The sequence below is a fragment of the Chryseobacterium sp. c4a genome, from assembly GCF_009900745.1.
In the GTDB taxonomy this organism is placed as follows: Bacteria; Bacteroidota; Bacteroidia; order Flavobacteriales; family Weeksellaceae; genus Chryseobacterium.
Genome location: NZ_WXVU01000007.1, coordinates 57,672 through 173,014, shown reverse-complemented (window position 1 = coordinate 173,014; position 115,343 = coordinate 57,672). Strand labels below are relative to the sequence as shown.

Genomic DNA, 115,343 nt, shown 5'->3' with positions numbered 1-115,343 from the left:
TGATAAAAGTGATTCATCCAGTTCTATTTTTTCATTTTCAATGATAATTTTTTGAAAGTCTTTCAGTTCTAAAAAGTTATTTATTTTCATCAATTAAAAGTAATAGTTGATAATTTTGTAAAATATTAATTATTTGTCACTAATTTTGCGGCAAAGATAAAAGTTATTATTAAAATAAAAAATCAAAGATGAGCAAAGAATTTGTTGACGTTCTTGTAATCGGAGCTGGGCCTTCCGGATGCGTATCTTCTTCATACTTAAAGAAGAATAACGTCAACGTAAAAGTTGTTGAGAAGACAAAATTCCCAAGATTGGTAGTCGGCGAAAGCTTAATACCAAGAGTAATGGATCACTTTGATGAAGCCGGACTTTTTCCTGCATTGGATAAAATGGGCTTTGAGAAAAAATTGGGAGCTCGTTTTCTTCGTGGTGAAGAGGTTTGTATCTTTGATTTTAGCAATAAATTTGGAGAAGGCTGGGATTGGACTTGGCAGGTTCCAAGAGCAGACTTTGACAATACACTTGCTCAGGAAGTCATTAATAAAGGAATAGATCTTGAGTTTGAAACAGAAGTTATTGATATCAAATTTGAGGGAACAGATTCCATTACGACAGTAAGAACCAAAGATGGGGAAACGAAGGAAATCCATGCAAAGTTCGTTATTGATTCTAGTGGCTATGGAAGAGTTTTACCTCGCTTACTTGATCTTGAAAAACCTTCTAAACTCTCGCCTCACTCTGCGATTTTCTCTCATGTAAAAGACACCAATCGAGAAGAAGGCGTAGAAGGAACTTTGATTTCTTTTGATATTATTGAAACTGAGGTTTGGCTTTGGGTAATTCCTTTCTCCAATGGAAACACAAGTTTAGGAATTGTAGGGCCTACCGAATATATTGAAAAACTATCTGAAAATGGAGATGCTGCTGAAGCTTTAAGAAAAGCAATTTCCCTTTCAGATTATTATATGAAACGTTTCGGGGATGTAGATTTCCTTTTTGAACCAAGGCACCTGAAAGACTATTCATGTTCTGTAAAGAAGTTATTTGGTGACGGATTTGCCTTAACCGGAAATGCTTCTGAATTCCTTGACCCTGTATTTTCTTCAGGAATGGCCTTTGCTACAGAATCCGGAATGCTTGCTGCTAAATTAGCATTAAGACAAATGAATGGCGAAAAAATCGACTGGCAAACAGAATACTCAGATTATATCCTATATGGTGTAGATGTGTTTACTACTTATGTAAAGGAGTGGTACACCGGAAATCTTCAGGAGCTATTCTTCCATCAACCGGAAAACCCGGATGTAAAGAAAAAAATATGTGCTGTATTGGCCGGATATGTATGGAACAAAGACAATCCTTTTGTGAAAAAACACGATACGGTAATTAAGAATCTTGCCAACCTCATCAAACTGGAAAAACAACAACAATCATAAAAACAAAAAGACTGCACATTGCAGTCTTTTTTTATATCATTCATTCTCAAATGATCTGGATTATCTTAAATCGATAAATGTGATTGGTTTTCTGCTGTTTGGATTAAAAACAGTTTTAGATAGAATATCAAAATCAATGATTTCAATTTTCGGACTTACCCTCAACTTTGCACGGAAATGATCCCTTACTTCGTTCACAAAATTTTCATTTTCCTGCTCGGTACTCAGCTTGATAATAATTTCGTCTAAACCGATTTCATTGGCCTGAATAACGATCTGGTAACACAGGATATTATTAAAGTCATTCAAAATATCATTCATCGCAGGCGGATACAGCGTTGTTCCCTTATATTTGATCATCTGTTGTTTTCTTCCGATCACAGGGCCTAGCCTCATTGTATTTCTTCCACATTGACATGGCTCGTAATGTGCTTTTACTATATCTCCGGTTTTAAACCTCAGCAAAGGAATGGCTTCTACTCCCAAAGTCGTAATGGTAAGTTCACCACTTTCACCCTCTTTTACGATATTCCCGTCATCATCAAGAATTTCTGTAATAATCAGTTCAGGATGATGATGCCCTCCTACCTGAAACTCACACTCTGTAAAAGCGGTACTCATTTCTGTAGAAGCATACGTAGAAAAAAGTTTTATATCCCATTTTTCTTTGATCTTCTGGGAAAGAATATTGTCTGTAAAGTCCTGATTTTTGATACTTTCGCCAATACATACTGCTCCATACACACTTGAATTTTTATAATCCAAACCTCGTTTTTCAGCATAATCAATCATTTTCAGTAAAAATGAAGGAACAGTAATTAAGTATTTAGGTTTATATCGGAAAATAGAATCCCATTGCAATTCAGGGATTCCCGGCCCCATTCTTACAACACTGGCTCCCATTTTTCTTAATCCTAAAAAATAAGCAAGTCCGGCCATAAAACGTTTATCAATCGTAGTAATCATCTGTACTACATCTCCTTTTTGGATTCCTGCACAGGCAAAGGATATCGCTTCATTATAGGCTAATCTTTCAAGATCATTATCAGACAATCCAAAGGTTACCGGATCTCCTAACGTTCCGGAAGTCGTGCTGTAATCTACAATCTTATCCGGTGAAATACAGAAAAAATCATGATTGTACTGCTGCAGATCATTCTTTGTTGTTGTAGGAATTTTCTGCAAATCTTCCAATGTTCGGATTTCTTCTACCTTAATATTTTTCTCCTTAAACAGTCTTTGATAGAAAGGTGAATTTCCTTCAAGATAAGCTAGAAGCTGCTGAAGTTTTTCTTCCTGAAAAGCCTTTATTTCCTGACCAGTTGATTTTTCGATGAACGGATGAAATTCCAATGATTATAATTTTTAAAGAACAAATTTATTTAAAATTAAAGGATTATACGCCAATAATTATTTATCTCTGAAATGTAAAGGTTTGGGTATTGGCATTTCCTGCACTGTTAATGGTTGTCACTTTTAAAGTATGTGATCCTGAACCTCTCGGGCACTTTTCATCAAAAGTATAGATAAAATCATCTTTCACACGAGCAAATCGTAACCATTTCCCATCCAGTTCTGCCCGGAATGAAGTAATATCACCAATTCTTGTACTGCCTTTTAAACGTAAAGTACTTCCTGTTATTACAGCTCCATCCTTCCAGCCGGAAGAAACTGATGGTACACTATTGTCAACAATAAGTTCTGCAGTTCCTAATCTATTGAACTGTGCTTCTGCCTGATCGCCATTCCATTTTGCTTTTACAGCATCTTTATCACTTCCATAATCGAATAAAACCACTGCTTTATCCTTTTCTTCTTTGGAAAGTTTTCGATTTGGTTTTATTTTCAAAGTATAATAATCATGAACCGGAATGTAAGGATTCTGTAGAACAATTGTATTGGAAACGGCATTTCCATCCCCGCTATTTTTTTCATACATATTAAAATTCACAGCATCATACATCGCATTTTTACTAAAACTGATTTCTGCATTATCGGTCGTAATTACTTTTCCCTGATTAGGCAAAACAGTTTTCGCAGAAGGAGAAACTCCATTATCTGTTTTAGCAAGCTGCACTTTTGTAGTTAACCGGCTGGTATTTCCTTTTACATCTTTTAGAATAATTTCAATAGTGTGGATTCCCTCATCCTGAAGATTGATCACTCCGGAAAGATTGGACGTGCCATAATTAGCCAATTTCATTCCCGGCAACGTAGACAGGTGTTGAATCCCCGCTTTATCCCTGATGAATTTGGTATAATCTATACAACCGTTCAGATAACGGGTATCATCATAACTCACTTTGTCAATACTAAAACCATAGATCAATTTTCCATCCATCAATAATTCTGCTTTGTAAACCCCAAGATTAAATCCTTGATTCGCTTTATCTACTGCTTTAATCCCAAAGCTTATCATCGGAGAATTAACCCTGACAACATCTGTGGTATAAGCATTTCCTATTTTCTTAACAGTAATTCCATTCGCTCCAGGTTCATACGTACTGAATCTGCGGTCATACCAATACAATCCACTGATGATTGGAGCTACAGAATCCGGAATATTAAATCCAAACAACAGAGGATTAAGACATTCTTCGGTTTTGGTATCTCTTATTTCAAAATGCAAATGAGGCCCTGCTGAACCTCCTGTATTTCCACTCAGCGCAATAAGCTGGCCTTTTGTAACCGGAAACTGTCCTGGTTGGAAAGCGATATCCTGTTCCCATTTTTCATCTTTGTACTGCTTTTCTTTTACATATTCATCCAGCTTATCAAAATATTTATTCAAATGGGCATATACTGTTGTAAAACCGTTCGGATGAGTAATATATATTGCATTTCCGAAGCCATAACGTTCCACTTTTATTCTGCTTACATAGCCATCTGCAGCAGCCAATACAGATAAATTTTCCTGGCTGTTCGTCCTCAGATCCAATCCCATGTGAAAATGATTCGTTCTTACCGCCCCGAAATTAGCAGCCAGCTGCATGGGGATATTCAGTGGGTTACGGAAATAATTTTGAGGATAATTATTTTGGGCTTGCGTAATAATGGTCGCGATTAAACAGACAGCCATCATCAGTTGAGAGAAGATTTTCATACAGCATTTGGGTTTAGTTCTACTTAAATATAAGAGATTTCAAGCAATGATCGTGCTATTTTGCTCTTACAGATTTTATTTTCACCCATAGATAGTATAGATTTTCACAGCTTATCTTTTTAGTTCTTTTCCATTTATCAAGCTATCATTTATTTATTACACGCCAAGTTTTGTCGCTTCCCACAATGATATTTGCATCATAGATCAAAGGGAAAATCAAGATAAAACCCTTTCCTCTGCCAAGCAAGAACCAAAACATAAAAGTAGTATTAATGAAAAAAATTAAAAATGAATTTTAAAGACCCTTTAAAGAAAATGGCCGACTTTGATGCCATAAGTCGGGAAATATGGGCAGATATGAAAGGGGAAAAAATAGCCACTAACTCCATAGAACCTTTTTTCACCAACCTTTGGGTAGATGAGGGAAAACTTTTCAGATTACTTGTTTCTTCCACAGATTTCAACACTTATCTTTTCGATGCCAGGAAAAACTTTATCAACTATTCGCAAGAAGTAGAAAAAGTAAATCTGAAAGAAATACCTCCTGCAAGAATCGACAATGTAAGAGTGAAGACTAAAATGATTGAGAAATTGGTCATCCAGGAGCCTAAAATAGATCCAAAACAGTTTGAAAACTCTTTTTTAGAACGTATTGATAAAAAGGTATGGGTCAATGTAAGCCCAGGTTATATTGATCCTAAAAGCTACACCCATCACACAGAAATAGGAATCAGGGAAAGAAACATTAGCTGTACCATCAATATTCCTTATCGCGACTATAATAGAGATGCCACTCAAACCGATGTAAATGAAGTAGAGGCTACCATAAACTACTTATCTAAATCACCTGATGCTATACAAATCAGGCTCAGTGATGTTGAAGATTACATGGATGCCATCACCTATCTTTTTCCATATCATAGAGAGGTTGCACAGGTAGCTCTCATCTCACGTTTTGAAGAAGCAGGAAAAGGACTTACCTCCATTGATGATTTGATGTTTTTCTATAATCAGCTCCCCAATTTTGCGTTAACGGGTGTAGATTATAAAGGAAAAGCAAAGAAACTTTCGGATGAGATGTTATGGGATCATTTTTTACAGTTTCTAAATTTTGATTCCCAGTTGCTTCGTGATGTAGATTCAATTGGTAAAGCTGCAGCTTTGGCAGTGGAACCTTTCAGGGATAAAAGCCGATATGCCATTCGTATTCTTACAGCAATTTCCGGAGAGTTTGTTTATAAAAAGATAAAAAAGGATCCCAAGCTCATTCTTCACATTTATCATTCTTTAGATGGTGAAAGTGTTTATATGGGAAAAGGTATTATATCAGATACCAATCAGGTTGCCCATGGACAAATGTTTGAAAACAAAGAACTCTTTGTCATTTACGTAACGGCATTCATGCAAGCACAACATGCAATGGATGACGCTCATCAGCCCCAGCAACAGGGTTCTCTTTTCGCATTGGGAATAAGCAGAGATTCTGAAACCATAGAAAGGCATTGCGAACTTACAGGATATTTTATGGAAGGAGATCGGGACAACACTGTCACGCTGATCAACAATGTAAAAGTCTGGAATCTAAAAACAAAGAAGATTGAAGCCGAAAATGAAATTGAAAATGGAGAATTCAGACCACTGGATATGCTCCATCTCAAAGTCTATGAAAGGGCAAAAATCCCTTCCGGTAAAATTCAAACCATTGAAACAGACACTGAAGTTCCCGCATTATTCCTTTATCACATTGCCCAAAAGAAGGCTGTTGAAGATGCATTAAGATGCCTTCGAGTGGTTGCAGATCTCATCGTTATATCTGCCAGTCTTGCGACTATAGAATCGGGAGTATCCGGATTACCTTTATATGCCGCCTATGCAGATATTGGGTTGGCTCTTTCAGATTTTTACATCGAAACCCAATTGAGAGATGAGCTTAAAATGACCACCCAGGGAAGGAAACTTTTAGAATTATGGGATGACATTTATATGGTTCAGGGTACAGCAAGTGCCATGGTAAGCATGCTTCCAAAAGCACAAAAAGCATTAGATGCGACCGTAGAAATACTATACCATTCCCGATTTCCATCTCAACAGAGAAGTTTAGAGAAATTAATTGAAAATACATTATATTCGTTTCCTTTAAGGAATTATTCCAAAAATGGATTAAAAGTTCTTTCGAAAGACGGCATTAAAAACATTACGGAGCACTCTTCAGATTTTGAGAAGCTGAAAGTAATTTTTGTTGAAAATGCTGCAAAAAAGATAGGTGTACTACATAAAGGTAAATTACTTTTCCAGGGAAGTTCTCCTGCAAGGACAAATATCTTTTTAGATTATATCTACAGAAAAGCAGGAGGAAATGTAGCTAAGCTTGAAGAAGAATTTAGCAGGCTTGCCGGGATGGCGGAAAATATAATCGTTAGCCGAGATCTTCCTACTGTAGAAAAGTTTGAGGCAGGATTAAAAGTACTTGAAACATTATATGAAGAAGCTAAAATTACTGGTGAAAACGCGATAGACTTTATTGATGAAGCAAGAATTTATTTCAATCATAAAGTTATTGTCAATGCGGAGGGTAAAAAAGAAATTGTACAAATTGCCCGCAATAATTGTGTAGAAGTAGTTAAAGTAATAGAAGAATTTTTTAGAACTGGTAAAATAAATAATGCTGCTTTTTCTAAAGCACAAGATTATTTTGTATTAGAAGCTCTATATGGAGATAGTTTTAGAACCTATGAACTCAAAACATTAAGAACTCAAGATGAAATTATGGCTATTGGAGATAGAGGAATATTATTATGCGAAAGACCTGGAGATTTGGATTCACATGTATTAAATATTCTAAAAGTAGAAAAAGATAGAATAAAATATATTGAGGGACAAGTCATGTCAAATGCAATGAATTTAACACAAGAGTTTAAATCATTTAAATATTTAAAAACTAATTAATATACATTATGTTATCAAATATAGAAATAACCAATGCAGCAAAAGACTATGTAAAAAAACTAAGTCATAGTTGGGAGGTAGATCTTACAATTGCAGAACAACACTCAATTCAAAAAGAGTATGGTATAATATTCTATTTTAATTCAAAAAGATTTGTAAAAGATAAAATTGAAGGCGCAAAACTAATAGGATGCTCCCCATTCTTAGTAGAAAGTAAAACAGGCAAAATAGTAGTTTTTGGAACAAATAGATCTATTGACTATTATATCCAAGAATACGAAGCAGGCAGATGGCCAGATATTCAAAGCCTTAGCGATTTAGAATAATTCACAGCCACCTCCGGGTGGCTTCTTTTTTCCATAAATTCACATTAAAACCATGAATTAAATCTACTCTTCCACCCTTCTTTATTCACTTTTCATCCCACTTTTTATTTATATTTCTGAGATTGAAGTTTTTAATAGAAATTACCTACAGAAAACATATCTTATAAACCGACAAAATTCACTAAATTTGCAGACTTAATTAATCAACGAATTGAGATATTTACAATGAGCCAATTTAAAGAATACAAAAACCTCAACCTTATTGACGTAGCAGAGAATGTAGCGGAGTTTTGGAAACAAAATAAAACTTTCAATAAGAGTGTTGAGATTCGTCAGGGAAATCCTGAGTTTGTTTTTTATGAAGGTCCGCCTTCAGCAAATGGTATGCCTGGAATTCACCACGTAATGGCAAGAGCATTGAAGGATATTTTCTGCCGTTACCAGACTCAAAATGGGAAACAGGTTTTCCGTAAAGCTGGCTGGGATACGCATGGTCTTCCTGTGGAACTGGGTGTAGAAAAAGAATTAGGAATTACAAAAGAAGATATTGGCAAAAAAATCTCTATTGAGGATTATAATAAAGCTTGTCGTGAAGCTGTAATGCGTTATACCGATGTATGGAATAATCTTACGGAGAAAATCGGATATTGGGTAGACCTTGATGATCCGTACATTACGTACAAGTCGAAATATATGGAAACTGTTTGGTGGCTGTTGAAACAATTATACGACAAAAGCTTGTTGTATAAAGGATATACGATTCAGCCTTACTCTCCAAAAGCAGGAACAGGACTTTCTTCTCACGAATTGAACCAGCCTGGAACGTATCGTGATGTTTCAGATACTACGGTTGTAGCTCAGTTTAAAGTAAAGAAAGATTCATCTGCTTTGTTCAACGATGTTGATGGAGATGTACATATCCTTGCATGGACGACAACTCCTTGGACGTTGCCATCCAACACTGCATTAACAGTTGGTAGAGATATTGAATATGTTGTTGTTAAAACATTCAATCAATATACATTTGAGCCGGTAACCGTTGTATTATCCAGCGTTCTTTTACCTAAAGTATTCGGTAAGAAATATACTGAAGGTACAGACGAAGATTTTGCTAACTATACTCCGGAAACAAAAGTAATTCCTTTCAGAATTTTAAAAGAGTTCACAGGAGAAAAACTTGTTGATACAAGATATGAGCAATTAGTTCCTTGGTTTACGCCAAATGATAATCCTGAAAATGCTTTCAGAGTGATCTTAGGTGATTTCGTAACCACTGAGGACGGTACGGGTATCGTACACACTGCGCCTACCTTTGGTGCTGATGATGCGAGAGTTGCTAAAATGGCTCAGCCTGAGATCCCGCCAATGTTGGTAAAGGATGAGAACGACAATCTTGTTCCTTTGGTAGATTTACAAGGTAAATTTATCCAGGGAGAGAATGTTCCTGAAGTATTCTCAGGAAAATACATCAAGAACGAATATTACGATGAAGGAACTGCGCCTGAAAAATCTTGGGATGTAGAGCTTGCGATCTTATTGAAAACAGAGAACAAAGCCTTCAAAGTAGAGAAATATGTTCACTCCTATCCACACTGTTGGAGAACTGATAAACCGGTATTATACTATCCGTTGGATTCATGGTTTGTGAAGATGACTGCTGTAAAAGACAGATTGGTTAATCTAAACAAAGAAATCAACTGGAAACCTAAAGCTACCGGAGAAGGACGTTTTGCCAACTGGTTGGAAAATGTAAACGACTGGAACTTATCGCGTTCAAGATACTGGGGTATCCCGTTGCCAATCTGGAGAGCAGATGACCTGAAAGAAGAAAAGATCATCGGTTCTGTAGAAGAGCTTTACAACGAGATTGAGAAATCAATTGCTGCAGGATTTATGGCGGAAAATCCATTCAAAGGTTTTGAGGTAGGCAATATGTCTGAATCAAACTATGAACTGGTTGATCTCCACAAAAATGTAGTGGATAAAGTGGTATTGGTTTCTGATTCCGGAAGAGCAATGAAACGTGAAAGCGACTTGATCGACGTTTGGTTCGATTCAGGTTCTATGCCTTATGCACAGTTGCACTATCCTTTCGAGAATAAAGAAATGATTGACAACAACAAGGCATTCCCTGCTGACTTCATCGCAGAAGGTGTTGACCAGACTCGTGGATGGTTCTATACGCTTCACGCGATCGGAACTGCTGTTTTTGACTCTGTTGCTTATAAAAATGTAATGAGTAACGGTCTTGTTTTGGATAAAAACGGACAAAAAATGTCAAAACGTTTAGGAAATGCAGTAGATCCGTTTGAAACACTTGCTGTATACGGGCCGGATGCGACACGTTGGTACATGATCTCCAATGCAAACCCTTGGGAAAACCTGAAGTTTGATATTGAAGGAATCGACGAAGTAAGAAGAAAGTTCTTCGGAACCCTTTACAATACTTATTCATTCTTTGCATTATATGCGAATGTTGACGGATTCAACTATTCAGAAAAAGAAGTGGAAAACCGTCCTGAAATCGACAGATGGATCCTTTCTGAACTGAACTTACTGATCAAAGAAGTAAAAGCATTCTACGAAGATTACGAACCAACAAGAGTAGCGAGAGCGATCAGCACATTTGTGAATGATAACTTGAGTAACTGGTACGTAAGATTATGCAGAAGACGTTTCTGGAAAGGAGATTATTCTGATGATAAGATCTCTGCTTACCAGACTTTATATACTTGTCTTGAAGTTGTTGCTAAATTGTCGGCTCCTATTGCTCCGTTCTTCATGGATCAGTTATATCAGGATCTGAACAAAGTAACAGGAAAAGAAGCTGCAGAATCTATTCACTTGACAGACTTCCCGGTTGCTGATGAAAGTTTAATCGATCAGGATCTGGTTGAGAAAACACACTTAGCTCAGAACATTACGAGTATGGTGTTCTCACTAAGAAAGAAAGAGAATGTAAAAGTTCGTCAGCCTTTACAAAAAGTATTGGTTCCTGTATTGGATTCTAAAACAGAAGAGCAGATTCTTGCTGTTGCAGATCTGATCAAGCAGGAGGTAAACGTAAAAGAATTACAGTTAATCAATGCTGAAGAAGCATCACACTTAATTGTAAAACAGATAAAACCAAACTTCAAAGCTCTGGGGCCTAAATTAGGAAAAGACATGAAGGTGGTTGGTGCTGAGATTGCTAATCTTACCACAGAACAGATTGCCGCTCTTGAAAAAGCAGGAAAACTGGAGGTTCAGGGCTATGAGATCACACTTGACGACGTGGAAATCTCTACAAAAGACATCCCTGGATGGACAGTAACTTCCGATGGTAAAACTACTGTGGCATTAGATTTGACGTTAACCGATGAGTTAAAATCTGAAGGGATCGCAAGGGAATTCATCAACAGAATTCAGAACCTTAGAAAAGAGAAAGATTTCGATCTTACCGACAGAATTAATATCTCCATTGAAGAAAACTCACCATTCATTGAAGATATTAAGAAAAATGAGGAATATATTTCATCAGAGGTCTTGTCAAATAAAATAGAAATTGTATCTTCACTTTCAAATTTTAACGAAATCGAAATAGATGAGGTTAATTTTAAGATAAATATCGAAAAAAATTAACATGTAGTTATTGTATTTCAAATTCCATTTCATAATTTTATTAAAAAAGAGAAAGAATATGTCAGACGAAAGAGTTAGATACAGCGATGCTGATTTACAGGAATTTAGAGCGATCATAAAAGAAAAAATAGAAAAGGCAGAGAAAGATCTTCAGCTTATCAGAGAAAGTTTCATCAATGACCAGAATAACGGGACTGATGATACTTCACCTACCTTCAAAGCATTTGAGGAAGGTGCAGAAACTTTGAGCAAAGAGCAGAACTCTATTCTTGCAGGAAGACAGGAAAAATTCGTTCGTGATCTAAAAAATGCTTTAATCAGAATCGAAAACAAGACTTACGGTGTTTGTAGAGTAACAGGGAAACTTATTCCTAAGGAAAGACTTTTAGCCGTTCCTCATGCTACCCTAAGCATCGAAGCCAAAAACATGCAAAAATAGCCGTAAGGTTTGTAAAATAATATTGGGTTTATATGGTATCTACGGATACTTTATAAACCTAATTTTTAATGTATACCCATGAGCGAAGTATTAGTTTTGGTAATTATTGTGGCTGCAGTACTGGTATTTTTCAACAGAGAATGGATCAGAAACAGATTCTTTCCTGCAAAACATACCAATTACACCATCGATGACCAATTTAATTCTGATAAACGTGATCGGGAGAAAGAAATAGACAGACTGTTGAGTAAAATGGGCAAAAACGGAATCAATGACCTTTCCGCAAAAGACCGGAAAAGACTTGATGAGTTGTCTAAAATGTAACATTTAAATACTAAGAAATGGAATCAATCATAGTACATCCTAAAAATTCTATGGAACTAAGCGCATTAAAAAGCGTTTTGAAAGAAATGAACATTAAATTTGAGAAAGCTCATGTGAAAAGTTCATATAACGGACAAAAAGTGGTTAAGAAAGCAAGTGATAACAAAAATGTAAGACCTGCCTCAAAACCTTCAAAACCTAAAGGAGAGTAATGAAAAAGATCTTAGCTATCACCTTTTTGGTATTATTGATAGACCAGGCTTCAAAAATTTATATTAAAACCCATTTTGAGCTGAATGAAAGCGTTCCTGTTATAGAAGGTTTTTTTAATAAAACTTTTGTTGAAAACCCAGGAATGGCTTACGGATTTCATTTTGGAGGAATCATTGGAAAGTACTTCCTTGTGATCCTAAGAATTTTCCTGATTGGAGGAATGGTTTATATGTTTAAAAAATGGATCAAAGAAGGAGCCTCCAACTATCTTTTAATTCCAATGGCAATTATCTTTGCAGGAGCTATCGGAAACCTTATTGACGGAATGTTCTACGGGATGATCTTCGACAGCGGAACGGTTTATGATGCCAGCACAGACCGATGGATCGGCTATGGCGGTGTTTCTAAGTTTGTTCCTTTTGGACATGGATATTCTACTTTTATGAAAGGATGCGTTGTAGATATGCTTCACTTCCCGGTAGTAGATTGGTATGTTCCGGACAGTTGGCCTATTATTGGCGGAAAACATATTGAATTCTTTAAATATATTTTCAACGTCGCCGATTCAGCCATTACTGTAGGAGCTGCTTTCTTATTAATCTTCAGAAAAAAAGCATTCCCGAACGGACTTGAATTCTAACAGATGTATTTCGAATGAGAAAAACAATCAAAAATATTTTTAAATTTTTCCTGCTTCTTTTAGTCGCAGGAATTATTTTTATAGCCTGGGCAAATTACAGCATTAAAAAGGAAAGTGCAGCTGATCTATCTTACAATATCGCTGATGTACCAGCAGCAAAAACCGCATTACTATTGGGAACAGGAAAAACCCTAAATAATGGAATGCCCAATGCTTATTTCTATAACAGGATTAAGGCTGCTACCGATCTGTACAAAAGTGGAAAAGTTCAATACATTATCGTAAGTGGTGATAACAGCAGCAAAGATTATAATGAACCGGAAGATATGCAGTTTGCGCTGGTTCAACAAGGCATTCCACAGGATAAAATCATTCTGGATCACGCAGGATTCCGTACCTTAGATTCTGTAGTAAGAGCTAAGGATATTTTCGGGCAAACCAAACTGACCATCATTTCTCAGAAATTCCACAACGAAAGGGCGGTCTTCCTTGCCCAGAAAAACGGAATACAGGCTTTTGGGTACAATGCAGAAGATGTGAATAAATATGCAGGTTTAAAGACTAATTTGAGAGAGTATCTGGCAAAGGCTAAAGTATATTGGGATCTTATCCTTGGTGTACAACCAAAATTTGGAGGAGAAAAGATTTTAATTCCTTAGTATTAAAAACAAATACCATCATAAAAAATGAGTGTCTTCACGTATCATTTAGTAAAAACAGATTACCTTTCTGCACTCAGAATTCTTTTTTCTTCACCGAAGTCAAGAAATATCCCAGGGCTCATTCACGCAGAAATTATGACGGTGATGACTTTAGGCTCTCCTATTTTTTCACCCTCTCGAATGTTGCTAAGACAAATTGCTGTATTTGCACAATGGGAAGATGAAAATGATATCGAAAACTTTTTAGCTAAAAACAGTTTAGGAAAAATTTTATCTGAAGGTTGGCACACAAGATTAACTTTTATGAGAAAATGGGGGAAATTCAACAAGTTTGAAATTCCTGATGAAACCACAGAATTTGAAAATCCGGATTCACCAGTGGTTGCAGTAACCATTGCCAGAATGAAATTTTTGCAAATCCCCAGATTTATTCATTGGGGAAGACCTGTTGAAAAATTGGTTCGGGATCATCCGGCAACCCCTTTGTCTTTAGCCTCCATCAAATTTCCTAATACCGTTTCCACTTTTTCAATTTGGAAAAATCAAAAAGAAATGACGGATATGGTTCATGGACACAGCAAAGTTCCAAAACCAGAAAGGCACACCAACGCCATGAAAGAAAGAGATCGAAAAGATTTTCATTTCGAATTTACCACTTTACGCTTTAAACCTATTTCAGAATTTGGGGAATGGAATGGGCAACGCAACATTATTCCAAATCTCAAAAACAACTAAAATGAGATTTGCTCCAATACAGAACTTCCAGGATTGGCTTACTCAACAATGGGTAATTCTGCGCGGAAGAAAAATTAAGCCTGAAGATTCTCTTTGGTTGATGGGGCCTTTTGGGAATTTGAATGCAATGAGTGAGGATTTTATTCATCAATTTGCAGAAAAAGAAAATCTAATTGTAGAAAAAGGCTCAAAAGTAAAAGGAATTATTCCTTCAATGCTAAAGCTTAACTTATCTGAAACTGAGTTCTCAAATTTATCCAAAAATGTGATTGACTTCTATGAAAACACCTCCAATCATAACTTAAATTTTTCTGTAAAATGGAATCCCTATTTCAAATTTTTTGGAATTTTAATTAAAAAATTATTCAGTAATAGAATTAACCAACTGAATATTCCTACAAAAGAAATTGACGGTTCAGAATCCCTAAAAAGCGAAATCATTAACCTTACCGATCCCAAGACCAATGAAATAAAATACACATTTTGGTTTCGTTCTATTGAATCTACTGGGCAAGTTATCTATTCCGGAGTGTATGGCATCAGCAATTTACCGTCAGGAAAAACTTGCGTAAAGGCCGTATTTCCTTTACCTAATGGGAATGCAACCGTGTTGATGAATCCTAGTGTCGGAAAAAATGGAGAACTGATTTTAAATTCTTCAGGAAAAAAATTTGGAGATGCTGGTTTTTATTTTTTACTTAAAGATTCTAAAGGTGAATATTGGTCACAATTTATACGTTCTTTCCGTGATTGTCTCATTATTGGTTCCGAAAATGATATAATATTGGCAGAACAAACTTTAACACTGTGGCATTTCAAGGTTCTTACTTTTATCTATAAAATTGAATTAAAGAAATAGGTTTATTGATGCAAAATTCTTCATTAAAGAAAAGAGTAGGAATCGGATACGATAACGCAATTAGAAAGTAATTTTGCGTAAATTTGCAATTCATTAATTTTTAAATATAAATTTTAAACAAATGTCAAGAATTCTTACCGGCATTCAAGCCACCGGAACACCCCATCTTGGAAATTTATTAGGGGCTATTATTCCTGCTATCGAACTTTCAAAGCAGGAAGGAAATGAATCATTTTTATTTATTGCGAATCTTCATACGCTTACCCAGATTAAAGATGCGCAGACTTTAAGACAGAATACCTACGAGATTGCTGCGGCTTGGCTTGCTTGTGGATTAGATACCGAAAAAACATTTTTCTACAGACAAAGTGATATCGCTGAAACCTGTGAACTATCTTGGCATTTATCATGTTTTTTCCCTTATCAAAGATTAACATTAGCGCATTCATTTAAGGATAAAGCTGACAGACTTCAGGACGTAAATGCGGGTCTGTTTACTTACCCTATTTTGATGGCTGCTGATATTCTATTATATGATGCAGAGATTGTTCCTGTTGGGAAAGATCAGCTTCAGCATTTGGAAATTGCAAGAGACGTAGCTTCAAGGTTTAATAACCAGATGGGTGAAGTTTTTGTACTGCCACAATCTGAACTTCAGGAAGACACTAAATATGTTCCGGGAACAGATGGCCAGAAAATGTCTAAATCCAGAGGAAACATCATCAACATCTTCTTACCTGAGAAGGAATTAAAGAAGCAAGTAATGAGTATTGAATCTGACTCTAAGTCTTTAGAAGAGCCTAAAGACCCGGAAACTGATAAGACATTCCAGATTTATGAATTGATTGCAACTCCTGAGCAGACTGAGGAATTAAGAGCTAAATATCTGGCAGGTAACTTCGGATACGGACATGCTAAAAAAGAGCTTTTAGATCTTATCTTAGTTCGTTTTGAGAAAGAAAGAGAAGTGTTCACTTATTATATGAACAATCTTGATGAGCTGGAAGCTAAACTTCAGGAGGGTGCTGCAAAAACGAGACCTGTTGCTCTGGAAACGCTTAAAAGAGTAAGAACAAGCTTAGGATATTAATCCCAAGTTTTAAACATACGAAAGCCCTTCAATTGAAGGGCTTTTTATTTGATTTACTTTTTATTTTTCATAAGAATAAAGTAATGCATATTATCTTCAAACTCATAAGAGATTTCCCAGCCTGGATATTGTTTGATGATTGTTTTAATAATTGATAATCCTAAACCTGTAGAGGTGCGATCTGAGCTCTGTTTATAAAAACGGTTAAAAATCCTGGATTTATCCAATGGAATCTGCGCTCCACTATTCTGAAAGACAATCCTGTTGCTTTCAATAAAAATATTTAGAGTTCCTTCTTCATTGTTGTATTTAACAGCGTTTTTAAGAAGATTAGACAAAAGAATATCTGCAAGATCTTCATTAAATTCCGCTTTAAATATTCCTTTCTCAATAACATTCACTTCTACATTTTTAAAGGCAATAAAGTCTTCATAGTTCTGCACAAGATTATTAATCATTGCATTAAAGTCAACTTCTGACAATGCATTAAACTGGCTGTTTTCAATCTTGGAAAGCATGAGGAGAGATTTATTCAAGCCTACCATTCTTCTCAGATCATTTTTTACTTCCGTGAGAAAAGTAAGATTTTTTTTATCCAGATCTTCATTCTGAATAAGTAGGTCTATTTTATTGATAACAATCGCAAGCGGCGTTTGAAGTTCATGAGACGCATTTTCAATAAACTGTTTCTGCTGATAAAAAACAAGCTCATTACGGTCGATCATTTCATTGATTTCCACATTCAGTTCCGCAAATTCTTTGATGGAATAGTTTTGATCTTCTTGAGAAAAAGGAATTCCAAACTGGTATTTCTTCAGTTTATCAAGAATCTGATAGAATGGCCGCATTGCTTTGTTCAACAGATATCCGTTAACTGCAACAATACTTATCACCAAAAGGATATAAAGAACAATTAAAGCTGTTGTAAGGTCATAAATCAACTCATCCTCTTCTACTGTTGAAGTTCTGATGACAAGCCGCTGATGATTTTTATACTGATCGATAAAATCCGCTTCCAATACACGATAAGGCTGATCCTTATCATCATACTCCATATAATACATCTTATTATAGAGCCTGCTTTTGTTTTGATATTCTCCTGCTGTAATGGGCGTGATCTTAAATTCATTAAATCCAAAATCATTATTTTTCAACAGCTGCGGATTAAGATAGACGGCTTTGATAATTTGTATTTTCCTATCCTTCAATCCATCATCTACATTATCGTGTACTTCGTCCAGGATATAGGCATAAAATAATCCTGCCCAAACTGCTATAATCAGCAGCAGGATCATGATAAGGTATTTTATCGTATAATATTTTAATGAAACCTTCATCAGACAAATTTATATCCTATTCCGTATACAGCCTGAAAATCGGCTTCCGCGCTAAGTATTTTCAGTTTTTTACGAAGATTTTTAATTTGTGAATAAATAAAATCAAGACTGTCTGCCTGATCGATATAATCTCCCCAGATGGCTTCTGCAAGAGTGGTTTTCTGCAAGGTTTTTTCCGGATGAATGACAAAGTAATACAAAAGATCATACTCTTTGCGGTTAAGCACCAGTTCTTCGCTTCCTACCTTAACATTTCGGTTTTCCGGATCAATACTAATGTTTTTATACCTGATGATATTCTCACCATCCTGATTTTTTCTTCTTATCACAGATCTTATTCTCGCCATCAGTTCTGCAAGGTGAAATGGCTTCGCCAAATAATCATCAGCTCCTATTTCAAGCCCTGTCACCTTATCATCCACTGAATCTTTAGCAGAAAGGATGATTACAGGATCTTTTTTATGCATTTTCTTGATTTCCCTCAACAGATCTATACCATTGCCGTCCGGCAGCATAATATCCAACAGAATACAATCATATTCATAGGAAATAATTTTTTCCAGCCCAGTACTGTAATTATGAGCATATTCTACAATGAAATGTTCTGCTTCCAGAGACTTCTGTACAGTATCCCTTAGGTCCGGTTCATCTTCTACTATTAAAATCTTCATAGGGTGTTCTGTTTGGATATCATATCAAATATATAAAATTACAGAAGAAAATAAGGAAACTAAGGCTTCATCAATACCCAAATAGGGTTAAAATAAGGACTATTTGATAGATGAAACAAAGTATATCAATAATGTATACATATCCTTTGCCCCCATCTCTCCAACTTTCTTTCATGAGTCATTAATTCGTTTTTATGTAACGTCCGTCTGCATCAAAGATCAGGCATAAACCATTCATCAGGTTAATTTTATAAGCATTATATTTTTTCTCAATAGAATCAATCACACCGCATGGATGGTGCTTGGTTATAAAAGACACAATACTCTTTCTAATCTTAGCAGAAGATGCTTTTTTTCCATTACTGTTTATTAAGCTCCAGTTTACCATAATCATAAAATTTTATTATTAATCTTTAGTGAAATTAGTCATCAATTTTTTTAAAATTTCCGTTCCGGTCGAACTCCAGTTCCAGTCCGTTAGAAAGTTCTGCTTTATAAGACCATCTTTTCTTTTCAATCTTAACGATATACGTATTCGGAAAGTTTCTGCTGCTGTAATTTTTAATTGGGGCAGGAATAAAACCATAAGGAATCTTCTGATGCTTACCATCTACTTCTTTCCAGTTTCCATTGCTATCAAATTCAGCTTTCATCCCATTATTCAAGTATACTTTATATTCATCAACGCCATAAATTTCTCTGTCTTCAATAGCAGATGATACAGGTATTCCTTTAAAGTGCCCGGCTAAAAAGGTTTTAGCAGTTTTAGGTAAATGATTGGGATTAATCGCCCTATCTTGGGCTGAGGTTAAGCTTCCTATCAATAAGAACATTAAAATAAATACTTGTGTGATTTTCTTTACATTTTTCATAACATTAAATTTTTCTGTCATTATTATGAAGCAAAGTTGAGAATCAATTTGGGAAAGAATTAGGAAAAACTGAAATGGGAAAATTAAAAAGGAAATAATTCATATAAAATAAAAACCATTAAGATAAACTTAATGGTTCTCATATCAGACTAGATAGTCTCCAATTTTATAAGTATTCTTTGATCTGTTGAAGATGGGTAATAGCATTTAATCCGGTTTCTTTTTTATCTTCTTTATATACATCAAAGAAGATAGCTTTCATTCCGAAATCTCTTCCTCCCAAAGCATCAGCAATCCAGTCATCACCAATCATAATGCTTTCTTCTTTTTTAGCTTCAGAAAGCCCTAGAGAATATTCAAAAATTTTAGGATTTGGTTTTCTTACACCTACTGCATCCGCACTGGTAATGGTTTCAAAATAGTGTGCAATGCCGGATAGGGTACATTTTCTCTCTGTTACTTCCTGAAAGCCATTAGAAATAATATGAAGTTTATAATTCTTCGACTTCAGATACTGAAGGACATCTTCTGCCCCTTCCACCAATTCGTTATGACTTACAATATTATCCAAAAAGTTTTCTTCAAAATAATTAGCAAGTTCCTTATCATCCACTCCGAAATGTAGGAAGGAATCATAAAAACGGTGTTCTCTCAAATACTCTTTGCCTATAATCCCATCTCTTATTTTTTCCCATAATTCTTCGTTGATATCATGGTAAACAGCATGAAAAGCTTCAAAGTCGATATTGTACTTAGAAGCAATCTCCTGTTTTACGAAAAGATCTTTGATGGTGAGGTAGGCATTTCTGCGATGATCCCAGAGCGTATTGTCCAGGTCAAAAAAAACATGCTGCATTTTCATACAGCACAAAGTTAATCATTTTAATTTTTTGTAATAGGATAATTCTTGCTCTTGCTTTTCACAATTTCAAGGCTTTTAGAAAAATTGAGCAGAAAATCGATGGTTTCTTTTTTAGGTTTCAAAGTTTTCACTTTTAAGGAGTCATTTTTTTTCATAAGCGAAGTATGTTTTCCTTAAAAACGTGAAATTTTACAAAATATTATCTATCTGGTTAATATTATGTTATTTTCATCCATGATTTTTCTCAGGTTTATCAGTGCGTATCTTACTCTTCCCAATGTGGTATTGATACTCATATCCGTATGATCGGCAATTTCTTTAAAGCTTAGCCCATCAAAGAATCTTAATTTAATGACTTCCTGCTGATTTAGAGGAAGAAATTGCAACATTCTCAGCAAATCTTCCTGAATCTGATTGGTTACCATCTGATCTTCAATATTTTCAGAAGGTTCACGAATCAGATCAAAAATAGAATATTCATCAGTTTCAAAAGTAGTTTCTGAAACTTTAATATTCTTAGCTTTTGCTCTGAAATGATCAATAATAAGATTATGGGAAATCCTTTTGGCCCAAAGGATAAATTTACCCTCTTCGTTGTAACGTCCTTCTTTTAGCATTACAATAATTTTCATGAATGTATCCTGAAAAATATCATTGGCTAAATCTTCATCATTAATTTTGTAAAAAATGAATGTAAAAAGTTCTCTCTGATGGCGATGGATAAGGGTTGATAAAGCGCCCTCGTCACCTTTCTGGTAAAGCGAAATTAGTAAACTATCCGATTTTGATTTCATAACTCTTCTCAATATAATATTTGCAGCCCAGCTATCACCCAGATAAATTATCTGGCTCGTGCTGTATATACAAAACAGTTCTTCAGAGTAGAGTCTCTTCGATAGGTGGTACAATTATATTATGGCGTAAATATAATAATTTTTTAATAACTGTTAAGCAATTATTAAATTTTCGTCATAAAAATTTAAAAAAAATCACTTAAACATATCATGAATGAATACAGTAGGGATATTTAATGTAAAATTAATATTTAACCCTTTCATTTCTTTCCCGTTTAATCTGGTATCTCCGATAGGGAAAGCATAGCCTCCGGTAAGATCAAGCATCCCAAATAAAGTAACACCTATTTTCGGAGCAATATATTTATTGGTTCCTTCCGCTCCCATTAAAAAGTAATACGAGTGGTAGAAATCTACATTCTTTTGAAAATTAAGTAAAACATCCGCTTGAAGCTTCGGCATAATAGCAAATTTCGAATCTGCTACTCCCATTAAGGCAGAACCACCCAATCTGTAAATTACATCATCATTTTTAAGAAAAAGCAGCTTCCCACCCACTTCTCCAAAACTTTGATTCTGATAGGTATACCCTACGCTAATCATTTTATGCATCGTATATTGAGCTTTCACTAATGTACTCAGCAAAAACAGGGATAAAATGGCAACTGCAGTTCGAAAATTCATCATCTTTCAATTTATTAAGGTGTAAAATTAAAAAAAACTGCCTTACCGGAAGGTAAAGCAGTTCATAATATTTCAGTTTAGAGAAAAAATTAAATTCCGAAAGCGGCTTTAATTTCGTCTACTTTATCTAGTTTTTCCCAAGTAAAGAACTCAAGACCTTCTAACGTAAGCTCATTCTTATGACCTTTGTTAAAAGTTTTATCAGCTACATAGTGCTCTTTCCCCATGTGTCCGTAAGAAGCTGTTTCCTGATAGATAGGATTTCTTAATTTTAAATTCTGTTCAATAGCATAAGGTCTTAAATCAAAGATTTGAGAAACTTTTTTAGCGATATCACCGTCGTGAAGGTCAACTTTTGCAGTTCCATAAGTATTGATGTATAAACCACAAGGCTCAGCTACTCCGATTGCATAAGAAACCTGTACTAAAACTTCGTCAGCAACACCTGCTGCTACAAGGTTTTTAGCAATGTGTCTTGTTGCATACGCTGCACTTCTGTCTACTTTAGACGGATCTTTTCCAGAGAAAGCACCACCACCGTGAGCTCCTTTACCTCCGTAAGTATCAACGATAATTTTTCTCCCTGTAAGACCTGTATCTCCGTGAGGGCCACCAATTACAAATTTACCTGTAGGGTTGATATGATATTTGATCTGATCGTTGAATAAAGCTTTGATCTCCTCAGTCTGTTGAGCAACTACTCTAGGAACAAGAATATTCTTGATATCTTCACGGATCTTGTTCAACATTTCTTCTTCTGTTCCGAAGTCATCATGCTGAGTAGATACTACGATAGAATCAATTCTGATTGGTTTATGATCGTCAGAATACTCAATGGTTACCTGGCTTTTTGCATCAGGACGTAAGTAAGCAATCTCTTTATTTTCTCTTCTGATCGCAGAAAGTTCTTTAAGAATTGTGTGTGCTAGATCTAAAGCAAGAGGCATATAATTAGCCGTCTCGTTGGTAGCATATCCGAACATCATTCCCTGGTCACCAGCTCCCTGAGCATTTGCCTTAGCTTCAAATGACTCATCATTTACCGCTCTGTCAACACCCTGGTTGATATCTGGAGACTGTTCATGGATAGCAGAAATTACTCCACAAGAATCTCCATTGAACATGTATTCACCTTTTGTATACCCAATTCCGTTGATTACTTCTCTGGCAATCGTCTGAACATCAAGATAAGCATCAGATTTCACTTCTCCTGCCAATACTACCTGTCCGGTAGTTACAAGAGTTTCACATGCTACTTTTGAACTTTTATCGTATGCTAAGAAATGATCGATTAATGCATCGGAGATTTGGTCGGCAATTTTATCCGGATGTCCTTCTGAAACTGATTCAGATGTAAATAAATAAGACATATTATTCTTTGTTTTTTAGATTAAAAAATAGTTATGACGAAAAATAAGAATAACAATTGCCCAGAAAAAAGAATACTGTTTTAGCATTTTTTTATAGAGGTTGCAATCAGGTCAAATTTTTCCTCGTTAATAAACGTCAGCAAATTTAAGCACTATTTTCTTAATACTCAAAAATTTTGTTTACTAATTATAATTTTCTTTAAATTAATGATTTATATCATTGTAAAGCCTCTTAATTACTGAGGCTTTATGCTTACAAATTCTTTTGGACTTTCGTGGTAATTCAATTTAAGCTCTAAAGAATTTTTGATAGAATGTGACAATTCATCAATAATCTTTTGTTTAAAGGTCGGCTTATAATAAATAATACTGATCTCTCTGTATGGGAAAGGCTTCTTGAATCTGAAAACATTCTGTTTCTGTTCTTCAGAAAGCTGGCTTAATGCCAATTCCGGAAGAATGCTGATTCCTCCCACTTTGTCTACCATGTGTACCAAAGTCTGGATATTGGAAGCTAAGAAATCTAGATTTTTAGGTTTCAAAGTATTCTCTTTCAGATGACAGATATTTTCGAACTGATTTCTAAGGCAGTTTCCTTCTTCAAGTAACCATACCTTTTCTACATTCAGTTCTTCAGGGATAATATAAGAGTTCTTTTTGTTGGCTTCAGTATTGGAACTGTAGATCATCAACTCTTCATTGAATAGGAAATCCTGATAAAACTCATCAGCAGTATCATAAGGCGTAGAAATAATTCCCGCATCCAATTCTCCGGCTTTCAAAGCTTTAATAATATTATCCGTAGTCATTTCTTTTACATTCATCTGAATCTTCGGATTCGCTTCAAGGAATTTGAAGATTTCTGTAGGCAAAATAAATGAAGAAACAGTTGGAATAATTCCCAGATTAATGGTTCCTCCCAAAATGTTATTCAACAGGTTGGCTTTGTTTTTCAGCTCATTGACAGATTCTATAATCACCTTTGCCTGATCGATGATCTGAAGTCCTACATCTGTAGTACGGATCGGGTGAGTCGTTCTATCGAAAACCTTTACATCCAATTCGTCCTCAAACTTCTGTATCATTGCACTTAACGTAGGTTGGGTAATGAAGCATGCCTGAGCCGCTTTACCAAAATGTTTATACTTATCAACAGCGATAAGGTATTCGAGTTGCTGAATGTTCATTTGATTAATATTATCTATTACAAAGATATAACGTTTTTGTTATTAGCAATTAAAAATTCAAGTAAATTTGATAATTAGTACCTTTACACTTCGATTTAGAAAAACACGAAAACAATTATTCAAATCATCAATATATGGATTCTAAAAAATTAACGTTAAGCAACGGCGCACCTTATTTTGAGCATCAGGATTCCCAGACGGTAGGACCAAGAGGCCCGGTATTGCTGCAAGACTTTGTCCTTCAGGAAAACCTTGCGCACTTCGTTAGGGAAAGGATTCCTGAAAGAATTGTACACGCCAAAGGAAGCGGAGCATACGGAACCTTTACCGTAACGCATGATATCAGCCAATATACCAAGGCTAAATTATTTTCCAAAGTAGGAAACTCCTGCAGAATGTTTGCCCGTTTTTCAACAGTAGGCGGCGAAAAAGGAAGTGCAGATACAGCAAGAGATCCCAGAGGATTCGCTCTTAAATTTTATACTGAAGATGGAAACTGGGATCTGGTAGGAAATAATACTCCGGTATTCTTTATTAAAGATGCAAAAAAATTCCCGGATTTTATTCATACTCAAAAAAGGCTTCCAAGAACCAATTTGAAAAGCGCAACCATGATGTGGGACTTCTGGAGCTTAAATCCCGAATCACTTCATCAGGTTCTTATATTAATGTCAGATAGGGGAACTCCTTATGGTTACAGACATATGCACGGCTTCGGATCTCATACCTTCTCTATGATCAATGATAAAAATGAAAGAGTATGGGTGAAGTTTCACTTCAAAACAAAACAAGGAGTAAAAAATTTCACCGATGAAGAAGCAGTAAAAATGGCAGGACAAAACCCTGACTTTGCACAGGAAGATCTTTGTAATGCTATTGAAAATGGAGAATTCCCGAAATGGACAATGTATATCCAGGTGATGACAGAAGAACAGGCCAAAGATTTCAGATGGAATCCTTTTGATGTTACTAAAGTATGGTTCCATGATGATTTCCCTTTGATTGAAGTAGGAGAAATGGAACTCAACGAAGTTCCTGTCAACTATTTTGCTCACGTAGAACAATCTACCTTCTCACCAAGCAGCCTGATAAACGGAATCAGCTTCTCCCCAGACAAAATGCTTCAGGGAAGATTATTCTCTTATCCAGATGCTCACAGATACAGAGTGGGTGTAAATGCTCATCAGTTGGAAGTAAACAGATGCCCTTTTGCCGTTAATAATTATCAGAGAGATGGATATATGGCAGATTCCAGCCAGTATCAGGATAAGCCCAACTATCATCCAAACAGCTTTGATGATATCAAACCAGACTCGTCTTACAAAAACTTTGAGTATGAATTAGATAGCGCTCATGTTGCTAACTATAACAGAAATGATAATGACAGTGATCATTATACTCAGCCAGGACTTTTGTATTCAAAAGCAATGAATTCCGATGACAGAAACAATTTGATCCAAAATATTGTAGGAAGCATGCAGGGAATTACAGGCCCGAAAAGAGAGGAAATTATCAACAGACAATTATGTCACTTTTTCCGCGCCAACATTGAGCTTGGCATGAAAGTAGCTTCACAACTAAACATCAATATTGATGCAAATATGATGAATCACTCCAAATAATCATATTGAACAATAAATTAAAAAAAAGGAAAAAAAAATAATATTTTTTCCTTTTTTTTGTAAAAAATTCATAATTTGCGAAGGATGATATTTTAAAGTGGAAAAATGAGTTACGAAAATATATTATTAAAAAAGGAAGATAAATTATCTATCATTACCATAAACAGACCTGAAAGTTTAAATGCATTAAATGCAAAAACAATTCAGGAAATAAGTTCTGCATTGGATGAGCTTAATTCAGACACTTCCTGCAGGGTAATTATCCTTACAGGCAGCGGAGAAAAATCCTTTGTAGCCGGAGCTGATATTAAGGAATTCAGCGAGTTCGGACAGGAAAAAGCTGAAGAACTTGCAAGAAACGGACAAAATACATTGTTCAACAAAATTGAAAATCTATCTAAGCCTGTTATTGCTGCCGTAAACGGTTTTGCATTAGGAGGAGGTTTAGAGCTTGCTATGGCATGCCACATCAGATACGCATCGGAAAACGCCAGACTAGGGCTTCCTGAGGTAACACTGGGATTAATTCCAGGATACGGAGGAACTCAAAGGCTTCCCAAGCTTGTCGGAAAAGGTATTGCCAACGAAATGATCTTCTCTGCCAAAATGATCCCTGCTCAAAAAGCAAAAGAGATCGGATTGGTAAATGAAGTATACCCTATTGAAGAATTATTAACCAAAACGAAAGAATTAGCGACCACTATTGCCTATAATTCACCAATGGCAATATCTAAGGCGATTAATGCCGTCAATTTATCGGACACGGATAAAGGTTTCGAAACTGAGATCAAGTATTTCGGAGAGCTTTTTGAAATGGCTGATAAGAAAGAAGGAGTAACTGCTTTTCTTGAAAAAAGAAAGCCGAACTTCTAATCTTTCAAAAGATTTTAATCCAAATTATTTCGAAAAAACTAATGCTGCGGTATGAATAAGTTTGACAAAGCTTATCTAAAAATGGCTCAGGAATGGGCAAAGCTCTCCTACTGTAAGAGAAAACAGGTAGGGGCTCTTATCGTAAAAGATAGGATGATTATTTCAGATGGTTACAACGGAACTCCTATGGGATTCGAAAACTGCTGTGAAGATGGAGAGGGAAAAACGCACTGGTACGTATTACATGCAGAAGCCAACGCTATTTTGAAGTTGGCGGCATCTACACAATCTGCAAAAGGAGCAACGTTATATTTAACATTGTCGCCTTGCAAGGAATGTAGTAAGCTAATCCTGCAAGCAGGTATTACAAGACTGGTGTATATTAATGAGTATTCGGATGACGATGGAATATCGTTTTTGAGAGGCCATAACATTGAAATAGAACAAATATCGGACTGTGAACTAAAAAAATAAGCACAAATGACTTGGGATGAAAAGATCAAAGATTTTGAAATATTTCTTCGTTTCGAAAGAAATTTTTCAGACAATACGCTCGACGCCTATGTTCGGGACATTAAGAAACTAAAAGATTACGCAGAAGAAGATCTGGCAAACGTCGGCCCAGATTCTATCGGCTACGAAAACCTGCAGGAATACATTTTCAATCTTTCTAAACAGAAATTCAGTGAGAGATCACAGGCAAGATGGATATCATCCATTAAAGCCTTCTTCAAATTTCTATTGGAAGATGAATATCGTGAAGACAACCCTGCAGCACTACTTGAAGGCCCAAAACTGGGACTATACCTGCCGGATACTTTAAGTCTGCCGGATATTAATAGAATAATTGCAGCCATTGAGGTCAATACAGATCTTGGAAAAAGAAATCAATGTATCATTGAGGTACTGTACGGTTGTGGACTTCGTGTCTCTGAACTGATTGATTTGAAAATTTCCAATATCAACTTCAAAGAGCAATACATTAAGGTACATGGAAAGGGAAATAAAACCCGTTTCGTACCTTTAGCTGATTACACAGCTGAATTACTGGAAAGCTATATCAAGGAAGTACGTTCCAAAGGAAAAATCAATAAGAAATATGAAGATACACTGTTTTTAAACAGCCGTGGAACATCCATGTCAAGAGTTATCGTATTTCTTATTATTAAAGAACTTACTGATAAAGCAGGAGTTAACAAAAAGATTTCTCCTCACACATTCAGACACTCTTTTGCTACCCATTTATTACAGAATGGAGCAGATCTTCGTTATATTCAGGAAATGCTGGGACACTCCAGCATTACTACCACTGAGATTTACACCCATCTGAAGACAGAAGAGTTGAGGGATGTTATTTTAAGTTATCACCCGAGAAATGTTAATATTACTCAGTGAAACTAAGGTCTTATTGACCTTTGAAAAATAATTATAGAAGAATGAAAGTATTGAAATATTGCCCAAGCTGTGGCAAAGAGACTTTACATTGGGATGGTGAAAAGAAATGGAGCTGCCCCGAATGTGGTTTTACCCTGTACAACAATGTAGCTGGCGCTGTAGCGGTAGTCATCAGATGCGGTGACGAAATTTATCTTACCCGAAGAAACAGGGATCCTAAAAAAGGAAAACTGGATTTGGCAGGAGGTTTTGTAGACCCTAAAGAAAGTGCAGAAGAAACCTGTAAAAGAGAACTTTTTGAAGAACTTCAGCTTGATATTGATATTTCTAAACTGAAATACCTTACCAGCCTTCCTAACATCTATCAGTATAAAGAAATTGATTACAATACAATTGATCTTTTTTATGAGTATAATGTTTCAGAGAAGTTTGAGGTAAATCTTGAGCTTTCAGAGATCTCAGAAGCGGTATGGATTCCTTTACGGGAACTTGACCTTAATGAGATTGCTTTTGATTCTCAGAAGAGATTTTTTGAGGGTTATCTGAAGAAATAATTTTTGTAATATATACTCTCGCAGATTTTACAGAAGCGGCAGATTATTGGAATTAATCCAACTGCTAAACCTGTAAAATCTGCGGGAGTTTTTTTATGATTAAAAACAATTTTCCCACGAATTTCACAGTTGTTTTTATAACATTCTGTAATGACTTGTAAAATCTGTGGGAATTATATCTTGAATCAGTACGTTTTCGATTTCAGCATTTCATCAAAATACTGAATAAGCAAAGTTCTTTCTGCTTCTGACAGATTGGCTTCCTTATGGTAAACAATATAGCCTGGTAACGGCATTGTCTTATGTTTAAGAGCTTCCATAGATCTATCGAGCATATTCTCTTTTAATTCTTTATTATACGTTCCCCAAATAGAAAAATTAAGGTGCTGTCGTCCGTCATTTACGTGGCTTTTTACAGACCATGAAATCGGCGCTATATAAGCATACTTAGGATATACTGTTTCATTGGAATGACAGTCGTAACAAGCATTTTTAAGAAGTGTACTTACTTTTTCCGGAGCCTGCTTCATCTGAACAAAATTCACCTTGGAATCAACGGGTTTGTTTACCGTATCAATTGGAAAAAACTGAATAAGAGCAAAAGCTACCAGAGTCCAAAAGATTACTTTCTTTGCTGTCTTCATATATTTATTTTACCGGAGTTAAAACTGCATTACCGGATTTCACTTCTTTCTTGGTATTTTCTATCACAGTTTTTCCTTTTTCTTCAGGAGCAGGAGGAGGAACCGGTACTGTAGGAGCCAATGTTCCCTTAGGATTATCAAGTGTTCTGGTATCTTTCAGATCCCATTCTTCTCTTGTTTCCCACAATGCTCTTACCAATGCTTTTTTATAGAAAACATAAGCATCTTCTGCAAAGGTCTCAGTAGCGAAATCAGCCTCATCCCAGTATTTATCATTATTGTTATCTACTAAGATTCTGACGACATATTCTGCGGGTTTTAGAATATCAAATTTCACTTTATCACCCTTTGTATACTTTTGATATACTACTTTATCAGAAGAATCCAACAACTGAATCCAGTAATTAGAAGAAGGAGCATTGGAAAGGGTGAACTCCAGGCTTCCATACTGCTCTACTTTATCAACAGTAAAGTCAAATCGCTTGGATTGAGTATTTTTTGCATAGAAAGAAGAAATTGTTTCTTTAGGAATGGTAAGTTGGTACTCTTTTCCATTAACAAAATCTGATTGCACCTGTATCTGATAAGGATTAGTTTCTGAGATCTTAGCTGTAAACGGTAAAGTTGTTAAGGAATCACCTTTAACAGCCAGTTTCCATTTTGAAGGGTCAATTTTATCAATAAAGAAGTTGGATGAGATTTTAAAATCAGATTTCGGAGCTAATGAACCACCTCCATTATCACTGAAAACATCCATTGCATTTTTCTTATTATACCTATAAAATAAAGAAACTGAATAAATACTGTCTTTTTTAGCGCCCATATTATGGCCAAAGACTAGCTTTTCATTTGTTTCCTGTCCCACGTTATTTTTCACAGCATCAAACCAGATCCTAACTGAATCTGATTTTGGTGTATGGGTTACTTTTATATCTTTAAGTTTTTCATCAAGTGAAGTAACTTTTACTTCATTTGGATGTCCTTCAAAAGTCATAAGAACTCCTCCTGGAGCTTCTTTCATCTCTGAGTACTTCAAAGCTTTCTTGGAAGGATACACACTTAAATTCAATCCTGAAATAGATTTTTCAAAATCAATAGCTTCTTTCTTGAATCCAATTTTTTCTTTTCCCGGATCGTATACAGAATTTCCATTTTCATCTTCAAAAGCAATGATTTTGTATTTTCCTGGCGAAAGATAATTTAATTCATAATATCCGTCATCATCTACTTTGGTGATATAATATGGTTTTTGCTTGTAGTTCATGGTATCTTTTACCTGATACAATCCAACCACTAATTTATTTTCATTACTTCCGGATTTCTTCTTAATCTGCATCACATCTTTCACCTCACCACTGATATACAGATCATCCAGTTTTTCTCCTGTAGAGAAAGCAAAATTAAAATACCGAAGAATATTAGACTCGTTATTGTCTACAATGGAATTTCCAAAGTTGAAATTATAAGTCGTATTGGCCTGAAGGGTATCAGTCCATTGGATAAGAACAAATTTATTGGCAATATTCGATGGAAGAATTCTTTTGATATTCTTAATCGGCGGAGAAATGATAAGATTTTTATTGATATCTTTCAAGGTAACGTATTCGTCAAAATCCAGGCGAAGTTCGCGGATATCTCTTTTTACATTTATCCTTGTTGTATCAATATTTGAACTTAAAAACTTTGGAGCCAGTGTATCTTTAGGGCCTCCAACAGGAGATCCTACTCTTGCACAAGAATGTACAAGAAAACAGATAACCAATAATAAAAGAAATCTTCTCATGAAAATGTTTAAGCAAAAGTAAACATTATTCTCCAAAAACTTCGTGTCCGCTGTTCAAACTATCTTTGCTGTCATTCATTACAGTCTGAAGTTTCTCCTGCTGTAAAGGGAAATTTTCAAATAATCCAGACAATGCAAGTGCCGTATACACTTTACCTGAATATTTGTTTCCAATGGCAATAATGGTAACTTTAGATTTTAAGAGGTGGGCAAAAACGGCATTAGATCCATGCCACCATCCGTTGTGGTATGTCAGTTTTTCACCGTTATCAAATATTTTCATTCTAAAACCAAGACCATAATTATTCATTCCGGCTTTTTCATTACTGTAAGGAGTGAATACCATTTGCATCAGCTCCGGTTTCAAGAAATCTTTGGAAAACATTGCTTTTGAGAAATTATATAAATCTCTTGGGGTAGTATACACATTTTTATCTCCGTATATAAGATCCAAACGGTCTAAAGGGTATAATTTATTAGCTCCATAATAGAAAGACTGTGAAGCTGTTGGAATATCTTTCTCTTGAAAAATGTAAGTATGGTTCATTTTCAACGGTGTGAAAACCATTTCTTTCATTGCCTGCGGAAAAGGAGTTTTGGTTATTTTTTCAACCAATAAAGCCAATAAAGCGAAATTTGTATTACAATACATAAACCCAGTATCGGTATCTCTTGCCAGATCCGGTTTATATTTAATGATCATATTCAATACATCCTGATTGGTAATAAACTGTTTGGAAAGTTCTTCTGGTGCAGGTTTTATTTGAGTAATAAAGTATTCGTATTTGGGTAGCCCACTTCTTTGATCCAATAAAGTCTGAACAGTGACGTTAGGATAAGGAAATCCAGGAAAGAACTGGGTAAGATGATCAGTAAGTTTTATTTTACCTGCTTCTATCAACTTCATCATGGCCATTGCCGTCAATGTTTTTGAAACCGATGCCACGTGTAATGGTGTATTTTTATCGATAGGCATCTGATTACCTTCTCTTCCAAAACCTCTGTAATTTTCATAGAGAACCTCATCACCTTTAGCCACCAAAATTCCACCGCTAAGGTCTCCGCCTTCCCATACTTTTTTATAGTACTGATCGATATAACCCGTCAGTGATTCTTTATTGGAAAGCTGCCCATCTGCTTTTGTAAATACATTTCCTAAATCCACATTTCCATAGTTGGGAAGGTTGGTTGTATTTTCAGCTGAAGCCTCTTTGGTTTCAGATTTATTTTTACAAGAAAACAGGGATAAAACAACAGCCGTAGCAAGTACTAAATTACGCATCTTCATAAGATTCAAAAATGAGCGGCAATTTAATAAAAGTCAAAAGTAAATTATAAATATGAAGAGCATATTATGAATAATTTAACATAAAAGAGAGAGATCACAAAAAGGAAAATTTATAAAACGTATAGAAACTAATAAGGCTGAGAAGGTATTAATGGTATTTTTTACTTTCTCAGCCTTATAAATATTAAGTTATTTTCTACTTAGCAGTGTGAAGCAACAATCTTATCTACAATAAATTGTGCCAGTTTTTCTTTACTCTGGTGCGTCCAACCGGCAATATGCGGTGTTACCATTGCTTTTTCAGATTCCAGCAGGTACTTTAAATCTTCATTTTCTGTTTCAAGATGTTCAAAAGAGGACTTTTCATATTCCAATACATCTAAACAAGCTCCTTTTACTTTGCCAGACTTCAAGGCTTCTACTAAACTTTTAGTTTTTACATTTTTTCCTCTTGCGGTATTGACGAAATAGAAGTCATTTTTCATCTCGGAAATAAATGTTTCATCAATAAGATAGTTCGTTTCAGAAGTTAGAGGTATATGTAAACTCAGTACTTCTGCAGACTGTTTTAGTTCATCCAATGATACCTGAGTAGCAAATTCATCAGAAAGGTTTGGAAGAATATCGTGGAAGATAACTTTACATCCAAAACCTGAAAGTCTTTTAGCTGTAGCTTTTCCCATATTTCCATACCCGATCAATCCGACTGTTTTCCCTAACAATTCATCACCTCTGTTTTCTTCGCGCTTCCAAATTCCATTCTTCACTTCCTGAGAAGCAATGAAAAGCCTGTTCATCAATACCAAAAGCATCCCTACAACGTGCTCTGCTACTGAATCTCTGTTTCCTTCCGGTGAGTTGATTAATTGGATACCTAATTTTTCAGCAACAGGAATATCAATGTTTTCCATTCCAGCTCCTACCCTTGCGATAAACTTCAGATTCTTTGCATTTTCAAGGAAGTTTTGATCTAAAGGAATACGGCTTCTGATGATAATACCGTCATAATTTTTGATTTTATCACAAACCTCATCATAAGTGGAAGTAAAGTCTTCTTCCAACTCAAAGTTTTTAGCTAAAAGCTGTTCGGTAATAAGCGGATGATTTTTATCTAAAAGGAGAATTTTCATAATTTAAACACAAATGACACTAATAAGTTTCACAAATAACACCATCTTTATTTTCAGAAAAGTGTTTTAATTTCATAATATGGATATAAAAACAAAATGCTTTTAATTTGGATATTCCAGTATTAAAAGCATTTCAAATCTTTATTTTTTATCTTTCTTAGAAGCTTGCGGTTCTTCTTGTGGCTCCTGGAATAGTTTTTTAAGCTCTACAGATTCCAAAGGTTTCATTCTTCCGGAAAGGATCAATGAAAGTTCTTTTCTACGGAAAGCAGCAGCATATCTTTCTTTTTCTTCTTCTGTTTCCGGAACCATATCAGGAATAGGAATCGGGCGATTGAATTCATCTACAGCAACAAAGGTATAGATCCCCGAATTGGTATGAATTTTTTTCTGATTAATAGGATCATCCGACCATACATCTACATATACTTCCATGGAAGTAGAGAATGCTCTGGAAACTTTAGATTCCAGCACTACAACACCTCCTTCAGGAATAGGGTGATTGAATGAAACGTGGTTTACAGATGCCGTTACCACTCTTCTTTCACAGTGTCTTGCAGCCGAAATGGAGGCACATCTGTCCATTTTTGCTAAAAGTTCACCACCAAAAAGGTTTCTTAGAGAGTTGGTCTCGTTCGGAAGAACGATATTGGTCATAATGGTCAGGGATTCTGACGCGGTTTTTATTTTTGCCATTTATTCTTAGTGTTTTTTGGAGCAGCCGGAACTGGTGTTGTTACTTTCCCGACAGGTTTTACCAATGAATCTTTCTTCAATGAATCTGAAACCGGAGTTTCAGGCGCATGTACCGTTACTTTCACCGTATCCTGTACAATTCTATGGGTAGAAGTTTGTACGGAAACTTTGTTAAAGGATTTTTTTCCAAAAAGAAGCTCCTTTTGGGTAAATGCAAAGTATGCAATACCGAGAATCGGGATTACCAACAGGAAGAACCAAAGAATAGTTTTTTTGAATTTATAATCTTTTTCGCGGTTTTCTGAAGTGTTTACTTTCTCGCCATTATTAATATCAGAGAATCTGATCTCTTCTAATCCGAAAAAGTCCGGTCGTCCCGCTTCCACTCTTTTTCCTTTGAAATGAGTATGTCCTTCTTCAATAAAGATCGTTCCCAGATTTTGAATTTCAAGAATCTGTTCCGCCTGAAGTTTTTTCTTCCAAAAATCGGTCTGTATCTTCAAATCACTTCTGGAAGCTTCTATGGACATCTGTTTTTCTCTGGCAATAAAAGCGGTAATATCTTCTGCATGTACTTCATAGTCGATTGTAAATTCAATCTGGCTTGCAGGAGGCAGGATACTTCCGTTCTCGGAATTGATAATCGCCTTAGAATTTTTCAGAGAAAACACACCAAAGCCTGGAACAGTGACAGTTCCAAATTGTTTTAAGTATTCTAAAATGTATGCTGAAATATTCATTTGGCAGCAAATTTATAACTTTTTCATGACTTTTTGAAGATATTTAACGGATATAAAAAAAGACTACCGAAGCAGCCTTTTGACTATTTCATATTAAAATAGGTTCACGATTCATGATCTCTGATCTCTTTGATGATAAATTTACAATCCCCTTATTTACAGACATTGCTTTCTTTACATCTATTGAATTTTCCAACTGATGCCAAACATAAAGTTTGTTCCTGCCTGTGCAAAATATAGTGGACTTCCTTCTTCAGTCACAGAACCATTATTCACATATTTTTTATTGAACAGGTTGTTCACTAATAATTTTAATGCAATATCATTGTTTCCTATTTTAAACTGGTACTGCGCATTAAAATCAGTTAATAAATAATCTTTAAGTTCCAGATTTTTATCTTCGGTGTTATCAAGATATTGTTTTCCAACATATTGGTTCATTAAAGCAAACTGGAAATTTTTATTAGGATTAAATCTTACCCCTAGATTAGCAATCATGTTCGGAGAAAATGAAATTTGAGTATTCCCAAGACTTACCGGTACTTTCCCTACTTCTATATTAAAATCCTGATTTCTGTTCTGGCTTAAAGTAAAGTTTCCGGAAACCTCCCATTGTTTTGAAAGTTTAGCCAAAGCACCAATTTCCACGCCTCGTCTGTAGCTCTTTCCGGAGTTTGTTCTGATAAATGCTCCAACACTGTTAAGCTGCCCATTCAATACCAATTGGTTTACATAATACATGTAATAAACGTTCGCAGTTAAAGATAAAAAGCCAAGCTGCTTTTCAAAACCCGCTTCAAAATCGTGAAGTTTCTCAGGCTTTACATCCTTGTTGGCCATGATATCCGCTCTGTTGGGTTCTCTATGAGCATGAGCATACGACAAGAATATCTTTCCACCGTCTATTTTATAATTTACTCCAGCTTTTGGATTAAAGAACAGCCAGTTTTTGTCCAGATCAGCACCATCATCATCGCCATCCATGATGATCTTAGTATTATAGTTAATGCTTCTAAGCTGTAAATCTCCAAAGAACTCAAAATCATTCAATCTGTATAAAGCTTTGGCGAAACCTGAAACTTCATTTTTCACAGAACGATTTCTATAATACTCACTTTCGTTAATCTGCGGATAAAATACTCCCGTAACATTTCCATAATGTCTTCCATAGTACTGATTCGCTACAGCACCAAAGTTCAGGTCTAGATTTTCAAACTTCCCGTAAAGAGTAGAAACAACCCCGTAAAAATCATTATCCAACCATTTTTTTCTGATAAAATCTGACTTAGTAATGGTTTGCCCACCCTCAATTATATTAGGCAGATGATATTTAGAAAAAGAACTTGCCTGTTTATAGTTTTCATAATACCCTTTTCCTTTCGTATAGTGAAAAGTAGTCTCAAGATTCCAACGGTCGTTGAATTTTTGTTCCCAAAGTAATTGATAATGATTCTGTCTGTAATTATCTGTTTCATTATCATAGAAACCTATAATATTTTTATTAGCATCTTTAATGGCTCCGGAATTATTGAATCTTGGATTTGTTTCCCACATTTCTCTGCTGATTCCGTTCCATGCCTGATATGTCTTTTCTTTTCCACCAAAAGCCATTAAACGCAATTTGGTTTTCCCTTCTTCAAATAAGGCAGTAAAGTTGTAAGAATGCAGATCGGAAGAAGCTCTGTCTATATATCCATCTGAATGAATATGGCTGTATCTTCCCATTACAGAAAGACGGTTTTTCCAGAATTTCCCGGAACCTACCTCTGCTGAATATTTATAGGTATTAAAAGAGCCATAACTATCATCTGTTTTAAAATAAAACTTCTCTTCAGGCTCCTTTGAAATCACATTGATACTTGCCCCAAAGGCAGAAACCCCATTATTGGATGTTCCCACTCCTCTTTGGATCACAATCTGCGATGCTGAACTCGTTAAATCCGGAACATTCACAAAAAAAGTTCCCTGGCTTTCAGAATCATTGTAAGGAACTCCATTCATCATCACATTGATCGCCGTTCCGGAAACACCACGAATCCTAAAACCTGTATATCCCACGCCATTGCCAGCATCCGAAGTAGAAATAATTGAAGTTTGATTTTTTAAAAGAATAGGAAGATCCTGACCCAGGTTTTTCCCATCTAAATCTTTCTGAACATTGATGATTTCCTTAGCAACAGGAAGTCTTTTGGTAAAGCTAACCGCCTCTATTTCTCTGATCTTCAGAGAATCTGTGTTTTGAGCCTGAATAAAGGCTACAGAGCCCACACTAAGCCCTAAAAAAAATAATCCTTTCATTCTATAAATCTTTGACATTTAATGAATAAAAGGGGATCGATAAGATATTATACAGATTCAACCCTCGGTGGAGTTGATGTCCCTAAACAGCATTACCTGTTCCAGGTTCAGTGGGTATAATCTCAGCCTGTTAAAGCACCCCTTTATTTCAGCCGCGAAATTACAAAAAATATATGAGATGAGGATGAGATTCGTCGTTCGAGATACAGGATTCGAGATATTGGGTTACTAGGCTGGCAATAAGGATATTCATAAAAAAGAATGATGGTATAAAAATTAGAGTTATAAAGCACTCCACTAACAATAAACAAACCTCATGTATATTCTAGTACGTTTTATTATTAGCATCAATGTAATAGTAGTTTTTACCATCTTTTGTCACTTCAAACATTTTCCCCAGTTTCCAGCTGAAATTTCTCTTAATATTTGAATATTCGAAAGGAATAATCACTTTATTATTAACATCAATAACCCCGAATTTATCATTATTTGAAGCTACAATCATTGGATTTTCAACATCATCTCCTTCCATGATGTAAAGATATTGATATTGCGGATAAATTTGATATTGACGATAGTCTGCCGCATTCACGAACTTTGATTTTTCGATAATCCCATAAAAACCATTCAACACGTAGGCCTGAAAAAGCTGATGCTTATATTCTTCAAACTTACATTTCCCAAGATCAGCATCTTTAAACTGATAAACTCTTTTTCCTGAATGGTCTACACGATAGGAAATCATATCCTTTTCTACAGTAGCATACTCTTTGGCACCGAATTTTCTCACTTTTTGATTGGGGGAGTTCAGAAGATTACAGTCTTCATAAAAGAATACCGCAATATGATACTCCGGCTGAATGATGTATTTTCCATTTTGATTAACATACCCGAAGCTATCGCCCTTCTTTTTAGGAATAAGGAGCGGAAGATCTTTGTTGATAACTACCAAATCAGGATTATGCTTGGTTACTGCATTCTTCTCTTTTTTAACGGTAGTTTTCGTAACGTTTTTAACCGCAGGTTTCTTCACAGATTTAGTCTGTGAGAAAACAGAAATCGAAATAAAAACGCACAAAACATTCAGGATATTTTTCATATTCATCATTTGTCTGCAAAATTACGACCAAAAATAGAAATTATCAAATTCATATTTATAAAGAATCTAAATAAATTAGTTCCTGTAAAATAGTAAAATTTCGTAAATTTGGGGAACATTTTGAATTGTTTAATAATTTAAAAAACTTTTAAAAAAGAGTGTAGATTATGCTGACCTTATTGGGTTAATGTTGCATCACATGCGAGATCTCAAAATGTCATTAATTGTATTTTATACAGACCAGTAAAGAGCAGCGAAATATTCTACCTTTAATATTGAAAGACTTCTATTATGAATATTTATAAGGATTACATTAAAGAGATTGAAGAAAGAAAAAGCCAGGGGCTTCATCCAAAGCCAATTGATGGTGCTGAATTACTAAGCGAAATCATCGCACAAATCAAAGACTCTGGTAATGCAGATCGAACAGACTCTCTTAAATTTTTCATCTACAACACCCTACCGGGAACAACCAGTGCAGCTGGCGTAAAAGCAAAATTTTTAAAAGAGATCATTCTAGGTGAATCCGTAGTAGAAGAAATATCTCAGGCTTTTGCTTTTGAATTATTATCTCACATGAAAGGAGGTAAGTCTATTGAGGTATTATTAGACTTAGCATTAGGTAATGATGCTGCTATTGCTCAGCAAGCTGCAGAAGTTCTAAAAACTCAGGTTTTCCTTTATGAAGCGGATACTAACCGTTTAAAAGAGGCATACAACAACGGAAATGCAATTGCTAAAGAAATTTTAGAAAGCTATGCAAAAGCTGAATTCTTCACTAAGCTGCCAGAAGTAGCTGAAGAAATTAAAGTGGTTACTTATATCGCTGGTGAAGGAGACATTTCTACCGATTTACTTTCTCCGGGTAACCAGGCTCACTCAAGATCAGACCGTGAACTTCACGGTAAATGTATGATTACTCCTGAAGCTCAGGAAGAAATCAAAGCTTTACAGGCACAACATCCTGATGCAAGCGTGATGCTTATCGCTGAAAAAGGAACAATGGGTGTAGGTTCATCCAGAATGTCTGGTGTAAACAACGTAGCTTTATGGACTGGTAAGCAAGCTAGCCCTTATGTACCATTCGTAAACATTGCTCCAATCGTAGGAGGAACAAACGGTATTTCTCCAATCTTCCTTACTACAGTAGATGTTACCGGAGGTATTGGTGTTGACCTTAAGAACTGGGTGAAGAAAGTTGACGAAAACGGAAACCCTGTTCGTAACGAAAATGGTGATATCGTTCTTGAAGAAGCTTATTCAGTAGCTACAGGAACTGTTTTAACTATTAATACAAAAGAAAAGAAATTATATAACGGAGATCAGGAACTGATTGACCTTACTAAATCTTTCACTCCACAAAAGATGGAATTCATCAAAGCTGGAGGATCTTACGCAATCGTATTTGGTAAGAAGTTACAAACATTTGCAGCTCAGACGCTAGGTGTTGAAGCTCCTGTTGTTTTTGCTCCATCAAAAGAAATTTCTCACGAAGGACAAGGTCTTACAGCTGTTGAAAAAATCTTCAACAGAAATGCTGTAGGAACAACACCAGGAAAAGTATTACACGCTGGTTCTGACGTTCGTGTACAGGTAAACATCGTTGGATCTCAGGATACGACAGGTCTTATGACTTCTCAGGAGCTTGAATCAATGGCGGCTACTGTAATTTCTCCAGTTGTTGACGGTGCATACCAATCAGGATGTCACACCGCTTCAGTTTGGGATAAAAAAGCTCAGGCGAACATTCCTAAGCTAATGAAATTTATGAACGATTTCGGTTTGATCACGGCTCGTGACCCGAAAGGTGAATATCACTCTATGACTGACGTTATTCACAAAGTTCTTAACGATATCACTGTAGATGAGTGGGCGATCATCATTGGAGGTGACTCTCACACAAGAATGTCTAAAGGAGTTGCTTTCGGAGCTGACTCTGGAACTGTTGCTCTTGCATTAGCTACTGGTGAAGCTTCAATGCCAATCCCTGAATCTGTAAAAGTAACTTTCAAAGGGGAAATGAAGCCTCACATGGATTTCCGTGATGTGGTACACGCTACTCAGGCTCAGATGTTGAAGCAATTCGGAGGTGAGAACGTATTCCAGGGAAGAATCATTGAGGTTCACATCGGAACTCTTCCTGCTGACCAAGCATTCACATTTACAGACTGGACTGCTGAAATGAAGGCTAAAGCGTCTATCAACATTTCTGAAGACAACACTCTAATCGAATCATTGGAAATTGCTAAAGGCAGAATCCAGATCATGATCGACAAAGGAATGGATAACCATAACAAAGTTCTTCAGGGATTAATTGACAAAGCGAATAAGAGAATTGAAGAGATCAAGTCAGGTGAAAAACCAGCACTTACTCCTGATGCTAACGCTAAATATTATGCTGAAGTTGTTGTAGATCTTGATGTAATTGTAGAACCTATGATTGCTGACCCGGATGTAAACAATGATGATGTTTCTAAGAGATATACTCACGATACCATCAGAGATCTTTCTTACTATGGTGGTGAGAAAAAAGTAGACCTTGGTTTCGTAGGATCTTGTATGGTTCACAAAGGAGACCTTAAGATTGTTTCTCAGATGTTGAGAAACCTTGAAAAACAAAATGGTAAAGTAGAATTCAGCGCTCCTCTAGTTGTAGCGGCTCCTACTTATAATATCATTGATGAGCTAAAAGCTGAAGGAGACTGGGAATTGTTAGAGAAATATTCAGGTTTTGAATTTAATGACAATGCTCCAAAAGGTGAAGCTCGTACAGAATATGAAAATGTAATGTACCTTGAGCGTCCTGGATGTAACCTTTGTATGGGTAACCAGGAAAAAGCGGCAAAAGGAGATACTGTTTTAGCTACTTCTACTCGTCTATTCCAAGGAAGAGTTGTAGAAGATTCTGAACGTAAAAAAGGTGAATCTTTATTGGCTTCAACTCCGGTTGTTGTTCTTTCTGCGATCATTGGAAGAATCCCAAGTATTGAGGAATATAAAGCGGCTGTTGAAGGTATTGACCTTACCACTTTTGTACCTTCTATCAAAGAATTAACAAGTACAAGCGCTCACTAATACAATTGAAACATAGGTCGAAAGACTGTTGAAAATTATATGAATGAAAGATTTTAGTCCGTTTAGGATTTAAAATCTTTCATTTTTTTGTTTAGAATCGTTCTATTTTAAGTGAAATACGATTTTTTTCCGAGAAAATCGGGAAAATAGAATCTATTTTTTCTTAAATTGAAAGTGATAAAATCTCTTGGTTTTATATTCAGAATCAGCCTATTCATGGATTATAGGAACGTTTTTTGATGTATAAAAAAATGATTTTTCTTTTTCAAACAGAAGAAAAGGAAACATTAATGGAAAAAGAACAAAACTAAATACGATATGACTTTTGATATTGATATGATCAAAAAAGTGTATGAGCGTTACCCTGAAAGAATTGCTGCCGCAAGACAAATCGTGGGAAAACCTCTTACCCTTTCAGAAAAAATTCTTTACACCCACCTTTGGGAAGGAAATGCTACACAGGCACATGAAAGAGGAAACTCTTATGTAGATTTTGCACCGGACAGAGTAGCTATGCAGGACGCCACAGCGCAAATGGCTCTTTTACAGTTTATGCAGGCTGGGAAAGCTAAAGTAGCTGTTCCTTCAACAGCTCACGCAGATCACTTGATCCAGGCAAAAGTAGGTGCTGATAAAGATCTACAGGAAGGAATCAACAAAAACTCTGAGGTGTTCAACTTCTTAAGTTCTGTATGTGATAAATACGGAATCGGATTCTGGAAGCCCGGAGCAGGGATCATTCACCAGGTTGTATTGGAAAACTATGCTTTCCCTGGAGGTATGATGATCGGAACCGACTCTCATACAGTAAACGCCGGCGGACTGGGAATGGTTGCCATTGGTGTAGGAGGTGCTGATGCAGTAGATGTAATGGCAGGAATGGCCTGGGAGCTTAAAATGCCAAAACTTATCGGGGTAAAATTAACCGGTAAAATGAACGGCTGGACTTCTGCAAAAGATGTTATCTTAAAAGTGGCAGGAATTCTTACCGTAAAAGGAGGTACAGGATGTATCGTAGAGTATTTCGGTGAAGGCGCAGAATCTCTTTCCGCAACAGGTAAAGGTACGATCTGTAACATGGGTGCTGAAATCGGAGCTACAACTTCTACTTTCGGATATGATGATTCAATGAGAAGATACCTGTCTGCTACAGGAAGACAAGATGTAGTAGATGCAGCGGATAAAATTGCAGAACACTTAACAGGTGATGCTGAGGTATATGCTAACCCTGAAAAATATTTCGATCAATTAATTGAAATAAACCTTTCTGAACTTACTCCACACTTAAATGGACCTTTTACTCCAGACTTAGCAACTCCTGTTGCTGAATTCAGAGCTAAAGCTGAAGCTAACGGATGGCCATTAGAAGTTGAATGGGCATTGATTGGTTCTTGTACCAACTCTTCATATGAAGATTTATCAAGAGCTGCTTCTATTGTGGAAGACGCTGTATCTAAAGGAGTAAAACCTAAAGCTATTTTAGGAATTAACCCAGGTTCTGAGCAAGTGAAGTTCACAGCTGAAAGAGACGGTTTCTTAGATTCTTTCAGAAAATTTGAAAATGCAAGAATCTTTACCAATGCTTGTGGGCCATGTATCGGACAATGGGACAGAGAAGGAGCGGAAAAAGGAGAGAAAAACTCAATTATCCACTCTTTCAACAGAAACTTTGCAAAAAGAGCTGATGGTAACCCAAATACCCACGCATTTGTAGCTTCTCCTGAAATGGTAGCTGCTGTGGCAATCTCAGGTAGATTAGACTTTAACCCTATCACAGATACTTTAACTAACGAAGCTGGTGAGCAGGTAAAACTTGACGAGCCTAAAGGATACGAACTTCCGGAAAAAGGCTTTGCAGTAGATGACAACGGATATCAAGCTCCATCACAAGACGGATCTGGTGTTGTTGTTAACGTAAGCCCAACTTCAGACAGACTTCAGTTATTAGAAGAATTCCCGGCTTGGGACGGTAAAAATATTACCGGGGCGAAAGTATTGATTAAAGCGTTTGGAAAATGTACGACTGACCACATCTCTATGGCTGGGCCATGGTTGAAATACAGAGGTCACCTTGACAATATTTCCAACAACATGTTGATTGGAGCTGTAAATGCTTACAATATGGAAACTAATCACGTTAAAAATGAATTAACGGGTGAATATGGTGAAGTTCCGGCTGTACAAAGAGCTTATAAAGCTGCTGGAGTTCCAACCATTGTTGTAGGAGATCAAAACTATGGTGAAGGATCTTCAAGAGAACACGCTGCTATGGAACCTAGACACCTTGGGGTAAAAGCTGTATTGGTAAAATCATTTGCCAGAATCCATGAAACAAACCTTAAAAAACAAGGAATGTTGGGAATCACTTTTGCTAATGAGGCTGACTATGATAAAATCCAGGAAGATGATACGGTTAACTTCTTAGATCTTGATCAGTTTGCTCCAGGAAAACAATTGACCTTAGAATTCGTTCACAAAGACGGAACTAAAGATATTATCATAGCAAACCACACATACAATGATCAACAAATTGATTGGTTTAAAGCTGGTTCTGCACTGAACTTGATTAAACAACAAGAGAAATAAGAATTAATTGTTAGATCGATTAATTATAAAAGACGGCTTCAATTGAAGCCGTCTTTTTTGTCTAACGCAGATTACACGGTTCAATGCAATTCCTAAAAACGGGCAGTCATTTTATTTTTCCACCAATAATACTTTTCAGCTCAATAAGGGTAAAACATTCTTCCTGTTCCTTAATTACTGGCAGAATCTTCCTTCCCGTGACGGCTACACTTTCGTAAAAAACAATACCAGGGCTGTTGATTTTGAAGAAAAACAAAGAGCTCAATAACTTGAAAACTTTTAACCTTCTCTATATAAAAACTAATAACCATGAAAGTTTTAATTAACAAAGAGAGTTAAAAGACTGGAAGAAAGAAGCTGGAAGTTAATTTTAGCCATATAACTACTCACGATGACTATAAAGTTCTTTTAAAAAAGATAAAAACACAAACATTGTAAGGACATTATAACTTTCAGCTTTCCAGTTTCAAACGATTACCTTTTTTCAGTCTATTTTTTTAAGCTCAGACATACCTTCAATAGCATTATGATGAGGTATGTAATTTTAAAAATCAGTAAAATCATCTAAGTATCTGTAACAAAGTTACTTTTTTAGCGTCTAACCGGATAGTAGTAAAAAACATTATGAAAAAAACTCTATTCGCTATATCGCTAGTAAGCTCGGTATTTGTTTTTTCTCAGGAAAAAAATAATAGCAGCACCAAAGAAAAACAAATTGACGGCATTGTTATCACTAAAACTAAAAAAGCCGTTGAACAAAAAGCAGACCGTACTGTTTTTGATTTTTCTGAACAACCTCAGCTTAACAATGGGAATGTTTTAGAAGGTATTAAAAAGCTTCCTGGTCTTGTAGCCACAGACATTGCGGGAATGATGTATCAAGGAAAAATGTTGGATGTTTACCTGAACGGAAGACCTCTCAACATTACTTCCAATGAGTTGAATTCTTTTCTAGAAAGCATGCCTGCCAATTCTGTAGAGAGAATTGAAGTTGTTACACAACCCGGAGCAGAATTTCCTGCCACATCAGGAGGAGCCATCATGAATATTATTACGAATAAAAACGCCAATAAATATTTAAGTGCTACATATTCCGGAAATTACACCTTCACCAATTACGATAAATATAGAAGCAGAACCACCAACTCTGTGAATTTAAATGCCAGAAATAAATATTTCGGATGGCAGCTAAATATAGGGCAAAATTATCGTGAAAGTATGATGAATAGCCAACAGGATATTTTATTCAATGGTAATACGGATCGATATTCTCGTGGGTATTTTGCAAAGTCTGGATTAACGTTTGATTTGGGACAAGATAAGTTATTATTGAACTACGATATTTATCACAATAATAATGATAACTATACTTTAAGTAATGGACTTGCAGATATTCGTGATATCCCTACCGCCCCTTTAAAGGAAGCAAAATTTGAATCTTTTGATGCTGCCCGTACCAATACATTGAGACAGGAAGCAGTAGTAACCTATCAAAAACGTTTTGCTGAGAAATCACAAAAATTGGATTTCCAATTTGGCTTCACTAAAGCAGACAGCAAGTTTACTCAGGATAATTTTTATCAAAAAGGAAACTATACACAAAATGGTCAAGCATTTTCACATCCCGGTGTGAACGATCTTCTTAACAACAAATCGGACATGAGGGTTGCCAATTTAAAAGTAGATTATGCTCAACCTATCAAACTATTGGACGGCGGAAAAGTAAGCGCCGGAGGTTTGTATGAAAGACAAGATTATGATACGGAAAGCAAAGGGCTAAAAAACCTTGAATATCACAGACAAACGGCTTCCACTTACCTTGAATTCCAGGCTAAATTGAAAAAATTTGATTTCACATTAGGAGCCAGAGCTGAAAATTATGACATTTACGGGATTTCAAGAAAGGATAGTTTAGGAACTATTGTTCAGAAAGATCTGACTCCATTTAAGAAATTCAAATTGTTTCCTAATGCGAGTGTACAGTATAATCTGATGAACCAGGTGTATATTGCCGCCAATTATAACAGAAAAATTAACCTGCCAAGTATTTCAGCCCTTAACCCGAATAACACCACATTCACAGGCCCAAATACTCAAATCAATGGTAATCCCAATCTTCAGCCGACTATTTTCGATAACTATGAATTGAAAATTTCAGCTTTTGATTATGCGTTCATCGGCTATAGTGTAAGCTCTGCCAGCAATCAGGTGGCACAGATCATTAAAAAAGATGGTAAAAATATTTACAATGAGCAGATTAACATCTCTAATATGAAAATTCATAATTTCAATATTGGACTTCCTGTTCCGTTTCAGATTTTTACAAAATCGATAGGTGAGATTATGAAATCGAACTTCAATCCTGACAAAATGAATTTTATGTACATTTATGCAGGATATCAGAAGCACGAGATCGATAACCTCAACAATAAAGGATTCTGGATTCTTAACTTAATGACTCAGTTGATCCTACCAAAAGATATTAAACTGACTGCAAATTACAGCTATCTAACCCCAAAAGCAGGATATTTTTACTTCACTGCAGAGAAACCATTTAGCAATAACTTAGATATCACCCTGACTAAAAAGTTTATGAACAATCGTCTTACAGTATCCGTTTTCGCGAATGATATTTTCAATGGTCAGATTATGCAGGTACGTTCTAATCCGCCATTAGGAGAAAGTGTAATGCTTAGAACGAAATACGATTCAAGAAACTTCGGAATTTCTATCAACTATAAAATTCCTACCAGAAATAAGTTAGCAAAAGAAGATGCAAATATCCTGAACCAAACCAAGAAAGAGGATAACGGCGGTGTAATGCAGCAAGGACAGCAATAAAATTAAATGATTAATAACCGAAAATGAGGCAGTAATTGTATCACTGCCTCATTTTTATTTCTATTGATTTATAATAATGAAAATTGTATCTCACGCAGATTTTTTCATCATAGAGTTATAGCCCATTAAGATCTACATGATCTGTGTGATCTGGGAGAAAAAATCTAACCCATTTAGAAATCTAACGTTTGAAATCTCCAGCTCAGCGTATCAATTAATGTTAGCTGATTAAGATTTACAGGAAGATCGGTGATGATTTTCAAGGTTTGAAGTGCCATCATACTTCCCACAATTCCCGGTAAAGCGCCTAAAACGCCTAAACTGTCACAATCTAGAATTTCTTCATCAAAAGGAGGTTCAGGGAATATATCCCGTAGATTTTTACTTCCCTTATGATTAAATACAGCAACCTGCCCTGAAAACCCCAATATACTTCCATAGATCAATGTTTTCCCTAAAGCTACACAGGTGTCATTTACCAAATACCTTGTGGTAAAGTTATCTGATCCATCTACAATAATATCGTATTGAGAAAGGATTTCTAAAACATTGAAAGCCTCAATTTTTTGTTCAATCCCGATTACTTTTACCTGATGGTTAAGGCTCTTTACGAATTTTTCTGCACTTTTTATTTTCAGAATTCCTACTTCATTTTCATTATGAATGATCTGACGGTTCAGATTATGAAGTTCTACATAATCGAAATCAGCAATCCCTATTGTTCCGACTCCTGCAGCTGCCAGATACTGAATTACGGGACTTCCCAAGCCTCCAGCTCCGATAACAAGAACTTTTGAAGCCATTATTTTCCTTTGTCCTTCCAATCCTATTTCATCAATAAAAATTTGCCGGCTGTATCTTTTAAAAATATCTTCCTGTTGCATACTAAACTATAGTGTTTGAACCATTAAGGATTATTAAGACATTTAGAATAGTTAAGATTTGCTTCGCCCTTAAGCACTACATCTCAATAAAAATCTTTGATTTCTCTCTTAACTTTCCTTATCTCCCTCACTCCTCTTAATGGTTTAAAAATTTTAAAATTTACACCCCATTATAAACAGAATCCCAATCCTTCATTACCGGATCATACCCTGATTGTTTAATCATCTTTTTGATCTCATCCATACTTCTTTCATCACTGGTTTCAAACTGTTCCAGAGATTCTTTATCCACAGCATATCCACCAGGATTGGTTTTTGATCCTGCGCTCATTGTTGTTGCTCCCAATGCTACAATATGATTTCTGAATGTTTCATTTTCTCTCGTGGAAATGGATATTTCAAGATCTTCATTCCAGATTCTGTAGGCACAGATCAGTTGTAACAAGTCTTTATCTTCCATGATAAAATTGGGTTCAATAATCCCTTCCGCCGGTCTAAGCCTTGGAAATGACACTGAAAATTTACTTTTCCAGTAGCGCTTCTGTAGATAATCGATGTGAAGTGCGTTGAAAAAACTGTCTACACGCCAGTCTTCTAGTCCAAGCAGAACTCCAAGCCCCATTTTATGAATTCCAGCCCTCCCAATTCGATCAGGAGTATCCAATCGAAAATGAAAATTGGATTTTTTACCTTTTGGATGATACTCTTTATACACTTCCTGATGATAGGTTTCCTGATATACCAATACAGAGTGTACTCCTTCTTCATGAAGAAGCTTGTATTCTGCCTCCTCCAAAGGTTGTACCTCAATAGAAATATTAGAAAAGTAGGGTTTCAATAAACGAACAGCTTTTTGAAAATAAGGAACTCCCACTATTTTATTGGCTTCTCCGCTCACCAAAAGAACATGGTTTACCCCCATTGATTTAAGAACAGCAGTTTCTATCATCAATTCCGAATCTGAAAGTGTCTTTCTTCTAAGATGATTATCAAGACTGAAGCCACAATAAGTACAAATATTTTGGCATTCATTGCTCAAATATAAAGGAGCATACAATTGAATGGTTTTTCCGAAACGTTTCTGAGTAAGAGCCCTTGTCATAGTCGCCATCATTTCCAGCTCCTGCGAAGCTGCCGGGGAAAGCAGATTCAGAAAGTCATCCATCGACCTGTTTCTTTTCAGGAGACTGGTCTTAACTTCAGATATCGTTACCTTCTCCAATCTGATCTTTATCTCATCCCATTGATATTGTTCAAAAACATCCTTAAAACTATTCATCATTCTGACTTTTATTCAAACAAAAACGAAGTTAACGGACTTGATGCTTCCGCATGATCGGCAATAGTTCCCAATCCTGATTCAAAGGCTCTTCTCCCGGCTATAACTCCTTCTTTAAAAGCTACTGCCATGTTCACAGGATTTCTTGCTACTGCAATCGCTGTATTAACAAGAACTGCATCTGCTCCCATTTCCATTGCTTTTGCAGCATCCGATGGTGCCCCTATTCCTGCATCTACTACTACAGGAACATTACTTTGACTGATGATAATTTCTAAGAAATCCAATGTTCTCAAACCTTTATTGGTTCCGATAGGTGCTCCCAATGGCATTACTACTGCTGTTCCTGCATCTTCAAGACGCTTGCATAAAACCGGATCAGCATGAATGTAAGGCATTACCACAAAACCTAGTTTCGCAAGTTCTTCTGTAGCATATAATGTTTCAATAGGGTCTGGTAATAAATATTTTGGATCGGGATGAATTTCAAGCTTTACCCAATCGGTTTCTAATGCTTCTCTGGCCAATTGTGCTGCTAAAACCGCTTCTTTTGCTGTTCTTGCGCCTGAGGTATTAGGTAAAAGATGAACATTTGTATTTTTTAATGAGTCTAGTAAATCATCCTCAGATGATTGTGCATCGATTCTTTTCAAGGCCATCGTCACCATATTGGATTCTGATGCCACTACAGAGGCTGCCATATCTTCGAGACTTCCAAATTTTCCTGTTCCTAAAAACAATCTCGATTCAAAGGTTCTGTCTGCTATTATTAATTTCTGATTATGCATATATAATTATTTATTTTTTTGAGGGCATTGTCTTTAGCGTTGTCAAGATTTAAAACATTGACAAGGCTTTTAGCTCACTAATAATGGACGGCTGGTTGGTAATCTGCCCAGAAACTGCTACTCCATAAATTCCGATTTGTTGTAAAGGCTGAATATCTTCAGATCCCACTCCCCCAATGGCAAATATTTTGGGGATAGCAACCGACTTTTCATTAAGCTGATTTATTATTTCCTGATAACCTTCAAATCCAAGAATAGGGCTGAGTTTTTCTTTTGTAGAAGTAAATCTTAATGGCCCTAAACCAATATAATCACATGATTCATTCACCCTTTGAATCACATCTGCAATGGTATTGGCCGTTCCTCCAATGATTTTATGTTTACCTAAAACCTGTCTAGCTTCTTCAATGGAACCATCGTTTAATCCTAGATGAACTCCATCAGCATCTATTGTTTTTGCCAGTTCTACATTGTCATTAATAATACAAATAGACTGATATTCAGAGCAAAGCTGTTTTGAAATTTCACAAAGGTCAATCAATTCATTTTCTGGAGCATTTTTCCAACGGATCTGTACCCATTTTATTCCGTTATCCAAGACTTTACGAATATTTTCTTCCTGATCCTTTCTTGTAATTCCTTGTGAGATGTATTGTAATTTTTCCATATTGATGATGAATGAGTTCCCCATAAAGGGGGATTACTTTTTAAAAATTGTTCACTATATCATTTCTCATTTCCGAAAGCCGCTTCAAGATGATTATTCCCTTTTGACAGCTTTACCGCAATATTGATCACAAAAGAGTATGTTTCCTACATCTTTTTAAAGCATCTAAAGGTTCCTCACTCTCCCAAATTGCACCTAATAAAGCCACTCCGTCTACTCCAAGATCAAAAACTTCCTGAATCCGGTTAAAATCAATTCCTCCTAATGCAATCAGCTTTACATCAGGGTTATTTCTTTCTTTCAAACTCTCCTTAACCGTTGATCCAATTCCATATCCTTTTTTGGAAATACTTGGAAAGAATGGGCTTATAAAAGAATATTCCCATTCTTTTTCCAAAGCATTATAGGTCGTAATATCATGAACTGAGGTTGAAATTATATCTCCATTGATAAAAGAGGTATACTTTCCCTCCTTTCGGTCTTCTTCTCTAAAATGAAATCTGGAAATCCCAAACTCTTTTCCAAGATCATAATGACTATGCAACACCAGTTGAGCATAAAATGATGCATCAATACTGCTAATAAAATGAGTCATTTCTTCCTTGTTTATCCAAGGTTTCCTGATATGAAGCAAATCCAGTCCCTCGCGAAACATTTGATTGATCATCTCTGATTCCTTTGGAATGATGGTTTCAGGAGTGATGACGAGAATCATATATAAATTTCCTTTCCATTTTCAATAAACTCCTGTGATTTATCCAACATTCCTTTCTCTGCAGATTCACGGATTTCTTGTGTAATCTTCATAGAGCAGAATTTTGGCCCGCACATAGAACAGAAATGAGCAATTTTAGCTCCGTCAGCAGGAAGAGTTTCATCGTGATAAGCTCTGGCAGTATCCGGATCCAATGAAAGATTGAACTGATCTTCCCATCTGAATTCGAATCTCGCTTTACTTAATGCATTATCTCTATATTGTGCTCCCGGATGCCCTTTCGCCAAATCAGCTGCATGAGCTGCAAGCTTATAGGTAATTACTCCTACTTTTACATCTTCTTTGTTTGGAAGACCTAAGTGTTCTTTTGGCGTTACATAACAAAGCATTGCACATCCAAACCATCCGATCATCGCAGCACCAATTCCTGAAGTGATATGATCATACCCTGGCGCAATATCTGTAGTTAAAGGGCCTAAAGTGTAGAAAGGAGCTTCATCACATACTTCCAGTTGTTTTTCCATATTTTCTTTGATCATGTGCATCGGAACGTGTCCTGGCCCTTCAATCATTACCTGAACATTGTGTTTCCAGGCAATTTTTGTCAATTCACCTAAAGTTTCCAGCTCTGCAAACTGTGCAGCATCATTAGCATCAGCAATAGAACCTGGACGTAGGCCATCTCCTAAAGAGAAAGCCACATCATACTTCTTCATGATCTCGCAAATCTCCTCAAAATGAGTATATAAGAAGTTTTCTTTATGATGATAAAGACACCATTTTGCCATAATGGATCCCCCTCTGGATACAATTCCCGTGACTCTGTTGGCGGTTAGGTGAATATATCTTAATAAAACTCCAGCATGAATGGTAAAGTAAGAAACTCCCTGCTCTGCTTGTTCTATCAATGTATCTTTAAAAACTTCCCAAGTGAGATCTTCCGGCACTCCTTTTACTTTTTCCAGTGCCTGGTAAATTGGAACTGTTCCAATTGGAACCGGACTGTTTCTGATAATCCACTCTCTTGTTTCGTGAATATTTTTTCCTGTAGATAAATCCATGATGGTATCAGCTCCCCAACGACAAGCCCAAACTGCTTTTTCTACTTCTTCTTCGATACTTGAAGAAACCGCACTGTTACCAATATTAGCATTGATTTTCACTAAAAAGTTTCTTCCGATAATCATTGGCTCACTTTCCGGGTGATTGATGTTATTTGGAATAATGGCTCTTCCAGCCGCAATTTCATCTCTTACAAACTCGGGAGTGATCTTACTTTTGGGAGTATTCGCACCAAAGCTGTTTCCAATATGCTGACAAGCCATTTCTTTTGGAACTGTTGCAAGCTGTTCTATTCTTTGGTTCTCTCTGATGGCAACGTATTCCATTTCAGGAGTGATAATTCCCTCTTTTGCATAGTAAAGCTGAGTAAGTTCTTTTCCTTCCTGAGCCACTTTAGGTTTATGATCGTAAGAGAAACGCAATTCATCAAGTTTAGAATCTGCCAGACGGGCTTTTCCATACTCTGAAGTGATTCCATCCAGAATCACAACATCTTTTCTGTCCAGAATCCATTGTTCTCTTATTCTCGGAAGTCCTTTCTGAATATCGATGGTTGCATTTTCATCGGTATAAGGACCAGAAGTGTCATAAATGGTTACCGGAGCATTTTCTTCAAAATTTCCATTGCTAAGCTTGGTAGGGCTAAGCTGTATTTCACGCATCGCTATGCTGATGGGATGAATTTTTCCTTCAACATAAATTTTCTTTGAGTTCGGAAATGGCGAACATGTAATTAAATGAGCCATAAATATTGGTATTAAATATGAGAATTATCCGCCCTGAGTGGCAGTAATGATTAAAATTGAATCGTTGTTGTTAAGGAAAGTTTCCGCCCAGGCAGACAGCGGAATAATGCGATTGTTGAGGGCTACGGCAATCCCTTTCTTTTTTCCGGGTAATTCCATAGCCAATAATGCTTCCAGGTTCTCAGGAAGTACATCAAATGTTTTTCGGGTGTGGTTGATTATAAGCTCCATTCCTAATAATTTAAATATACTTTAGGAATGGCCATTATTGTACAATAGAATGTACAGCAAAAGTCATCTACTTTTCCCTACGCTGGTATGATCCAGATCAGGTTCAAAGGGTAAAGTCTCAGTCTGTAAAAACAGACACCCCTAAAGTGTGGGACGAAGTTAGTTATTTTTTGAGAATAGGCAAAATCAAATTTTAGAGGAACAAAACGGCCGGAAATCTTCAAAGATTTCCGGCTGTAGATATTTGAAATGAAAATATTAGTTAGAATAATTCAATTAAAGGAAATAACACAAAAATAAAAGGATTTAGTAAAATACTTTTAGAGTTCCGTCAGCATTATATTGGTTAGTCCATGTTACATTCACCTCTGTAGTTTGTCCAGTATTTTCATTATAGCTCATTGTAAATCTCTTTTGAGGGTTATTTTTAGATAATGATATATTTAAAAACTCATCAAAGATCCCGAACTTCTTAAATGAATTTGGAACATTATCATAATTACTGAACTGTACTTCACTTTTCGTTTTAACTTCAACATCATTATATAGATATGAAGTTTTTGCATTGATTAAATTTCCATTATTATCATAAGTAAATCGATCTACAAGATCATAATATGTACTTCCTGGTGGATGTGTTAGTCTTTCTGTTAACTTCCCCGAGTTATCATAATGATAAATCAATTCTTCATATGCAGTATTTAATTTATTAAATACTGTACACTTTACAATTCTTCCTTGATTATCAATTTCAAATACCTTTTTTTTAAGTAGAGTTACATTTACTCCATTAGAGGATGAAACATAGTCAGTAGCCGTAATTAGATTATTGTTATAAATAACATTAGTATAAGCTCGATTTGAAAGCACATAAACAAACCCCGTTTCTTGAGCAGCAGATATATATCCTCCTACTTTTTTGCTTACCCTATTCTGAGTATCATATTCAAAATAGTAGTTAGGATCATTTTGTTCTGTGGCGGGATACATAAAAGGAAAATACCACGATACTTTATTTACATTCCCAACTACAATCTCTTTTTCTTGCTTTTGTTCCGTCTCAATTTCATCATTACTACTAGAGCAAGATGTAATAGCCAACAATATGGCTAAAAAAAATAATTTAAATTTCATGTTATAGTTATAGTTTATGATATGCTTATTCTTCACAAGCTCTCCAAACCGCATCATTCTGCGGAACAGGAGCTATAATTTCGATTTTTTCTTTGGTAACCGGATGAATAAACTCCAGTTTCCTAGCATGAAGATTGATCCCTCCGTCTGGATTAGAACGTGGAGAACCGTATTTTAAGTCTCCTTTGATCGGAACTCCTGTTTTAGACAATTGAGCTCGAATCTGATGATGTCTTCCGGTTTCAAGATCTATTTCAAGAAGAAGATAATTGTCCAAGGTTTTGATAACATGGTAAGTCAGGATTGCTTCTTTGGCTCCTTCTGTAGCTTTTGGGAAAACAATGGCTTTATTATTCTTTTCGTTCTTCTTTAAATAATGAACCAGTCTCTGGCTTTGTGGAATCATTTCTTTACCTACAACCGCCCAATACGTTTTTTTAACTTCTCTATTCTTCACCATTTGGGTGAGACGAGAAAGCGCTTTCGAGGTTTTGGCATAAATTACCAAACCGGAAGTAGGACGGTCTATACGATGAACCAAGCCGAGAAAAACATTTCCCGGCTTAGTATCTCTTATTTTAATAAAGTTCTTTATAGATTCCAATAGTGATTCATCACCGGTCTTATCGCCCTGTACAAGCTGACCGACCTTTTTGTTCACTACCAGAAGATGGTTGTCTTCATATACAATCTGCTCCTTCATTATTCAGTCTACCTGTTTCTGTTTCTATTTGACATTGAAAGAATAATCCCCGCCAAAAGACCAATCGTTTTAAGCATCGCCAATCCTGAGCTATCCGGAAGAAATGCACCAATTACACAAACTCCTGCAGCAGCATACATACCGTACATAAAGTTTTTATTAGTCAGCATAGGTGCCTGCACAAAGAAACTCGCTCCTATCAAAATATAGAAGACCTTTCTGGAAAGTAATTGATTGATATCAGGTGAAAATAAATTGAACCAGCCAACGGCTAAGCAGATCAATGCTGCAATAGATAAAACTCCCTGAATAGATTGTTGTTGATTTTGCATGAATTAATTTTAATAACTTTCGTTTTGGTTAGGGAACTCTACGCTCTTCACATCTTTTACATACTGAGACACTGCTCCGGTAATTTCTGTGTAAAGATCAAGATATCTTCTTAAAAATTTCGGGCTGAAACCTTTGTTCATTCCCACCATATCATGATACACTAAAACCTGACCATCACAGTCTGCTCCGGCTCCGATTCCAATGGTTGGAATAGAAATACTTTCAGTCACTTTTTTAGCAAGATCAGCAGGAATTTTTTCCAACACTACAGAAAAACATCCTAATTCTTCTAAAAGTTGTGCATCAGCAATTAATTTTTCTGCTTCTGCTTCTTCTTTTGCTCTTACTTTATAAGTTCCGAATTTATAAATTGACTGTGGAGTTAATCCTAAATGTCCCATTACAGGAATGCCAGCATTAATAATCTTTTTAATAGATTTTGAAATCTCTTTTCCACCTTCAATTTTCACTGCATGGGCACCTCCTTCCTTCATCATTCTTACTGCAGATTCTAATGCTTTCTCAGGATTACTCTGATAAGTTCCGAATGGTAAATCTGCTACCACCAAAGCCCTGTCAGTACCTCTTACCACACTCTGTGCATGATAGATCATTTGGTCTAGTGTAATCGGTAATGTAGTTTCAAAACCTGCCATTACATTTGCTGCAGAGTCTCCAATCAAAATAGCATCTACTCCACCTGCATCTACCATCTTTGCTGTGGTAAAATCATAAGCAGTAAGCATTGTTATTTTTTCCTTGTCGAATTTCATTTTACGCAAGGTTTCAGTCGTAACTTTTTTAATTTCAGAGTGAACAGACATAATTTATCTATTTTTTAAAAGTTAAAAAGTCGGCCATTGAGCCGACTTAAGTTTTTATGATTTTTATAAAACTACGTGACCGAGTTTCATGAGTTTGTCGTGATTTAGAATCTTAATATTTCGTCCATCAACTTCTATCAGATTATCCTGTTTGAATTCAGAGATCAAACGGATAGCACTTTCTGTAGCTGTTCCGATAATATTGGCAATTTCTTCTCTTGTCAAAGAAATTTTAATAAAACCTTCCGGATCTACGCCTAATTTTTGTTCTAAAAGCAGCAATATTTCAGCCAGCCTTTCTCTTACCGTTTTCTGGGCAAGGAACGTGATGGTGTTAGAAGATTCTCCTAATTCGTAAGAAATTTTTTGAAGCATTACAAAAGACAATTGTGGATCTACCTCCAAAAGATACATAAAGATATCTGCTGGTAAGAAAACACACTCAATGTCTGTCATTGCTTCTGCTTTGGCTTGGAAATTTTCCCCGCAAAGCAAAGAACGATAGCCGATAATATCCCCTTCTTTGATAAATCTTAAAATCTGATCTTTCCCAAAAGCTCCTGATTTTGAAAGTTTAGCGGCTCCTTTTTCAAGTACGAACACCCCTTTTGGTGTTTCCCCATCCTCGAAAATAGTATCGTGTTTCTGAAAACTCAATCTTTTTTTACCGTTAATATATTTTTCAAAATCTGCGCTAGAAAGTCTTTCCTTAAATGATTTATCATTAAAAACTCTGGCGAACCTCTCTTCAATTGCTATCTGTTGTTCCTGCGGCATTTTATATGATATTTATCACAAAAATAGAACTTTTTAACTCGATAAACAAAAAAAATTGTTATAATTTTGTAGTTCAATAATTTAGGGAGGTGAGCGAGAACTGTTTTCATTGTGGTCAAGGTATAGAAAAAGAGAGAATTTTGTTTGACGAAAAGACTTTCTGTTGCAATGGCTGTAAGTCTGTTTATGAAATTCTGAATACGAATAATTTAAGTAATTTCTATGAACTTAACAAAGGGGCAGGAATTCGTCCGAGTGATGAAAGTTCTACCCAGTTCGCTTATTTAGATACTCCTGAAATATTCGAAAAAGTTACAGATTTTTCTGAAGGAAACACCAGTCTTGTCACATTCAAAATTCCGGTAATACATTGTTCTTCATGCATCTGGTTATTGGAAAGCCTTCACACCCTGAATCCTTATATTAAGTATTCGCAGGTGAACTTTACAAGAAAGACCCTACAGATCTCATTCAATCATAAAGAATTGAAATTAAGCGAACTCGCTAATTTCTTAACAAATTTAGGATACAAACCTGTAATCAGTCTTGAAACGGCTGAAAAAAATGTTGATCATCTTGATAAATCACTTCTTGTAAAATTTGCCATTGCAGGTTTTGCTTTCGGAAATGGGATGTTTTTAGCATTCCCTGAATATGTAGGTGGTGAAGATTACTGGATGGAACATTATAAAGGTCTTTTCAGAGTATTGATGTTCTTATTAGCATGCCCTGTTGTATTCTACTCCGCTTCAGATTATTATAAATCTGCCTGGTATGGATTAAAAAATAAAATCGTCAACATTGACGTTCCTATTGTATTAGGTATATTTGTCCTTTTTGGAAGAAGTATTTATGAGGTAGCAACAGAATATGGCCCGGGATATTTCGATACCCTTTGCGGTCTTCTATTCTTTATGCTAATGGGTAAACTTTTCCAAAAAAGAACATACAGTGCCCTTTCTTATGACAGAGATTACAAATCATTCTACCCTATTGCTGTAACGAAAGTAGATTTTGATGGAAAACAGGACAACATTCTTCTGTCTGAAATAAAAGTTGGTGATAGAATTTTAGTTAGAAACCAGGAAATCATCCCGGTAGATGCCATTCTTATCAATGGAGAAGGAAATATTGACAACAGTTTCATCACCGGAGAAAGTGAAAGCATCAGCAAACAACCCGGAGATAAAATTTTCGCCGGAGGTAAACAAATAGGATCATCCCTTGAACTGGAAGTGATTAAAGACGTAGATCAAAGTTACCTTACTCAGCTTTGGAACAAAGAAGCTTTCAAGAAACATGAAACAGGTCTTGACACGCTAACCAACAACATCAGTAAATATTTCACATTCATCATCTTAGGTATCGCGCTTATTTCTGGAATCTATTGGGCATTTATCGATTTAGAGAAAATGTTCCAGGTTGTTTCAGCAATTCTGATTATTGCCTGTCCTTGTGCGCTTGCGTTATCAGCACCCTTCACTTTCGGACACATTATGAGGATTTTAGGTAGAAATAAATTCTATGTAAAAGATACTTTAACGATTGAAAAAATAGCAAAACTAGACACCATTGTTTTTGATAAAACCGGAACCATTACCCACAGAAAAAAATCAAATATTAAATATCAAGGTTCTGAAATCAATGAATTTGATCAACTGAACATCAAAACATTATTAAAAAACTCAAACCACCCTCTTTCAAAATCACTTTACGAATTTATCGAAGTGAATGATGATTATTTCCCTGTCGAAAACTTCCAGGAAATTTCAGGAAAAGGATACGTTGCAAACGTAAGAGGAAACGTTTATAAAATTGGATCTGCACGTTATAACAATCAGGAACCTAAAAATCTGGAAACAGCTGTCTACATTAGTAAAAATGAAGAGTTTTTAGGTAAATTTATCTTCAAGAATGAGTACAGACCTAAACTTAAAGATTTATTCCATAAACTTACCAACTACAAAATATTTATTCTGAGTGGAGATAACTCCTCAGAGGAAAACCAGCTTAAAGAGCTTATTCCAAATTACAAAGGAATGGCCTTTAATCAAAGCCCGGAAGACAAACTCAATTACATCAAAAACCTTCAGGATCAAAACATGAAAGTAGCGATGCTAGGCGATGGACTTAATGACGCAGGCGCACTAAAACAGAGCAATGTAGGTATTGCGATTGCTGATGACACCAATAGTTTTACTCCTTCTTCCGACGTGATCATGAATGGTGAAAAAGTAGTGACTTTAGATAACTATCTTAATGTCTGTAAAGGCTCGATCACAATTGTGAAAATGACATTTATAATCAGCTTTCTTTACAACATCGTTGGGTTAAGTTACGCAGTTACAGGACACATGCATCCGCTTTTTGCGGCTCTCATCATGCCTGCAAGTTCTATAACAGTAGTTACATTCACGACAGTTTCAACTTGGATACTAGGTCGCAAATACTTCAAAAAACAGGCTTAAACCCGCTTATTTAGACTGATTTTAAATTAGCTGAAATCGGCATTTCGTGATGAATGTCATTATTTTTCACTAAATTTGAACCCCGAAAATAGGTTAATTTTGTTGTCCAATGGATATTCTATATTTAATGATCGTTTGCAGTGTTTCTTTAGCTGCGATCTTCCTGGTCGTATTTATAGTGTATGCTAGAAAAGGACAGTTTGAAGATGATGAATCTCCTGCTGTCAGAATCCTTTTCGATGATGAAGTCAAAGAAAAAGATAAAACTGGCGACAAAGATAAAGACGAAAAAGAAATAGGAGAAAATAATAAAAATTGAGAAAAATAGTGAATAGTTGATATGGAAACACAAAAGTTTAGTTATGACAATAGTATTGTCCGTGCGTTCCTCTATGCAACCATTATCTTTGGTTTCATAGGATTTACGTTCGGGCTTACGGCGGCATTAATGCTTTTCTACCCGGAATTACCTGAATTCTTATTCGGTACAGATGATACAACCATTAAAAGTTTAGCATCCGGTAATATCCAAGGGTTAATAAACACTCATGGAGCGTTTGGTTTTGGTAGAATCAGAATGTTGCACACCAATACCGTAATTTTCGCGTTCGTGTGTAATATTGTTTATGTAGGGGTATACTACTCTACGCAAAGATTATTGAAGACAAGAATGTATAGTGATACATTATCTTGGATTCACTTCTGGACATGGCAATTTATGATCGTTGCTACGTTCATTACATTCTTTATGGGTATTAATACTTCTAAGGAATATGCTGAACATGAGTGGCCGATCGATATCCTGATTGCATTCTCATGGATCATTTTCGGGGCCAATATGATTCTCACTATTTCAAAGAGAAGAGTAAGACACCTTTATGTTGCTATTTGGTTCTATCTTGGAACTTGGGTAGCAGTAGCAATGCTTCACATCTTCAACAACCTTGAAGTTCCATTATCTTTCTCTGGCTGGAAATCTTATTCTGCATATGCAGGAGCAAAAGATGCCATCGTACAATGGTGGTATGGTCACAATGCGGTAGCATTCGTATTGACAACTCCGGTTCTAGGTTTAATGTATTACTTCTTACCAAAAGCAGCAGACAGACCTGTATTCTCGTATAAACTGTCTATTATCCACTTTTGGTCACTAATCTTCGTATATATCTGGGCTGGTCCTCACCACCTTCAGTATACCGCTCTTCCAGCATGGGCACAGGCAGTAGGAACTGGTTTCTCTATCATGCTTATTGCACCATCTTGGGGAGGAATGTTAAATGGTCTTCTTACATTAAGAGGAGCTTGGGATAAAGTAAGAGAAAATCCTATCCTTAAGTTCTTCGTAGTTGCAGTTACTTGTTATGGTATGGCAACATTTGAAGGACCGCTTTTAGCAACTAAAAACATCAACAAAATTGGTCACTTTACGGACTGGGTTATCGGTCACGTACACTTAGGAGCTCTTGGATGGAATGGTTTCATGGCATTCGGGGTTATCTATTACTTGGTACCAATTATGTGGAGAACAAAAATTTGGTCTGTAAAATTAGCTAACTGGCATTTCTGGTTAGGTACTTTAGGAATCATTTTCTATGCAGTGCCAATGTATATTTCAGGATTCACACAAGGATTAATGTGGAAACAATTCAACCCGGACGGAACATTATTATGGAAAAACTGGTTGGATACAGTAACAGCGATTATTCCTTATTTTAAAATGAGATTCTTAGGAGGTTTATTCTATATTTCTGGAGCCATCCTAATGATCGTTAACGTAATTGCTACAGTAAGAAAAGGATCATTCCAAAAAGAAGTTCCTGCTGAAGCACCTGCATTAGCAAATATCGGAAACAAACGTAAAGAAGGAGAAGGATTCCACCTTTGGTTAGAAAGAATGCCATTACTTTTAACAGTATTATCATTGTTTACTATTTCCATCGGAAGTATGGTAGAAATTATTCCTACTCTTACTCTTAAGAAAAGTGTACCTACTATTTCTGCGGTAAAACCTTATTCACCACTAGAACTTGAAGGTAGAGATATTTATATTCGTGAAGGATGTAACGCTTGTCACTCTCAGATGATCAGACCGTTCAGAGATGAGATTACAAGATTCAACGGTAAAAACGGACAGTATTCTAAGGCTGGAGAGTTTATCTATGACAGACCATTCCTTTGGGGATCTAAGAGAACTGGACCGGATTTACATAGAGAAGGTGGTAAAAACCCAAGTTCTTGGCACTATAAGCACATGTATAACCCAAGATCTACATCAGCAGGTTCTATCATGCCTCGTTACCCTTGGTTAATTGCTACTAACTTAGACAGATCTAAAATGGTAGATAAGATGAAGCTAATGAAGAATACATTTGATGTACCTTATACAAAAGCTCAAATTGATTCTGCAGATAAGTGGGCAAACAACCAATCGGCAAAAATTGTAAAAGATATCTTCTCTGAAGCAAATGACTTGAAAGAAGCTTATGCTAAGAGACCTCAGGGAGAATTAGAGAAAAAAGAAATTATCGCTCTTATTTCTTATCTTCAGAGATTAGGAACTGATATCAAAACAACCGAAATTAAAACAGCAAGTAATAACTAAAAACCTTAAAAGATCAGTATGATTCCTCAGAATTTTAAAGATATATTATCCAATACAGAAAATGCTGGCTTCTACCAGACACTGGCTCTGATTTTCTTTATGCTGTTCTTCGTTGCTCTGATAATTTATGTTTTTAGCAAGCCTAAGAAATATTATAAAGAGGAAGAAGAAGCTCCCCTTGGAGAGGATGAAGACGACGATTTTAATTTAAAAAATTAAACTATTTTTTATGAAACAAAGAACACCTGTTGTTGTAAACATCTTGATAATAATCGGACTTTTAATAGTTTTTTATTATTTGTTTGTGCAGAGCTACGCGTTCCTAGCTTCGCCTTACTTCTGGGGAACTGTTGTGATTGCTGGTATCCTGGCATACATCCACAGTGCTATTGGAGATTTGATTGAAAACAACAAATTCAAAAAATTATCTCCGGAAGAGAAAGCTGCTTATTTGGCTGAAAAGAAAATTCCTTTCTTCAAAAGAATGTACGCTGCCGCTTTCAAAAAGCAATCTGATACAGAAGAAAAAGATATCCTTATCGACCACGGTTTCGATGGAATCATGGAGTTGGATAACCAATTACCAAAATGGTGGGTAGGTTTATTCTATTTTGGGACTGCTTTTTGTATTGTATATATTGCAGCTTATTCATTTACAGATTTCGCTCACCCGTTAAGCGAATATGAAAAAGAATATAAAGAGCAATTGGCAAGTATTGCAGCTTATGAAGCAAGCCAACCTCCTGTAACGATTGAAACAGCTAAGTATTCAGCTGATAATATCGCAGAAGGTAAAGAATTATTCAAAACAAACTGTGCATCTTGTCACAAAGAAGACGGTAGTGGAGGTATCGGTCCAAACTTGACTGATAACTTCTGGATCAACCAGCCAGAGAAGACGTTATTTAAAAACGTATTCCACATGGACTGGAATGGTTCTCCTACTAACCCTGCGATGAGAGCATTTGGTAAAAACGGAGAAGTTTCTGGAGCTGAAATTGAAAAGATTGCAGCTTATGTATATCACATCAACCAGGAATTACCACCAGTGACTCAGGCTCAAGGAGGAGCTGCTCCTCAAGGAACTGAAGCACATTGGGAAAAAGAATAATTTAGAAAAATTAGAAACATATGAAAAAAACATAATTTGTTATTACCTTAAAAATAGTAACGAATTATGTTTTTTCTTTTTTAAACACATTACAATATGTCAGACATAGAAGAAATAGAAGTACGAGGCGGACAGGGACAGGTTCTGGACCCTGAAACTTACAGAGATTCTATAGGGACAATGGAGCAATCCGGTAAAAGAAGATGGGTATTTCCAAGAAAGCCAAAGGGAAAGTACACCAACTATAGAAACATTGTAAGTTATCTACTATTAATTATTTATTTTTCATTACCATTCATCAAAATCAATGGCAACCCATTGTTGATGTTTAATGTTATAGACAGGGAATTTTTCATCTTTGGACAGCCTTTCTATCCACAAGACTTCTTTATCCTGACTTTAGGTGCTATCGCATCCTTAATCTTTATTATCGTTTTTACGATTGCATTCGGAAGAATTTTCTGCGGGTGGATTTGCCCTCAGACAATTTTTATGGAATCGATCTTCCGTAAAATCGAATACCTGATTGAAGGTGACCGAAACAAGCAAATGAAGCTGGACAGACAGGAGTGGAATAGCGATAAAATCTGGAAAAGAAGCTTAAAATGGTCTGTTTACATCATTATCTCATTAATCATTACTCACTTTATGTTTATGTATATTGTGGGCTATGAACAAGTTTTTAAAATCGTTTCTGAGGGGCCATTTACTCATCCAACCAATTTTATCGTAATGATTCTTCTGACTGCTGCATTCTACTTTGTATTTGCATGGTTTAGAGAGCAGGTATGTACACTGGTTTGTCCATATGGAAGACTTCAAGGAGTATTAATAGACAAAGACACCATCAATGTTTTCTATGACTTCAAAAGAGGGGAAGGAAGATCAAAATGGAGAAAAGGAGAAGACAGAAAAGCCGCAGGTAAAGGAGACTGTATCGATTGTCAACAGTGTGTGGTAGTATGTCCTACAGGAATTGACATCAGAGACGGACAACAGCTGGAATGTATCAACTGTACTGCATGTATTGATGCCTGTGATGAAGTTATGGAAAAAGTAGGCCTTCCTAAAGGGCTGATCCGATATGCTTCTGAAAATGAAATTGAGAAAGAAACTCCGTTTAAGTTTACAGGAAGAATGAAAGGCTTCAGTATATTCCTATTCCTTTTGGTAGGATTCTTAGGATATCTATTATACAGCCGTGGTGAAATGGAGGCTAAATTCATTAAGCCAGCAGGAAGTACATTCTTTGTGAAAGAAGGAAAAATTATCAATACATATAATTATACCTTCCTGAATAAGACCAATGAGAAGAAAATGGTTACCATCAAGGTAATTGCACCTGCTCATGGAGAGATTACGTATAGTGCTTCAAGTAAAATTCCTGTAGACAGGGATAAAATTTCTAAAGGAACTATTAATATCAGTTTCCCGGAAGATGAAATGAAGTTATCTAAACAAAACATTACGATCGGGGTTTATGACATGAAGGGTAAACTTATCGATTCTTACCAAACTTATTTTGAAGGACCATTCAAACTGCAATTTTAATTAGAAAAAATGAAGAACTTTAGTTGGGGACACGGTGTTGTAATTGCATTAGCAGCATTTATTATTTTTATATTATCCATGATGTTCCTTTTCCCGAACGGGCAAAAGAACTCGGAAATGGTAACCGATAATTATTACGAAGAGGAATTACAATACCAAGATGTAATTGATTCCAAAAAGAGAGCTGATGAACTACAGGAAAAACCTGTATACAGTCAGGATACTAATGGAATTAAAATCACTTTTCCAAAAGATTATAACAATTCAAATACTACGGCAAAATTTGTTTTAAACAGAACCGACGACCAGAATTTAGACATCAAAAAACCTGTACAGCTTGACGGCAACCAATCTTTTTTAATCCCTGCACAAGTATTAAAAATGGGGAATTATACTTTAAGACTGAGTTGGACGAAAGACAAAACAGACTATAGAATGGATTATGATGTGATATGGAAATAGGACTTATTGTATCGGCTATTGCCTTAGGCTTTGCTTCCGGTTTTCACTGTATCGGAATGTGTGGGCCTATTGCTTTATCGATGGGATTAACTAAAAAACAGGCAGCTAATTTTTATCTTCAGAATCTTACCTATCAGTTCGGAAGGATTTTCACCTATTCTTTATTAGGTGCTCTCCTTGGAATTGTAGGCCAGGGATTTGAAATGGCCGGATTTCAGAAGTATCTGACCATTATAGCTGGTGTATTGCTTATTATTATGGCATTATTTTCATTTGGCGGAAAAGATTTTGCTTCAAAAATTCCTTTTCTATCCAAGTTTTTATATTCTGTAAAGTCAAATTTAGGACGAGTACTGCAAAAAGCAGATTACCGTTCGAGGTTTACAACCGGGATTCTTAATGGCTTCTTACCCTGCGGAATGGTTTACATGGCTCTTACGGCAAGTCTTGCAGGTGGAGGAATATGGCAGGGAGCCTTATATATGGCTTTATTTGGTCTGGGAACCCTTCCGTTCATGTTTGCCATTGTTTTGGCCGGAAATCTCATGAATCAGGCCTTCAGAACAAAGATTTTGAAAGCAGTTCCGATCATCATGATTATCCTGGGTGGACTTTTTATCCTTAGAGGCTTAGAGCTGGGCATTCCTTATATTTCTCCCAAAGCTGAAGCGATGACCATTTCCAAAGATCCAAATGGAGCTGTTAACTGTCATTAATTAGAATTTTACCCCTATTTATGAAGAAAACTATTGTCTTATTTTTAATAAGTCTGTTTACCTTACAATCATGCAGTATCAATACAGAAATGCTTTATCATAAAGATGCTGCTTCGTCTGCAATTATGGATATTGATACCAAAGAATTTATGGCAGAAATGCAGGCTATGACTCCTGATTCGTTAAAGCAGGAAAAGTTCAAGGATATGGATCGTTTTCCAACAGTCTGGACAAGTATGCATGATATAATAAAGAAAGAAGGAAAACTGAAAACTGAAAATCAGGACACGATCAGAATCCTGAAAAAAATGTTTTTAAAATCTACAAAAGAAGATCATAAAAGCCTTCCCATCGGATTTTCTTTTAAAATAGATCACGCTACGCCTCAGGATTATGAACTCCTTAAAAATTTTGACCGTAAAGAAAAATTACCGTTTGATCAAAATTTACTGAATACCTGGGATGGCAAAACATTAACCATTAATACAGATTTTTTTAATCTTAAAAATATTGAAGAAATGCTTCAGTCTAAAGGTTCAAAAGAGGAAGCACAGCAAATGGGAGGAATGATGATGATGTTTTTCAGAAATATCGGAACTACTTTAAAATTTGAAAGTAAAATAAAATCTATTACCGGCAAGCATGACTGGCTGAAACAGGTTGATGACTATTCCGTAAGAATAGAATATGACATGAAAGCAATGAATGACAAGGAGGCAAAACTGAAAAATGCTGATAAAAAGATCGTTATTGTAACAGAATAAACAAAAATACCATAATTGCTATGGTTTATTAATTATCAATAACTAAATATCTCTTTTTGAAAATAAAAGATTATCATTCCAGAGGAAATGCTGTAACACTTTTCACCTCAGATAAGGCAAAATATGAGTGAACTGTGTTCACATGCGGAAGTAGGGATAATTTATGTCGCAGGAATAGATTATAAGCATCCATATCTTCTGTAACAATGCGAAGCAAAAAATCATAAGAGCCTGCAATTTGGTAGCATTCCATCACTTCAGGAAGCTTAACAACCTCTTTTTCAAACTCTTGAAGAACTTCAAAGGTATGAGCTTTTAAAAAAACCTGGGAAAAAGAAATTAAACTGAGTCTCAATTTATGCCTATCTAATAGGACTACTGTCTTTTTAATATATTCGTTAGCTCTAAGTTTTTTAACACGTTCATGTACAGCAGCAATTGATAAATGCAGCTCTAAGGAAAGTTGTTTATTATTTAAAGTAGCATCTTCCTGTAACAGCTTTAGCAGCTTTATGTCAATAGCATCCAATTTCATTTTGAATATATTTTGGTGGTTACACTAATTTATTAAAAAAAACGTAATATTTTTTGTTTTCTAATTCTATACCAAAAAATTTCTTGAATTTCTTATATCCCTTTGAATAAAAGATGGAGTCCTACTAGTTTTGCATCATATTAATACCAAATATGATGTCAAAAATAGAAAAAAACGAATTTAACAAAAAATGTCTGTCGTCTGAATTAGAGAGTAAGTTCAAACACTTATGGCACTTAGTTGGCAACACTCCCATGCTAGAATTACAATATATTTTTAAAGGTAAACCTGGAAAAATATATGTAAAATGCGAAAATTATAATCTTACGGGTAGTATTAAAGACCGGATGGCTTTATATATTTTATACAAAGCCTATATGAACTGTCAGATCCGTCCCGAAGATACAATCATTGAAGCCACCAGTGGCAATACAGGAATTGCCTTTTCTGCTATTGGAAAAGCTTTAGGTCATCAAGTTAAAATTATTATGCCTAATTGGCTAAGCAAAGAGCGTATAGAAATTATAAAAAGCATGGGAGCTGAGATTGAACTTATATCCAAGGAAGAAGGAGGTTTTTTAGGGAGTATTCAATTAAGTGAAAAACTGGCAGCTCAAGGTGGTATATTTCTGCCTCGTCAATTTGAGAATCAATATAATACAGAAGTTCACGAGATGACAACAGGAAAAGAAATTCTACTACAACTTTCTTCTATAGGGCTGACGCCTGATGCATTTGTTGCTGGAGTGGGTACTGGCGGAACAGTAATGGGAATAGGAAAACAATTAAGAAATCACCATCCAAATATTAAAATTCATCCTTTAGAACCATTAGAAAGTCCTACCTTAACGACTGGATATAAAATAGGATCTCATCGTATTCAAGGAATTTCGGATGAGTTTATCCCTCCGATTGTAAAATTGAATGAATTGAATCATGTAATTTGTGCAGCAGATGGAGACTCTATCATTATAGCTCAAAAGCTGGCACAACAGCAGGGATTAGCTGTAGGAATCTCCTCAGGAGCCAATATTATTGGGGCTATAAAATTAAAAGAACAAATGGGAGATGATGCTATTGTTGTAACATTGCTTCCTGATGATAATAAAAAATATTTAAGTACTGATTTGATGAAAGAAGAACTGATGAAGGATGATTATATTTCTAAAGAATTGACATTTACAGGATTTTTACCCATACCACGACTTGAAAATCCATTATTGGGCCACTAATTTATAGAGATAAGGAAATACAAAATTCCCCTTCAAAATTGAAGGGGAATTTTTATTATAACCATAGAGTTTAGTTAATCACATCAAATCTTGCATATTCAGCAATCTTCTTAGGAAGTTTAATTCCTTCTGCTGTCTGATTGTTCTCTAACAATGCCGCCATAATTCTTGGCAATGCCATTGCAGACCCGTTCAGAGTGTGAACCAACTGAGACTTACCATCTGCTTTATAACGACATTTCAGTCTGTTAGCCTGGAATGTTTCAAAATTGGAAACTGAACTTACTTCTAACCACATTTCCTGTGCAGCACTCCATACTTCAAAGTCATAAGTCATCGCAGCAGCAAAACCTGTATCTCCACCACAAAGTCTTAATACTCTGAATGGAAGTTCAAGGTCTGTAAGAATTTCTTTGATATGCTCTACCATTTCTTCCAATACAGCATAAGAGTTTTCAGGTTTTTCAATTCTTACGATCTCTACTTTTTCGAATTGGTGAAGACGGTTCAGACCTCTTACGTGAGCTCCATAGCTTCCCGCTTCTCTTCTGTAACACTGAGAGAAAGCTGTATTTTTAATCGGAAGATCTCTTTCATCCAATAATACATCTCGGTAAAGGTTCGTTACAGGAACTTCTGCGGTAGGGATCAAATATAATTTATCTTCGTTGATATAATACATTTGTCCTTCTTTATCAGGTAATTGTCCTGTTCCAAAACCAGAAGCTTCATTCACTACGTGAGGTGGGTTTACCTCTGTATATCCTTTATCAACATTTTTATCAAGGAAATACTGAACTAAAGCTCTTTGTAACCTAGCTCCTTTTCCTAAATAAACAGGAAATCCTGCTCCTGCAATTTTTACTCCTAATTCAAAATCGATAAGATTATATTTTTTAGCCAGTTCCCAGTGAGGAATTGCTCCTTCACCAAGACCTTCTACAGTATGAGACTGGAAAATAATTTCGTTATCATCAGCAGAAGCACCACTTTTTACCAATTCATTTGGAATGTTTGGAAGTTGATAAAGAATATTCAGTAATTCAGTTTCTTTTACTTCCAGCTGAGATTTCAATTCTGAACTCGACTCTTTGTATTGTGCAGTTTTAGATTTTGCTGATTCCGCTTCTTCTTTCTTTCCTTCCTTCATTAAAAGTCCAATTTCCTTGGAGATTTTATTGATCTCGGAAAGCTGGGAATCTAATTCAAATTGGATTCTTTTTCTTTCGTCGTCAGTAGCAACAGCTTCGTCTACCAACTCAAGATTCTTGAATTGTCTTTTTTTAAGACCTTCTAAAACGCGTTCTTTATTGTCGCGTAAAAAATTGACTTGTAACATTTTATTTAGATGTTAGATATTAAATTTAGCCTAATATAAGCTAACAATTTTACAAATTTAAAACTATTTTACGATAGTTACGTTATTTATTGAATTAGGTGTACCCGCATCCTTTGAAAATACAGACTTTGTATTGTATAAAACCTCCGAAACCTGAAATGCTTCCGGTGTATTTCGATAGTGAATTTCAAGAATATCTGTAGCCACTGCCTGAGAGGTATTATTAATAATTTGATTCAAGGTAACCCGCATCCTGGAATAATAAGTAGTACCCGCAGAATCAAATTTTTTCCTTTTCGCACCTGCAATATATTCTATATAAAAAACCGAATCCTGTCTCATTCTTAAAGGAATAGTTGTCACAGGAGAATTATCTTTATCACCTAGCATGTCATTCACTGTATAGCTGGTGAAAGATCCACTTTTTTTGGCATTCAACAAATCCGGGCTGGTATCTGATTTCATGTAGATATTCAGTATCTGATCAATTCTTTGTAAAGAATCGTCATCACTTCCGCAACTGATCACCACACAGCTTACTAATAATATATAAAGAAAGATTTTTTTCATTCTAACAAAGATAAAAAGATTTTGCCATTAAGGCAGTTTCCTCAAGTAGGAAAAGAAAAAAAACAGATAACCCAAACCTGAAACAAGTAATGTTGTGGTCATTGCAATTCCCATTCCGATGGTACCATAAACAGGAACCAGTATATAGGCAAGTACTGCAAGAAATATAAGAGAACCTATACTGAGCCAGGTATTAATCTCTATTTTTCCTACCGCAGGTAATAAATTTCCGTAAAGATTTCTGGTGAGCATTCCCAATGTGAATCCTACTGATAAAATCATTAATAAAGTTGTATTATCCACATAGTTTTCACCAAAAAATAAAATAATTATATACTTTTTGAATAGATAAAAGAAAAGCAGAATTCCTAAGCAGATGGGGATAAAAAACTTATTAAAATTCACAACATAAGATTGAAGGAATTTTTTATCCTTAAAGTTCTTGGAGAGAACCGGAAAATCGCTCTGTAGGAAACTGGTTGCCAGAAAAGTAATATTGGAAGGAATAAGAATAGCAGTTCTGTAGTTCGCAACAGCATTTTCATTCAGCATGAAACCCAACAGCAAAATATCCAGTGAGTATAAGGCATCAGAAGTAAGAGAAGTAAGTGCGGTGAAAATCCCGTATCTCCACATCTCTTTATAATTACCCGGTTTGAGTGCTCCACGAGAATATATATCCCTTTTTAACCAAAATAATGATAAATAAGGGGCTATACTGATGGCAATAAGATATCCGTAAAACTTGAAAAAGTACGTAAGGAACAAAACTAATAGCAGCCCTCCGATATTAACAATATTATTGATCCTTGCAAAGGTCTGATTCTTCCCTGTGATTCGATAAAACCCCTGAATATGATTGAGAAAATAAAAACCACCTAGCCTTATCGCACAAAAAATAAATATCGTGAAGATATCCTCATACTTATCAAAATAAAAGACAGAAACACCCAAAAACAAAACGATCAGGATCAGTTCAAATAAAAGTCCTTTGAAAAAAAAGTAGGATGAGATTTTTAATTTCTCTTCTTTATCCACAGATATTGAACCGAAACGCATTAAACTCTGGCTGCTCCCAAATCCTGTAAATGGAGTAAAAATAGTCAACACTGAAAGAACAATGCTTAAAACACCAAACTCATTTTCAGGTAACAATCTGATGATCAATAAAGACCCAAGAAAGCTACATACTTTAGCAATAAGGAAAGAGAAGAAAACATGATGCCCACTATTACTAAAAAAGTTTCTTAAAAAATCTTTCAGGCTTTTCACGAGATATTATTTTTTAAAAGAACCTCATTATATATTTCGGTAAATTGCTGCGCAATTGCCTTTCTGGAATATCTGTCTACACAGTAATTTCTAATCTCAGATTCGCTTTTGAAAACATATTCCTGTTTGCATAGTTTTTCCAAAACCTCATAAAGCTGAACTGTATTATCCTTCTCAATGCCCACTCCTAGACCCTCAATAATAAATTCGGCAGCTCCTCCCACCATCGTTGAGATCACAGGCTTTCCACACGCATAAGACTCCAAAATAACACAGCCTTGGGTTTCATTTTCACTGAATAAGATAAAATAATCCGAATGTTGCATTTTAGCAGCAACTTCAGCATAGCTAATAGCATCAAAAACTTTTATATAGTTTTCGGCAGATAAGTTTTTAACCAAAGCCATCAAAGTCTCCACATCGCCATCCCCTCCTATTTCCAGACTTACAGAATATCCGTTCTGATGTAACGAATGAACAGCATTGATAATATCTTGCGGTCTTTTACGTGGAATAAGACTTGATACGTGGAGAAATTTTACATGATCTGATTTTACCGTTTGAGGTTCAATGGTAAAGACTTCCGTATCTACAACATTTGAAATCACTTTCGTGGGAGTGGTAATACCCAACTGCTTCAAACTATCTTTTAAGTTATAGCTTACGGGTAAAATATATCCGGCATGTTTAGCAATATATCTTGCTATTCGCTTTATATTTCCTGAGGTTTTTGATAGATTTTGTTTTTGTAAAGCAGTCCAGTGCTCTGTGACAACAAATGGAATTTTATATTTCTTTTTCAGATAAACTGCAAAAAGCATATTGTTATGCAACACGTTAGCATGAATTAAGTCCGGTTTCTGTAGCTGAGCAAACCCTTCTGAATAGGCCTTCATTCTTCTTACAAAGTTCTGAACAGGATTTCTTGAATTTTTATAATAAATGATTAAAGTTCTGATGTTATTAATGATTCTGTCATCATAAACATATAGCTCTTCCTGATCAAAATTACCAATAGCATGCAGTATTTCAACATCACACGATAATGAAACGGCTTCCGCATGTCGCTGCACAAAATTGCCGTTGGTAGGCTCTATTTTATTAGGAAACCACGATGAGATGAAGAGTATCTTTTTTCTTTCCAAAATTTTATTTAGTTGTATCTTTGTTTGATTATTAATGTAAACTACATCTCAGCAAACTAATGGCTAAAGTTAATAAATTTCTATCTTTTTTTCGAACTATTCTTGAAACCCCAAGCTTAATCAACCTTGTTCTGGATAGCTCATTTGAAGCAGAAAAAAAATTCAAAAAGAAATATACAGGAATTTCTTCTTTGCCACAGATTGACATGAAACACCTGGGAGATAAAGTGGCTGAAGACATTGATAGTTTCATACTGGATGGAGGATCTTTAATCACAGATTTACAGCTCCTTAAAACTCTTTCTATGAGAAATGATGTCAATTCTTATATTGAAATTGGCACATGGCGTGGAGAAAGTGTTTATAACGTTGCCAAACATACCGAAGATTGTACCACCATCAATTTGTCTAAGAAAGAAATGAAAGAGATGGGATTACATGTAAAATATGCCGAGCAGCATGGTATCCTTTCACTAAAGAACCCTCAAATAAACCATCTTGAAGCGAATACCAAATTCTTTGACTTCACTTCATTAGGGAAAAAATATGATTTGGTTTTTATTGATGGTGACCATAGCTACGACATGGTCCTCAATGATACAAAGAAAGTTTTTGACAATCTTTTGCATGAAAACTCTATCGTTGTATGGCATGATTACGCCTATAATCCCCTGAAAATCCGATATGAAGTTTTCCAGGCTATTCTGGACGGAGTTGGAAAAGAAAACCATAATTATCTTTATCATCCTCAGAATACGATGTGTGCTATTTTTATTAAAGGAAAGTTTCCTACCACACCTTTTGATGATAAGGCGGCTCCTACAAAAATTCTCAATGTAAAAATTCATTCAGAAGAGTTTTCTTCTTAATAAATGCTCCCCATTTGGAAAACAAAAAAGGATGGCAAAAGCCACCCTTATTCTGTTCGTAATATAAAAATACTTAACTGATATAACTTCCAGCCCAGCTTTTCTCCAAAGGAAGAAGGAAGTGGCTTAAAAAGTCCAGATATGTATTTTTAGAAAAGTCAAATACCTGAATATCTTTTGGTAATTCACCATTTTTCAGTTTGTTCTTAAAATCAAGAAGTTTCAATGTTTTCACTTCTCCATTTTCTACAAAACTAGCTTTCATTCTGTCAAATAATCCCAGCTGATATTCTTCATCAAGCGCTCTCATAATCTTTCCTAGCGCATCAATACTGCATCCTGAAGCCATTTCTTTCTCTTCATCTACACAAATAATGATAAATTGATTTTTTTCAATTTTAAAAGATGATGAAAGCGGTTTCCCGTGTGCAGCCCAAGTTGCCAGAAAATCAAATAATTTTTCTGTGATTGCCTTTGCCTCTTTTGTTTCAAATGGCCTTGATGCCGGGTATATAATGACTCTGTAGTCGTTCGTTTCTACAACGTTTGATTCTTCAATTTTCATTGCTGCTCAATTTAAAGTATAAAATTAAGAAATATTCCTGAGTTTATAATGCATAAAAACCCAAGCAAAGAGCCTGAGTTTTTATTTATATTTTATTGTAATCTACAGATCTTCTGCCTCTGCAAGAAGTTCTACGATATCTTTTACTGCTACTTCAGTGTTTTTATTGAAATGTTTTACACCATCTGTCATCATTGTATTACAGAATGGGCATCCGGTTGCGATTACCTTAGGCTCAAAAGATAAAGCTTCCTCTGTTCTTTCAATATTAATGTCTTTGTTCCCTTTTTCAGGTTCTTTAAACATCTGTGCACCACCGGCACCACAACAAAGACCATTTGTTTTGCAACGCTTCATTTCCACAAGCTCTGCATCAAGTTTTTCAAGCAGCATTCTTGGTGCTTCATATTCATCATTCGCACGTCCCAGATAACAAGGATCGTGGAAAGTGATTTTCTTTCCTTTAAATGCTCCGCCCTCAATCTTCAGTCTTCCTTCTTCCATTAAGGTTTTAAGGAATTGTGTATGGTGAACTACGTCAAAGTGTCCGCCAAGACTTGGATATTCATTTTTAAGGGTATTGAAACAGTGTGGACATGCTGTTACAATTTTCTTAACTTCATAAGCATTCAGAACTTCAATATTGGTAAGAGCCATCATCTGAAAAACGAATTCATTTCCAGCTCTTTTTGCAGGGTCTCCGGTACAGCTTTCTTCCTGTCCTAAAACAGCAAATTCTACCCCTATTTTATTCAATATCTTACAAAATGCTTTTGTAATTTTTTTAGCACGGTCATCAAAACTTCCGGCACAGCCTACCCAAAATAAAACTTCCGGCGCTTTTCCTTCGGCAGCAAATTCTGCCATTGTTTTTATATTGAAATCCATTTCTTTTTCCAGTTTGAAAATGTGAGAATTTGGAAATTTGAAAATAAGTGAGCGTTAATCAATTTTCAAATTTTCAAATTGATTAATTATTTAGTTTTCATTGGCCCAGTTCAGACGGTCAGCCTGGTTGTACTGCCAAGGAGCAGCATTGTTCTCCACATTCGTCATCATCAGATTCAGTTCCTGTGGAGCAGCCGACTGTTCCATTACCAGGAATCTTCTCATTTCAAAGATAATAGAAAGCGGATCCAACAATACAGGACAAGCGTCTGTACATGCATTACATGTAGTACAAGCCCAAAGTTCTTCCTTAGTAATATAGTCATTCAACAACTTTTTACCGTCGTCAACAAATTTTCCGTTTTTATCGATGTTTCGTCCTACTTCTTCCAATCGGTCTCTGGTCTTCATTAAGATTAATCTTGGAGACAATTTTTTCCCTGTAATATTAGCAGGGCAAACAGAAGTACAACGTCCACATTCTGTACAAGAATAGGCATTAAGCAATTGTACCTGATTAAGATCAAAGATATCTTCTGCTCCAAATTTGGAAGGAGCGGCATCTGCTTCCCCTTCAGCCGGAGCTGCATAAGGATCTGCATTAGGATCCATCATCAATTTGATTTCTTTGGTGACAGAATCAAGGTTATTGAATTTCCCTTTTTTGTCAAGATTAGCATACCAAGTACTTGGGAAAGCTAAAATAATGTGCAAATGCTTTGAATAGTAAAGATAATTCATAAAGAAAAGAATCCCTACAAAGTGGAACCACCAAGCTCCTTTTTCAGTAAAGTGTAAAAAACCTTCACCAAAATTACTGAAAACAGGCCCTAAAATTGTGGAACTTATTGGGAAGCTTCCAAGTACGGGCAATAAACCTCTTTGCTGCAACACCCAATCCGCTGCATTCATCTTAAAGAAAGCCATCATTAAAGCAAACTCGATGATTAGAATCCAGTTGGCATCATGCTTTGGCCATCCGAAAAGCTCTTTCATCGTTAATCTCTTAACTCCGTAAAAGTTTCTTCTGATGAAAAATACAACGACTCCTATTACCACTAGAAGAGCTAGAATTTCTAAGGTCGCCGTAAAGAAACTATAAAATCCGTCTCCAAAGACTAAAGCCAGGAAACGGTGCGTTCCAAACAGTCCATCAACAATAATTTCAATAAGTTCTATATTGATAATCACAAAACCTACATACACGAAAAGGTGTAAAATCCCAGCAACAGGACGTTTCACCATCTTGCTTTGCCCCATAGCCACTCTAGCCATAGTGCTCCAGCGTTCAGATTTTCTGTCGTTTCTATTGATCTCGTGACCAAGCCTGATATTTCTATAGATCTTCAGCAGGCTCTTAGCAAAAAGCCCAAATCCTGCCACTAATAAAATCAGGAAAATAATGTTATCGATGTACTGCATAAGGCGTATTAGTCTTTATTATTTTTACCGAAAACTGAGAAATTGATATATCTCTTAGGGTTCGCTTTCATATCTTCAATCAATGAATTCAAATTAGAAGATGCTGAGTTCAGATTATTGTACAATTGATCATCCTTCATCAGCTTTCCTAAGCTTCCCTCTCCTTTATCTATTCCTCCAATCACCTGATTCAGTTTTCCTACAGTAGCATCAAGATTAGCAATCGTTGCATTTAATTGCTTGGTATCGATACTTTGTGCAAGATTTCCATATTTATCCAATGTTACTTTTCCACTTTGCATAGTAAGGCTCGCATCATCTAATACTTTTTGAAGTTTAGGATCGTTATGACCTACCAGGCTGTTTACACTCCCCGCAGTTGTTTGAAGCGCTCCTACGGTCTTATTAAGATTAGATAATAATGCTTTGATTTCTGCTCTGTTCTGAGCATCTACAAGCAGATTGGCATTGGCCATTAAAGAGTCTACTCTATGTAAAACAACTTGTAATTGGTCTTTTACCGGGCCAACCTGAGAAGAAAGACTTCCTAATGTTCCCAGTTTGAAAGCCCCTTTCAGAGTATCACCATCTTTGGCTGTAGCTCCTCCGTATGACAAATTTACTCTCATTTCTTTACCGGACATTAATCCCGGTTCAAAAATTTCCAGCGTTGAGTTTTTTGAAAATTCGAATTTATTATCTACCGTAATTTTCACAACAAAACTGATTTTGCCATCCTTCCCTGTCTGAGGCAAAATCTTATCAACCTGTCCTACTTTGAGACCATTGATAGAAACTGCCGAAGACTGCGCAAGGCCTTCCACATTGTCATATTTTGCATAAAATATATTGTCGGTAGTAAAAAGGCTTTTCCCTTTCATAAATTGAAACAACACCACAAAGCCTACGATAGCTAGAAGTGCAATCACACCAGCTTTTAATTCTTTACTGAACTTCACTTGCTAATTTTTTTCTAATAAGCAAATATAATACATTTTAAATAAATCTTTTCCTTTATTGCTCTGCGTTAAATACAAAAAAAAGCGACAAAAAATTGTCGCTTTTATATTGATAGATTTGAATCTCTTATTATTGCTGATTTCCTACCTTGTTCCAGATCTCGATTCTATAGTCTTGGATATCTGCGTTATCCTGAAGACTCTTCAACCAAGCCTGACCAAACATTCCTGCATTTCTCTGAGAAATAGACTCAGTGAATTGTTTAAGATCACCAGGTTGTTTGTTTACTGTTTCTGATTTTTTGATCAATACATAAACTCCTGTTCCTCCTTCAACCGGGTTAGAAAGTTTACCTTTTGCAACACCAAATGCTGCACCAGCAACTTTAGGCTCCATAGATCCAGCTACTGAAGGGTTTAATAGGTTTACCTGAGCAGATTGTTTTGTCGTTGCAAACATAGTAGCAATCTGATCTAAACCTGAAGCTTTAGCTCCTGCAATTTTATCAGAAATTTGTTTTGCAGCTAATTTATTTTTAACAATTGTTTCAATTTGATCTCTTACAGATTCTGGATCAGCAAGACCTGCTTCTTGTTTTCCGTTCAGGAATACAACAATTTTATCTCCTGTTCCATCCACATTGAATAATTCAGTATCTCCTTTAGATCTTTTCTTATCAAAAGCCCAAGTAAGGATTTCACCGTCTTTTTCAGTACCTAATCCCTGAAGTTGACCTTCGAATCTCTTCGCAGCTTTAGGATTAGTGAATTGGAAGTTTCCTTTCTTAGCAATATTGACGAAATCGTTGAAAGATTTCCCTTGAACCTGCTGGATGAATTTTCTAGCGTTTTTATCTGTTTCAGCTTCTGTAGCGTCTGAAGGCTTGATTTCTTTTACAAGATTTGCCACCTTATACCCCATTGATCCAGATTTTTTATCTTCGATATTGATGATGTGGTAACCAAATTGAGTTTCCACAACACCTGTTGCTCCTTTAGGATTGTTAGCCAAATAAGTAAGAAACTCTGGTACGAAAGGTGTTTCCGGAGTTGTCCAACCAAGGCTACCTCCTTGTGCAGCAGAGTTTGGATCATTTGAAAGCTTCAGGAACTCTGTAAATTTAGCTGGTGTAGCTTTTACGATAGCTCCGATAGAATCTGCTAATTTCTTAGCCTGCTCTTTAGATCTCGATACTCCTTCTCCTGCCGGGCTTCCTTTAAAAGCGATCAGGATATGTCTTGATAATGTAGAATCTGAAGTCTTTTTACCTACAAGCTTAGAAACTACATAGAAATTTTGTTCTTTATATGGGCCAAAAGTCTGTCCTACCGCAGCTGTTGCGATTTGACCTTGTATAGTAGCTGGCAATTGTGTAGGCTTTACATACTGAGGATTGAAAGGAGAATCTGAGTTTGCCATTACAAACATAGAATCATTCTTTGTGTTCTGGAAGTTCTCAGTACCTCCGCTAGCATCTGTACCTCCTGAGTATAATTTTGTAATTTCCTTTAAAGCGGCTGCATCATCTGCTGCACTTGGCTTAGAAGGGAAAAATACAATACCTAAGTTTCTGCTAGGCTCAGCTTTGAACATTACCGGGTGCTGCTTGATGTAGTTGGCAAGATCTTCTGTAGTAACATTGATCTTTGTTTTCTGAAGGTAAGCTGCATAGTCTACCTTTACAAAGTCGATGTCAGCAAGCTGATCTCTTTCTTTCATCAATTCTTCAGCTTCTTTTTTACCGGTAGTAATCCCTGCTGAAACATTGGTAAACACCTGTCTTGCCATAAGTCTATACTCGATTGATTTTCTTGTTTTCAACCATTGAGCATATCCCTGAGGATTAGTGTTCTGTAATGTTTCAATCTCTTTTTTAAGCTCTTGAGTTTTAAAGTTCCCCTTCTCATCAAAAAACTGCTGATTTTGAGCGAACATCTGATCATACTGGATCTGATTCCAGAAATAATCATCAGTCATTTCAAAGCCCAATTTCTCAAACTGTTGCTTGATAAGTTTAGATTGAACAAGTAACTGCCAAGCCTGCTCCTCAAGACCGTTCTTTGGACGACCTTGCTGCTCAGCTTGTTGCTGCAACACGAAAAGCTGATCATTAAACTCTTCGCGGGTGATTTTCTCACCATTTACTTTTCCTAAAACGTCAGGATTTTTACCAAAAACCTTGTCGATACTGTCTGGGTTCACCAAGAACGCCAAAAGCGCTAAGGCTATTACTCCCATTAAAAGCCAAGGCTTACTCCTAATCTGTCCTAAAATTGCCATTTTATAAATTATAGTTTTTTATCAGTTTGCGAAAATACACATTTTTAAGAAATTAGAGAAACAGAAGTTCTTTATTTTAATTTTAAATCCTAAAGTTTATCTAAAAAAGGAAATTTTGACCATATTTTTTCGTAAAAAACAAATGGCATAAGTATTGTGCATTCTAGTACATTATAATATACCACACGTTTTCAGGGCGTATTATAAGAAATCCATTTAACGATTAAATACGAAAATGACAATTTGTCATTCCATCCATTATGACAGAATTTGAAGATATAAGTTTAGAAGAAATGATCAGCGACGGTTTTGATATTGTTACTGAAGAAATCAATCTTTCCGATTTTGGGGAGACTGAAAAGAATTCCGAACAGAAAATATTCCCGATACTTCCCGTAAGAAATATGGTGATGTTCCCTAATGTAGTAATCCCTATTACTGCAGGAAGAAAAACATCGATACAACTTCTTGAAGAAGCACAGAAAAACGGAGATTTCATTGGAATTGTAAGCCAGAAAAATTCTGATCTTGAACAACCTACCGAAAAAGATATTTACACTACCGGTACATTAGCAAAGATCATTAAGATCATCAAACTTCCTGAAGGTAACATTACAGCGATTACCAAAGGTTTTCACAGGTTTAAAATTAAGAAGATTGTTGATAATCAACCTTATTTCAAAGCTGAAATCACAAAACTAAAGGACACTAAGCCTAAAAATCAGGAGGAATATGAAGCATTACTGGAAAATGTAAAAGATCTGGCTTTGAAAATCATAGAGCTGGATCCCAACATTCCTAATGCGGCTAATTTTGCGATCAAAAACATCAATAATAATGATGATCTACTGAATTTCATCTGCACCAACGCGAGCTTTCCATCTTTAGAAAAGCAAAGACTGCTTGAAGAAAAAAGTATGATGGAAAGAGCAAACAAATGCTATGAAATGATGCATGAGGACTTCAGAAAGCTTGAATTGCGAAATCAAATTCATCAAAAAACGTCAAAAGACCTTGATAAGCAACAAAGAGAATATTTCCTGAATCAACAGATCAGAACGATCCAAGAAGAATTAGGTGGTGGCCCGGAAAGCGATGTAGCAGATCTTATTGCAAAGGCAAAAACAAAGAAGTGGAGCCAGGAAGTAGAAGAACACTTCCAAAAGGAAATCGGCAGATTACAAAGACAGAATCCTAATTCTCCGGATTATAATGTCCAGAGAAATTATCTGGATTTCTTTACGGATCTTCCATGGGAAACCTACACCAAAGATATTTTTGATATTGCAAAAGCAGAAAAAGTGTTAGATAAAGCACATTTTGGACTTGAAGATATTAAGAAAAGAATTTTGGAGCACATGGCTGTTTTAAAGTTAAAAAACAACATGAAATCTCCTATTCTATTATTGGTAGGCCCTCCGGGAGTTGGTAAAACTTCGTTGGGTAAATCTATTGCAGATGCTCTAGGAAGAAAATATGTTCGACTATCTTTGGGTGGACTTCATGACGAAAGTGAAATCCGTGGACATAGGAAGACCTATATTGGTGCTATGGCCGGAAGAATCCTTCAATCGATCAAAAAGTCAGGGACTTCCAATCCGGTAATTGTTCTGGATGAGATTGATAAAATAGGACAGGGACTTCATGGAGATCCTAGTTCGGCCTTATTAGAAGTTCTTGATCCTGAACAAAATAAATCCTTCTACGATAACTTCCTTGAAATGGGATATGATTTGTCTAAGGTGATGTTTATTGCAACAGCCAACTCACTTTCTACTATTCAGACTCCGCTATTGGATAGAACGGAAATTATTCAGATTGCAGGATATACTTTGGAAGAAAAGATTGAGATTGCCAAAAGACACTTGATCAAGAAACAACAGGAAGAAAACGGTTTGGATACCAAATCATTCAAGCTTGGAAATCCTGAACTTAAACATATTATTGAAGCACACACTTCTGAAAGTGGAGTAAGAACCTTAGAGAAAAGAATTGCTTCTGTTGCAAGATGGGTAGCACTACAAACGGCATTGGTAAAAGAATATGACTCAAAAATTTCAGTAGAAAAAGTAGATGAAATTCTTGGAGTTCCAAGACCGAAAAGTCTTTCTGAAATCACAGGAGTTCCCGGTGTAGTAACAGGTCTTGCCTGGACAAGTGTTGGCGGTGATATTTTATATATTGAAAGTATTCTAAGTAACGGAAAAGGAGCTTTAACAATGACCGGAAACCTGGGAACTGTAATGAAAGAATCTGCAACGATTGCATTGGAATACATTAAGGCTAAACATGATGAATTGGGAATTGCACAGGAAGATTTAGATAAGAAAAACATCCACGTTCACGTTCCTGAAGGAGCAACGCCTAAAGATGGGCCTTCTGCAGGAATTGCCATGCTGACTTCAATGGTTTCTTCTTTTAAAAACAAAAAGATAAAACCTCACCTTGCGATGACAGGAGAAATTACCCTAAGAGGAAAAGTACTTCCTGTAGGTGGTATTAAAGAAAAACTTCTTGCAGCAACCAGAGCGGGAGTAAAAGATGTTATTCTTTGTGAAGCCAACAGAAAAGATGTAGAAGAAATTAAGAAAGATTATTTAAAGAATCTGAAAGTACACTATGTCAACAGAATGGAGGAAGTCATTGACATCGCCATTGAAAAATAAAACAATTTATTTACATATTAACTTCTCAATAAGAAACACGTTCTGAATTTCAGAGCGTGTTTCTGCTTTTATGGAAGTCTTTAGGAATGAAATTTGATATGCAGAAAGAAAAATCCACATTGTTTGAATAAAAGTTATTCAATTCGGCGGGTTTTTCTTATTTTTATTCCACACTGCAGATTTTAGATTATGAATTTTCTTAGACTTCCCTTCCTTGTCAAGCTTACCCTTGTAGTTATTTCGATTATTGGGATCGGATATCTTTTAGCATTGGGGCAAACCATTTTAGCTCCTTTTTTCTTCGCATTTCTAATGGCTATGCTGTTTTTACCGGCGGCCACTTTCATGGAAAGAACTTTACGATTCCCAAGATCCATGTCAACAATGACCTCTGTATTTATTATGTTGATTATTTTAGCGGGAATTATTTATTTTTTCACCAATCAATTATCTGATTTCAGTAAAGACCTTCCTCATCTGAGAGAGCAGTTTACTACTGTTTTCAATAATGCTCAACATTGGGTTTCCAAGACCTTTAATGTAAAGGTAGATGAGCAGGTAGATTATATTAACCAGGGACTGAACAAGCTTTTGTCTTCTTCAGGAGCTATTTTAGGATTTACCTTCGGAATATTTTCAACAGGATTTGGATTTATTATTTTCTTTACGCTGTTTTTCATCTTTATTTTAAATTACAGAAGACTGCTCAACAATTTTATTGTAACGGTTTTTAATGAAAGACATAAAGCAAGTGTTCAGTCAGCAGTGAATGAAATTCGAGTGATGACCAAGAAATACATCTTTGGGCTTTGCCTTCAGGTCATTATTGTCTCTATCCTTACTTCTATAGTACTTACCGTTTTAGGGGTAAAATATGCTATTCTTTTAGGAGTTTTAACAGGGTTATTAAATGTAATTCCTTATTTAGGTATTTTTATATCCCTTCTCATATCGTGTTTTATTGCATTTGCTACCGCCAGCCCATCCACATGTATCTATGTAGCAATAGGATATATTGGAATTCATGCTATAGATGGAAATATTGTACTTCCTTTCGTGGTGGGTTCCCGAGTGAAAATCAATGCTTTATTTTCTTTTATAGGCATTCTTCTAGGAGAACATCTTTGGGGAATTGCCGGAATGTTTCTTTGTATTCCCGCCATCGCTATTATTAAGATTATCTGCGAAAAAGTGGAGGATTTAAAACCTTGGGGAAGATTACTTGGAGAAGAGGAAAAACCTAATAAAAAGAAGAAAAGCTATAAAATATCGAAGAATATCACTCTGAAGGAAATGGATTAATTTCTAATTAAGCTATAAATAATGAATAAACTAAGGCTGCTTTAACAAGCAGCCTTAGTTTATTTGTAAACCTTATAAACCTGAAGCACAATAAAGTTGTATACCATTTGGAAAGTTTCAGTACAAAGAATATTAGATTGTATATCCGGACAATATCCATAGTCCTGTCCACCGCCTCCAGTACCTCCTAAACATGGATCACCAATCGGCACGATGTCACATTTTTCTATTCCAACACCACCGTGAAATTTCTTTCAAGTTTAAACGGTTTAATTTTTTAAGATTTTTCAACTTAATATTTATGGGTTTAGTTTGCCTTAAAACATAAATAATAACACAACATAAAAACCCAAAACAACATCATTAACACAAATAAAATTGATATTAATTAACAAAACAACAATATAATCATATTTTTATTTTACATTTGATATAAAATCATCAATCATGAAAATCATAAAATTCATTATTTGCCTCCTGTTTGGACTTATGTTTATCAATGCGGGATTAGATAAGTTTTTTCATTATAATCCTGTTCCTAAGCTTACTGATGCTCAGATGAAAATATATGCAGCTTTTGGAGAAATAGGCTGGCTTCTACCACTCGTAGGTACGGTAGAGGTCATTGGCGGTCTGTTATTTATCTTCCCAAAAACAAGAGCGTTAGCAGCGATCATCATCCTACCAGTGTTAACTGGAATCTTAATCCATAATGTCTACAGAGATCCTTCCCCTACCGGCATTTGCATTTCCGGTATACTATTTATGATTAATATCTGGATATTGATTGACAATAGAGAAAAGTATAAAAACCTGGTTGGATAACAACTGGATATTCATAAATAACAGGTGATAAAGAAATATCACCTGTTATCTGTTATTATATAAAAGCACTGAATCCTGTAATCGATCGTCCCACGATGAGCGAGTTGATTTCTTTTGTTCCTTCGTATGAATAAATAGCCTCAGCATCAGCTACAAATCGAGCAACATCATATTCTAGAAGGATTCCGTTTCCGCCCATTACTTCTCTGGCTCTTGAGACAATATCCCGGGTTCTTAAAGTACAGAAAACTTTAGCCAATGAAGCATGCTCGTCTTTTAAGATGCCTTCATCCTGCATTTCAGATAATCTGAAAACCATCGTCTGCATGGCTGTAAGGTTAGACAGCATTTCAACTAAATGTCCCTGAATCATCTGAAATGAAGCAATAGGTTTCCCGAATTGCTCTCTTGTTCTGGTATAAGCCAAAGCACTTTCATAGGCTCCTCGTGCGCATCCTGTTGCCATCCAGGCCACTCCGGCTCTTGTCATTCTCAATACTTTTCCTGTATCTTTAAATGAATTGGCGTTTTGAAGGCGACTTTCTTCTGTAACCAGGCAATCTTTAAGAGTAATTAACCCATTTTGAACAATTCTCAAAGCCATTTTTCCTTTGATCTTCTCTACAGAATATCCAGGATTATCTTTCTCAACAATGAATCCTTTTACTTCTCCACTATCTAAATCTCTTGCCCAAATAATGATTAAGTCTGCAAAGGTTGCATTTCCAATCCATTTTTTTTGTCCGTTTAAAATCCAACCATCTTCTGTTTTCTTACAAGTAACTGTAAGTCCGCCTGCTGCTCCAGAACCTACTTCCGGCTCCGTTAAACCAAAGGCTCCTATTTTCTCAAACTTTTGCATTTGTGGAAGCCATTTTTGTTTTTGTTCTTCCGAACCACAAATATAGATAGATCCCATAGCTAAACCAGACTGTACGCCAAAAAATGTAGCAATAGAAGCATCAATTCTGGCCATTTCCATAGCAATAACACCTTCCATCAGAAAAGGCATTCCGGGACAACCATACCCTTCATAAGTTACTCCACAGATATCTAGTTTTTGAAATTTTGGAATAAGTTCAAAAGGGAATTCATCTCTAAGCCAGTAATGATTTACCAAGGGTTTCACTTCTTTTTCCATAAATGCTCTCACTTTAAGCTGAATTTCTCGTTGTTCAGGCGTTAAAGTATGATAGATATCGTAAAAATCTCCATCAATGGGAGGCAGTTCTTTCTTTTTCTTTTCGGGATCAAGCATTTTCATAAGCCCTGTAAGCTGTTTATCATCCAGTTTGGAAAAATTATGCATCAGTTTAGGAAGATCTACTTTTTGGGAAATAGCACTTAGCTGATCAAAATCTATGGATGTGAAAAGTCCTATTGCATTTCTGATTTTAGAAAAGGTATTCGACATAATGATGTATTGTGATTTGGTTTGTAAAAAGATAAGCAAAAATTACTCCGAAAACAATACCACACCAGTTAATCTGTTTTACAAAACACTAATAATCAACACACTAAAACAGAATTTTATCTTTACAAACTTTTTACTTCTCATTTTCAAGCATTACAAAAGATCCTGACTGAACTTTGACTCAAGCAAAACCTCAAAAATCTTACGCTATGAAAACGAAGTACATTACATTATCATTATCGGCAGTTCTTTTATTGGGAATTTATTCATGTAAAAAAGTAGAAGCGACCACCAGTGAATATAAAAGCTATGGTGAGGAAGCAGATTCTGCAGCAGTAGCAGATAGTGTTTCATCTGTTGCCAGTATGGAAGTAAAGGACAAAAAGTTTATCAAAACTGCAGATGTCAATATGGAAGTCAAAGATGTTTATACTGCCACTATTGCCATTGAAAAATCAGTGCAGGAACTTGGAGGCTTTGTCACCAAAAGTAATCTTCAGAGTAATGTTGTTGATGAAAACACTTATAATACTTCCGACACTGAGGCCATGCTCATCAAAAAATATAAAAGCGAAAACACCATGCAGGTTCGAGTACCTACTGAAAAACTTGGAGAACTTCTGACCTCCATTAATAACAACAAACTATTTCTAAACTCAAGATCTATCAACGCAGAAGATGTCACTGCCAATATCAAATATTCAGAACTGGAGGCAAAAAGAAATCAGAAAACATCAGAAAATATTGAGAAAATAAAGACCAATAAAGACAAAATATCTCTGGATGATAATAATATGTCTGAAGGAAACCTTCAAAAACTGAATACATTGAGTATGGCAGACAATCTGAAATACAGTACAGTTGACATCTATATCAAAGAACCGAAATTACGCATCGCAGAAATTGCCGTGACCAATACAAGCAGTATTGATAACAAATACAGATACAACTTTATCTATGATGCAAAGGACGGCTTTGTCTATGGTTTCTATTTGATTCAAAGAATTATTGTAGGTCTTATTAACATCTGGCCTGTATTAATCATTGCAGGGGTAGTGATTTACTTTTTAAGAAAAAGAAAAAATAAAAAAGTTGAACAGCCTAACAACTTAGAACAAAACTCCTAACCTAAAGGTTATCATCATAATTTTAGATTTTACAGCCTCCTGTTTTCAGGAGGTTTTTATTTTTTTTGAAAAAAAACTGTAACGATTGTAATGTGTCTCTTACCTACTGTTTAAAAGAACAGAAAATCAAAAAAAATAAATACTATGAAAAATCTAATAAAACTCGGATTGGCAGGATTATTATCAATAATTTCTACGACTGTAACTGCTCAGAATAAAAATACTGAAAATAAAAACAGCCTGCTTTGGGAGGTTTCTGGGAACGGACTTTCTAAGCCGTCCTATATTACGGGAACTTTTCATATCTTATGCAGTAAAGATTTTGATTTAAAACCTAAGGTACTGAAAGCCCTAGAAAAGTCTGATAGCTTTATCATGGAAATCAATTATACAGATCCAGGCGAAATGGCAGCTTTGCAAAAAATGTATCAGAATGATAAAAAAATATCTGACCAACTATCCCCCAATGAAGCTAAAGAATTGGATAAAATCCTAGCAGATTACGGAACAAGTCTTGAAAAAATAAACAATTCCAGTCCTCAGGCATTGTATGCTCTTCTCAGTATGAAGGCCATTCCATGTCCACAAACTGAAATAAAGTCATACGAATTGGAGCTTCTTCAGAATGCCGTTAAAGGGAAAAAGAATATCAAAGGTTTAGAGAAAGTAAATGATCAAATGAAATCTATCAATGATGCCTATGACCTGAAAGCCATCATTAATCAGTTGAAGTTGAGCAAAGAATATGAAAGTTTGTTCAAAAAAATGATAGAAGCTTTCAAAAATGAAGATGCTCAGGCATTATACGCTCTTTTTAAAGATGAAAGATTCATGAATTCCCAACAAGAAAAAGCAATGCTTACCGATAGAAATAAAAACTGGGTACAGACAATGCCGGAAATGATGAAAACAGGAAGTTCATTTTTCGCAGTGGGAGGATCGCATTTAATGGGTGAAAACGGAATTATCCCGCTTTTACAATCAAAAGGATACACCGTAAAGCCTGTAATACAGTTACAATAACTATAATCAACCATGAAACCATTGTGAGCAATTCTACTGAAACAGCCTTTCTAAAACTTGTTAATCAGCATAAAGGCATACTATATAAAGCCTCCCGAATCTATGCAGATTCCATAGAAGACCGGGAAGACCTCCAGCAGGAGATTCTCATCCAGCTCTGGAAATCCTATCAAAATTTCAAAGGAAATAGTGAGTTTTCTACCTGGATGTATCGTGTAGCGATCAATACAGCAATCACCTATCTAAAAAAGGAGAAGCAAAGATCTCAGAACCACACTGAGTCATCCCATCATTTTGAAGTACAGCAGGAGGATTATAATCCAACGAAAGACAGGCAACTGGAAATTTTTTACCAAGCTGTTCAGGAATTGAATGTTCTGGAAAAAGCCGTTATATTTTATTTCATGGAAGGGTTGTCACACAAGGAAATCGGGAATAATCTTGGACTTAGCGAAGGGAATGCCCGTGTAAAGCTCAACAGAACTAAAGAAAAAATACAGCAAATCATAAAAAAATCAGGTTATGAATTTTGATCAACTAAAAGAACAGTGGAATAATGAGGACAGTAACGTCCATATTCCTGACACTATAGAACAATTAAAGGAAAGTAAACACCCTATCGAAAAAATACAAAAAAGCATGAAAAAAGAATTTTGGGCACAAATTTTAGCCATTATTCTTATCGGCTTTTTTCCTCTTCAGTTTAAATTTCCTTCTTCACAATATCTTATTTATTATATTTCCTACGTCATGATGGTTGTTATATCATGCTACTATCTGTATGGATTTTATAAATTTTACAAACAGGCTGAATTCTACACAGGAAACACGAAAAACAGTCTTTGGAAAATTTACCATGAACTTAAACTTAATATGGAAAGATATCAGTCATTTGGGTTCTTACTCCTGCCCCATTTTCTACTCACTATCGGATTAGTAATCTACAACGTGCTGGTAAAAAAGGGAAAAACATTATCTGAAATCTCCAATTCAACCCAAGCTTCAATCATTTTAATAGTTATACTCGGAACGCTTTGTATAGTGGCAGGTATCATTTTATGGACAAAATACTTTTATGGCCGCCATGCTAAGCAATTGGAAAACATTTTGAATGAGATGGAAGAATAACATTCACAAAAAAAGTCATTAATCTCCTAAAAAGTAAACCTCAGATCAATTCTGGGGTTTTGTTTTTTAAAAAATCATTATTTATCATCTTCAAATTTATTTGAGGTTTTATTTTTCCTTAAATTTGCAGATCAGAAATAAATCGTTATGGATTCCTAAAGATTTTGGTCCAAAACATTATTCTGTAAATTATAAATTCTCAACAACATGCTATCAAAAATAAATCCTATACAAACCAACAGCTGGAAAGCCCTTGATGAACATTTCGCATCGAATGATCTTGAACTAAGAAGCCTTTTTCAGTACAACCCCAACCGTTTTCAAGAATTCTCTTTACAAAAGGATAACTACCTTTTTGATTATTCTAAAAACCTGATCGATTCCAAAACGAAAGCACTTTTATTACAATTGGCTGAAGAATGCCAGCTAAAAGATGCTATTTCTAAAATGTTCTCTGGTGATAAAATCAACGAAACAGAAGGAAGAGCTGTATTACATACAGCTTTAAGAGATTTTTCAGACCGTGAAATCCTTGTAGATGGTGAAAATATCAAGCCACAAATCAAAAGAGTTCTGAATCACATGAAAGATTTTTCTGAAAAAATCATTTCAGGAGAACATAAAGGGTTCAGTGGAAAAGAGATTACGGATGTAGTCAACATTGGAATTGGAGGTTCAGATTTAGGGCCTGTAATGGTTTGTTCAGCTTTAAAGCATTTTAAAACAAGACTAAACGTTCATTTTGTTTCTAATGTGGACGGAAATCATATTGCAGAGGTTGTTAAAAACCTAAACCCTGAAACGACTCTATTTATCGTTGCTTCCAAAACATTTACAACTCAGGAAACAATGACGAACGCGAACTCAGCAAAAGACTGGTTCCTTAAAGCGGGTCAACAGGAAGATGTAGCGAAACATTTTGTTGCTTTATCCACTAACATTGAAGCTGTTAAACAATTCGGAATTGCAGAAAATAATATTTTCGAATTCTGGGATTGGGTAGGTGGAAGATACTCTCTTTGGAGTGCTATCGGATTAAGCATTGTATTAGCTGTAGGATATGAAAATTTTGAGCAGCTTTTAAAAGGAGCTTTCGATACAGATCAACGTTTCCAGACCGACCACTTTTCTGAAAACGTTCCCGTATTAATGGGACTTTTAGGAATCTGGTATCGTAACTTCTATGCAGCAACAAGCTATGCTATTCTTCCGTATTCACAGTATCTGGACAGATTTGCAGCTTACCTTCAGCAAGGAGACATGGAAAGTAATGGAAAATGTGTAGACAGAAATGGTGAATTTGTAGAATATGAAACAGGGCCAATCATCTGGGGAGAACCTGGTACCAACGGGCAACACGCATTTTATCAGCTGATTCACCAAGGTACAGAGTTGATTCCTGCAGACTTTATCGCGTATGCTAAAAGCCCTAATAAAGTTTCTGATCATCAGGATAAATTATTAGCCAACTTCTTTGCACAAACTGAAGCTCTTGCTTTCGGAAAAACAGAAGAAGAAGTTGAAGAAGAGCTTAAAAATGCAGGAAAATCTGACGAGGAAATCGATAGATTATTAAACTACAAGGTCTTCCACGGAAATACACCTACTAACTCTATATTATTCAAAGAATTAACTCCTTTTTCATTAGGACAGTTAATTGCAATGTATGAACATAAAATATTTGTTCAGGGAGTTATCTGGAATATTTTCAGCTTCGATCAGTTTGGAGTAGAACTAGGTAAAGTACTTGCTAACAAAATCTTACCAGAACTTGAAAGCAATGAAACTGTCACATCACACGACAGCTCTACCAACGGATTGATTAATTATTATAAAGGAAATAAATAGCAGATGTCTGCATTACGATCATATTATTATAAACTGCCTCCCGGCTTTAGACTTTTAGGAAGAAAACTCTATTATTTTCCTATAGATTTCTATGAAGGAATTACTGGAAAAAGAGCTAAAAACGAACCTAAAAAAGGAGATATTTATGTGGGGAGCAGCGATTTTATTCCTCATGGTATCCGCCAGATGAATGCTCTGAAAAAGCATATTGCGCTTAAAAACACTGACCATGTCCTGGATATAGGATGTGGAATCGGAAGAACAGCCGTGGCTTTATCAGGATTTATAGACAAAGGAACTTATGACGGTTTTGATGCGGTAGAAAAAGGAATTAAATGGTGTGATAAACATATTCATAGAAAATATCCAAACTTCAACTTTAAGTTTACACCGATTTATAATGATCTGTATAATACTTTCAGCCAGAAGGCAGAGAATTTTACATTTCCTTATGAGGCATCACAATTTGATAAAGCATTTCTGTTTTCTGTATTCACCCACATGCAAATCCCTGAGATCAGACAATATCTGAATGAAATCAGCAGGGTTTTAAAGAATGGCGGAGAATGTCTGGCAACATTCTTCTTATATGATGATTCTAAAGTAGAAAGTGGCAGCATGCATTTTCCACATCAGTATGAAGGCTATAGATTAATGGATGATAAAGTAACGGCAGCCAATATCGCCGTAAGCATTCCATTGTTAAATCAAATGGCTCATGATGCCGGTTTGAAAGTAACCACTATCCAGGGAGGATTCTGGAGAAATGATGTAGAAAAGGAAGGAGCCGATGAATTTCAGGATATTGTAGTATTTGAAAAAATCTAAATCTAAATAAAAGTAAAAAAGTAAAAATGGCAGAAATTCTTGACGGACTTAAAGTATCCAAGGAAATTAAAGCAGAGATCAAAGCTGAAGTAGAAAAAATCCTTGCGAGCAAAAGAAGAGCACCGCATTTGGTAGCAATTCTTGTAGGAAACAACGGAGCAAGCAAAGCTTATGTAAATGCTAAAGTAAAAGACTGTGAAGAAGTAGGATTCCAATCTAGCTTAATCAAATTCCCAAGCACTGTTTCGGAATCTGAATTATTGGAAACCATTGACGAGCTTAATAAGTCTAAAGCTGTAGACGGGTTTATCGTTCAGTTACCATTGCCGGATCAAGTAGATCAGGAGAAAATTATCAATGCTATTGACCCAAGAAAAGATGTGGACGGATTCCACCCTGAAAACTTCGGAAAAATGGCTCTTGAAATGGATACATTCTTACCTGCAACACCTTTCGGAATCTTAACATTATTGGAAAGATACAATATCGAAACTAAAGGAAAAGACTGTGTAATCATTGGAAGAAGTAAAATTGTAGGAAGACCGATGAGTATCCTTATGGGAAGAAAAGATTTCCCTGGAAACTCAACCGTTACCCTTACACACTCATACACAAAAGACATTGAAGAATATACTAAAAAGGCAGACATCGTTATTACAGCCTTGGGAGATCCTCACTTCTTAAAAGGAGAAATGATCAAGGATGGTGCTGTAATCGTTGACGTGGGTATCACAAGAGTAGACGATGATTCTCCAAAAGGATATTACCTTGCCGGTGATGTGGATTTTGACAGCTGTGCAGCTAAGGCAAGCTGGATTACTCCGGTTCCTGGAGGAGTAGGCCCAATGACAAGAGCGATGTTGATGAAAAATACCATCATTGCTTATAAAACTTCGGTCTATAACGACTAATTTTAAAATGAATAAAGAACAAGATATTTTATTAAAAGAAGGTAAAATGCTCCCTGTAATGGAGCATTTTTACACTTTACAGGGAGAAGGAGCCCACACAGGAAAAGCGGCTTATTTTATCAGATTGGGAGGTTGTGATGTAGGCTGCCACTGGTGTGATGTAAAAGAAAGCTGGGATCCTGAGCTTCACCCTTTAATGGATGCCGTAGAAATAGCTGAAACAGCAGCTAAACATTGTAAAACCATCGTTCTTACAGGTGGAGAGCCTCTTACATGGAACCTTGAAATCCTTACATCCAAATTAAAAGAACTTGGATGTACCATTCACATTGAAACTTCAGGAGCATATCCTATGAGCGGTCATTTGGATTGGATTACCCTTTCACCTAAGAAAACAGGATTACCAAAAGAAGAGATTTATCAAAAGGCACACGAGCTTAAAGTTATCGTTTTCAACAATCACGACTTTGAATTTGCACAAGAGCAAGCTGCAAAAGTTTCTGAAAATTGTAAACTTTACCTTCAGAGTGAATGGAGCAAAAGAAATGATATGTATCCTAAAATTACAGATTTTATTCTGGAACATCCGGAATGGCAAGCTTCTGTTCAGACCCATAAGTACCTGAATATACCGTAAAAATACGTACATTAGCTGGCCGTACCTATTATAACACCGATAGATGCAGAGAATTCGATACTCTAGATACCTGAAATCGATCATTATTTTGCTTGACCTTATGGTTATTGCATCTATCTTCATATTCTTTTTTATAAGCAGAAACGAAGAGCTGAAATACCACAAGGAAACCTGGTATCAGAATGCTTTTTCTTTGATTTTGCTGTTTTTGTTCTGGGTTCTTCTCAGTGGTAGGACAAAAATTTATAATATTCCGAGAAACCTTACGTATACCTTGTTTCTGGAGCGTCTTCTGCTTCATTTCATCTCGTTTATACTAGGGGTTCTTCTTCTTGGAAAGGTCAGTAAAAATGTATTTTTCAATTCAGATATCTATTGGTTATCATTTTATCTGTTCATATTTATCTTTTTGGCGAAATCATTAATCTACTTCTCCATCAAGTACTTACGCTCTTTAGGGGTAAACTACCGAAACATCATGTTTTTAGGAGATGGGGATTCTACAGAGATTCTCAAAAATATTTTTAAAGAACGTAAAGATTACGGATACAGAATATTTGAACATGAAAATACAAATATCACAACCGCGGAACTGGTTAATCTTTGGAAGAAACATGGAATTCATACTTTATTTTTCTCTACAGAAAACTCCTACAGCGAAAGTGTAGAAGCTGAAATTTTCAAACTGGCAGAAGAACATAAAGTGCATATTTCATTGATTCCGAGTATTACTCAGAATGATTTTTTCCTGTATGATCTTGCCTATATTCAGACTCAGCCAATTCTAAATCAGGCAAGGTATCCCCTGGATTATTATTCCAATTTCCTGATGAAGAGAACATTTGACATATTCTTTTCCATATTTGTACTTGTTTTTATCTGTTCATGGCTATTTCCAATTATTGCCATTTTAATAAGAATAAACTCCAAAGGCCCGGTTTTTTTCTTTCAGAAACGGTATGGCTTCCATGAAGAGGTATTCAGCTGTATCAAATTCAGAACAATGGTAGTTAATGATGAGTCCTCTACAAGTACAACCAGAGAGAATGATACGAGAATTACAAGAATAGGTAAATTTTTAAGAAAAACCAGCCTTGATGAGCTTCCTCAGTTTATCAATGTACTGAAAGGCGAAATGTCTGTGGTAGGGCCGCGTCCTCATATGCTGGCTGTAGATAATTATTACAAACCAAAAATCGGGAGATATAGTTTAAGAAGTATGGTAAACCCAGGTATTACAGGTCTTGCACAGGTAAGCGGACTGCGCGGTGATTCTGGTGATGTAGAAGTAGAAATGAAAAAAAGAGTTCTCGCCGATGCATTCTATGTGCGAAACTGGAGTTTTGCTCTGGATCTGGTTATTACCTTAAAAACCGTTTTACTGGTTATCGGCGGTGATAAAAATGCAAAATAAAACTATGCTAAGGCTAGGATAATTTTAACATTATCCAGACGTTAGTCTTCACTTCAACCTTAGCCTAATTCAATAAAAAAGTCTAATTTAGCAGTATGTTAAAAAAGTTTTTCACAGCAGTAGGGGAATATATTATCCTTCTAGGGAAATCCCTGCAAAAACCCCAGAAAATGAGGGTTTTTTGGAAACTGCTCATGAGGGAAATTAATGATTTGGGAGTAAATTCTTTCGGACTTGTAGTCTTCACATCAATCTTCGTGGGGGCGGTAGTGGCTATTCAAATGTTCAACAACTTTGATGCTTCTTCATTTCCCATCCCCCCTTCATTTGTAGGATATGCAACAAAAGCAGTACTTGTCTTAGAGTTTGCACCTACTATCATCAGTTTAATTTTAGCAGGAAAAGTAGGATCTTATATTGCTTCCAGTATTGGAACAATGCGAGTTTCCGAACAGATTGACGCTTTGGATATCATGGGAGTAAATTCTCCCAACTTTTTGATTTTTCCAAAGATCATTGCCTGTATGATTTTTAATCCTCTTCTTATTGCCATCAGTATTGTATTTGGTATTGCCGGAGGATATATTGCCGGTATTCTGACAGGAAACTGGACAGAGAATGATTATATTATTGGGATTCAAATGTATATGCCTAATTTATTTATTTATTATGCATTTGCAAAAACAGCTGTTTTTGCCTTCATTATTGCAACCGTTCCTTCCTATTTCGGGTATTTTGTGAAAGGAGGATCTCTGGAAGTAGGTAGAGCAAGTACTCAGGCGGTGGTATGGACAATGGTATTCATTATCATTTCCGAATTAATTCTAACCCAATTAATATTAAGCTAATGATTGAGGTAAAAGATCTTAAAAAAAGTTTTGGTGATGTTGAAGTACTTAAAGGGATTTCAACCACATTTGATAAAGGAAAGGTAAATCTTATTATTGGACAGAGTGGTTCAGGAAAGACGGTTTTTCTTAAAAGTCTACTGAATGTATATGATCCTTCATCAGGAGAGATCCTATTTGATGGCAAAGATATCAATACAATGACCCGTGATGAGAAGCAGCATCTTCGCTCAGAAATCGGAACAGTATTCCAGGGAAGTGCCCTTTTTGACTCTTTAACCGTGGAGGAAAACATCATGTTCCCTCTTGATATGTTTACCAATCTTACCTACAGAGAAAAAAAGAAAAGAGTTTTCGAAGTAATCGGAAGAGTACACCTTGATAAAGCGGAAAAAAAATATCCTTCTGAAATTTCTGGAGGAATGCAGAAAAGGGTTGCTATTGCAAGAGCAATTGTAAACAATCCTAAGTATTTATTCTGTGATGAGCCCAACTCAGGACTGGATCCCTACACCTCAAAGGTCATTGATGATCTTCTTTATGAAATCACGAAGGAATACAACACCACAACGATTATCAATACCCACGATATGAACTCAGTAATGACAATTGGCGAGAAAATTGTATACCTAAGACTGGGAATCAAGGAATGGGAAGGTAATAAAGACATCCTGATTACAGCAGGCAATAAAAACCTGATCGACTTCGTTTATTCTTCAGAACTATTTAAAGAACTGAGAGAATATTTACTGGAGAACAATAAAACGATTGAAAATACAAAATTAGAAGATAATGAAAAAGGCACTTAGTATAGCGTTAATAGGTTTTTCAATGTGGGCCTCTGCACAGATCTCACTGGCAGGGAAAGCCAATTTAATATTTCCTACAGGCTCACCTTCATGGTCCAATATCAAAGGAACAGTGAATGATGCTATTGAAGGAACAGGAAAAAACAATGTAGGATTCAATGTGGGGCTTTCATTAAAGGTAGGGTTACCTACTTCATTATTCTTAATGCCTGAGGTATATTATACTCACTTTAAGAATGAGTTCACCACTGAGAACACTACTTTTGATGTGAAAAGCAACCGTATTGATGTTCCGGTTCTTTTAGGATATAACGTTTTAGGTAATATGTTAGGCGTTTTTGTAGGCCCGGTTGGAAGCTTTAATCTAAGCAAAGACAACACTTACAATGACTTTAAGGAAAATGCAAAAAATAACTTTACAGTAGGGTACCAATTCGGAGCTCAGCTTGAAATTAAAAAGCTTATTGTAAACGCAAAATACGAAGGAGCTTTCAGTAAAGATGAAAGGAACTTCATCAATAGAGTTTCCGGTTCGGAAATCAGATATGATAACAGACCTAATCTATTTATGGTTGGTTTAGGATATAAATTTTAATCAACAATCGAAAATAACAACTTTAAATCCTCAAATTTTATATTTGAGGATTTTTATTTTGGGCTTCAAGCTCTGCCTGGCGTTTTGCAATTTCTGCCGCCTGTTTTTCCAGTTCTTCTTTTTCTTTCTGAAGCTGCTTGAATTCTTTTTTCTTTTGTTCAGCCTTTATAGCACTTCCTTTGCTTAGATATCCTACCATTCCGCCGATAATAAGCCCAATTCCTACTCCAGCCATCATTCCCATGATATGAGAAATTTTGATCTGCTCTACCGCAAAATCAGTGGTTAGATAAAAAAGTAAAGCTGAAACGGCTAACAGGATAAGTCCGGTGATTGATAAACTCTTCATAGTATTGTGTTTAAGTAATGAGGTTATAAAACTATACCAAATTTACTAAAAATTTAATAAGCCTTCACCGAAGGTTGAAATTTTAACCGGATATATGTTTCCTTAATAGAAGCCTGCTCTCAAAACAATCACTTGTTATGTTTCCAACTCCATTTTTTTGGCTGCCTCACTGATTCCCAGTAATGATACACCTTCTCTTGTAACAAAGAACAGATCTCTTAAATATTGCAGAGCGTATTTTCCTTAATAGTTGCTCACCATAGCAAGAATAATAAAAGACCGTTCTTATATGAACGGCCTGATGTTTCTCATTAAAAATTTGATTATAGCTCATCTGTACACATTTCATAGATAATTGTATGATGCCCCCACCGTCAATTATAAAATGTTTTTCACAAGCGTTATTTCGTTTTCTTTCTCGTTTTTGTGTTCATTACCTTCCATTCCCTTTGTGATTACTATTCCTTAGTTTGTGTATATAAGAGATAGTATATAGAGCCCTACTTCGTCATTCCAACCCTTATCTTTAAAGATGAGCAGATGTGTTACAGAAAGAGGATCTTCTATTCATCCAATTTTCTCCCTTCGATAAAAACCCGATATCCATAGTGATTGACACTCAGATATGACAATCCATATATAATATTGGTTATTAGTTTTCTTGGTTATTAGTTTTTTAAGACAAGCTGTTTCTTCTTTGTCAATACAGTTTTTTATGGCTGACATTTCGGTCTTATAATCTGTTTTTTCCAGAAAATAGTCCCACCACTAGGTGGCAATCGACTAGGATCTCAGCCTTTATCATAAGGGATTAAATTGAATTAAATTATAAAAATATCATTGTATTTATAGAAAAGTGACAGTATATGAATACCTACACTCTCGTCCCATTCTTTATCCAGAAGAGCTAATAAATACTTTTCTTTTTCCATTCCGCATACCTAATTTCTTTTCCTGATTTTGAAAAAGAATCAGTTCGATCTTAAATGATATTTCAAAACTAAAGGATTTTTATATACATTGAAATGAAATGAATTAAAATGAGCCCTTAAATTGACCCTTAAATTTATAAGGGTTACCCTTACTATGAATTATTTGCTGATTTTCAGCATTTTGTAAAATAGAAAATAAAATTATGAATTGTGAAGTTTAAACGAAAATAAGCGTGTATTTCACTAAAATGGCTTTAAAGACAAAGATGATTTTGAAAATCTAAGTGCTTAAAATATCTCGAAAAGACTTACTTAATTCCTCAATCTCCTTTTTACTTTTAAAATCAGTCTTTTTATAGATGCTTGACAAATGAGAAGAAAGTGCTTTTTCGGAAATATTTAACTGGTTACTGATCTCTGAATATTTTAAATTGGGAGCGTCCAACAATATCTTCAGGATCTCAGCTTCTCTTGCAGATAATTTATGAAAAGGAATACTCTTTTTAATTTCCTCTTTCCTTTTTGGGTAGAGAAAAAAATCAAATGATATAATAAAGAATCCAAAACTAAAACATGTCTGTTCAATCAACTGATCATCTCCAAACAAAAGAATGCTCATCGGAAGAGACATAAGCCCAAGAAATCCTAAAAATCCGTTCACATCATGAATTTTAAATAAAATATTGGAATGCTCTTCAAATTTTTTGAACTGTTGCTTAAATACAATGATAAGGCATAACAACAAAAAGGCTAAAGAAAAGCTCAGAAAAATACGTCTTGACGTTTCTAAGGATTGTGTGATAATATAAGGCAAAATAAACAGGATAATCAGCATAAATAAAATAGATATCCCAATGAATTCAAAAGATATTTTTTTGAGGAAAACCAAATTATATTCATTTTTTAGAAAGCCCAGATAATGAAAGGCAATGAGCACCCCCGTTGTCCATGCCAGTATATTTTGAGCCATGATATTAATATTAAAGTTGGTGTCCGGCAATAATCCTTCAACGGTATTATAAACTAAGCCAGAAACCATTAATAATAAATATTTTATATAATAGCCCCGATCTTTTTTCTTTCTGCCATACCATAGCTGTACAGAAGCAATGGCTATAAGAACAATAAAGATCAGGATATAGGCAAGTGTACTGGGAAAAATTTCTGTATTAAACATGTTTCAAAAAATATAAAGGATAATCCAGTTCATGGGTTTCGTGAAAAATAGTGAACCCATTTTTTTTATAAAATTTCAGATTTTCAGGAGTGGTGGTTTCAAGATAGATCAGTTCTCCGGAATACGTTGCCATAGATTCCTGCAGGAGCTTACTCCCTATTCCTTTCCCTTGTTCTTCCGGAAGAGCTCCCATCAGCCACAAGTGAATAAATTTCTGTTCAGGGTGATAAGCTTTTAGTAATTTTTCTCTTTTCAGAACCCTGGGTACATTTTCTATCCCTATACAGCTTATTACCAGTTTTATTTCCAACAATATCCTTTTCAGACTGAACTTCATTTTGTCTAAGTACAGAATACAGGCTTTTTCATCATCACTCAAAAAAACATTGCCGTACATCATTGCGATATCAAACTGATAACTCATAAGAGCCATGAGTCTTTTTTCTCTGTTTCCATCTTTTTTAACAACAAAATTAATAGAGTTAGGAATGAGAATATTTATAAAGGATCGGCAAAGTATATTGATCGCTTTATCTCTGTCTTTGTAGGTAGCCCGCCGCATGGTAAAAAAAGAATAAATGGTTTAAATGTAAAATATAGAATAATCAGTATTGTTCAAACATATTATTGAAGGATAAAACTCATTTCCACACAAAACAGAACTTCCTTCAATACAGAATGTTGATCAATTTCAACAAAAATCTTTTGAGATGTATTTAATGTATTATGGTCTATCACTTATTTATATTTTGATCTATAGTCTCAAATGTAGGAATTATTTTGAAATCAGCCTCGATATTATTCTAAACCCCGTAAAAAAACAGGAATCCAGGTGGTAAGATGAAACCGGCGGACTGATTTTAAATCAGTCCGCCGGTTTTACAATATGCTAACAGCTTATATTTTTCCTCCTGCAGCTTTATAATATTCCAAAGCTTTTGGTAGATCTTTATTAATATCTGAAATTCTTGTTTCCGGGCTAGGGTGAGTGGATAAGAATTCCGGTTGTCTTGATCCTGAAGAAGCAGCCTCCATTCTATTCCAGAAAGGAACAGCAGCTCGTGGATCATATCCAGCCATAGACATCAGGTAAAGCCCCATTTCATCAGCTTCTGATTCCTGGCCTCTACCATACTTTAATAAGGCAACCTGTGAACCAATTGGATATACCTTTTGGAAAACGCTTGCCCATTGGGCATTTGAAATCGCTCCGCCAAGGATTGCTCCTCCATATTGAGCCATCATCGCCTGAGAAATTCTTTCATTTCCATGACCTGCTAAGGCATGGGAAACTTCGTGTCCCATTACTACTGCAAGACCATTATCATCCTTCGTAATTGGTAAAATTCCTGTATAGACAGCTACTTTACCTCCCGGCATACACCATGCGTTTAATTCATTGCTTTGCAAAAGAGCAAATTCCCAACTGTAATTAGCAAGATCTGCAGATCTTCCTATACTTTGATAATATCTCTCCGCTGCGCTTTTAATTCTGTTTCCTACATTTACCACTCTCTTTGCATCTGCTGTTCCGGTAATAAGCTTACCTTTAGACAATGTCGTTTTGTATTCTTGTGCAGACATTGTTAAAATTTCTGAATTATTGGCCAGCTGTAAAGATGATCTTCCCGTAATTGGATTTGTAGTACAGGCAGCGACCAACAGAGCGAATGCTCCCATTCCTAATAGATGTGTAACTTTCATAGTTTGAGTGTTAATAATTCAACCTTAACAATTTTTATTCCAAAATATTATAGAAGCAATATATTTGCATACATTTTGCTGTTTAAATGTAATAATTATATCCATTATGAAAAAGTATATTTCTATTCTGATGATCTTAGGGTTTATGCTCAGTTTTCAAAGCTGTGCTTCTCAGGGTTCATCAGATCCAACAATAGTGAACACATTAGTGGATTCTCAGGAATTTACTTTCACCGCAGAAAGAGCTAATCCAACGAATTATGATGTTATCAATGTCATGAATTCACTTCCGAATACAACCTCTTCGAGAATATTAACCCTAAATGGGGATTATAGTATTGATGTAAGCAAAAATATGGTGGATGTTTATTTACCTTATTTTGGAAGAGTATTCAATCCAAGCTATGGAAATTCTGATAAGAACGGATATAGATTTACATCAAAGGATTTTGTGATCAATAAATCTCAAAATAAAAAAGGAACCTGGACTGTACAGATCAAACCTAAGGATGTAAGTACTGTTGATGCGATCTATTTTGAAATTTTTAAAAACGGTAAGACATTTGTTTCAATGAAGAGCAATGACCGACAGCCTATCACTTATGATGGCTATATTTCTAAAAGTAAAGTAAAACAGGAAAAAGAAAAACTTTAATTTCTGTTGTCACCCGATAAAAATCTTTCAACAAATAATTTTGCTTCAGTACTTGGATTTGAAACCATTTCTGAAGCATTTTTTTTATGCATTTGATAGGCTTCTTCTACCTCATTACTCTTTTTCATTAGGGATAAAATATACTCCTGAACCCAATATTCGAATCGTTTTTCTGCTTGTTGGGTACGAACTTCCTCAAAACGTCCGGATTTCGTTTTCAAGTCTATAAATTCCGAAATCCTATCATAAATTTCCTGCAATCCTTCATTATGTAAGGCAGAACCTAGTAATACCGGAATTTTCCAGTCTTTTTCTTTGGGGGGAATAAAATCCAGGGCTCTTTTTAATTCAAGTCTGGTGTTCTTTGCTTTTTGAAGATTATCCTGATCTACTTTATTGATGAAGATAACATCTACCATTTCCATGATACCACGTTTTATTCCCTGCAATTCATCTCCACCACCAATAATTTTAAGGAATAAGAAAACATCAGTAATATCTGCTACAAGGACTTCTGATTGTCCTACACCAACGGTTTCAATTAAAATATAATCATAACCTGCAGCCTCACAGATCATCATGGTCTCAAAGGTGGTATTGGCAACCCCACCTAAGAACCCAGAACTTGGAGAAGGGCGTATAAATGCATTTTCTTCTTTGGCAAGCTCTTCCATACGGGTTTTATCGCCTAAAATACTGCCTTTATTAATGGAAGAACTTGGATCAATGGCAAGGACAGCCACTTTCTTTCCTTGGGCAATGGCCAGCCTTCCGAAACTTTCAATGAATGTGGATTTTCCGGCACCAGGGACTCCGGTAACCCCTACTCTTATTGAGTTTCCGGTAAAGGGCATAATTCTTTTCAGAAGGTCTTCTGCCTGTATTCTATGCTCAGCTTTTTTACTTTCAACTAAAGTAATAGCTTTTGCAATCAGGCGTTTGTTTCCTGACTGTATTCCCTCAATAAGTTCTTCTGTAGAAAATTTCATTGATTCAAAATTAACAATTAAAAAGTGAATGGTCAAGAGTTCCTTGGCAAAGGCAACATAAAAGATAGATCACAATGAATTTGAGATTGCATTATTCTCAATGTTTCATTTTTTATTTCTTCTAAATTAAAACTACAAGACCCTATATCAGGGGGTTACATAAATTATTACATTTGTTATATATCAAAATAAGAAACATGAAAAAACTCATTGCTGCGGCATCATTCACTGCGATCCTTTTAGTTTCCTGTACTCCTAAAGCATCAACATCTGCTGCTACAGCCGGAACTTCAACGTCTACTGCTGAAGAGATTGCTCAGGGAAAAACAATATTTGAAAACTCTTGTGGAAAATGTCATAAACTCCCTGATCCTACATCACACAATTCTGTACAATGGGTAGGGATTATGAACGCAATGGCTCCAAAGGCAAAACTAACGGATGACCAGCACAAATGGGTTTATGATTATATTGTTTCTGTGAAAAAGTAATTCATCAAACAAAATAATAAAGGTATGAAAAAGTTAATCTTAACCGGCATCACAGCATCAGCATTCCTGGTATCCTGCGGGCCTAAAAGTACGGCCGTAACAGGCCCTAAATATACCTCATCGGAACAATTGGCACAAGGAAAAACCATATTTGAAAATTCCTGTGCAAAATGCCATAAACTTCCGGAACCAACCAAGCATGATAATCAAGGCTGGATCAATACATTAAGCAGAATGGCTCCTAAAGCCAAACTTAATGATGATCAACATCAAATGGTCTATGACTATCTGATTTCTGTAAATAAAAAATAAGCTTTCCAAGGAAAGCTTATTTTTTTATTGAATGCAGAGTATAAATTATTTTACGATCAATTTTTCAACTTGGGATTTTTCTCCTTGTTGAATATGAACCATATACACTCCTTTAGTAAATCCTTTAGTGGAAATAGCCTTTTTGGAAGTAGCTTCTCTTGAATCAGAGAATATCAGTTTACCGGACATATCAAACATCTTAATGCGTACTTCTTTTGAAGATTTATCTATATTTCCAACAAAGAATTCGTCATACGTCGGGTTAGGGAATACAATAAATTTAGTATTTTCTGTTTTCACTTCCTGAGTGGCCAATGAAGTCTTACATTCTTCTGGTACAGTAAAATCTTCCACCTGATCAGTAGCGACATTACTTGCTCCTGCTAAAGCATTTACCCCCAGACCTCTTTTAGCGAAAGTATTCCAGATCATACATTTATCTGCTGCGGCATTTCCGACAGCATCTGCCTGAAGAATGGCATTTCTTCCGTCTATAAAGGAAGGGTTACAGGATTGTAATTTCAGTCCATCCATTACAATTTGCAGTACTTTTGCATTTCCAGAGGTTGCACTTGCCATCACATCACTGTTATAACCATATTTTTCGATATATTTCCAGGTAAGATCCCATAACATCGTCGCCCAGATAAAGCCTATAGGGTGAGCACCTGAAACGGTATTAGTTTTACCATATGTATAATTATTTACTTGAAAATCAGGAGAATATTTTGCAGGTCTGATTCCAGTACCAGTAGTAGGTTCATTATTAGTGTAAGTAGCCATTCCTCTTGCCAATGCTGAAGTATCACCAGGTTTTGTGGTCAGCATTAATGCAAAAAAATCAGACCAGCCTTCCCCCATTTGCTCAGCATTTTGAAGACAGTTATATCCCTGCCCTGTCAGTCTGTTTGAAATACCATGTCCATATTCGTGAGCCACAATACCATTATCCAAACTTGAGTGTTTAAAACCATTATAATCAAATTGCAGAGAAACATTTACAGTTGTACCTCCATTCACTTCATTCACCAGATATTCTCCTTCGGCTTTCCCCATCATGATAGAAGGAATCGTAATTCCTGATACGTTATCATCTTTCCCCATTGTAATAGGATTGGCATTCACCGGATCATAGATAATAGCTCCTATCGCTCCGGCTACCTGCATATTTTTAACTTTAGTTGCAAAGCTGCAAGTTCCTCTTTGTGCCACACCTATCTTTCCAGTAAGACTTCCCGGAGTAAGTGTAGAACATGCTGCAATAGGATTAGCAATGGCCAGATCAGCTGTCACAGCCTGCCCACCTAACAATAAAGCACCAAAACCTGCTCCACCTGTCATTACTTTAGGACGGCTTACAATCGAAGCGGGTGCATTATATTGATACCTCATCACAAGATCATCTGCGGCCTGTATTCTATCCCAAAGGTACATCTGCATTCTCGGTGCCGCAAGATAAGCCGTATCATTGATCACCGTTTCATATCCAGCGCTAAAGTTTGCATTGTTTAATCCGCTTCCGTCAAAAGCCTCTGCTCTTACTGCATCTCCTTGCATACCACCGCGTCCAAAATTATTCGTCTGATAGTTTCTGGCAGTTTCTGTAAATCCGAATTTATAAAATATATCATGCATCTTATTATTCATATAGAACAGATTGGTAATTGCTGCGTCTCTATATGTCAAAGGATTATCATATCTCCCATCTGCAAAAGGAAAATTGAACGAAAGCGTACTCCCTCCATCCGGAGAATATCCCGGAGTGTTGGTATTGTCCTGATCGGAATATGCATATACATTATTTCCGCGTGTATTGGTATAATTGTTTGTCCCATCTGAATGCCATCCTTCAGGAGAAGCTACCAAATCCCATGGATTACTAACGATGGAACGGGAACCAAATGTAGGAGCTTCCACAGGAAGAGGAAAAACATTGTAAGAAGCATTGGTTGGAGCTAGTAAATTTGCAGACTGAGGCTCTAATCCTTCGTTTCCGGCTTGCTCAGAATTTCCAGTGTGGGAATGTGTATTGTTTTCAAAACTACAACTCAATGTTGTATTATTTTTACTGAGAATTTCCCCATTACTAGCATCTGCAACAACATGCCATACTTCAGAAGAGTTTTTATCTGTAACAAATAATTCTTTTGAAAGAACGTAAATTCCATTTTTCTGGAAGTAAACATTCGGTAAATAATTAACTTCAGAAATTTCACCAAATCCAAGCTTTTGCTTTAGCAAGTCTTCAGAGAATTTCTCCTGTATTTTTTTTTGATTAGCAACCACCACATTTCTACTGAAATCATTTTTCTCAGAGACTATCTGATCTCCTTTAATAATGACTTTTCCCAATGCATTGTACACTCTAAGACCATCATAAGTCTGTTGTACATTCACAATATTGGCTCCTAAGCTTTTTGAAGAATCTTCGTTCAGGATAATTACCCCAACCTTATCACCGACATTATTCTTCTGAGTTAATTTTCCACTTTTCTGATAATAGTCCTGAATAAGTCTAGCAGAACTTTGCCCATTCATTTTGCCAAAGCAAAAAAATACAGCCACAGATATTGGCAATAAAAATAATTTTCTATTCATATTTTACATTTAAGCTATGCAATTTATATATTATCAACATAAAATCATTGTTTTAATTACGAAATCAAGATAAATACACCAATTTGATTGGATTTATTTTTTTTAAATTAATTTTATTCTACATTTCAAATATTTTGCTTTATTAATTTCACTCCATCAATTCACCATCCTTTAATATATCGTATCCTGACAATAGAATTTGAAAATTATTTAAATCAAAAGTCTTCATTTGTATAGAATTTCATAAAAAAGACTGCTTCATAAGTTATGAAACAGTCTTTTTTATATTGAGTAAGCAAGTAATTATCTTACAATCAGTTTTTCAACTTGGGATTTTTCTCCCTGCTGAATGTGAACCATATACACTCCTTTGGTAAATCCTTTTGTAGAAACCGCTTTTCTGGAAGCTGCTTCTCTAGAGTCGGAGAATATTAGTTTACCAGACATATCAAACATCTTGATGCGTACTTCTTTTGAAGATTTGTCTATATTTCCGACAAAGAATTCATCATACGTAGGATTAGGGAATACAATAAATTTAGTATTTTCTGCTTTTACATCCTGAGTGGCTAGTGAAGCATTACATTCCTGAGGTATTGTAAAGTCTTCTACCTGATCATTTGCTAATACTTTATTTCCGGCAGAAGCATTCACCCCCAGACCTCTTTTGGCAAAAGCTTTCCAAATCATGCATTTGTCAGCTCCTCCATTTCCTAAAAGATCTGCCTGAAGAATGGCATTTCTTCCATCTATAAATGTAGGACTACAAGGTTGGAGTTTTAATCCATCAACTACAATTTGTAAGGCTTTTGCATTTCCTGAGGTTGTACTTGCCAATACATCGCTATTATATCCATATTTTTCAATATACTTCCAGGTAAGATCCCATAACATCGTAGCCCAAATAAAGCCTATGGAGTGCGAACCAGTAACCGCATTTGTTTTTCCATAGGTATAGCTATTTACTCCAAAATCAGGAGAATATTTAGCAGGTCTGATTCCTACCCCTGTGATAGGCTCTCCTTTTGTATAGGTTCCCATTCCTCTTGCCAGTGCAGAAGTATCTCCAGGGTTTGTAGTCAGCATTAATGCAAAATAATCAGACCAGCCTTCACCCATCTGCTCTGCTGTGTTAGCTACGGAAAGACAGCTGTATCCTTGCCCTGTCAATCGATTTGAAATACCATGTCCATACTCGTGGGCAATAATTCCGTTATCAAAACTAGAGTGTTTGAATCCACTATAATCGAAATTTAATGTTGCATTTACTGTAGTTCCTGCATTGATCTGATCTACCATAAACATTCCTTCTGTTTTTCCAATATTGATAGAAGGAATCGTTACCTGAGTTCCAACAGCTCCTGCTCCCATACTTACGGGAGTATCAGAAGATGGTCTGTAAACAATAACTCCTATAGCTCCGGCATTTTGGGCATTTAAAACTTTAAGCCCATATTCACAACCGGTACTGGTCATAATGGCGATTTTATTCGTAAGACTTCCTGCTGCAGGTGCAGTACAAGCATCTGCTGGTACAGAAATAGCAAGCTCTCCTGTTACCGGCCCTCCAAAAATAGGCCCAAATGAAGCTCCTCCAGTCAATACTTTAGGCCTGTTAACCAATGCCGCAGGAGCATTATATTGATATCTTACAATAGGATCTGCACTTGTTTGTGCTCTGTCATAAAGGTACATCTGCATTCTTGGTGCCGCAAGATAAACCGTATCATTGATCACTGTTTCATATCCTGAACTGAAATTGGCATTGTTTAAACCGCTTCCATCAAAAGCCTCAGCTCTTACTGCATCACCTCCAAGGCCTCCAAGGCCAAAATTGTTAGTTTGAAAATTTCTTGCAGACTCTGTAAATCCAAATTTATAGAATATATCATGCATCTTATTATTCAGGTAAAACAGATTGGTAACGGCTGCATCTCTATAAGTAAAAGGATCATCATATCTCCCATCTGCGAAAGGGAAATTAAAATTCAATGTACTTCCACCGTCAGGAGAATATCCCGGAATATTGGCATTATCCTGGTCTGAATAAGCATGTACGTTATTTCCTCTTGTAATGGTGTAGCTATTCGTTCCGTCTGAATGCCAACCTTCAGGTGATACTGTTAAGTCCCATGGATTATTAACAATGGTACGCCCGCCAAAAGTAGGGGCTTCTACCGGAAGTGGAAAAATATTGTAGGAAGCATTGGTTGGAGGCAGTAAATTTACAGTCTGGGACTGTTTATTGTTGTTTCCAGATTGTTCAGTATCTGAAGCATGTGAATGTCCATTGCTTTCAAAATTACAGCTTAATGTAGTGCTATCCTTACTTAGAATATCTCCGGTACTGGCATCTGCAATGACATGCCATACCTCTGAAGAGCTTTTATCAGTAACAAATAATTCTTTTGAAAGAACATAAACTCCATTTTTATCAAAGTAAACATCCGGAAGGTAGCTCACTTCAGAAATTTTAGTAAATCCTAATTTTTGTTTCAGTAAATCCTCAGAAAATCTTTCCTGTATTTTTTTCTGATTGGCAACCACAACATTTCTACTGAAATCATTCTTTTCAGAAATGATCTGATTTTCTTTAATCACTACTTTCCCTAATGCATTGTATACTCTAAGGCCATTATAGGTTTGCTGTACGTTAACAATATTAGCTCCTAAACTTTTCGAGGAGTCTTCGTTCAGAATCATTATTCCAACCTTATCACCTGCATTATTCTTCTGTCCCAGCTTTCCACTTTTCTGATAATACTCTTGAATAAGTTTTGTAGAATTTTGAGCATTGATTTTACCAAAGGCAAAAAAAACCGCTACCGAAATCGGTACTAAAAGTAATTTTCTATTCATATTTTACATTTAAGCTATGCAATTTATACATTATTAACAAAAAATCATTACTTTAATTATTAAATAAAAGCAAATACATCAATTTGATTAAATTTATTTATTTTAAATTAATTTTATTCTATATTTTAATTGTTTTGATTTATTAATTTCACTTTATAAATTCAATAACCTTTAATATATCCCATCCAGACAATAGAAATTAAAATTTATTTAAGTTAAAAAAACTTCTCAAAATAGAATTTGACAAAAAAGGCTGCTTCATATGATAAATTTTTGTTGGCAATATGAATCACTGTTCCCCTAGTCCTATTCTCTCAAAAGCTCTATATTTCACATTTATTGCATCAACATTCCTAATAAAAAGGAGACTTATTGAGCCTCCTTCTTCTTTTTAATTACTTTTTTCTTTGGCTTTTTGGCCATTTTTGCTTTGACAAATTTTTCTCTGTCTTTCAAAAAATCAATCATACATTGGTCGTAAGCAAAAACTTTGGCTTTTTTTAAAGGTTTTAATGCCTTTTTATACTCTAGCCTGATTTCAAAAAGCAACGACTGCTGAATAAGAATCCTGCATTTATCAATTCCTTTTACCTTCATTGCGTATTCAATCAGCTTTTTCGCTTCATCCAAGTCCTCATTATCCAGAAGACATTTAATATAATACTGTGGAACATTCAGGTTACCCATATTATATTGCATTGCTTCTTCAAAATAGAGTTTGGCCTGTTCATAATCTGTAAGGATCTCACTATAAATTCTTCCCATCAGGCAAAGGCTGTCTGCATCTTCTGGATCATAAGACAAGGCATAATTCAATGCCTCCAGGCAATTAGGAAGGCTATATGGATAATTGTCCAGAGCTTCAAAATAATATTTACTTTTAGTTAAGGTCATTTCTGTAGTTTTTTAATTCATTTTTCAAGGCATTCCGTTGTTTTTTGAATGACTTGTTTTCATAATTCTTTTTAAAATCGGTACCGGAAAATGAACGAACCGGGTTTCCCCGCTGCACCTGAAGATGAGTATTCCAGGTTTCTTTCATTTTCTTTTCAAGCTGCTGGAGATATACTGACAATACTTTCTCTTTTAGTCTGACAATAGACAGCTTTTTATTCTCCAGCTGGGATCGTGAGTCCTGGACAAATACGGACTCTCCACTAGGAATATGGGTAGCACGAACTGCAGTATTAACCTTATTCACATTTTGCCCACCGCTTCCCTGGCTTCTGGTTGTCTGAAATCTGATATCTTTTTCATTGAAGCCAGCCTTTTCCAGATTTTCCAATTCAAAAACACCGATAAACCAATTGCTCCTTTTATGCAGTTTTCTGAACGCACTCTTTCCTGTCCAGCAAATACTTCCCACCCAGCTTTTCAAAAATTCTGCTATTTCTTTTCCTTTTAAAAGAAGGGTAATGGATTTTAAGGTCAAATTTTCATCCCCATTTTCACGGTGGATGATCTCATATTCTATTTTATTTTGTGTTGCTTCTTCCAAAAGGATTTTCAATACCTTGGCAACTACCCACTGGCATTCTAAAGGCCCTCTTCCGGAAGTGATTTGTATTAATTTTTCCATTGTTATTTTGGCATTTTGCTTAATAAGGGATTTCCGACAGGATCTATTCCCTTTTGTAATAATTCTTTTGCAGCCATTACTGCCCAGCATTTATCGCTGGAATGAATATTTCTGTAGAATGATAGTAAAACATCAGGCTTCACTACTGTAAATCCATGTACGTCTACAGTATCAAGATCATTTCTTTCAAAGAAATCAATAGTAATTCTGTGAGGCTTTTTGTTTTCTAATTCTACTATTTTTTCATATCGTCTAAAGTTTTCCTGGCTGGGTAAATGATCATATCGTGTCCAGACTTTTTGAAAATCTTCCTGTTGCAGGAGCATCACAACTTCTGCTACATTTTCTTTCTTTACAAACACATCGATATCTTTGTGATCATGAGCATGCTTGTATTCTGTATGTCCTTCTTCTGACATGAAATGCCATGCCCATCCACCGGATATTATGATTTTATTCTTTAATTTTTCTAAAATTTCGAGCCCTAACCTGATTCTGAATTCAGGCCAGAGTTCTCCATATCTTTTTATATTATGAGGTGCTCCCATTTTTTTGTTTTTTAGTTAACTACCTGTTGACGACTTATTGTTACCTCTGTTTTATTAAACCTTATAGGCCTTAAAGACCCATAAGGTTTGGTGGAGTTATCATCCATTTTCACAGAGAATGTAACGATCACAGTCCATCATTTTAGTTATTTATCCATTCTCACAATTCTTGGCTGGAATGTTCCCAGAATATCTACCAATTCACTTTGCGCATTCATTACTTCATGAATATCTTTATAAGCCATGGGTGCTTCTTCTGTATTTCCGCCCATCAGCGTAACATCTTTAAGCTTTAATTCTTTTTTGATGTCATTCTGAGTAAACAGATTTCTGCATTCTCCTCTTGAATGGGCTCTACCCGCTCCATGTGAAGCTGAATTTAGGGAATCTGGATTCCCTTTTCCGCGGACGATAAACCCTTTAGCAGTCATAGATCCGGGAATCATACCCAACTCATTTTCATTGGCTGGAGTGGCTCCTTTTCTGTGAACAATCACCTCTTTCCCATTATGAATTTCTTTCCACGCGAAGTTGTGATGGTTTTCGATTCTGGCTTTTACTCTTCCGCCTACCGCTTTTACCAGTCTTCTGTGAATATCATCATGGCAAGCTGAAGCATAATCCCCTGCCAGATTCATTGCTGTCCAATATTCCAAGCCTAAGTGTGTACATAAATCCAACCAGGCGAATTGCTGAGCTTCTTTAGGAAGTGGGCATTGTTCTACCGCCACTCTTGAGTAATACTGAGCGATTTCTGCTCCTAATCCTCTTGAGCCACTGTGTGAAAGTATTCCCAAATATTTCCCTTTTGGTAACCCGATTTGTTCATCTTCTTCAGTGATTTCCACTTCTCCAAATTCTACAAAGTGGTTTCCGCCTCCAGAAGACCCCATCTGTTTGATAGCTTTTCCTTTTAATCTTCTAAGGATCGGAATCAAATCAAACGTATCTCTGTCGAAGATTTCATGATCGATATGAGATTTATGAGTCTCATACATTCCAAATTTGGTGTATTCAGCAAGAGCTTTTTCATACTTATCTCTTGCCCCGTTCAGATATGAAACGGGTGTATCCAAAATACTAAGGCTCATTCTACAGCCAATATCCATTCCTACCCCGTAAGGAATTACCGCATTTTCTACAGCTAAAACGCCTCCAATCGGAAGTCCGTAACCGCTGTGAGCATCAGGCATTAATGCACCCTGAACAGAAATGGGAAGCTTCAGCGCAGTGTACAACTGGCTCTTCGCTTCTTCTGAAATATTATTTCCGAAGATTTCAAAAGCTGCACGCTGTGAATTCAGCATCCTTTTTTCTGTTTTTTTAGATGAAAGCAAGGCTTCTGCAATCTGTCCGAAGGTTAAATCTTTTTCGAATTGTTCCGGATGAATTAGAATTTCCTTTAAAAGAGATTTTACATAATGGATATTTTTAGTTGCAAAATTTCTCTTCATCACTTCCAAGGCTACATTAACGCTTTGATTGTTTGGATAGCCCAGTTTTAATATATCTTTTCCTTTTAGTTTTAAATTTCCCATTGTTTTTGTTTTTAAATAAAGGACACGTCGTCCAAAAAACTTTCTGCAATCTCTGTTGCAGACATTGTGCAGGTAATGTATTTCCTGCTTTTGATAAGATCAGCAGCTTCTGTTCTGGTATCCCATGAGTACGATTTACCATAAATTGTTTTATGGATAATTCCCGCCACTTTATGCTGTTCCAAATATGCATCCAGTTCTGCCTGTTCTTTTTCCAGTTCTACATCTATAGGCTTTTGGTGTGTGATCATATGTGGTCTCGTCCTCAGAGTAAACCTCCACGGCTCAGTAAATTCGTAGTAAGTTTCATTGTATTTCCGGAAGGGACAATATTCTTCCTTTTTCAGGAAATATTGTCTTTCTCTTGGAGTAAGCCCAAATTTTGGGCTGATCCAGGAGCATAAAGAAACACGACTGAGTTTTTGCTCTCTTTCTACATATAGCCTTCGTCCAAATTTTCTTTTCTTTTTTAAAAACTGACGACTTTCAGAATACATATAAGTATTGATTTTCTTCAAAAGGCCTTCAAAGAACTCTCCATCATTACTCCGCATAACATCATCCCTTACAACAAAGAATCTTACAAATCCTAATTGATAGGGAGTTTCCAGCGGAATCAATGGAATGTTTTTTCTTATATGCCAGACTTCCTTACTACGTTTATACTTTTTTCTAATCTGTTTTTCTACATCTTTTTTTATTGTTCTTTTTCTGCTTCTCAGACTTCTCAGCCGACAAGACAGAAGGTTATCATTTTCCATGTAAGACACAAGATATCAGGATACAAAATCCAAAATATAGGATTTGCACTTAATCTATTTGCTTGATCAACTAATGTTTTAGTTGATTGAATTAATAATGATGAGCAAGTATAGTTTTGAGGGTAAACCTCAGCCTATTTTGCTCTTAAAAACACTTAAAAAATTTCGGGGAAACGTGAGTTTGAGATATTGCGCAATAAAAAACCCGAAATCTTTACGACTTCGGGTTTTGATATTGTATTGTACTATTATTCTAAGAATGTACCAAACCGCGAAGCCTTACCACCATAAGGGGTAATCCAACTGTAGAATTCTGATTAGTTCTGAACATTGCTTCGTTGTTTTTAATTGGTTAAACTTGATTTTCAGGTGCAAATATAGAATTATTTTTTTAATCATCAATTATTTAAATCTTATTTTTGTGAAAAAAGAGTTTTATGCATAAAGTTTTATTGGCCTTACTTCCAATGCTTTTTATAGGTTGTAAGAAAGAAGAATCCGTAAAAAAGGAAGTGGTAAAAGTATCAGAAAAAAGCTGTTTCTCTACGAATTTCATGGAAAAAATTCTTGATTTGGAGGAAATAAAAGATCAGGCAAAGTTTCTGGATTCACAAACCCAAGGAAAGGGTAAAATCGGCTTTCTTGTAGACAGTACAAAAGTAAATAACGGCTGGGATTATTCAATTTCCGTAGGTTATAATGGGCCAGACCGCTTTGAAACGTATCACATTTTCCATGCTTCAAGTAGTCAGTGTGCTGCTTTGGAAATTTTAGAGCCTGTCTCCGGGGAATACATTTCTCTTGAAAAATGGAGAAAAAGCAAAGACGAACCCGCTCAGATAGAATCTCTTTTAAAGCAAGGTATTTACAGCTTACCTATTGAAAGTCTTCCTCAGGTAGATGTAAAGTTTATAGAAACTGATTTTGCTTTGGAAGGTTCCCAACAGTACAGCTGTGGAGAGCCAACATTCCGATATTTTCCTTTAACGAAATATAAAAACATTGAATTGATTCTTGTCCCTATGGATTGCGGAGATTTTGATTACCGTTACTATCTGCTTACTGTATTGAATAACAGTATTGTTGGAGAAGCCTATGTAGAAGGCATTTGGTTTGATCCCGGAAAAGATGATAAGAAAGAAGAGTTCAGCAGCTATGAAATCAATAAAGCAGGGAAAATTACTGTAACAACAGATCATAAGATTGACGGAAATTCTCAAAAAATAACTAAAGTGCTCTATCAGATTATGGATGATGGTAAAATCGTTCAGAAAAAATAAAAATAAAGGCTGTTTCAATATATGAAACAGCCTTGTTTATTATTGAACAGAAGGATTATTCGGTAGATTGAGCCAATAATCTTTCTAAAATTTCTACAGCACATTTCGGAAGATTGGTTCCGGGGCCAAAAATAAAGTCAGCACCATTAGCATAAAGGAATTCATAATCCTGCTGTGGAATTACTCCTCCTACAACAATGGCCACATCATCTGCACCTAGTTTTTTCAATTCTCCTACGACCTGAGGTACTAATGTTTTGTGTCCTGCAGCCAATGAGGATACTCCCAGGATATGAATATCATTTTCTACAGCCTGTTTCGCAACCTCTTCCGGTGTTTGGAACAATGGAGCTACATCGACATCAAATCCCATATCGGCAAATGCTGTTGCTACCACTTTCGCTCCTCTATCGTGCCCATCCTGCCCCATTTTAGCCACCATAATTCTTGGGCGACGACCTTCTTCCTCTTCAAACTTTTGAGTCAGATTAAGGGCTTTTTCAAAAT

At 35.8% G+C, this 115,343-nt stretch carries 107 protein-coding genes and 1 riboswitch (2 of these 108 cut by a window edge); of the genes, 50 read left to right on the top strand and 57 right to left on the bottom strand.

Annotation, left to right across the window (positions count from 1 at the left end):
• Positions 1-90 carry the beginning of a histidine ammonia-lyase gene (hutH, locus tag GTR01_RS11780; RefSeq protein ID WP_185155122.1) on the bottom strand. The gene continues 1,431 nt to the left of window position 1, outside the view, so only the first 90 of its 1,521 coding nucleotides appear in the window; its start codon is at positions 88-90; the stop codon falls past the left edge of the window.
• 98 nt (positions 91-188) lie between these two features.
• Between hutH and GTR01_RS11775 the strand changes: the two genes are divergently transcribed.
• Positions 189-1,436 (top strand): NAD(P)/FAD-dependent oxidoreductase, encoded by a 1,248-nt coding sequence (locus tag GTR01_RS11775; RefSeq protein WP_160138034.1) that lies wholly within the window; start codon positions 189-191, stop codon positions 1,434-1,436.
• Positions 1,437-1,496: 60 nt separating this feature from the next.
• Here GTR01_RS11775 and GTR01_RS11770 read toward each other — a convergent pair whose 3' ends face one another.
• Together GTR01_RS11770 and GTR01_RS24845 are read right to left on the bottom strand one after the other, a co-directional pair.
• Positions 1,497-2,789 (bottom strand): phenylacetate--CoA ligase family protein, encoded by a 1,293-nt coding sequence (locus GTR01_RS11770; RefSeq protein ID WP_160138033.1) that lies wholly within the window; start codon positions 2,787-2,789, stop codon positions 1,497-1,499.
• 61 nt (positions 2,790-2,850) lie between these two features.
• On the bottom strand, positions 2,851-4,539 hold the full coding sequence (locus GTR01_RS24845) for a M23 family metallopeptidase (RefSeq protein WP_160138032.1): 1,689 nt from the start codon (positions 4,537-4,539) through the stop codon (positions 2,851-2,853).
• Positions 4,540-4,827: 288 nt separating this feature from the next.
• On the opposite strand from GTR01_RS24845, the gene GTR01_RS11760 reads away from it, so the two are divergent.
• The 11 genes from GTR01_RS11760 to trpS all read left to right on the top strand — a co-directional run bounded on the left by GTR01_RS11760 (position 4,828) and on the right by trpS (position 16,394).
• Complete coding sequence (locus GTR01_RS11760; protein WP_160138031.1) at positions 4,828-7,485, top strand: hypothetical protein; 2,658 nt, start codon at positions 4,828-4,830, stop codon at positions 7,483-7,485.
• 8 nt (positions 7,486-7,493) lie between these two features.
• Complete coding sequence (locus GTR01_RS11755) at positions 7,494-7,811, top strand: hypothetical protein (RefSeq protein WP_160138030.1); 318 nt, start codon at positions 7,494-7,496, stop codon at positions 7,809-7,811.
• Between the two features lie 225 nt (positions 7,812-8,036).
• Positions 8,037-11,432 carry an isoleucine--tRNA ligase gene (gene ileS, locus GTR01_RS11750; protein WP_160138029.1) on the top strand — a complete coding sequence of 1,132 codons (3,396 nt, stop codon included), beginning with the start codon at positions 8,037-8,039 and terminating at the stop codon, positions 11,430-11,432.
• A gap of 58 nt (positions 11,433-11,490) precedes the next feature.
• Positions 11,491-11,871 carry a TraR/DksA family transcriptional regulator gene (locus GTR01_RS11745; protein ID WP_045501318.1) on the top strand — a complete coding sequence of 127 codons (381 nt, stop codon included), beginning with the start codon at positions 11,491-11,493 and terminating at the stop codon, positions 11,869-11,871.
• A 78-nt stretch (positions 11,872-11,949) separates the two neighbouring features.
• Complete coding sequence (locus GTR01_RS11740; RefSeq protein ID WP_160138028.1) at positions 11,950-12,195, top strand: DUF6576 domain-containing protein; 246 nt, start codon at positions 11,950-11,952, stop codon at positions 12,193-12,195.
• Between the two features lie 17 nt (positions 12,196-12,212).
• Positions 12,213-12,407 carry a DUF2683 family protein gene (locus GTR01_RS11735; RefSeq protein ID WP_160138027.1) on the top strand — a complete coding sequence of 65 codons (195 nt, stop codon included), beginning with the start codon at positions 12,213-12,215 and terminating at the stop codon, positions 12,405-12,407.
• Entirely contained in the window at positions 12,407-13,048 is a 642-nt protein-coding gene (locus tag GTR01_RS11730) for a lipoprotein signal peptidase (RefSeq protein WP_160138026.1), read from the top strand. Before GTR01_RS11735 ends, GTR01_RS11730 begins: the two co-directional genes overlap by 1 nt.
• 14 nt (positions 13,049-13,062) lie before the next feature.
• Positions 13,063-13,707 carry a vancomycin high temperature exclusion protein gene (locus GTR01_RS11725; protein WP_160138025.1) on the top strand — a complete coding sequence of 215 codons (645 nt, stop codon included), beginning with the start codon at positions 13,063-13,065 and terminating at the stop codon, positions 13,705-13,707.
• A 27-nt stretch (positions 13,708-13,734) separates the two neighbouring features.
• On the top strand, positions 13,735-14,445 hold the full coding sequence (locus GTR01_RS11720; RefSeq protein ID WP_160138024.1) for a hypothetical protein: 711 nt from the start codon (positions 13,735-13,737) through the stop codon (positions 14,443-14,445).
• Position 14,446: 1 nt separating this feature from the next.
• Positions 14,447-15,304, top strand: a complete 858-nt coding sequence (locus GTR01_RS11715) for a hypothetical protein (protein ID WP_160138023.1) — start codon at positions 14,447-14,449, stop codon at positions 15,302-15,304.
• Positions 15,305-15,425: 121 nt separating this feature from the next.
• On the top strand, positions 15,426-16,394 hold the full coding sequence (trpS, locus tag GTR01_RS11710; protein WP_160138022.1) for a tryptophan--tRNA ligase: 969 nt from the start codon (positions 15,426-15,428) through the stop codon (positions 16,392-16,394).
• Between the two features lie 53 nt (positions 16,395-16,447).
• Here the strand turns inward: trpS and GTR01_RS11705 are convergent, their stop codons facing one another.
• The 9 genes from GTR01_RS11705 to GTR01_RS11665 form a co-directional block, all read right to left on the bottom strand.
• On the bottom strand, positions 16,448-17,731 hold the full coding sequence (locus GTR01_RS11705; protein WP_160138021.1) for a sensor histidine kinase: 1,284 nt from the start codon (positions 17,729-17,731) through the stop codon (positions 16,448-16,450).
• Positions 17,731-18,402: a response regulator transcription factor gene (locus tag GTR01_RS11700; protein ID WP_160138020.1), complete on the bottom strand. Its 672-nt coding sequence runs from the start codon at positions 18,400-18,402 to the stop codon at positions 17,731-17,733. The genes GTR01_RS11705 and GTR01_RS11700 overlap by 1 nt, the downstream gene beginning before the upstream one ends.
• A 181-nt stretch (positions 18,403-18,583) precedes the next feature.
• Positions 18,584-18,790 carry a PepSY-like domain-containing protein gene (locus tag GTR01_RS11695; protein WP_160138019.1) on the bottom strand — a complete coding sequence of 69 codons (207 nt, stop codon included), beginning with the start codon at positions 18,788-18,790 and terminating at the stop codon, positions 18,584-18,586.
• A 34-nt stretch (positions 18,791-18,824) separates the two neighbouring features.
• On the bottom strand, positions 18,825-19,274 hold the full coding sequence (locus tag GTR01_RS11690) for a PepSY-like domain-containing protein (protein WP_228452222.1): 450 nt from the start codon (positions 19,272-19,274) through the stop codon (positions 18,825-18,827).
• A 166-nt stretch (positions 19,275-19,440) separates the two neighbouring features.
• Positions 19,441-20,136 (bottom strand): YjjG family noncanonical pyrimidine nucleotidase, encoded by a 696-nt coding sequence (locus GTR01_RS11685; RefSeq protein WP_160138018.1) that lies wholly within the window; start codon positions 20,134-20,136, stop codon positions 19,441-19,443.
• A gap of 203 nt (positions 20,137-20,339) precedes the next feature.
• A complete protein-coding gene (locus GTR01_RS11680; RefSeq protein ID WP_160138017.1) occupies positions 20,340-20,930 on the bottom strand; it encodes an RNA polymerase sigma factor in 591 nt (196 codons plus the stop codon).
• Positions 20,931-21,125: 195 nt separating this feature from the next.
• Entirely contained in the window at positions 21,126-21,617 is a 492-nt protein-coding gene (locus GTR01_RS11675) for a hypothetical protein (RefSeq protein WP_160138016.1), read from the bottom strand.
• Positions 21,618-21,703: 86 nt separating this feature from the next.
• On the bottom strand, positions 21,704-22,984 hold the full coding sequence (gene metK / locus GTR01_RS11670) for a methionine adenosyltransferase (protein WP_129059349.1): 1,281 nt from the start codon (positions 22,982-22,984) through the stop codon (positions 21,704-21,706).
• A gap of 236 nt (positions 22,985-23,220) precedes the next feature.
• Positions 23,221-24,171 carry a LysR substrate-binding domain-containing protein gene (locus tag GTR01_RS11665; protein ID WP_068939227.1) on the bottom strand — a complete coding sequence of 317 codons (951 nt, stop codon included), beginning with the start codon at positions 24,169-24,171 and terminating at the stop codon, positions 23,221-23,223.
• A gap of 134 nt (positions 24,172-24,305) precedes the next feature.
• Here GTR01_RS11665 and GTR01_RS11660 point away from each other — a divergent pair, with 134 nt between their 5' ends.
• The 5 genes from GTR01_RS11660 to GTR01_RS11640 all read left to right on the top strand — a co-directional run bounded on the left by GTR01_RS11660 (position 24,306) and on the right by GTR01_RS11640 (position 28,615).
• The gene (locus GTR01_RS11660) at positions 24,306-25,793 is read left to right on the top strand and encodes a catalase (RefSeq protein WP_160138015.1); all 1,488 of its coding nucleotides are present in this window, start codon (positions 24,306-24,308) and stop codon (positions 25,791-25,793) included.
• A 105-nt stretch (positions 25,794-25,898) separates the two neighbouring features.
• On the top strand, positions 25,899-26,666 hold the full coding sequence (locus GTR01_RS11655) for an enoyl-CoA hydratase/isomerase family protein (RefSeq protein WP_160138014.1): 768 nt from the start codon (positions 25,899-25,901) through the stop codon (positions 26,664-26,666).
• 51 nt (positions 26,667-26,717) lie between these two features.
• Positions 26,718-27,140, top strand: a complete 423-nt coding sequence (locus tag GTR01_RS11650; RefSeq protein ID WP_129059094.1) for a deoxycytidylate deaminase — start codon at positions 26,718-26,720, stop codon at positions 27,138-27,140.
• A 6-nt stretch (positions 27,141-27,146) separates the two neighbouring features.
• Entirely contained in the window at positions 27,147-28,061 is a 915-nt protein-coding gene (gene xerD / locus GTR01_RS11645; RefSeq protein WP_160138013.1) for a site-specific tyrosine recombinase XerD, read from the top strand.
• A 41-nt stretch (positions 28,062-28,102) separates the two neighbouring features.
• The gene (locus tag GTR01_RS11640; RefSeq protein WP_160138012.1) at positions 28,103-28,615 is read left to right on the top strand and encodes an NUDIX hydrolase; all 513 of its coding nucleotides are present in this window, start codon (positions 28,103-28,105) and stop codon (positions 28,613-28,615) included.
• Between the two features lie 185 nt (positions 28,616-28,800).
• On the opposite strand, the gene GTR01_RS11635 is transcribed toward GTR01_RS11640, so the two are convergent.
• The 8 genes from GTR01_RS11635 to GTR01_RS11600 all read right to left on the bottom strand — a co-directional run bounded on the left by GTR01_RS11635 (position 28,801) and on the right by GTR01_RS11600 (position 38,293).
• Positions 28,801-29,259: a heme-binding domain-containing protein gene (locus GTR01_RS11635; RefSeq protein WP_160138011.1), complete on the bottom strand. Its 459-nt coding sequence runs from the start codon at positions 29,257-29,259 to the stop codon at positions 28,801-28,803.
• Positions 29,260-29,263: 4 nt separating this feature from the next.
• Positions 29,264-31,042 (bottom strand): Ig-like domain-containing protein, encoded by a 1,779-nt coding sequence (locus GTR01_RS11630; protein WP_160138010.1) that lies wholly within the window; start codon positions 31,040-31,042, stop codon positions 29,264-29,266.
• A 25-nt stretch (positions 31,043-31,067) separates the two neighbouring features.
• Complete coding sequence (locus GTR01_RS11625) at positions 31,068-32,330, bottom strand: serine hydrolase domain-containing protein (RefSeq protein ID WP_160138009.1); 1,263 nt, start codon at positions 32,328-32,330, stop codon at positions 31,068-31,070.
• Positions 32,331-32,530: 200 nt separating this feature from the next.
• The gene (locus GTR01_RS11620; protein ID WP_160138008.1) at positions 32,531-33,460 is read right to left on the bottom strand and encodes a 2-hydroxyacid dehydrogenase; all 930 of its coding nucleotides are present in this window, start codon (positions 33,458-33,460) and stop codon (positions 32,531-32,533) included.
• Positions 33,461-33,601: 141 nt separating this feature from the next.
• A complete protein-coding gene (locus GTR01_RS11615) occupies positions 33,602-34,156 on the bottom strand; it encodes an acyl-CoA thioesterase (RefSeq protein WP_160138007.1) in 555 nt (184 codons plus the stop codon).
• Entirely contained in the window at positions 34,144-34,896 is a 753-nt protein-coding gene (locus GTR01_RS11610) for a hypothetical protein (protein ID WP_160138006.1), read from the bottom strand. Before GTR01_RS11610 ends, GTR01_RS11615 begins: the two co-directional genes overlap by 13 nt.
• A 180-nt stretch (positions 34,897-35,076) precedes the next feature.
• Positions 35,077-37,194, bottom strand: coding sequence for a TonB-dependent receptor (locus GTR01_RS11605; protein ID WP_160138005.1), 2,118 nt, complete (start codon positions 37,192-37,194; stop codon positions 35,077-35,079).
• Between the two features lie 325 nt (positions 37,195-37,519).
• Positions 37,520-38,293, bottom strand: coding sequence for a WG repeat-containing protein (locus GTR01_RS11600; protein ID WP_228452221.1), 774 nt, complete (start codon positions 38,291-38,293; stop codon positions 37,520-37,522).
• 291 nt (positions 38,294-38,584) lie between these two features.
• Here GTR01_RS11600 and GTR01_RS11595 point away from each other — a divergent pair, with 291 nt between their 5' ends.
• The 3 genes from GTR01_RS11595 (at position 38,585) to GTR01_RS11585 (ending at position 46,795) form a co-directional block, all read left to right on the top strand.
• A complete protein-coding gene (locus tag GTR01_RS11595; protein ID WP_160138003.1) occupies positions 38,585-41,368 on the top strand; it encodes a bifunctional aconitate hydratase 2/2-methylisocitrate dehydratase in 2,784 nt (927 codons plus the stop codon).
• Between the two features lie 318 nt (positions 41,369-41,686).
• Positions 41,687-43,954, top strand: a complete 2,268-nt coding sequence (locus tag GTR01_RS11590) for an aconitate hydratase (protein ID WP_160138002.1) — start codon at positions 41,687-41,689, stop codon at positions 43,952-43,954.
• 624 nt (positions 43,955-44,578) lie between these two features.
• A complete protein-coding gene (locus tag GTR01_RS11585; RefSeq protein ID WP_160138001.1) occupies positions 44,579-46,795 on the top strand; it encodes an outer membrane beta-barrel family protein in 2,217 nt (738 codons plus the stop codon).
• A 173-nt stretch (positions 46,796-46,968) separates the two neighbouring features.
• Here GTR01_RS11585 and GTR01_RS11580 read toward each other — a convergent pair whose 3' ends face one another.
• The 12 genes from GTR01_RS11580 to GTR01_RS11525 form a co-directional block, all read right to left on the bottom strand.
• On the bottom strand, positions 46,969-47,679 hold the full coding sequence (locus tag GTR01_RS11580) for a HesA/MoeB/ThiF family protein (RefSeq protein ID WP_160138000.1): 711 nt from the start codon (positions 47,677-47,679) through the stop codon (positions 46,969-46,971).
• 160 nt (positions 47,680-47,839) lie between these two features.
• On the bottom strand, positions 47,840-48,958 hold the full coding sequence (gene thiH, locus GTR01_RS11575; RefSeq protein ID WP_160138091.1) for a 2-iminoacetate synthase ThiH: 1,119 nt from the start codon (positions 48,956-48,958) through the stop codon (positions 47,840-47,842).
• An 11-nt stretch (positions 48,959-48,969) separates the two neighbouring features.
• The gene (locus tag GTR01_RS11570) at positions 48,970-49,746 is read right to left on the bottom strand and encodes a thiazole synthase (RefSeq protein ID WP_160137999.1); all 777 of its coding nucleotides are present in this window, start codon (positions 49,744-49,746) and stop codon (positions 48,970-48,972) included.
• A 49-nt stretch (positions 49,747-49,795) separates the two neighbouring features.
• On the bottom strand, positions 49,796-50,437 hold the full coding sequence (locus GTR01_RS11565; RefSeq protein WP_228452220.1) for a thiamine phosphate synthase: 642 nt from the start codon (positions 50,435-50,437) through the stop codon (positions 49,796-49,798).
• Between the two features lie 103 nt (positions 50,438-50,540).
• Positions 50,541-51,128, bottom strand: a complete 588-nt coding sequence (locus GTR01_RS11560) for a thiamine phosphate synthase (RefSeq protein ID WP_160137998.1) — start codon at positions 51,126-51,128, stop codon at positions 50,541-50,543.
• Complete coding sequence (gene thiC / locus GTR01_RS11555; RefSeq protein ID WP_160137997.1) at positions 51,125-52,936, bottom strand: phosphomethylpyrimidine synthase ThiC; 1,812 nt, start codon at positions 52,934-52,936, stop codon at positions 51,125-51,127. Before thiC ends, GTR01_RS11560 begins: the two co-directional genes overlap by 4 nt.
• A 24-nt stretch (positions 52,937-52,960) precedes the next feature.
• Positions 52,961-53,167, bottom strand: a complete 207-nt coding sequence (gene thiS, locus GTR01_RS11550) for a sulfur carrier protein ThiS (RefSeq protein WP_160137996.1) — start codon at positions 53,165-53,167, stop codon at positions 52,961-52,963.
• Between the two features lie 57 nt (positions 53,168-53,224).
• Positions 53,225-53,320: riboswitch (TPP riboswitch) on the bottom strand.
• 153 nt (positions 53,321-53,473) lie between these two features.
• Positions 53,474-54,268 carry a hypothetical protein gene (locus GTR01_RS11545; protein ID WP_160137995.1) on the bottom strand — a complete coding sequence of 265 codons (795 nt, stop codon included), beginning with the start codon at positions 54,266-54,268 and terminating at the stop codon, positions 53,474-53,476.
• A gap of 58 nt (positions 54,269-54,326) precedes the next feature.
• The gene (locus GTR01_RS11540; RefSeq protein ID WP_160138089.1) at positions 54,327-55,007 is read right to left on the bottom strand and encodes an RluA family pseudouridine synthase; all 681 of its coding nucleotides are present in this window, start codon (positions 55,005-55,007) and stop codon (positions 54,327-54,329) included.
• A 5-nt stretch (positions 55,008-55,012) separates the two neighbouring features.
• Positions 55,013-55,336, bottom strand: coding sequence for a hypothetical protein (locus tag GTR01_RS11535; RefSeq protein WP_160137994.1), 324 nt, complete (start codon positions 55,334-55,336; stop codon positions 55,013-55,015).
• A gap of 9 nt (positions 55,337-55,345) precedes the next feature.
• Positions 55,346-56,161 (bottom strand): 3-methyl-2-oxobutanoate hydroxymethyltransferase, encoded by an 816-nt coding sequence (panB, locus tag GTR01_RS11530; RefSeq protein WP_160137993.1) that lies wholly within the window; start codon positions 56,159-56,161, stop codon positions 55,346-55,348.
• Positions 56,162-56,224: 63 nt separating this feature from the next.
• Complete coding sequence (locus GTR01_RS11525) at positions 56,225-56,938, bottom strand: Crp/Fnr family transcriptional regulator (RefSeq protein WP_045501403.1); 714 nt, start codon at positions 56,936-56,938, stop codon at positions 56,225-56,227.
• Positions 56,939-57,027: 89 nt separating this feature from the next.
• Between GTR01_RS11525 and GTR01_RS11520 the strand changes: the two genes are divergently transcribed.
• The 9 genes from GTR01_RS11520 (at position 57,028) to GTR01_RS11480 (ending at position 66,612) form a co-directional block, all read left to right on the top strand.
• Positions 57,028-59,406: a heavy metal translocating P-type ATPase gene (locus GTR01_RS11520; protein WP_160137992.1), complete on the top strand. Its 2,379-nt coding sequence runs from the start codon at positions 57,028-57,030 to the stop codon at positions 59,404-59,406.
• A gap of 109 nt (positions 59,407-59,515) precedes the next feature.
• The gene (gene ccoS, locus GTR01_RS11515) at positions 59,516-59,725 is read left to right on the top strand and encodes a cbb3-type cytochrome oxidase assembly protein CcoS (RefSeq protein WP_160137991.1); all 210 of its coding nucleotides are present in this window, start codon (positions 59,516-59,518) and stop codon (positions 59,723-59,725) included.
• A 21-nt stretch (positions 59,726-59,746) separates the two neighbouring features.
• Positions 59,747-62,008 (top strand): cytochrome-c oxidase, cbb3-type subunit I, encoded by a 2,262-nt coding sequence (gene ccoN, locus GTR01_RS11510; RefSeq protein ID WP_160137990.1) that lies wholly within the window; start codon positions 59,747-59,749, stop codon positions 62,006-62,008.
• An 18-nt stretch (positions 62,009-62,026) separates the two neighbouring features.
• Positions 62,027-62,227 carry a cbb3-type cytochrome c oxidase subunit 3 gene (locus tag GTR01_RS11505; protein ID WP_076553235.1) on the top strand — a complete coding sequence of 67 codons (201 nt, stop codon included), beginning with the start codon at positions 62,027-62,029 and terminating at the stop codon, positions 62,225-62,227.
• A 10-nt stretch (positions 62,228-62,237) separates the two neighbouring features.
• The gene (locus GTR01_RS11500) at positions 62,238-63,119 is read left to right on the top strand and encodes a cbb3-type cytochrome c oxidase N-terminal domain-containing protein (RefSeq protein ID WP_160137989.1); all 882 of its coding nucleotides are present in this window, start codon (positions 62,238-62,240) and stop codon (positions 63,117-63,119) included.
• A 96-nt stretch (positions 63,120-63,215) separates the two neighbouring features.
• Positions 63,216-64,670: a cytochrome c oxidase accessory protein CcoG gene (gene ccoG / locus GTR01_RS11495; RefSeq protein ID WP_160137988.1), complete on the top strand. Its 1,455-nt coding sequence runs from the start codon at positions 63,216-63,218 to the stop codon at positions 64,668-64,670.
• Between the two features lie 9 nt (positions 64,671-64,679).
• Positions 64,680-65,132, top strand: coding sequence for a FixH family protein (locus GTR01_RS11490; RefSeq protein WP_160137987.1), 453 nt, complete (start codon positions 64,680-64,682; stop codon positions 65,130-65,132).
• On the top strand, positions 65,123-65,848 hold the full coding sequence (locus GTR01_RS11485; protein WP_160137986.1) for a sulfite exporter TauE/SafE family protein: 726 nt from the start codon (positions 65,123-65,125) through the stop codon (positions 65,846-65,848). Before GTR01_RS11490 ends, GTR01_RS11485 begins: the two co-directional genes overlap by 10 nt.
• A 20-nt stretch (positions 65,849-65,868) precedes the next feature.
• Entirely contained in the window at positions 65,869-66,612 is a 744-nt protein-coding gene (locus tag GTR01_RS11480; protein WP_160137985.1) for a hypothetical protein, read from the top strand.
• A gap of 73 nt (positions 66,613-66,685) precedes the next feature.
• Here GTR01_RS11480 and GTR01_RS11475 read toward each other — a convergent pair whose 3' ends face one another.
• A complete protein-coding gene (locus GTR01_RS11475; protein ID WP_160137984.1) occupies positions 66,686-67,147 on the bottom strand; it encodes an Lrp/AsnC family transcriptional regulator in 462 nt (153 codons plus the stop codon).
• A 152-nt stretch (positions 67,148-67,299) separates the two neighbouring features.
• Between GTR01_RS11475 and GTR01_RS11470 the strand changes: the two genes are divergently transcribed.
• Positions 67,300-68,379, top strand: a complete 1,080-nt coding sequence (locus GTR01_RS11470) for a PLP-dependent cysteine synthase family protein (protein ID WP_160137983.1) — start codon at positions 67,300-67,302, stop codon at positions 68,377-68,379.
• A 70-nt stretch (positions 68,380-68,449) separates the two neighbouring features.
• Here the strand turns inward: GTR01_RS11470 and serS are convergent, their stop codons facing one another.
• The 4 genes from serS to GTR01_RS11450 form a co-directional block, all read right to left on the bottom strand.
• Positions 68,450-69,718, bottom strand: a complete 1,269-nt coding sequence (serS, locus tag GTR01_RS11465; protein ID WP_160137982.1) for a serine--tRNA ligase — start codon at positions 69,716-69,718, stop codon at positions 68,450-68,452.
• Positions 69,719-69,781: 63 nt separating this feature from the next.
• Positions 69,782-70,288, bottom strand: coding sequence for a hypothetical protein (locus GTR01_RS11460; protein ID WP_160137981.1), 507 nt, complete (start codon positions 70,286-70,288; stop codon positions 69,782-69,784).
• Between the two features lie 27 nt (positions 70,289-70,315).
• Entirely contained in the window at positions 70,316-71,560 is a 1,245-nt protein-coding gene (locus tag GTR01_RS11455) for an oligosaccharide flippase family protein (protein WP_160137980.1), read from the bottom strand.
• A complete protein-coding gene (locus GTR01_RS11450; protein WP_160137979.1) occupies positions 71,557-72,705 on the bottom strand; it encodes a glycosyltransferase in 1,149 nt (382 codons plus the stop codon). The genes GTR01_RS11455 and GTR01_RS11450 overlap by 4 nt, the downstream gene beginning before the upstream one ends.
• A 59-nt stretch (positions 72,706-72,764) precedes the next feature.
• Here GTR01_RS11450 and GTR01_RS11445 point away from each other — a divergent pair, with 59 nt between their 5' ends.
• On the top strand, positions 72,765-73,574 hold the full coding sequence (locus tag GTR01_RS11445; RefSeq protein WP_160137978.1) for a class I SAM-dependent methyltransferase: 810 nt from the start codon (positions 72,765-72,767) through the stop codon (positions 73,572-73,574).
• Between the two features lie 73 nt (positions 73,575-73,647).
• On the opposite strand, the gene GTR01_RS11440 is transcribed toward GTR01_RS11445, so the two are convergent.
• The 5 genes from GTR01_RS11440 to GTR01_RS11420 form a co-directional block, all read right to left on the bottom strand.
• Positions 73,648-74,139 (bottom strand): hypothetical protein, encoded by a 492-nt coding sequence (locus GTR01_RS11440; RefSeq protein ID WP_160137977.1) that lies wholly within the window; start codon positions 74,137-74,139, stop codon positions 73,648-73,650.
• Positions 74,140-74,241: 102 nt separating this feature from the next.
• The gene (locus GTR01_RS11435; RefSeq protein ID WP_160137976.1) at positions 74,242-75,027 is read right to left on the bottom strand and encodes a (Fe-S)-binding protein; all 786 of its coding nucleotides are present in this window, start codon (positions 75,025-75,027) and stop codon (positions 74,242-74,244) included.
• Between the two features lie 90 nt (positions 75,028-75,117).
• Entirely contained in the window at positions 75,118-76,449 is a 1,332-nt protein-coding gene (locus GTR01_RS11430) for a (Fe-S)-binding protein (RefSeq protein WP_160137975.1), read from the bottom strand.
• 8 nt (positions 76,450-76,457) lie between these two features.
• Entirely contained in the window at positions 76,458-77,408 is a 951-nt protein-coding gene (locus GTR01_RS11425; RefSeq protein ID WP_160137974.1) for an MlaD family protein, read from the bottom strand.
• A 130-nt stretch (positions 77,409-77,538) separates the two neighbouring features.
• On the bottom strand, positions 77,539-79,689 hold the full coding sequence (locus GTR01_RS11420) for a peptidylprolyl isomerase (protein ID WP_160137973.1): 2,151 nt from the start codon (positions 79,687-79,689) through the stop codon (positions 77,539-77,541).
• A gap of 260 nt (positions 79,690-79,949) precedes the next feature.
• On the opposite strand from GTR01_RS11420, the gene lon reads away from it, so the two are divergent.
• Together lon and GTR01_RS11410 are read left to right on the top strand one after the other, a co-directional pair.
• Positions 79,950-82,355, top strand: coding sequence for an endopeptidase La (gene lon / locus GTR01_RS11415; protein ID WP_160137972.1), 2,406 nt, complete (start codon positions 79,950-79,952; stop codon positions 82,353-82,355).
• 189 nt (positions 82,356-82,544) lie between these two features.
• Complete coding sequence (locus tag GTR01_RS11410; RefSeq protein WP_160137971.1) at positions 82,545-83,657, top strand: AI-2E family transporter; 1,113 nt, start codon at positions 82,545-82,547, stop codon at positions 83,655-83,657.
• 59 nt (positions 83,658-83,716) lie between these two features.
• Here the strand turns inward: GTR01_RS11410 and GTR01_RS11405 are convergent, their stop codons facing one another.
• The gene (locus GTR01_RS11405) at positions 83,717-83,869 is read right to left on the bottom strand and encodes a hypothetical protein (RefSeq protein ID WP_160137970.1); all 153 of its coding nucleotides are present in this window, start codon (positions 83,867-83,869) and stop codon (positions 83,717-83,719) included.
• 235 nt (positions 83,870-84,104) lie between these two features.
• Between GTR01_RS11405 and GTR01_RS11400 the strand changes: the two genes are divergently transcribed.
• Positions 84,105-84,482 (top strand): DoxX family protein, encoded by a 378-nt coding sequence (locus GTR01_RS11400; RefSeq protein ID WP_160137969.1) that lies wholly within the window; start codon positions 84,105-84,107, stop codon positions 84,480-84,482.
• A 55-nt stretch (positions 84,483-84,537) separates the two neighbouring features.
• On the opposite strand, the gene GTR01_RS11395 is transcribed toward GTR01_RS11400, so the two are convergent.
• Complete coding sequence (locus GTR01_RS11395; RefSeq protein ID WP_160137968.1) at positions 84,538-85,896, bottom strand: acyl-CoA dehydrogenase family protein; 1,359 nt, start codon at positions 85,894-85,896, stop codon at positions 84,538-84,540.
• Positions 85,897-86,105: 209 nt separating this feature from the next.
• On the opposite strand from GTR01_RS11395, the gene GTR01_RS11390 reads away from it, so the two are divergent.
• The 12 genes from GTR01_RS11390 to GTR01_RS11335 all read left to right on the top strand — a co-directional run bounded on the left by GTR01_RS11390 (position 86,106) and on the right by GTR01_RS11335 (position 97,064).
• Positions 86,106-87,023, top strand: a complete 918-nt coding sequence (locus GTR01_RS11390) for a DUF4349 domain-containing protein (RefSeq protein WP_160137967.1) — start codon at positions 86,106-86,108, stop codon at positions 87,021-87,023.
• 144 nt (positions 87,024-87,167) lie between these two features.
• Entirely contained in the window at positions 87,168-88,046 is an 879-nt protein-coding gene (locus GTR01_RS11385; protein ID WP_160137966.1) for a TraB/GumN family protein, read from the top strand.
• A gap of 23 nt (positions 88,047-88,069) precedes the next feature.
• Positions 88,070-88,579, top strand: coding sequence for an RNA polymerase sigma factor (locus tag GTR01_RS11380; RefSeq protein ID WP_160137965.1), 510 nt, complete (start codon positions 88,070-88,072; stop codon positions 88,577-88,579).
• Positions 88,569-89,174, top strand: a complete 606-nt coding sequence (locus GTR01_RS11375) for a hypothetical protein (protein WP_160137964.1) — start codon at positions 88,569-88,571, stop codon at positions 89,172-89,174. The genes GTR01_RS11380 and GTR01_RS11375 overlap by 11 nt, the downstream gene beginning before the upstream one ends.
• A 207-nt stretch (positions 89,175-89,381) precedes the next feature.
• Positions 89,382-91,022 (top strand): glucose-6-phosphate isomerase, encoded by a 1,641-nt coding sequence (pgi, locus tag GTR01_RS11370; RefSeq protein WP_160137963.1) that lies wholly within the window; start codon positions 89,382-89,384, stop codon positions 91,020-91,022.
• Between the two features lie 3 nt (positions 91,023-91,025).
• On the top strand, positions 91,026-91,850 hold the full coding sequence (locus GTR01_RS11365; protein WP_160137962.1) for a class I SAM-dependent methyltransferase: 825 nt from the start codon (positions 91,026-91,028) through the stop codon (positions 91,848-91,850).
• A 26-nt stretch (positions 91,851-91,876) separates the two neighbouring features.
• Entirely contained in the window at positions 91,877-92,761 is an 885-nt protein-coding gene (locus tag GTR01_RS11360) for a bifunctional 5,10-methylenetetrahydrofolate dehydrogenase/5,10-methenyltetrahydrofolate cyclohydrolase (RefSeq protein ID WP_101240560.1), read from the top strand.
• Positions 92,762-92,768: 7 nt separating this feature from the next.
• Positions 92,769-93,398 (top strand): 7-carboxy-7-deazaguanine synthase QueE, encoded by a 630-nt coding sequence (locus tag GTR01_RS11355; protein WP_160137961.1) that lies wholly within the window; start codon positions 92,769-92,771, stop codon positions 93,396-93,398.
• 43 nt (positions 93,399-93,441) lie between these two features.
• Positions 93,442-94,812: an exopolysaccharide biosynthesis polyprenyl glycosylphosphotransferase gene (locus tag GTR01_RS11350; protein ID WP_160137960.1), complete on the top strand. Its 1,371-nt coding sequence runs from the start codon at positions 93,442-93,444 to the stop codon at positions 94,810-94,812.
• A 95-nt stretch (positions 94,813-94,907) separates the two neighbouring features.
• The gene (locus GTR01_RS11345) at positions 94,908-95,660 is read left to right on the top strand and encodes an MlaE family ABC transporter permease (RefSeq protein ID WP_160137959.1); all 753 of its coding nucleotides are present in this window, start codon (positions 94,908-94,910) and stop codon (positions 95,658-95,660) included.
• Positions 95,660-96,469: an ABC transporter ATP-binding protein gene (locus GTR01_RS11340; RefSeq protein ID WP_160137958.1), complete on the top strand. Its 810-nt coding sequence runs from the start codon at positions 95,660-95,662 to the stop codon at positions 96,467-96,469. Before GTR01_RS11345 ends, GTR01_RS11340 begins: the two co-directional genes overlap by 1 nt.
• Positions 96,453-97,064 carry an outer membrane beta-barrel protein gene (locus tag GTR01_RS11335; protein WP_160137957.1) on the top strand — a complete coding sequence of 204 codons (612 nt, stop codon included), beginning with the start codon at positions 96,453-96,455 and terminating at the stop codon, positions 97,062-97,064. The genes GTR01_RS11340 and GTR01_RS11335 overlap by 17 nt, the downstream gene beginning before the upstream one ends.
• Before the next feature lie 37 nt (positions 97,065-97,101).
• Here GTR01_RS11335 and GTR01_RS11330 read toward each other — a convergent pair whose 3' ends face one another.
• The 4 genes from GTR01_RS11330 to GTR01_RS11315 all read right to left on the bottom strand — a co-directional run bounded on the left by GTR01_RS11330 (position 97,102) and on the right by GTR01_RS11315 (position 101,226).
• Positions 97,102-97,413: a hypothetical protein gene (locus GTR01_RS11330; protein WP_160137956.1), complete on the bottom strand. Its 312-nt coding sequence runs from the start codon at positions 97,411-97,413 to the stop codon at positions 97,102-97,104.
• Positions 97,414-98,625: 1,212 nt separating this feature from the next.
• Positions 98,626-99,522: a helix-turn-helix domain-containing protein gene (locus tag GTR01_RS11325; protein ID WP_160137955.1), complete on the bottom strand. Its 897-nt coding sequence runs from the start codon at positions 99,520-99,522 to the stop codon at positions 98,626-98,628.
• Positions 99,515-99,946 carry a GNAT family N-acetyltransferase gene (locus GTR01_RS11320; protein WP_160137954.1) on the bottom strand — a complete coding sequence of 144 codons (432 nt, stop codon included), beginning with the start codon at positions 99,944-99,946 and terminating at the stop codon, positions 99,515-99,517. The genes GTR01_RS11325 and GTR01_RS11320 overlap by 8 nt, the downstream gene beginning before the upstream one ends.
• 473 nt (positions 99,947-100,419) lie before the next feature.
• On the bottom strand, positions 100,420-101,226 hold the full coding sequence (locus GTR01_RS11315) for a M48 family metallopeptidase (protein WP_160137953.1): 807 nt from the start codon (positions 101,224-101,226) through the stop codon (positions 100,420-100,422).
• Positions 101,227-101,332: 106 nt separating this feature from the next.
• Between GTR01_RS11315 and GTR01_RS11310 the strand changes: the two genes are divergently transcribed.
• Positions 101,333-101,881 (top strand): DUF4251 domain-containing protein, encoded by a 549-nt coding sequence (locus tag GTR01_RS11310; RefSeq protein ID WP_160137952.1) that lies wholly within the window; start codon positions 101,333-101,335, stop codon positions 101,879-101,881.
• On the opposite strand, the gene meaB is transcribed toward GTR01_RS11310, so the two are convergent.
• The gene (gene meaB, locus GTR01_RS11305; protein ID WP_160137951.1) at positions 101,878-102,870 is read right to left on the bottom strand and encodes a methylmalonyl Co-A mutase-associated GTPase MeaB; all 993 of its coding nucleotides are present in this window, start codon (positions 102,868-102,870) and stop codon (positions 101,878-101,880) included. The genes GTR01_RS11310 and meaB overlap by 4 nt on opposite strands.
• Positions 102,871-103,067: 197 nt before the next feature.
• On the opposite strand from meaB, the gene GTR01_RS11300 reads away from it, so the two are divergent.
• Positions 103,068-103,361: a c-type cytochrome gene (locus tag GTR01_RS11300; RefSeq protein ID WP_115969761.1), complete on the top strand. Its 294-nt coding sequence runs from the start codon at positions 103,068-103,070 to the stop codon at positions 103,359-103,361.
• 24 nt (positions 103,362-103,385) lie between these two features.
• Positions 103,386-103,673, top strand: coding sequence for a c-type cytochrome (locus tag GTR01_RS11295; protein WP_160137950.1), 288 nt, complete (start codon positions 103,386-103,388; stop codon positions 103,671-103,673).
• A gap of 45 nt (positions 103,674-103,718) precedes the next feature.
• Here GTR01_RS11295 and GTR01_RS11290 read toward each other — a convergent pair whose 3' ends face one another.
• The 7 genes from GTR01_RS11290 to GTR01_RS11260 all read right to left on the bottom strand — a co-directional run bounded on the left by GTR01_RS11290 (position 103,719) and on the right by GTR01_RS11260 (position 113,556).
• Positions 103,719-106,271: a T9SS-dependent M36 family metallopeptidase gene (locus GTR01_RS11290; protein WP_160137949.1), complete on the bottom strand. Its 2,553-nt coding sequence runs from the start codon at positions 106,269-106,271 to the stop codon at positions 103,719-103,721.
• Positions 106,272-106,574: 303 nt separating this feature from the next.
• Complete coding sequence (locus tag GTR01_RS11285; RefSeq protein ID WP_160137948.1) at positions 106,575-109,130, bottom strand: T9SS-dependent M36 family metallopeptidase; 2,556 nt, start codon at positions 109,128-109,130, stop codon at positions 106,575-106,577.
• A gap of 369 nt (positions 109,131-109,499) precedes the next feature.
• Complete coding sequence (locus tag GTR01_RS11280; protein WP_160137947.1) at positions 109,500-110,024, bottom strand: tetratricopeptide repeat protein; 525 nt, start codon at positions 110,022-110,024, stop codon at positions 109,500-109,502.
• Positions 110,011-110,709, bottom strand: coding sequence for a peptide chain release factor H (gene prfH / locus GTR01_RS11275; protein WP_160137946.1), 699 nt, complete (start codon positions 110,707-110,709; stop codon positions 110,011-110,013). The genes GTR01_RS11280 and prfH overlap by 14 nt, the downstream gene beginning before the upstream one ends.
• A gap of 2 nt (positions 110,710-110,711) precedes the next feature.
• Positions 110,712-111,257: a hypothetical protein gene (locus tag GTR01_RS11270; RefSeq protein WP_160137945.1), complete on the bottom strand. Its 546-nt coding sequence runs from the start codon at positions 111,255-111,257 to the stop codon at positions 110,712-110,714.
• Between the two features lie 146 nt (positions 111,258-111,403).
• A complete protein-coding gene (locus GTR01_RS11265; protein ID WP_160137944.1) occupies positions 111,404-112,795 on the bottom strand; it encodes an RtcB family protein in 1,392 nt (463 codons plus the stop codon).
• A gap of 11 nt (positions 112,796-112,806) precedes the next feature.
• Entirely contained in the window at positions 112,807-113,556 is a 750-nt protein-coding gene (locus tag GTR01_RS11260; RefSeq protein WP_160137943.1) for a hypothetical protein, read from the bottom strand.
• A 437-nt stretch (positions 113,557-113,993) separates the two neighbouring features.
• On the opposite strand from GTR01_RS11260, the gene GTR01_RS11255 reads away from it, so the two are divergent.
• A complete protein-coding gene (locus tag GTR01_RS11255; RefSeq protein WP_160137942.1) occupies positions 113,994-114,836 on the top strand; it encodes a hypothetical protein in 843 nt (280 codons plus the stop codon).
• A 55-nt stretch (positions 114,837-114,891) separates the two neighbouring features.
• Here GTR01_RS11255 and scpA read toward each other — a convergent pair whose 3' ends face one another.
• A protein-coding gene (gene scpA, locus GTR01_RS11250; RefSeq protein ID WP_160137941.1) for a methylmalonyl-CoA mutase crosses the window boundary here: on the bottom strand, positions 114,892-115,343 show its 3' end. Its footprint extends 1,678 nt past the window's final position; only the last 452 of its 2,130 coding nucleotides appear in the window; its start codon lies off the right edge, out of view; it ends in the stop codon at positions 114,892-114,894.

What these genes read in the sequence shown, in the direction of transcription:
- GTR01_RS11375 (WP_160137964.1), top strand. Translation starts at nt 88,569, where the DNA reads ATGAATTTTGATCAACTAAAAGAACAGTGGAATAATGAGGACAGTAAC.
- xerD (WP_160138013.1), top strand. Translation starts at nt 27,147, where the DNA reads ATGACTTGGGATGAAAAGATCAAAGATTTTGAAATATTTCTTCGTTTC.
- GTR01_RS11295 (WP_160137950.1), top strand. Translation starts at nt 103,386, where the DNA reads ATGAAAAAGTTAATCTTAACCGGCATCACAGCATCAGCATTCCTGGTA.
- GTR01_RS11640 (WP_160138012.1), top strand. Translation starts at nt 28,103, where the DNA reads ATGAAAGTATTGAAATATTGCCCAAGCTGTGGCAAAGAGACTTTACAT.
- GTR01_RS11625 (WP_160138009.1), bottom strand. Translation starts at nt 32,330, where the DNA reads ATGAAGATGCGTAATTTAGTACTTGCTACGGCTGTTGTTTTATCCCTG.
- pgi (WP_160137963.1), top strand. Translation starts at nt 89,382, where the DNA reads ATGCTATCAAAAATAAATCCTATACAAACCAACAGCTGGAAAGCCCTT.
- ccoN (WP_160137990.1), top strand. Translation starts at nt 59,747, where the DNA reads ATGGAAACACAAAAGTTTAGTTATGACAATAGTATTGTCCGTGCGTTC.
- GTR01_RS11650 (WP_129059094.1), top strand. Translation starts at nt 26,718, where the DNA reads ATGAATAAGTTTGACAAAGCTTATCTAAAAATGGCTCAGGAATGGGCA.
- GTR01_RS11700 (WP_160138020.1), bottom strand. Translation starts at nt 18,402, where the DNA reads ATGAAGATTTTAATAGTAGAAGATGAACCGGACCTAAGGGATACTGTA.
- GTR01_RS11560 (WP_160137998.1), bottom strand. Translation starts at nt 51,128, where the DNA reads ATGATTCTCGTCATCACTCCTGAAACCATCATTCCAAAGGAATCAGAG.
- GTR01_RS11475 (WP_160137984.1), bottom strand. Translation starts at nt 67,147, where the DNA reads ATGAAATTGGATGCTATTGACATAAAGCTGCTAAAGCTGTTACAGGAA.
- GTR01_RS11620 (WP_160138008.1), bottom strand. Translation starts at nt 33,460, where the DNA reads ATGAAAATTCTCCTTTTAGATAAAAATCATCCGCTTATTACCGAACAG.
- trpS (WP_160138022.1), top strand. Translation starts at nt 15,426, where the DNA reads ATGTCAAGAATTCTTACCGGCATTCAAGCCACCGGAACACCCCATCTT.
- GTR01_RS11720 (WP_160138024.1), top strand. Translation starts at nt 13,735, where the DNA reads ATGAGTGTCTTCACGTATCATTTAGTAAAAACAGATTACCTTTCTGCA.
- thiH (WP_160138091.1), bottom strand. Translation starts at nt 48,958, where the DNA reads ATGAATAGTTTTAAGGATGTTTTTGAACAATATCAATGGGATGAGATA.
- GTR01_RS11595 (WP_160138003.1), top strand. Translation starts at nt 38,585, where the DNA reads ATGAATATTTATAAGGATTACATTAAAGAGATTGAAGAAAGAAAAAGC.
- serS (WP_160137982.1), bottom strand. Translation starts at nt 69,718, where the DNA reads ATGTTACAAGTCAATTTTTTACGCGACAATAAAGAACGCGTTTTAGAA.
- lon (WP_160137972.1), top strand. Translation starts at nt 79,950, where the DNA reads ATGACAGAATTTGAAGATATAAGTTTAGAAGAAATGATCAGCGACGGT.
- GTR01_RS11600 (WP_228452221.1), bottom strand. Translation starts at nt 38,293, where the DNA reads ATGAAAAATATCCTGAATGTTTTGTGCGTTTTTATTTCGATTTCTGTT.
- GTR01_RS11610 (WP_160138006.1), bottom strand. Translation starts at nt 34,896, where the DNA reads ATGAATATTTCAGCATACATTTTAGAATACTTAAAACAATTTGGAACT.
- GTR01_RS11760 (WP_160138031.1), top strand. Translation starts at nt 4,828, where the DNA reads ATGAATTTTAAAGACCCTTTAAAGAAAATGGCCGACTTTGATGCCATA.
- GTR01_RS11290 (WP_160137949.1), bottom strand. Translation starts at nt 106,271, where the DNA reads ATGAATAGAAAATTATTTTTATTGCCAATATCTGTGGCTGTATTTTTT.
- GTR01_RS11315 (WP_160137953.1), bottom strand. Translation starts at nt 101,226, where the DNA reads ATGAAAGTTACACATCTATTAGGAATGGGAGCATTCGCTCTGTTGGTC.
- GTR01_RS11690 (WP_228452222.1), bottom strand. Translation starts at nt 19,274, where the DNA reads ATGAAAAATGTAAAGAAAATCACACAAGTATTTATTTTAATGTTCTTA.
- meaB (WP_160137951.1), bottom strand. Translation starts at nt 102,870, where the DNA reads ATGAAATTTTCTACAGAAGAACTTATTGAGGGAATACAGTCAGGAAAC.
- GTR01_RS11490 (WP_160137987.1), top strand. Translation starts at nt 64,680, where the DNA reads ATGAAGAACTTTAGTTGGGGACACGGTGTTGTAATTGCATTAGCAGCA.
- GTR01_RS11400 (WP_160137969.1), top strand. Translation starts at nt 84,105, where the DNA reads ATGAAAATCATAAAATTCATTATTTGCCTCCTGTTTGGACTTATGTTT.
- GTR01_RS11485 (WP_160137986.1), top strand. Translation starts at nt 65,123, where the DNA reads ATGGAAATAGGACTTATTGTATCGGCTATTGCCTTAGGCTTTGCTTCC.
- GTR01_RS11410 (WP_160137971.1), top strand. Translation starts at nt 82,545, where the DNA reads ATGAATTTTCTTAGACTTCCCTTCCTTGTCAAGCTTACCCTTGTAGTT.
- GTR01_RS11470 (WP_160137983.1), top strand. Translation starts at nt 67,300, where the DNA reads ATGATGTCAAAAATAGAAAAAAACGAATTTAACAAAAAATGTCTGTCG.
- GTR01_RS11570 (WP_160137999.1), bottom strand. Translation starts at nt 49,746, where the DNA reads ATGCATAATCAGAAATTAATAATAGCAGACAGAACCTTTGAATCGAGA.
- GTR01_RS11390 (WP_160137967.1), top strand. Translation starts at nt 86,106, where the DNA reads ATGAAAACGAAGTACATTACATTATCATTATCGGCAGTTCTTTTATTG.
- GTR01_RS11265 (WP_160137944.1), bottom strand. Translation starts at nt 112,795, where the DNA reads ATGGGAAATTTAAAACTAAAAGGAAAAGATATATTAAAACTGGGCTAT.
- GTR01_RS11255 (WP_160137942.1), top strand. Translation starts at nt 113,994, where the DNA reads ATGCATAAAGTTTTATTGGCCTTACTTCCAATGCTTTTTATAGGTTGT.
- GTR01_RS11260 (WP_160137943.1), bottom strand. Translation starts at nt 113,556, where the DNA reads ATGGAAAATGATAACCTTCTGTCTTGTCGGCTGAGAAGTCTGAGAAGC.
- GTR01_RS11635 (WP_160138011.1), bottom strand. Translation starts at nt 29,259, where the DNA reads ATGAAGACAGCAAAGAAAGTAATCTTTTGGACTCTGGTAGCTTTTGCT.
- GTR01_RS11630 (WP_160138010.1), bottom strand. Translation starts at nt 31,042, where the DNA reads ATGAGAAGATTTCTTTTATTATTGGTTATCTGTTTTCTTGTACATTCT.
- GTR01_RS11775 (WP_160138034.1), top strand. Translation starts at nt 189, where the DNA reads ATGAGCAAAGAATTTGTTGACGTTCTTGTAATCGGAGCTGGGCCTTCC.
- GTR01_RS11420 (WP_160137973.1), bottom strand. Translation starts at nt 79,689, where the DNA reads ATGGCAATTTTAGGACAGATTAGGAGTAAGCCTTGGCTTTTAATGGGA.
- GTR01_RS11445 (WP_160137978.1), top strand. Translation starts at nt 72,765, where the DNA reads ATGGCTAAAGTTAATAAATTTCTATCTTTTTTTCGAACTATTCTTGAA.
- GTR01_RS11345 (WP_160137959.1), top strand. Translation starts at nt 94,908, where the DNA reads ATGTTAAAAAAGTTTTTCACAGCAGTAGGGGAATATATTATCCTTCTA.
- panB (WP_160137993.1), bottom strand. Translation starts at nt 56,161, where the DNA reads ATGTCTGTTCACTCTGAAATTAAAAAAGTTACGACTGAAACCTTGCGT.
- GTR01_RS11500 (WP_160137989.1), top strand. Translation starts at nt 62,238, where the DNA reads ATGAAACAAAGAACACCTGTTGTTGTAAACATCTTGATAATAATCGGA.
- GTR01_RS11665 (WP_068939227.1), bottom strand. Translation starts at nt 24,171, where the DNA reads ATGAACATTCAGCAACTCGAATACCTTATCGCTGTTGATAAGTATAAA.
- prfH (WP_160137946.1), bottom strand. Translation starts at nt 110,709, where the DNA reads ATGGAAAAATTAATACAAATCACTTCCGGAAGAGGGCCTTTAGAATGC.
- GTR01_RS11675 (WP_160138016.1), bottom strand. Translation starts at nt 21,617, where the DNA reads ATGATGAATTTTCGAACTGCAGTTGCCATTTTATCCCTGTTTTTGCTG.
- GTR01_RS11715 (WP_160138023.1), top strand. Translation starts at nt 14,447, where the DNA reads ATGAGATTTGCTCCAATACAGAACTTCCAGGATTGGCTTACTCAACAA.
- thiS (WP_160137996.1), bottom strand. Translation starts at nt 53,167, where the DNA reads ATGGAGCTTATAATCAACCACACCCGAAAAACATTTGATGTACTTCCT.
- GTR01_RS11580 (WP_160138000.1), bottom strand. Translation starts at nt 47,679, where the DNA reads ATGCAACAGGAAGATATTTTTAAAAGATACAGCCGGCAAATTTTTATT.
- GTR01_RS11330 (WP_160137956.1), bottom strand. Translation starts at nt 97,413, where the DNA reads ATGAAGAGTTTATCAATCACCGGACTTATCCTGTTAGCCGTTTCAGCT.
- GTR01_RS11355 (WP_160137961.1), top strand. Translation starts at nt 92,769, where the DNA reads ATGAATAAAGAACAAGATATTTTATTAAAAGAAGGTAAAATGCTCCCT.
- GTR01_RS11385 (WP_160137966.1), top strand. Translation starts at nt 87,168, where the DNA reads ATGAAAAATCTAATAAAACTCGGATTGGCAGGATTATTATCAATAATT.
- GTR01_RS11525 (WP_045501403.1), bottom strand. Translation starts at nt 56,938, where the DNA reads ATGCCGCAGGAACAACAGATAGCAATTGAAGAGAGGTTCGCCAGAGTT.
- GTR01_RS11660 (WP_160138015.1), top strand. Translation starts at nt 24,306, where the DNA reads ATGGATTCTAAAAAATTAACGTTAAGCAACGGCGCACCTTATTTTGAG.
- GTR01_RS11535 (WP_160137994.1), bottom strand. Translation starts at nt 55,336, where the DNA reads ATGCAAAATCAACAACAATCTATTCAGGGAGTTTTATCTATTGCAGCA.
- GTR01_RS11725 (WP_160138025.1), top strand. Translation starts at nt 13,063, where the DNA reads ATGAGAAAAACAATCAAAAATATTTTTAAATTTTTCCTGCTTCTTTTA.
- GTR01_RS11685 (WP_160138018.1), bottom strand. Translation starts at nt 20,136, where the DNA reads ATGAAAATGCAGCATGTTTTTTTTGACCTGGACAATACGCTCTGGGAT.
- GTR01_RS11440 (WP_160137977.1), bottom strand. Translation starts at nt 74,139, where the DNA reads ATGAAAATTGAAGAATCAAACGTTGTAGAAACGAACGACTACAGAGTC.
- GTR01_RS11505 (WP_076553235.1), top strand. Translation starts at nt 62,027, where the DNA reads ATGATTCCTCAGAATTTTAAAGATATATTATCCAATACAGAAAATGCT.
- GTR01_RS11735 (WP_160138027.1), top strand. Translation starts at nt 12,213, where the DNA reads ATGGAATCAATCATAGTACATCCTAAAAATTCTATGGAACTAAGCGCA.
- GTR01_RS11695 (WP_160138019.1), bottom strand. Translation starts at nt 18,790, where the DNA reads ATGGTAAACTGGAGCTTAATAAACAGTAATGGAAAAAAAGCATCTTCT.
- GTR01_RS11350 (WP_160137960.1), top strand. Translation starts at nt 93,442, where the DNA reads ATGCAGAGAATTCGATACTCTAGATACCTGAAATCGATCATTATTTTG.
- GTR01_RS11335 (WP_160137957.1), top strand. Translation starts at nt 96,453, where the DNA reads ATGAAAAAGGCACTTAGTATAGCGTTAATAGGTTTTTCAATGTGGGCC.
- ccoG (WP_160137988.1), top strand. Translation starts at nt 63,216, where the DNA reads ATGTCAGACATAGAAGAAATAGAAGTACGAGGCGGACAGGGACAGGTT.
- GTR01_RS11740 (WP_160138028.1), top strand. Translation starts at nt 11,950, where the DNA reads ATGAGCGAAGTATTAGTTTTGGTAATTATTGTGGCTGCAGTACTGGTA.
- GTR01_RS11285 (WP_160137948.1), bottom strand. Translation starts at nt 109,130, where the DNA reads ATGAATAGAAAATTACTTTTAGTACCGATTTCGGTAGCGGTTTTTTTT.
- GTR01_RS11365 (WP_160137962.1), top strand. Translation starts at nt 91,026, where the DNA reads ATGTCTGCATTACGATCATATTATTATAAACTGCCTCCCGGCTTTAGA.
- ileS (WP_160138029.1), top strand. Translation starts at nt 8,037, where the DNA reads ATGAGCCAATTTAAAGAATACAAAAACCTCAACCTTATTGACGTAGCA.
- GTR01_RS11340 (WP_160137958.1), top strand. Translation starts at nt 95,660, where the DNA reads ATGATTGAGGTAAAAGATCTTAAAAAAAGTTTTGGTGATGTTGAAGTA.
- thiC (WP_160137997.1), bottom strand. Translation starts at nt 52,936, where the DNA reads ATGGCTCATTTAATTACATGTTCGCCATTTCCGAACTCAAAGAAAATT.
- GTR01_RS11310 (WP_160137952.1), top strand. Translation starts at nt 101,333, where the DNA reads ATGAAAAAGTATATTTCTATTCTGATGATCTTAGGGTTTATGCTCAGT.
- GTR01_RS11615 (WP_160138007.1), bottom strand. Translation starts at nt 34,156, where the DNA reads ATGGCAAAAATAAAAACCGCGTCAGAATCCCTGACCATTATGACCAAT.
- GTR01_RS11705 (WP_160138021.1), bottom strand. Translation starts at nt 17,731, where the DNA reads ATGAAGGTTTCATTAAAATATTATACGATAAAATACCTTATCATGATC.
- GTR01_RS11270 (WP_160137945.1), bottom strand. Translation starts at nt 111,257, where the DNA reads ATGGGAGCACCTCATAATATAAAAAGATATGGAGAACTCTGGCCTGAA.
- GTR01_RS11605 (WP_160138005.1), bottom strand. Translation starts at nt 37,194, where the DNA reads ATGAAAGGATTATTTTTTTTAGGGCTTAGTGTGGGCTCTGTAGCCTTT.
- GTR01_RS11460 (WP_160137981.1), bottom strand. Translation starts at nt 70,288, where the DNA reads ATGAAAAAAATCTTTCTTTATATATTATTAGTAAGCTGTGTGGTGATC.
- GTR01_RS11430 (WP_160137975.1), bottom strand. Translation starts at nt 76,449, where the DNA reads ATGCAGTACATCGATAACATTATTTTCCTGATTTTATTAGTGGCAGGA.
- GTR01_RS11590 (WP_160138002.1), top strand. Translation starts at nt 41,687, where the DNA reads ATGACTTTTGATATTGATATGATCAAAAAAGTGTATGAGCGTTACCCT.
- GTR01_RS11655 (WP_160138014.1), top strand. Translation starts at nt 25,899, where the DNA reads ATGAGTTACGAAAATATATTATTAAAAAAGGAAGATAAATTATCTATC.
- GTR01_RS11320 (WP_160137954.1), bottom strand. Translation starts at nt 99,946, where the DNA reads ATGAGTTATCAGTTTGATATCGCAATGATGTACGGCAATGTTTTTTTG.
- GTR01_RS11755 (WP_160138030.1), top strand. Translation starts at nt 7,494, where the DNA reads ATGTTATCAAATATAGAAATAACCAATGCAGCAAAAGACTATGTAAAA.
- GTR01_RS11280 (WP_160137947.1), bottom strand. Translation starts at nt 110,024, where the DNA reads ATGACCTTAACTAAAAGTAAATATTATTTTGAAGCTCTGGACAATTAT.
- GTR01_RS11585 (WP_160138001.1), top strand. Translation starts at nt 44,579, where the DNA reads ATGAAAAAAACTCTATTCGCTATATCGCTAGTAAGCTCGGTATTTGTT.
- GTR01_RS11360 (WP_101240560.1), top strand. Translation starts at nt 91,877, where the DNA reads ATGGCAGAAATTCTTGACGGACTTAAAGTATCCAAGGAAATTAAAGCA.
- GTR01_RS11435 (WP_160137976.1), bottom strand. Translation starts at nt 75,027, where the DNA reads ATGGATTTCAATATAAAAACAATGGCAGAATTTGCTGCCGAAGGAAAA.
- GTR01_RS24845 (WP_160138032.1), bottom strand. Translation starts at nt 4,539, where the DNA reads ATGAAAATCTTCTCTCAACTGATGATGGCTGTCTGTTTAATCGCGACC.
- GTR01_RS11730 (WP_160138026.1), top strand. Translation starts at nt 12,407, where the DNA reads ATGAAAAAGATCTTAGCTATCACCTTTTTGGTATTATTGATAGACCAG.
- GTR01_RS11745 (WP_045501318.1), top strand. Translation starts at nt 11,491, where the DNA reads ATGTCAGACGAAAGAGTTAGATACAGCGATGCTGATTTACAGGAATTT.
- GTR01_RS11680 (WP_160138017.1), bottom strand. Translation starts at nt 20,930, where the DNA reads ATGAAATCAAAATCGGATAGTTTACTAATTTCGCTTTACCAGAAAGGT.
- ccoS (WP_160137991.1), top strand. Translation starts at nt 59,516, where the DNA reads ATGGATATTCTATATTTAATGATCGTTTGCAGTGTTTCTTTAGCTGCG.
- metK (WP_129059349.1), bottom strand. Translation starts at nt 22,984, where the DNA reads ATGTCTTATTTATTTACATCTGAATCAGTTTCAGAAGGACATCCGGAT.
- GTR01_RS11395 (WP_160137968.1), bottom strand. Translation starts at nt 85,896, where the DNA reads ATGTCGAATACCTTTTCTAAAATCAGAAATGCAATAGGACTTTTCACA.
- GTR01_RS11565 (WP_228452220.1), bottom strand. Translation starts at nt 50,437, where the DNA reads ATGGGGAACTCATTCATCATCAATATGGAAAAATTACAATACATCTCA.
- GTR01_RS11480 (WP_160137985.1), top strand. Translation starts at nt 65,869, where the DNA reads ATGAAGAAAACTATTGTCTTATTTTTAATAAGTCTGTTTACCTTACAA.
- GTR01_RS11325 (WP_160137955.1), bottom strand. Translation starts at nt 99,522, where the DNA reads ATGTTTAATACAGAAATTTTTCCCAGTACACTTGCCTATATCCTGATC.
- GTR01_RS11300 (WP_115969761.1), top strand. Translation starts at nt 103,068, where the DNA reads ATGAAAAAACTCATTGCTGCGGCATCATTCACTGCGATCCTTTTAGTT.